The organism is Streptomyces sp. NPDC001401, assembly GCF_042895385.1.
Lineage (GTDB): Bacteria > Actinomycetota > Actinomycetes > Streptomycetales > Streptomycetaceae > Streptomyces.
Genome location: NZ_JBIAWI010000015.1, coordinates 56,111 through 166,895, shown reverse-complemented (window position 1 = coordinate 166,895; position 110,785 = coordinate 56,111). Strand labels below are relative to the sequence as shown.

Annotated in this window: 111 protein-coding genes and 3 pseudogenes (2 of these 114 cut by a window edge); 37 read left to right on the top strand and 77 right to left on the bottom strand. The window is 69.6% G+C overall.

Features of this window, described 5'->3' with window-relative positions; all coding sequences use genetic code 11:
* The 15 genes from recQ to ACFY10_RS38400 form a co-directional block, all read right to left on the bottom strand.
* A protein-coding gene (recQ, locus tag ACFY10_RS38470) for a DNA helicase RecQ (RefSeq protein ID WP_390670032.1) crosses the window boundary here: on the bottom strand, positions 1–1,307 show its 5' portion. 706 nt of this gene lie to the left of the window's left edge; the window shows 1,307 of its 2,013 coding nt (coding positions 1–1,307); its start codon is at positions 1,305–1,307; its stop codon lies beyond the left edge, outside the window.
* A 205-nt stretch (positions 1,308–1,512) separates the two neighbouring features.
* Positions 1,513–3,171, bottom strand: coding sequence for an NADH-quinone oxidoreductase subunit NuoN (gene nuoN, locus ACFY10_RS38465; RefSeq protein WP_390669951.1), 1,659 nt, complete (start codon positions 3,169–3,171; stop codon positions 1,513–1,515).
* Positions 3,168–4,742, bottom strand: coding sequence for an NADH-quinone oxidoreductase subunit M (locus tag ACFY10_RS38460; RefSeq protein WP_390669950.1), 1,575 nt, complete (start codon positions 4,740–4,742; stop codon positions 3,168–3,170). Before ACFY10_RS38460 ends, nuoN begins: the two co-directional genes overlap by 4 nt.
* 5 nt (positions 4,743–4,747) lie before the next feature.
* Complete coding sequence (gene nuoL / locus ACFY10_RS38455; protein ID WP_390669949.1) at positions 4,748–6,643, bottom strand: NADH-quinone oxidoreductase subunit L; 1,896 nt, start codon at positions 6,641–6,643, stop codon at positions 4,748–4,750.
* Between the two features lie 14 nt (positions 6,644–6,657).
* Positions 6,658–6,957 (bottom strand): NADH-quinone oxidoreductase subunit NuoK, encoded by a 300-nt coding sequence (nuoK, locus tag ACFY10_RS38450; protein WP_020130147.1) that lies wholly within the window; start codon positions 6,955–6,957, stop codon positions 6,658–6,660.
* Complete coding sequence (locus tag ACFY10_RS38445; protein WP_390669948.1) at positions 6,954–7,793, bottom strand: NADH-quinone oxidoreductase subunit J; 840 nt, start codon at positions 7,791–7,793, stop codon at positions 6,954–6,956. The genes nuoK and ACFY10_RS38445 overlap by 4 nt, the downstream gene beginning before the upstream one ends.
* Positions 7,790–8,392 (bottom strand): NADH-quinone oxidoreductase subunit NuoI, encoded by a 603-nt coding sequence (gene nuoI, locus ACFY10_RS38440; RefSeq protein WP_390669947.1) that lies wholly within the window; start codon positions 8,390–8,392, stop codon positions 7,790–7,792. The genes ACFY10_RS38445 and nuoI overlap by 4 nt, the downstream gene beginning before the upstream one ends.
* Complete coding sequence (nuoH, locus tag ACFY10_RS38435) at positions 8,385–9,749, bottom strand: NADH-quinone oxidoreductase subunit NuoH (RefSeq protein ID WP_390669945.1); 1,365 nt, start codon at positions 9,747–9,749, stop codon at positions 8,385–8,387. Before nuoH ends, nuoI begins: the two co-directional genes overlap by 8 nt.
* Complete coding sequence (locus tag ACFY10_RS38430) at positions 9,746–12,250, bottom strand: NADH-quinone oxidoreductase subunit G (RefSeq protein WP_390669944.1); 2,505 nt, start codon at positions 12,248–12,250, stop codon at positions 9,746–9,748. Before ACFY10_RS38430 ends, nuoH begins: the two co-directional genes overlap by 4 nt.
* Positions 12,247–13,596, bottom strand: coding sequence for an NADH-quinone oxidoreductase subunit NuoF (gene nuoF / locus ACFY10_RS38425; RefSeq protein WP_390669943.1), 1,350 nt, complete (start codon positions 13,594–13,596; stop codon positions 12,247–12,249). The genes ACFY10_RS38430 and nuoF overlap by 4 nt, the downstream gene beginning before the upstream one ends.
* On the bottom strand, positions 13,596–14,378 hold the full coding sequence (nuoE, locus tag ACFY10_RS38420) for an NADH-quinone oxidoreductase subunit NuoE (RefSeq protein ID WP_390669942.1): 783 nt from the start codon (positions 14,376–14,378) through the stop codon (positions 13,596–13,598). The genes nuoF and nuoE overlap by 1 nt, the downstream gene beginning before the upstream one ends.
* Positions 14,375–15,706 (bottom strand): NADH-quinone oxidoreductase subunit D, encoded by a 1,332-nt coding sequence (locus ACFY10_RS38415; protein WP_390669941.1) that lies wholly within the window; start codon positions 15,704–15,706, stop codon positions 14,375–14,377. The genes nuoE and ACFY10_RS38415 overlap by 4 nt, the downstream gene beginning before the upstream one ends.
* Positions 15,703–16,458: an NADH-quinone oxidoreductase subunit C gene (locus ACFY10_RS38410; protein WP_390669940.1), complete on the bottom strand. Its 756-nt coding sequence runs from the start codon at positions 16,456–16,458 to the stop codon at positions 15,703–15,705. Before ACFY10_RS38410 ends, ACFY10_RS38415 begins: the two co-directional genes overlap by 4 nt.
* Positions 16,455–17,009: an NADH-quinone oxidoreductase subunit B family protein gene (locus tag ACFY10_RS38405; RefSeq protein WP_062151585.1), complete on the bottom strand. Its 555-nt coding sequence runs from the start codon at positions 17,007–17,009 to the stop codon at positions 16,455–16,457. Before ACFY10_RS38405 ends, ACFY10_RS38410 begins: the two co-directional genes overlap by 4 nt.
* 14 nt (positions 17,010–17,023) lie before the next feature.
* Complete coding sequence (locus ACFY10_RS38400; RefSeq protein ID WP_003992243.1) at positions 17,024–17,383, bottom strand: NADH-quinone oxidoreductase subunit A; 360 nt, start codon at positions 17,381–17,383, stop codon at positions 17,024–17,026.
* Between the two features lie 767 nt (positions 17,384–18,150).
* Here ACFY10_RS38400 and ACFY10_RS38395 point away from each other — a divergent pair.
* On the top strand, positions 18,151–18,945 hold the full coding sequence (locus ACFY10_RS38395; RefSeq protein WP_390669939.1) for a C40 family peptidase: 795 nt from the start codon (positions 18,151–18,153) through the stop codon (positions 18,943–18,945).
* Between the two features lie 106 nt (positions 18,946–19,051).
* Here ACFY10_RS38395 and ACFY10_RS38390 read toward each other — a convergent pair whose 3' ends face one another.
* Positions 19,052–20,866, bottom strand: coding sequence for an FAD-dependent oxidoreductase (locus ACFY10_RS38390; protein WP_390669938.1), 1,815 nt, complete (start codon positions 20,864–20,866; stop codon positions 19,052–19,054).
* A 90-nt stretch (positions 20,867–20,956) separates the two neighbouring features.
* Between ACFY10_RS38390 and def the strand changes: the two genes are divergently transcribed.
* Entirely contained in the window at positions 20,957–21,583 is a 627-nt protein-coding gene (gene def / locus ACFY10_RS38385) for a peptide deformylase (protein WP_390669937.1), read from the top strand.
* A 25-nt stretch (positions 21,584–21,608) separates the two neighbouring features.
* On the opposite strand, the gene ACFY10_RS38380 is transcribed toward def, so the two are convergent.
* Positions 21,609–22,925: a geranylgeranyl reductase family protein gene (locus tag ACFY10_RS38380; RefSeq protein WP_390669936.1), complete on the bottom strand. Its 1,317-nt coding sequence runs from the start codon at positions 22,923–22,925 to the stop codon at positions 21,609–21,611.
* 99 nt (positions 22,926–23,024) lie between these two features.
* On the opposite strand from ACFY10_RS38380, the gene ACFY10_RS38375 reads away from it, so the two are divergent.
* Together ACFY10_RS38375 and ACFY10_RS38370 are read left to right on the top strand one after the other, a co-directional pair.
* Entirely contained in the window at positions 23,025–23,549 is a 525-nt protein-coding gene (locus tag ACFY10_RS38375) for a GNAT family N-acetyltransferase (protein WP_390669935.1), read from the top strand.
* A gap of 110 nt (positions 23,550–23,659) precedes the next feature.
* On the top strand, positions 23,660–23,974 hold the full coding sequence (locus tag ACFY10_RS38370; RefSeq protein ID WP_390669934.1) for a PASTA domain-containing protein: 315 nt from the start codon (positions 23,660–23,662) through the stop codon (positions 23,972–23,974).
* A 37-nt stretch (positions 23,975–24,011) separates the two neighbouring features.
* Here the strand turns inward: ACFY10_RS38370 and ACFY10_RS38365 are convergent, their stop codons facing one another.
* From ACFY10_RS38365 to ACFY10_RS38350, 4 genes are read right to left on the bottom strand one after another with little or no spacing between them, the layout of a single operon-like run.
* A complete protein-coding gene (locus ACFY10_RS38365; RefSeq protein ID WP_390669933.1) occupies positions 24,012–24,707 on the bottom strand; it encodes a demethylmenaquinone methyltransferase in 696 nt (231 codons plus the stop codon).
* Positions 24,708–24,743: 36 nt separating this feature from the next.
* The gene (locus tag ACFY10_RS38360; RefSeq protein WP_390669932.1) at positions 24,744–25,982 is read right to left on the bottom strand and encodes an acyltransferase; all 1,239 of its coding nucleotides are present in this window, start codon (positions 25,980–25,982) and stop codon (positions 24,744–24,746) included.
* Between the two features lies 1 nt (position 25,983).
* Positions 25,984–28,302, bottom strand: coding sequence for a bifunctional polysaccharide deacetylase/glycosyltransferase family 2 protein (locus ACFY10_RS38355; protein WP_390669931.1), 2,319 nt, complete (start codon positions 28,300–28,302; stop codon positions 25,984–25,986).
* Between the two features lie 19 nt (positions 28,303–28,321).
* Positions 28,322–28,732 carry a hypothetical protein gene (locus ACFY10_RS38350; protein ID WP_390669930.1) on the bottom strand — a complete coding sequence of 137 codons (411 nt, stop codon included), beginning with the start codon at positions 28,730–28,732 and terminating at the stop codon, positions 28,322–28,324.
* A gap of 304 nt (positions 28,733–29,036) precedes the next feature.
* Here ACFY10_RS38350 and ACFY10_RS38345 point away from each other — a divergent pair, with 304 nt between their 5' ends.
* Positions 29,037–30,071 carry a chitinase gene (locus ACFY10_RS38345; RefSeq protein WP_390669928.1) on the top strand — a complete coding sequence of 345 codons (1,035 nt, stop codon included), beginning with the start codon at positions 29,037–29,039 and terminating at the stop codon, positions 30,069–30,071.
* Here the strand turns inward: ACFY10_RS38345 and ACFY10_RS38340 are convergent.
* The 4 genes from ACFY10_RS38340 to ACFY10_RS38325 are packed head-to-tail and all read right to left on the bottom strand — an operon-like array spanning position 30,068 to position 32,996.
* Complete coding sequence (locus tag ACFY10_RS38340; RefSeq protein ID WP_390669927.1) at positions 30,068–30,514, bottom strand: hypothetical protein; 447 nt, start codon at positions 30,512–30,514, stop codon at positions 30,068–30,070. The genes ACFY10_RS38345 and ACFY10_RS38340 overlap by 4 nt on opposite strands.
* 7 nt (positions 30,515–30,521) lie before the next feature.
* Complete coding sequence (gene mqnC, locus ACFY10_RS38335) at positions 30,522–31,721, bottom strand: cyclic dehypoxanthinyl futalosine synthase (RefSeq protein ID WP_390669925.1); 1,200 nt, start codon at positions 31,719–31,721, stop codon at positions 30,522–30,524.
* Positions 31,722–31,770: 49 nt separating this feature from the next.
* Positions 31,771–32,562: a prepilin peptidase gene (locus ACFY10_RS38330; RefSeq protein WP_390669924.1), complete on the bottom strand. Its 792-nt coding sequence runs from the start codon at positions 32,560–32,562 to the stop codon at positions 31,771–31,773.
* Positions 32,559–32,996 (bottom strand): SsgA family sporulation/cell division regulator, encoded by a 438-nt coding sequence (locus tag ACFY10_RS38325; protein WP_390669923.1) that lies wholly within the window; start codon positions 32,994–32,996, stop codon positions 32,559–32,561. Before ACFY10_RS38325 ends, ACFY10_RS38330 begins: the two co-directional genes overlap by 4 nt.
* A gap of 213 nt (positions 32,997–33,209) precedes the next feature.
* Here ACFY10_RS38325 and ACFY10_RS38320 point away from each other — a divergent pair, with 213 nt between their 5' ends.
* Positions 33,210–35,129, top strand: a complete 1,920-nt coding sequence (locus ACFY10_RS38320) for a sigma-70 family RNA polymerase sigma factor (protein WP_390669922.1) — start codon at positions 33,210–33,212, stop codon at positions 35,127–35,129.
* A 29-nt stretch (positions 35,130–35,158) separates the two neighbouring features.
* Here the strand turns inward: ACFY10_RS38320 and ACFY10_RS38315 are convergent, their stop codons facing one another.
* Both ACFY10_RS38315 and ACFY10_RS38310 read right to left on the bottom strand, forming a co-directional pair.
* The gene (locus tag ACFY10_RS38315) at positions 35,159–36,868 is read right to left on the bottom strand and encodes a protein kinase (protein WP_390669921.1); all 1,710 of its coding nucleotides are present in this window, start codon (positions 36,866–36,868) and stop codon (positions 35,159–35,161) included.
* An 88-nt stretch (positions 36,869–36,956) separates the two neighbouring features.
* On the bottom strand, positions 36,957–37,805 hold the full coding sequence (locus ACFY10_RS38310) for a menaquinone biosynthetic enzyme MqnA/MqnD family protein (RefSeq protein WP_390669920.1): 849 nt from the start codon (positions 37,803–37,805) through the stop codon (positions 36,957–36,959).
* A 308-nt stretch (positions 37,806–38,113) separates the two neighbouring features.
* On the opposite strand from ACFY10_RS38310, the gene ACFY10_RS38305 reads away from it, so the two are divergent.
* Positions 38,114–38,317 (top strand): cold-shock protein, encoded by a 204-nt coding sequence (locus tag ACFY10_RS38305; RefSeq protein WP_003992177.1) that lies wholly within the window; start codon positions 38,114–38,116, stop codon positions 38,315–38,317.
* Between the two features lie 141 nt (positions 38,318–38,458).
* Here the strand turns inward: ACFY10_RS38305 and ACFY10_RS38300 are convergent, their stop codons facing one another.
* Positions 38,459–39,025 carry a helix-turn-helix domain-containing protein gene (locus ACFY10_RS38300; protein ID WP_390669919.1) on the bottom strand — a complete coding sequence of 189 codons (567 nt, stop codon included), beginning with the start codon at positions 39,023–39,025 and terminating at the stop codon, positions 38,459–38,461.
* A gap of 67 nt (positions 39,026–39,092) precedes the next feature.
* Here ACFY10_RS38300 and ACFY10_RS38295 point away from each other — a divergent pair, with 67 nt between their 5' ends.
* The 3 genes from ACFY10_RS38295 to ACFY10_RS38285 are packed head-to-tail and all read left to right on the top strand — an operon-like array spanning position 39,093 to position 40,793.
* Complete coding sequence (locus ACFY10_RS38295; protein WP_390669918.1) at positions 39,093–39,782, top strand: AzlC family ABC transporter permease; 690 nt, start codon at positions 39,093–39,095, stop codon at positions 39,780–39,782.
* On the top strand, positions 39,779–40,093 hold the full coding sequence (locus ACFY10_RS38290; RefSeq protein WP_390669917.1) for an AzlD domain-containing protein: 315 nt from the start codon (positions 39,779–39,781) through the stop codon (positions 40,091–40,093). The genes ACFY10_RS38295 and ACFY10_RS38290 overlap by 4 nt, the downstream gene beginning before the upstream one ends.
* A 52-nt stretch (positions 40,094–40,145) precedes the next feature.
* Positions 40,146–40,793 carry a class I SAM-dependent DNA methyltransferase gene (locus tag ACFY10_RS38285; RefSeq protein WP_390669916.1) on the top strand — a complete coding sequence of 216 codons (648 nt, stop codon included), beginning with the start codon at positions 40,146–40,148 and terminating at the stop codon, positions 40,791–40,793.
* A gap of 66 nt (positions 40,794–40,859) precedes the next feature.
* Here the strand turns inward: ACFY10_RS38285 and ACFY10_RS38280 are convergent, their stop codons facing one another.
* The 3 genes from ACFY10_RS38280 to ACFY10_RS38270 are packed head-to-tail and all read right to left on the bottom strand — an operon-like array spanning position 40,860 to position 42,257.
* Positions 40,860–41,159 carry a hypothetical protein gene (locus ACFY10_RS38280; protein WP_390669914.1) on the bottom strand — a complete coding sequence of 100 codons (300 nt, stop codon included), beginning with the start codon at positions 41,157–41,159 and terminating at the stop codon, positions 40,860–40,862.
* A complete protein-coding gene (locus ACFY10_RS38275; protein ID WP_390669912.1) occupies positions 41,156–41,656 on the bottom strand; it encodes a hypothetical protein in 501 nt (166 codons plus the stop codon). Before ACFY10_RS38275 ends, ACFY10_RS38280 begins: the two co-directional genes overlap by 4 nt.
* Before the next feature lie 40 nt (positions 41,657–41,696).
* A complete protein-coding gene (locus ACFY10_RS38270) occupies positions 41,697–42,257 on the bottom strand; it encodes a DUF6817 domain-containing protein (RefSeq protein ID WP_390669910.1) in 561 nt (186 codons plus the stop codon).
* 193 nt (positions 42,258–42,450) lie between these two features.
* On the opposite strand from ACFY10_RS38270, the gene ACFY10_RS38265 reads away from it, so the two are divergent.
* Positions 42,451–43,350 carry a LysR family transcriptional regulator gene (locus tag ACFY10_RS38265; RefSeq protein ID WP_390669909.1) on the top strand — a complete coding sequence of 300 codons (900 nt, stop codon included), beginning with the start codon at positions 42,451–42,453 and terminating at the stop codon, positions 43,348–43,350.
* Positions 43,351–43,359: 9 nt separating this feature from the next.
* On the opposite strand, the gene ACFY10_RS38260 is transcribed toward ACFY10_RS38265, so the two are convergent.
* Complete coding sequence (locus tag ACFY10_RS38260) at positions 43,360–43,791, bottom strand: ATP-binding protein (RefSeq protein WP_390669908.1); 432 nt, start codon at positions 43,789–43,791, stop codon at positions 43,360–43,362.
* A 141-nt stretch (positions 43,792–43,932) separates the two neighbouring features.
* Between ACFY10_RS38260 and ACFY10_RS38255 the strand changes: the two genes are divergently transcribed.
* The 5 genes from ACFY10_RS38255 to ACFY10_RS38235 are packed head-to-tail and all read left to right on the top strand — an operon-like array spanning position 43,933 to position 47,315.
* The gene (locus tag ACFY10_RS38255; protein ID WP_390670031.1) at positions 43,933–44,787 is read left to right on the top strand and encodes a helix-turn-helix transcriptional regulator; all 855 of its coding nucleotides are present in this window, start codon (positions 43,933–43,935) and stop codon (positions 44,785–44,787) included.
* The gene (locus tag ACFY10_RS38250) at positions 44,784–45,020 is read left to right on the top strand and encodes a DUF397 domain-containing protein (protein WP_390669906.1); all 237 of its coding nucleotides are present in this window, start codon (positions 44,784–44,786) and stop codon (positions 45,018–45,020) included. Before ACFY10_RS38255 ends, ACFY10_RS38250 begins: the two co-directional genes overlap by 4 nt.
* An 8-nt stretch (positions 45,021–45,028) precedes the next feature.
* Complete coding sequence (locus ACFY10_RS38245) at positions 45,029–45,793, top strand: PIG-L family deacetylase (protein ID WP_390669905.1); 765 nt, start codon at positions 45,029–45,031, stop codon at positions 45,791–45,793.
* Between the two features lie 40 nt (positions 45,794–45,833).
* Positions 45,834–46,466 carry a TetR/AcrR family transcriptional regulator gene (locus ACFY10_RS38240; RefSeq protein ID WP_390669904.1) on the top strand — a complete coding sequence of 211 codons (633 nt, stop codon included), beginning with the start codon at positions 45,834–45,836 and terminating at the stop codon, positions 46,464–46,466.
* Positions 46,467–46,478: 12 nt separating this feature from the next.
* Entirely contained in the window at positions 46,479–47,315 is an 837-nt protein-coding gene (locus tag ACFY10_RS38235; RefSeq protein ID WP_390669903.1) for a YceI family protein, read from the top strand.
* Positions 47,316–47,402: 87 nt separating this feature from the next.
* On the opposite strand, the gene ACFY10_RS38230 is transcribed toward ACFY10_RS38235, so the two are convergent.
* The 3 genes from ACFY10_RS38230 to ACFY10_RS38220 all read right to left on the bottom strand — a co-directional run bounded on the left by ACFY10_RS38230 (position 47,403) and on the right by ACFY10_RS38220 (position 53,955).
* Positions 47,403–49,721, bottom strand: a complete 2,319-nt coding sequence (locus ACFY10_RS38230; protein ID WP_390669902.1) for an MFS transporter — start codon at positions 49,719–49,721, stop codon at positions 47,403–47,405.
* Between the two features lie 124 nt (positions 49,722–49,845).
* Positions 49,846–51,762, bottom strand: a complete 1,917-nt coding sequence (locus tag ACFY10_RS38225; RefSeq protein ID WP_390669901.1) for an AMP-dependent synthetase/ligase — start codon at positions 51,760–51,762, stop codon at positions 49,846–49,848.
* A gap of 240 nt (positions 51,763–52,002) precedes the next feature.
* A complete protein-coding gene (locus ACFY10_RS38220) occupies positions 52,003–53,955 on the bottom strand; it encodes an AMP-dependent synthetase/ligase (protein ID WP_390669900.1) in 1,953 nt (650 codons plus the stop codon).
* Positions 53,956–54,280: 325 nt separating this feature from the next.
* On the opposite strand from ACFY10_RS38220, the gene ACFY10_RS38215 reads away from it, so the two are divergent.
* The 3 genes and pseudogenes from ACFY10_RS38215 to ACFY10_RS38205 all read left to right on the top strand — a co-directional run bounded on the left by ACFY10_RS38215 (position 54,281) and on the right by ACFY10_RS38205 (position 55,504).
* Positions 54,281–55,123: a MaoC family dehydratase gene (locus ACFY10_RS38215; RefSeq protein WP_390669899.1), complete on the top strand. Its 843-nt coding sequence runs from the start codon at positions 54,281–54,283 to the stop codon at positions 55,121–55,123.
* 59 nt (positions 55,124–55,182) lie between these two features.
* Positions 55,183–55,254 (top strand): annotated as a pseudogene (locus ACFY10_RS38210) (hypothetical protein); the annotation flags it as partial.
* A 76-nt stretch (positions 55,255–55,330) separates the two neighbouring features.
* Positions 55,331–55,504 carry a hypothetical protein gene (locus tag ACFY10_RS38205; protein ID WP_390670037.1) on the top strand — a complete coding sequence of 58 codons (174 nt, stop codon included), beginning with the start codon at positions 55,331–55,333 and terminating at the stop codon, positions 55,502–55,504.
* Between the two features lie 3 nt (positions 55,505–55,507).
* Here ACFY10_RS38205 and ACFY10_RS38200 read toward each other — a convergent pair whose 3' ends face one another.
* The 6 genes from ACFY10_RS38200 to ACFY10_RS38175 form a co-directional block, all read right to left on the bottom strand.
* The gene (locus tag ACFY10_RS38200; protein ID WP_390669898.1) at positions 55,508–56,176 is read right to left on the bottom strand and encodes a TetR/AcrR family transcriptional regulator; all 669 of its coding nucleotides are present in this window, start codon (positions 56,174–56,176) and stop codon (positions 55,508–55,510) included.
* A 38-nt stretch (positions 56,177–56,214) separates the two neighbouring features.
* The gene (locus tag ACFY10_RS38195) at positions 56,215–56,523 is read right to left on the bottom strand and encodes a DUF4229 domain-containing protein (RefSeq protein WP_390669897.1); all 309 of its coding nucleotides are present in this window, start codon (positions 56,521–56,523) and stop codon (positions 56,215–56,217) included.
* 98 nt (positions 56,524–56,621) lie between these two features.
* Entirely contained in the window at positions 56,622–57,146 is a 525-nt protein-coding gene (locus ACFY10_RS38190) for a GNAT family N-acetyltransferase (RefSeq protein WP_390669896.1), read from the bottom strand.
* Positions 57,147–57,194: 48 nt separating this feature from the next.
* Positions 57,195–58,358 (bottom strand): aminofutalosine synthase MqnE, encoded by a 1,164-nt coding sequence (mqnE, locus tag ACFY10_RS38185; RefSeq protein WP_390669894.1) that lies wholly within the window; start codon positions 58,356–58,358, stop codon positions 57,195–57,197.
* 47 nt (positions 58,359–58,405) lie between these two features.
* Complete coding sequence (locus ACFY10_RS38180) at positions 58,406–58,861, bottom strand: Lrp/AsnC family transcriptional regulator (protein ID WP_390669893.1); 456 nt, start codon at positions 58,859–58,861, stop codon at positions 58,406–58,408.
* A gap of 62 nt (positions 58,862–58,923) precedes the next feature.
* Complete coding sequence (locus ACFY10_RS38175) at positions 58,924–59,604, bottom strand: UbiX family flavin prenyltransferase (protein ID WP_390669892.1); 681 nt, start codon at positions 59,602–59,604, stop codon at positions 58,924–58,926.
* A 92-nt stretch (positions 59,605–59,696) separates the two neighbouring features.
* On the opposite strand from ACFY10_RS38175, the gene ACFY10_RS38170 reads away from it, so the two are divergent.
* Complete coding sequence (locus ACFY10_RS38170; protein WP_390669891.1) at positions 59,697–60,302, top strand: rhomboid family intramembrane serine protease; 606 nt, start codon at positions 59,697–59,699, stop codon at positions 60,300–60,302.
* Here ACFY10_RS38170 and ACFY10_RS38165 read toward each other — a convergent pair.
* The 4 genes from ACFY10_RS38165 to ACFY10_RS38150 all read right to left on the bottom strand — a co-directional run bounded on the left by ACFY10_RS38165 (position 60,293) and on the right by ACFY10_RS38150 (position 62,569).
* A complete protein-coding gene (locus ACFY10_RS38165) occupies positions 60,293–60,865 on the bottom strand; it encodes a Uma2 family endonuclease (RefSeq protein ID WP_390669890.1) in 573 nt (190 codons plus the stop codon). The two genes, ACFY10_RS38170 and ACFY10_RS38165, sit on opposite strands and share 10 nt — an antisense overlap.
* Positions 60,866–60,911: 46 nt before the next feature.
* Positions 60,912–61,814 carry a menaquinone biosynthesis prenyltransferase MqnP gene (mqnP, locus tag ACFY10_RS38160; protein ID WP_390669889.1) on the bottom strand — a complete coding sequence of 301 codons (903 nt, stop codon included), beginning with the start codon at positions 61,812–61,814 and terminating at the stop codon, positions 60,912–60,914.
* 84 nt (positions 61,815–61,898) lie between these two features.
* On the bottom strand, positions 61,899–62,375 hold the full coding sequence (locus ACFY10_RS38155) for an endonuclease domain-containing protein (RefSeq protein WP_390669888.1): 477 nt from the start codon (positions 62,373–62,375) through the stop codon (positions 61,899–61,901).
* Complete coding sequence (locus ACFY10_RS38150) at positions 62,372–62,569, bottom strand: hypothetical protein (protein ID WP_390669886.1); 198 nt, start codon at positions 62,567–62,569, stop codon at positions 62,372–62,374. Before ACFY10_RS38150 ends, ACFY10_RS38155 begins: the two co-directional genes overlap by 4 nt.
* A 37-nt stretch (positions 62,570–62,606) precedes the next feature.
* On the opposite strand from ACFY10_RS38150, the pseudogene ACFY10_RS38145 reads away from it, so the two are divergent.
* A pseudogene (locus ACFY10_RS38145) lies at positions 62,607–63,281 on the top strand (RNA-guided endonuclease InsQ/TnpB family protein); the annotation flags it as partial.
* A gap of 35 nt (positions 63,282–63,316) precedes the next feature.
* Here the strand turns inward: ACFY10_RS38145 and ACFY10_RS38140 are convergent.
* A complete protein-coding gene (locus ACFY10_RS38140) occupies positions 63,317–64,774 on the bottom strand; it encodes a menaquinone biosynthesis decarboxylase (RefSeq protein WP_390669885.1) in 1,458 nt (485 codons plus the stop codon).
* 88 nt (positions 64,775–64,862) lie between these two features.
* Between ACFY10_RS38140 and ACFY10_RS38135 the strand changes: the two genes are divergently transcribed.
* Positions 64,863–65,258, top strand: coding sequence for a PLD nuclease N-terminal domain-containing protein (locus ACFY10_RS38135; protein WP_390669884.1), 396 nt, complete (start codon positions 64,863–64,865; stop codon positions 65,256–65,258).
* A complete protein-coding gene (locus ACFY10_RS38130) occupies positions 65,258–66,151 on the top strand; it encodes a LysR family transcriptional regulator (protein WP_390669883.1) in 894 nt (297 codons plus the stop codon). Before ACFY10_RS38135 ends, ACFY10_RS38130 begins: the two co-directional genes overlap by 1 nt.
* On the opposite strand, the gene ACFY10_RS38125 is transcribed toward ACFY10_RS38130, so the two are convergent.
* Complete coding sequence (locus ACFY10_RS38125) at positions 66,039–67,010, bottom strand: DMT family transporter (protein ID WP_390669882.1); 972 nt, start codon at positions 67,008–67,010, stop codon at positions 66,039–66,041. The two genes, ACFY10_RS38130 and ACFY10_RS38125, sit on opposite strands and share 113 nt — an antisense overlap.
* A 190-nt stretch (positions 67,011–67,200) precedes the next feature.
* Between ACFY10_RS38125 and ACFY10_RS38120 the strand changes: the two genes are divergently transcribed.
* Entirely contained in the window at positions 67,201–68,616 is a 1,416-nt protein-coding gene (locus ACFY10_RS38120) for a purine-cytosine permease family protein (protein ID WP_390669881.1), read from the top strand.
* On the opposite strand, the gene ACFY10_RS38115 is transcribed toward ACFY10_RS38120, so the two are convergent.
* Positions 68,589–69,227 carry a hypothetical protein gene (locus tag ACFY10_RS38115; RefSeq protein ID WP_390669880.1) on the bottom strand — a complete coding sequence of 213 codons (639 nt, stop codon included), beginning with the start codon at positions 69,225–69,227 and terminating at the stop codon, positions 68,589–68,591. The two genes, ACFY10_RS38120 and ACFY10_RS38115, sit on opposite strands and share 28 nt — an antisense overlap.
* A gap of 54 nt (positions 69,228–69,281) precedes the next feature.
* Positions 69,282–69,617: an ArsR/SmtB family transcription factor gene (locus ACFY10_RS38110; RefSeq protein WP_390669879.1), complete on the bottom strand. Its 336-nt coding sequence runs from the start codon at positions 69,615–69,617 to the stop codon at positions 69,282–69,284.
* 106 nt (positions 69,618–69,723) lie between these two features.
* Between ACFY10_RS38110 and ACFY10_RS38105 the strand changes: the two genes are divergently transcribed.
* Positions 69,724–70,698 (top strand): zinc-binding alcohol dehydrogenase family protein, encoded by a 975-nt coding sequence (locus tag ACFY10_RS38105; RefSeq protein ID WP_390669878.1) that lies wholly within the window; start codon positions 69,724–69,726, stop codon positions 70,696–70,698.
* Positions 70,699–70,743: 45 nt separating this feature from the next.
* On the opposite strand, the gene ACFY10_RS38100 is transcribed toward ACFY10_RS38105, so the two are convergent.
* The 3 genes from ACFY10_RS38100 to ACFY10_RS38090 all read right to left on the bottom strand — a co-directional run bounded on the left by ACFY10_RS38100 (position 70,744) and on the right by ACFY10_RS38090 (position 73,802).
* A complete protein-coding gene (locus tag ACFY10_RS38100) occupies positions 70,744–71,409 on the bottom strand; it encodes a hypothetical protein (RefSeq protein WP_390669877.1) in 666 nt (221 codons plus the stop codon).
* On the bottom strand, positions 71,406–71,909 hold the full coding sequence (locus ACFY10_RS38095; protein WP_275780926.1) for a sigma-70 family RNA polymerase sigma factor: 504 nt from the start codon (positions 71,907–71,909) through the stop codon (positions 71,406–71,408). The genes ACFY10_RS38100 and ACFY10_RS38095 overlap by 4 nt, the downstream gene beginning before the upstream one ends.
* Before the next feature lie 81 nt (positions 71,910–71,990).
* Positions 71,991–73,802, bottom strand: coding sequence for a protein kinase (locus tag ACFY10_RS38090; RefSeq protein ID WP_390669876.1), 1,812 nt, complete (start codon positions 73,800–73,802; stop codon positions 71,991–71,993).
* Positions 73,803–74,000: 198 nt separating this feature from the next.
* On the opposite strand from ACFY10_RS38090, the gene ACFY10_RS38085 reads away from it, so the two are divergent.
* On the top strand, positions 74,001–74,900 hold the full coding sequence (locus tag ACFY10_RS38085; protein ID WP_390669875.1) for a transglutaminase-like domain-containing protein: 900 nt from the start codon (positions 74,001–74,003) through the stop codon (positions 74,898–74,900).
* 2 nt (positions 74,901–74,902) lie between these two features.
* Here the strand turns inward: ACFY10_RS38085 and ACFY10_RS38080 are convergent, their stop codons facing one another.
* Positions 74,903–76,168: a PucR family transcriptional regulator gene (locus ACFY10_RS38080; RefSeq protein WP_390670030.1), complete on the bottom strand. Its 1,266-nt coding sequence runs from the start codon at positions 76,166–76,168 to the stop codon at positions 74,903–74,905.
* 129 nt (positions 76,169–76,297) lie between these two features.
* On the opposite strand from ACFY10_RS38080, the gene ACFY10_RS38075 reads away from it, so the two are divergent.
* Positions 76,298–76,747 (top strand): nucleoside deaminase, encoded by a 450-nt coding sequence (locus tag ACFY10_RS38075; RefSeq protein ID WP_390670029.1) that lies wholly within the window; start codon positions 76,298–76,300, stop codon positions 76,745–76,747.
* The gene (locus tag ACFY10_RS38070) at positions 76,740–77,714 is read left to right on the top strand and encodes an isopenicillin N synthase family dioxygenase (protein ID WP_390669874.1); all 975 of its coding nucleotides are present in this window, start codon (positions 76,740–76,742) and stop codon (positions 77,712–77,714) included. Before ACFY10_RS38075 ends, ACFY10_RS38070 begins: the two co-directional genes overlap by 8 nt.
* Positions 77,715–77,734: 20 nt before the next feature.
* On the opposite strand, the gene ACFY10_RS38065 is transcribed toward ACFY10_RS38070, so the two are convergent.
* The 8 genes from ACFY10_RS38065 to hemL form a co-directional block, all read right to left on the bottom strand.
* Positions 77,735–78,133, bottom strand: coding sequence for an SRPBCC domain-containing protein (locus tag ACFY10_RS38065; protein WP_390669872.1), 399 nt, complete (start codon positions 78,131–78,133; stop codon positions 77,735–77,737).
* Positions 78,134–78,190: 57 nt separating this feature from the next.
* The gene (gene ccsB, locus ACFY10_RS38060) at positions 78,191–79,291 is read right to left on the bottom strand and encodes a c-type cytochrome biogenesis protein CcsB (RefSeq protein WP_390669871.1); all 1,101 of its coding nucleotides are present in this window, start codon (positions 79,289–79,291) and stop codon (positions 78,191–78,193) included.
* Positions 79,288–81,054, bottom strand: coding sequence for a cytochrome c biogenesis protein ResB (locus ACFY10_RS38055; RefSeq protein ID WP_390669870.1), 1,767 nt, complete (start codon positions 81,052–81,054; stop codon positions 79,288–79,290). The genes ccsB and ACFY10_RS38055 overlap by 4 nt, the downstream gene beginning before the upstream one ends.
* Positions 81,055–81,057: 3 nt before the next feature.
* Positions 81,058–81,831, bottom strand: a complete 774-nt coding sequence (locus tag ACFY10_RS38050; protein WP_390669869.1) for a cytochrome c biogenesis CcdA family protein — start codon at positions 81,829–81,831, stop codon at positions 81,058–81,060.
* Between the two features lies 1 nt (position 81,832).
* Positions 81,833–82,456 (bottom strand): TlpA family protein disulfide reductase, encoded by a 624-nt coding sequence (locus ACFY10_RS38045; protein WP_390669868.1) that lies wholly within the window; start codon positions 82,454–82,456, stop codon positions 81,833–81,835.
* A 77-nt stretch (positions 82,457–82,533) separates the two neighbouring features.
* Positions 82,534–83,814, bottom strand: coding sequence for a hypothetical protein (locus ACFY10_RS38040; protein WP_390669866.1), 1,281 nt, complete (start codon positions 83,812–83,814; stop codon positions 82,534–82,536).
* Between the two features lie 184 nt (positions 83,815–83,998).
* A complete protein-coding gene (locus tag ACFY10_RS38035; protein WP_390669865.1) occupies positions 83,999–84,697 on the bottom strand; it encodes a histidine phosphatase family protein in 699 nt (232 codons plus the stop codon).
* Entirely contained in the window at positions 84,694–86,025 is a 1,332-nt protein-coding gene (gene hemL, locus ACFY10_RS38030; RefSeq protein ID WP_390669863.1) for a glutamate-1-semialdehyde 2,1-aminomutase, read from the bottom strand. The genes ACFY10_RS38035 and hemL overlap by 4 nt, the downstream gene beginning before the upstream one ends.
* Before the next feature lie 386 nt (positions 86,026–86,411).
* Between hemL and ACFY10_RS38025 the strand changes: the two genes are divergently transcribed.
* The 3 genes from ACFY10_RS38025 (at position 86,412) to ACFY10_RS38015 (ending at position 87,959) form a co-directional block, all read left to right on the top strand.
* A complete protein-coding gene (locus ACFY10_RS38025) occupies positions 86,412–87,050 on the top strand; it encodes a hypothetical protein (RefSeq protein WP_180292217.1) in 639 nt (212 codons plus the stop codon).
* 426 nt (positions 87,051–87,476) lie between these two features.
* The gene (locus ACFY10_RS38020) at positions 87,477–87,725 is read left to right on the top strand and encodes a DUF433 domain-containing protein (protein ID WP_390669862.1); all 249 of its coding nucleotides are present in this window, start codon (positions 87,477–87,479) and stop codon (positions 87,723–87,725) included.
* A gap of 57 nt (positions 87,726–87,782) precedes the next feature.
* Complete coding sequence (locus ACFY10_RS38015; protein WP_390669861.1) at positions 87,783–87,959, top strand: hypothetical protein; 177 nt, start codon at positions 87,783–87,785, stop codon at positions 87,957–87,959.
* Between the two features lie 78 nt (positions 87,960–88,037).
* Here the strand turns inward: ACFY10_RS38015 and ACFY10_RS38010 are convergent, their stop codons facing one another.
* From ACFY10_RS38010 to ACFY10_RS37995, 4 genes are read right to left on the bottom strand one after another with little or no spacing between them, the layout of a single operon-like run.
* Positions 88,038–89,684, bottom strand: coding sequence for a glycoside hydrolase family 13 protein (locus ACFY10_RS38010; protein ID WP_390669860.1), 1,647 nt, complete (start codon positions 89,682–89,684; stop codon positions 88,038–88,040).
* A gap of 42 nt (positions 89,685–89,726) precedes the next feature.
* The gene (locus ACFY10_RS38005) at positions 89,727–90,569 is read right to left on the bottom strand and encodes a carbohydrate ABC transporter permease (RefSeq protein WP_390669859.1); all 843 of its coding nucleotides are present in this window, start codon (positions 90,567–90,569) and stop codon (positions 89,727–89,729) included.
* Positions 90,570–90,571: 2 nt separating this feature from the next.
* Positions 90,572–91,492: a carbohydrate ABC transporter permease gene (locus ACFY10_RS38000; protein WP_390669858.1), complete on the bottom strand. Its 921-nt coding sequence runs from the start codon at positions 91,490–91,492 to the stop codon at positions 90,572–90,574.
* Positions 91,493–91,497: 5 nt separating this feature from the next.
* Positions 91,498–92,886 (bottom strand): ABC transporter substrate-binding protein, encoded by a 1,389-nt coding sequence (locus tag ACFY10_RS37995; RefSeq protein ID WP_390669857.1) that lies wholly within the window; start codon positions 92,884–92,886, stop codon positions 91,498–91,500.
* Positions 92,887–93,177: 291 nt separating this feature from the next.
* On the opposite strand from ACFY10_RS37995, the gene ACFY10_RS37990 reads away from it, so the two are divergent.
* The 3 genes and pseudogenes from ACFY10_RS37990 (at position 93,178) to ACFY10_RS37980 (ending at position 95,446) form a co-directional block, all read left to right on the top strand.
* Entirely contained in the window at positions 93,178–94,212 is a 1,035-nt protein-coding gene (locus tag ACFY10_RS37990) for a LacI family DNA-binding transcriptional regulator (protein WP_390669856.1), read from the top strand.
* Between the two features lie 658 nt (positions 94,213–94,870).
* Positions 94,871–95,235: pseudogene (locus tag ACFY10_RS37985) on the top strand (transcriptional regulator); the annotation flags it as partial.
* Between the two features lie 37 nt (positions 95,236–95,272).
* Positions 95,273–95,446, top strand: a complete 174-nt coding sequence (locus ACFY10_RS37980) for a hypothetical protein (protein ID WP_390670036.1) — start codon at positions 95,273–95,275, stop codon at positions 95,444–95,446.
* A 65-nt stretch (positions 95,447–95,511) separates the two neighbouring features.
* On the opposite strand, the gene ACFY10_RS37975 is transcribed toward ACFY10_RS37980, so the two are convergent.
* From ACFY10_RS37975 to ACFY10_RS37940, 8 genes are all read right to left on the bottom strand, one after another.
* Positions 95,512–97,545: a nitrate- and nitrite sensing domain-containing protein gene (locus ACFY10_RS37975; protein WP_390669854.1), complete on the bottom strand. Its 2,034-nt coding sequence runs from the start codon at positions 97,543–97,545 to the stop codon at positions 95,512–95,514.
* 221 nt (positions 97,546–97,766) lie between these two features.
* A complete protein-coding gene (gene dhaL, locus ACFY10_RS37970) occupies positions 97,767–98,420 on the bottom strand; it encodes a dihydroxyacetone kinase subunit DhaL (protein WP_390669853.1) in 654 nt (217 codons plus the stop codon).
* 67 nt (positions 98,421–98,487) lie between these two features.
* Entirely contained in the window at positions 98,488–99,480 is a 993-nt protein-coding gene (dhaK, locus tag ACFY10_RS37965; protein ID WP_390669851.1) for a dihydroxyacetone kinase subunit DhaK, read from the bottom strand.
* 18 nt (positions 99,481–99,498) lie between these two features.
* Positions 99,499–101,187, bottom strand: a complete 1,689-nt coding sequence (locus tag ACFY10_RS37960; RefSeq protein WP_390669849.1) for a phosphoenolpyruvate--protein phosphotransferase — start codon at positions 101,185–101,187, stop codon at positions 99,499–99,501.
* The gene (gene dhaL, locus ACFY10_RS37955; RefSeq protein ID WP_390669848.1) at positions 101,184–101,846 is read right to left on the bottom strand and encodes a dihydroxyacetone kinase subunit DhaL; all 663 of its coding nucleotides are present in this window, start codon (positions 101,844–101,846) and stop codon (positions 101,184–101,186) included. The genes ACFY10_RS37960 and dhaL (ACFY10_RS37955) overlap by 4 nt, the downstream gene beginning before the upstream one ends.
* Before the next feature lie 150 nt (positions 101,847–101,996).
* Positions 101,997–102,995, bottom strand: a complete 999-nt coding sequence (gene dhaK, locus ACFY10_RS37950) for a dihydroxyacetone kinase subunit DhaK (RefSeq protein WP_390669847.1) — start codon at positions 102,993–102,995, stop codon at positions 101,997–101,999.
* Positions 102,996–103,007: 12 nt separating this feature from the next.
* Entirely contained in the window at positions 103,008–103,769 is a 762-nt protein-coding gene (locus ACFY10_RS37945) for an MIP/aquaporin family protein (protein ID WP_390669846.1), read from the bottom strand.
* Between the two features lie 318 nt (positions 103,770–104,087).
* Positions 104,088–104,867: an IclR family transcriptional regulator gene (locus ACFY10_RS37940; protein ID WP_390669845.1), complete on the bottom strand. Its 780-nt coding sequence runs from the start codon at positions 104,865–104,867 to the stop codon at positions 104,088–104,090.
* Positions 104,868–104,927: 60 nt separating this feature from the next.
* On the opposite strand from ACFY10_RS37940, the gene dhaM reads away from it, so the two are divergent.
* The 3 genes from dhaM (at position 104,928) to ACFY10_RS37925 (ending at position 106,141) form a co-directional block, all read left to right on the top strand.
* Positions 104,928–105,320, top strand: a complete 393-nt coding sequence (gene dhaM, locus ACFY10_RS37935; protein ID WP_390669844.1) for a dihydroxyacetone kinase phosphoryl donor subunit DhaM — start codon at positions 104,928–104,930, stop codon at positions 105,318–105,320.
* A complete protein-coding gene (locus tag ACFY10_RS37930) occupies positions 105,304–105,603 on the top strand; it encodes an HPr family phosphocarrier protein (RefSeq protein ID WP_390669843.1) in 300 nt (99 codons plus the stop codon). The genes dhaM and ACFY10_RS37930 overlap by 17 nt, the downstream gene beginning before the upstream one ends.
* A gap of 118 nt (positions 105,604–105,721) precedes the next feature.
* Complete coding sequence (locus ACFY10_RS37925) at positions 105,722–106,141, top strand: ATP-binding protein (RefSeq protein ID WP_390669842.1); 420 nt, start codon at positions 105,722–105,724, stop codon at positions 106,139–106,141.
* 121 nt (positions 106,142–106,262) lie between these two features.
* Here the strand turns inward: ACFY10_RS37925 and ACFY10_RS37920 are convergent, their stop codons facing one another.
* The 4 genes from ACFY10_RS37920 to ACFY10_RS37905 form a co-directional block, all read right to left on the bottom strand.
* Positions 106,263–106,622 (bottom strand): hypothetical protein, encoded by a 360-nt coding sequence (locus ACFY10_RS37920; protein ID WP_390669841.1) that lies wholly within the window; start codon positions 106,620–106,622, stop codon positions 106,263–106,265.
* Positions 106,623–106,655: 33 nt separating this feature from the next.
* On the bottom strand, positions 106,656–107,543 hold the full coding sequence (locus tag ACFY10_RS37915; RefSeq protein ID WP_390669840.1) for a glycine betaine ABC transporter substrate-binding protein: 888 nt from the start codon (positions 107,541–107,543) through the stop codon (positions 106,656–106,658).
* Positions 107,544–107,569: 26 nt separating this feature from the next.
* Complete coding sequence (locus tag ACFY10_RS37910; protein WP_390669839.1) at positions 107,570–108,214, bottom strand: hypothetical protein; 645 nt, start codon at positions 108,212–108,214, stop codon at positions 107,570–107,572.
* A 196-nt stretch (positions 108,215–108,410) separates the two neighbouring features.
* Positions 108,411–110,785, bottom strand: partial view of a helix-turn-helix domain-containing protein gene (locus ACFY10_RS37905; protein WP_390669837.1) — the 3' portion only. Its footprint extends 1,573 nt past the window's final position; the window shows 2,375 of its 3,948 coding nt (coding positions 1,574–3,948); the start codon falls outside the window, past its right edge; it ends in the stop codon at positions 108,411–108,413.

Genomic DNA, 110,785 nt, shown 5'->3' with positions numbered 1-110,785 from the left:
CGCTGCAGCCGCACCACTGTGGACAGCACCTTCTGGGCGGCGACCGTCCCGTCCCAGGTCTCGGGCGGGACGAGACATGTGTCGCAGTTGCCGCAGCCCGTCGGATCGGGGTCCTGGCCGAAGTAGGCGAGCAGTTGCCCGCGGCGGCACTGAGCGGTCTCGCACAGCGCCAGCATCGAGTCCAGGTGGGCGGCGGCCCGGCGCCGGAACGCCTCGTCGCCCTCGCCCGACTGGATCAGCTTGCGCTGCTGTATGACGTCGTTGAGGCCGTATGCCATCCACGCCGTCGACGGCAGCCCGTCCCGGCCGGCGCGTCCCGTCTCCTGGTAGTAGCCCTCGACCGACTTGGGCAGGTCGAGGTGGGCGACGAAGCGTACGTCCGGCTTGTCGATGCCCATGCCGAAGGCGATGGTCGCCACCACGACCAGGCCCTCCTCCCGCAGGAACCGGGACTGGTGCGCCGCGCGTGTGCCCGCGTCCAGGCCCGCGTGGTACGGCACCGCCTCGATGCCGTTGCGGCTCAGGAACTCCGCCGTGGTCTCCACGGACCTGCGCGAGAGGCAGTAGACGATGCCCGCGTCCCCGGTGTGCTCCTCGCGCAGGAAGCCCAGCAGCTGCTTCTTGGGGTCGGCCTTGGGCACGATCCGGTACTGGATGTTGGGCCGGTCGAAGCTCGCCACGAAATGCCGGGCCGTCGGCATGTGCAGCCGCTGGGTGATCTCCTGGTGCGTCGCGTGTGTGGCCGTGGCCGTGAGCGCGATCCGCGGGACGTCCGGCCAGCGCTCGCCGAGCAGGGAGAGGGCGAGATAGTCGGGGCGGAAGTCGTGGCCCCACTGGGACACGCAGTGCGCCTCGTCGATCGCGAAGACCGCGATCTTGCCGCGGGAGAGGAGGTCCAGCGTCGAGTCGAGCCGCAGCCGCTCCGGCGCCAGGTACAACAGGTCCAGCTCACCGGCCAGGAACTCGGCCTCGACGACCCTGCGCTCGTCGAAATCCTGCGTGGAGTTCATGAACCCGGCGCGCACACCGAGCGCCCGCAGCGCGTCCACCTGGTCCTGCATCAGCGCGATGAGGGGCGAGATCACGATTCCTGTACCTGGTCTGACCAGGGCCGGGATCTGGTAGCAGAGCGACTTGCCGCCGCCGGTCGGCATGAGGACCACGGCGTCGCCGCCGGCCACCACATGCTCGATGACCGCTTCCTGCTCGCCGCGGAAGGCCTCGTAGCCGAAGACCCGGTGCAGCGTGGCCAGCGCCTCGCTGTCGGTCACACCTGGCATCTCGCTGATCCCGCCCATCCCACCCATAGTTCCGTCCCCCGTACGTCGTCCCTCGACCACTGCCTCCACGATAGGGGCCCGCACTGACAGCCCAGGAGTTATCCACAGACCCGTATCGGTGACTCTCCGTGGTCAGCCGTCTGCCCGAAGGCTCGAAAACCTGGCCACGTACGGCGGAGGGGCCCCGGTTCCCGTCCGGGAACCGGGGCCCCTCTGCCACCCACACCGCAGGTCAGCGCACGAACACTCCCGCCTGGCTGGCCAGGTTCAGGAAGTACTGCGGCGCCACACCGAGCACCAGCGTGACCACGACGCCGAGCCCGATCGCGGCCATGGTCAGCGGCGACGGCACGGCGACCGTCGGGCCCTCGGGCCGCGGCTCGCTGAAGAACATCAGCACGATCACACGGATGTAGAAGAAGGCCGCGACCGCGGACGAGATCACACCGACCACGACCAGCGGGGCCGCCCCGCCCTCCGCCGCCGCCTTGAACACGGCGAACTTCCCGGCGAAGCCGGAGGTCAGCGGGATGCCGGCGAAGGCCAGCAGGAACACCGCGAACACGGCCGCCACCAGCGGTGAACGGCGGCCGAGCCCGGCCCACTTGGACAGATGCGTTGCCTCACCGCCCGCGTCACGCACCAGCGTCACCACCGCGAAGGCGCCGATGGTCACGAAGGAGTAAGCGCCCAGGTAGAAGAGGACGGACGAGACGCCGTCCTTCGACGTGGCGATGACACCTGCGAGGATGAATCCGGCGTGCGCGATCGACGAGTACGCCAGCAGCCGCTTGATGTCGGTCTGCGTGATCGCGACGATCGCACCACCGAGCATGGTGACGATCGCGACGGCCCACATGACCGGCCGCCAGTCCCAGCGCAGGCCGGGCAGAACGACGTAGAGCAGCCGGAGCAGCGCGCCGAACGCCGCCACCTTCGTCGCCGCCGCCATGAACCCGGTCACCGGGGTCGGTGCGCCCTGGTAGACGTCGGGCGTCCACATGTGGAACGGGACGGCGCCCACCTTGAACAGCAGCCCCATGACGATCATCGCGGCGCCGACGAGCAGCAGCGCGTCGTTGCCCATCGTGTTCGCGAGCGCCGGGTCGACGTTCGTGATCGAGCCGTCGACGACCTGCGCGATCGTCGCGTACGACACGGAGCCCGCGTAGCCGTAGAGCAGCGCGATGCCGAACAGCGTGAACGCGGAGGCGAATGCGCCGAGCAGGAAGTACTTGACCGCGGCCTCCTGCGACATGAGCCGCTTGCGGCGAGCCAGGGCGCAGAGCAGGTACAGCGGCAGCGAGAAGACTTCCAGGGCCACGAACAGCGTCAGCAGGTCGTTGGCCGACGGGAAGACCAGCATGCCGGCGATCGCGAAGAGCAGCAGCGGGAACACCTCGGTGGTGGTGAACCCGGCCTTCACGGCCGCCTTTTCGCTGTCGCTGCCCGGCACGGACGCGGCCTGCGCGGCGAAGGAGTCGACCCGGTTGCCGTGCGCCTCCGGGTCCAGGCGCCGCTCGGCGAAGGTGAACAGGCCGACCAGTCCGGCCAGCAGGATCGTGCCCTGCAGGAACAGGGACGGCCCGTCGACCGCGATCGCGCCCATCGCCGCGATGTGTGCCTTGGTGGTGCCGTACCCGTCGGCCGCGAGCCCGACGACCGCCGCGAAGGCGGCGCAGAGCGCGACGGCGGACACGAACACCTGGGCGTAGTAACGGGACTTGCGCGGCACGAACGCCTCGATCAGCACCCCGATGATCGCCGCGCCCACGACGATCAAGGTAGGCGACAATTGCCCGTATTCGATCTTCGGCGCGTCGATCTTGGAGATCGGATCGGCCGCAGTTGCCGCCGTTGTCCACAGGCTGTGGACGGCCGATGCACTCACTTGGCCACCGCCTCCACCTCAGGCTTGGGGTCCTTCTTGTGTACGTCGGACAGGGTCGACTTCACCGCCGGGTTGACGATGTCCGTGACCGGCTTCGGGTAGACGCCCAGGAAGATCAGCAACACGATCAGCGGGGCGACGACCACGAGTTCCCGGGCCCTGAGGTCCGGCATCGCGGAGACCTCCTGCTTCACCGGGCCCGTCATCGTCCGCTGGTAGAGGACGAGGGTGTAGAGCGCGGCGAGCACGATGCCGAAGGTCGCGATGATCCCGATCGCCGGGTAGCGCGTGAACGTGCCGACCAGGACCAGGAACTCACTCACGAACGGCGCAAGGCCGGGGAGCGACAGGGTTGCCAGGCTGCCGACCAGGAACGTGCCGGCGAGCACCGGGGCGACCTTCTGCACACCGCCGTAGTCGGCGATCAGCCGCGAGCCGCGCCGGGAGATCAGGAAGCCTGCCACCAGCATCAACGCGGCGGTGGAAATACCGTGGTTGACCATGTAGAGCGTCGCACCGGACTGGCCCTGGCTGGTCATCGCGAAGATGCCCATGATGATGAAGCCGAAGTGCGAGATCGACGCGTACGCCACCAGCCGCTTGATGTCCCGCTGGCCGACGGCGAGCAGCGCCCCGTAGACGATGCTGATCAGGGCGAGGACGAGGATGGCGGGCGTCGCCCACTTCGACGCCTCCGGGAACAGCTGGAGGCAGAAGCGGAGCATCGCGAAGGTGCCCACCTTGTCGACGACCGCCGTGATGAGGACGGCGACCGGGGCGGTGGACTCCTGCATGGCGTTGGGCAGCCAGGTGTGCAGCGGCCACAGCGGCGCCTTCACCGCGAAGGCGAAGAAGAAGCCGAGGAACAGCCAGCGTTCGGTGCTGGTCGCCATGTGCAGGGAGCCGTTGGCGCGGGCCTGCACGATCTCCTGGAGGCTGAAGTTCCCGGCCACCACGTACAGCCCGATCACAGCGGCCAGCATGATCAGACCGCCGACCAGGTTGTAGAGGAGGAACTTGACGGCCGCGTACGACCGTTGCGTCGATGCCGCCGCCTCGCCGTGTTCGTGGGCACGGTCCCCGAAGCCGCCGATGAGGAAGTACATCGGGATCAGCATGGCTTCGAAGAAGATGTAGAAGAGGAAGACGTCGGTGGCCTCGAAGGAGATGATCACCATCGCCTCGACGCCCAGGATCAGGGCGAAGAAGCCCTGCGTCGGGCGCCAGCGGCGGCTTCCGGTCTCCAGCGGGTCGGCGTCGTGCCAGCCCGCGAGGATGATGAACGGGATCAGCAGGGCGGTCAGCGCGATCAGCGCCACCGCGATGCCGTCCACGCCCACTTCGTACCGGACCCCGAAGTCCGCGATCCAGGCGTGGGATTCGGTGAGCTGGTAGCGGCCGCCGTCCGGGTCGAAGCGGACCAGGATCGTGACCGCGAGGGCGAGTGTGGCGAGCGAGACGATCAGCGCGAGCCATTTGGCTGCGGTGCGCTGCGCGGCCGGCACGGCGGCCGTGGCGATCGCCCCGATCGCCGGGAGCACCGCCGTCGCTGTCAGCAGAGGAAAGGACATCGGTATCAGACCGCCCTCATCAGCAGGGTCGCGGCGATGAGGACCGCCGCACCGCCGAACATCGAGACCGCGTACGACCGCGCGAAGCCGTTCTGCAGCTTGCGCATGCGCCCGGACAGGCCGCCGACCGAGGCCGCCGTGCCGTTGACGACACCGTCGACCAGGGTGTGGTCGACGTACACCAGGGAGCGCGTGAGGTGTTCGCCGCCGCGGACCAGGACGACGTGGTTGAAGTCGTCCTGCAGCAGGTCGCGCCGGGCGGCCCGGGTGAGCAGCGAGCCGCGCGGGGCGACGGACGGGACCGGGCGGCGGCCGTACTGGGCGTAGGCGATGCCGACGCCGATCAGGAGGCAGACCATGGTCGCGCCGGTGACGGCCGCCGCGCTGAGCGGGGAGTCGCCCTCGCTGTGGCCGGTGACCGGCTCCAGCCAGTGCAGGAAGCGGTCGCCGATGCTGAAGAACGCGCCGGCGAAGACCGAGCCGACGGCCAGCACGATCATGGGGATCGTCATGACCTTCGGGGACTCGTGCGGGTGCGGCTCGTGGCCGTGCTCGTCCGGCTGCCAGCGCTTCTCGCCGAAGAACGTCATCAGCATCACGCGCGTCATGTAGAAGGCCGTGATCGCCGCGCCCAGGAGAGCCGCTCCGCCGAGGATCCAGCCCTCGGTGCCGCCCTTTGCGAAGGCCGCCTCGATGATCTTGTCCTTGGAGAAGAAGCCGGACAGGCCCGGGAAGCCGATGATCGCAAGGTAGCCGAGGCCGAAGGTGATGAAGGTGACCGGCATGTACTTGCGCAGGCCGCCGTACTTCCTCATGTCGACCTCGTCGTTCATGCCGTGCATGACCGATCCGGCGCCGAGGAAGAGCCCGGCCTTGAAGAAGCCGTGCGTGACCAGGTGCATGATCGCGAAGACGTAGCCGATGGGGCCGAGGCCCGCGGCGAGGACCATGTAGCCGATCTGCGACATGGTCGAGCCGGCCAGCGCCTTCTTGATGTCGTCCTTCGCGCAACCGACGATCGCACCGAACAGGAGCGTGACGGCACCGACCACGGTGACCGCCAGCTGCGCGTCGGGCGCCGCATTGAAGATCGCACCGGAGCGGACGATCAGGTACACGCCCGCGGTCACCATGGTCGCGGCGTGGATGAGGGCCGAGACCGGGGTCGGGCCCTCCATCGCGTCCCCGAGCCAGGACTGCAGCGGCACCTGGGCGGACTTGCCGCAGGCGGCGAGCAGGAGCATCAGGCCGATGGCGGTGAGCTTGCCCTCCGACGTGTCACCGACGCTGCTGAAGACCGGCCCGAAGGCGAAGGTCCCGAACGTCGCGAACATCAGCATGATCGCGATGGACAGGCCCATGTCGCCGACGCGGTTGACCAGGAAGGCCTTCTTCGCCGCGGTCGCCGCGCTGGGCTTGTGCTGCCAGAAGCCGATCAGCAGGTAGGACGCGAGGCCGACGCCCTCCCAACCGACGTACAGCAGCAGGTAGTTGTCGGCGAGGACGAGCAGCAGCATCGCCGCGAGGAACAGGTTCAGATAGCCGAAGAAGCGGCGGCGGCGCTCGTCGTGCTCCATGTACCCGACCGAGTACAGGTGGATCAGCGAGCCGACGCCGGTGATCAGCAGGACGAACGTCATCGACAGCTGGTCGAGTCGGAAGGTGACGTCCGCCTGGAAGCTCTCGACCGGGATCCAGGTGTAGAGGTGCTGGATCAGGGTCCGGTGTTCGTCGTTCTTGCCGAGGAGGTCGGCGAAGAGGACGACGCCGATCACGAAGGAGGCGGTCGACATCAGGACGCCGATCCAGTGGCCGACGGCATCCAGCCGCCGGCCGCCGCACAGCAGTACGGCCGCTCCGAGCAGTGGCGCCGCCACCAGCAGCGCAATCAGGTTCTCCACGATTCAGCGACCCCTCAGAGCTTCATCAGGCTGGCGTCGTCGACCGAGGCCGAGTGGCGGGAACGGAACAGGGACACGATGATCGCGAGGCCGACCACGACCTCCGCGGCGGCGACGACCATCGTGAAGAAGGCGATGATCTGGCCGTCGAGATTGCCGTGCATCCGGGAGAAGGTGACGAACGCGAGGTTGCAGGCGTTGAGCATCAGCTCGATGCACATGAACACGACGATCGCGTTGCGCCTGATCAGCACGCCGGTGGCGCCGATCGTGAACAACAGGGCGGCGAGATACAGGTAGTTGACCGGGTTCACTTCGACGCCTCCTCGGCCCGCTTGAGGTTCGCCGGATCGACCGCGGTCCGCTCCAGTCGCTCCTCCGCGCGCTGCTCCAGCGCCCGCAGATCGTTGAGCGCCTCGGCCGACACGTCACGGATCTGGCCGCGTTCCCGCAACGTCTTGCTGACCGTGAGCTCGGACGGGGTGCCGTCGGGCAGCAGGCCCGCGATGTCCACCGCGTTGTGCCGGGCGTACACGCCGGGCGCCGGCAGCGGCGGCACGTGCTTGCCTTCCCGGACACGCTGTTCGGACAGCTCGCGCTGGGTCTTGGCACGTTCGGTGCGCTCGCGGTGCGTGAGCACCATGGCGCCGACGGCGGCCGTGATCAGCAGGGCGCCGGTGATTTCGAAGGCGAAGACGTACTTGGTGAAGATGAGGGCCGCGAGGCCCTCCACATTGCCGTGGGCGTTCGCCTCGCCCAGGCCGTTGAACTCCTTGAGCGACGCGTTGCCGATCCCGGCGAGCAGCAGGATGCCGAAGCCGAGCCCGCAGACAAGGGCCAGCCAGCGCTGGCCCTTGATGGTCTCCTTCAGGGAGTCCGCTGCCGTCACGCCGACGAGCATCACCACGAACAGGAACAGCATCATGATCGCGCCGGTGTAGACGACGATCTGCACGATGCCCAGGAAGTAGGCCCCGTTGGCGAGGTAGAACACCGCAAGGATGATCATGGTGCCGGCCAGCGACAGCGCGCTGTGAACGGACTTCTTCATGAAGACGGTGGCCAGGGCGCCGATCACGGCGACCGTGCCGAGGACCCAGAACTGGAAAGCCTCTCCGGTGGAGGTGGAGTAGGCGGCGAGGTTGCTCATGCCTGCACCTCCTCTTCCTCAGGCTTCTCGCCCTTGGAGAGGGCCACCTGGCGCTCGGTGCCGGGCGCGGCCTCGGTGACGAGCCCCCGGTAGTAGTCCTGCTCGTCCATCCCCGGGTAGATGGCGTGCGGGCTGTCGACCATGCCCTCTTCGAGGCCGGCGAGCAGCTGTTCCTTGGTGTAGATGAGGTTGGCTCGGCTGCTGTCGGCGAGCTCGAACTCATTGGTCATCGTGAGCGCGCGCGTGGGGCACGCCTCGATGCACAGGCCGCACAGGATGCAGCGGGCGTAGTTGATCTGGTAGACGCGGCCGTACCGCTCGCCCGGCGAGTAGCGCTCCTCGTCCGTGTTGTCCGCGCCCTCCACGTAGATGGCGTCGGCGGGGCAGGCCCAGGCGCACAGCTCGCAGCCGACGCACTTCTCCAGGCCGTCCGGATGGCGGTTGAGCTGGTGCCGTCCGTGGAACCGGGGGGCGGTGGTCTTCTGCTGCTCCGGGTACTGCTCGGTCAGCCGCTTCTTGAACATGGCCTTGAAGGTCACGCCGAAGCCTGCGACGGGGTTCATGAAACCGGGCTTGGTCTCCTTGGGCTCCTCAGCCATCGGACGCCTCCTTTCCATCCGAAGATCCGTCACTGGCAGTATCCGACCCACCACTGACAATCAGCTCTCGCTCGCGGCGCGGACTGCGCCTCGGCACCGCCGGCAGTTCCTGTCCCGGCAGTGGCGGTACGGGGAATCCGCCCGCCATCGGGTCGAATCCGGCGGGCGCCTCGGCGGCCTGCCTGTCCTCCTTGGCCTTCTCGCGGAACATGTCGGCGATGAAGGACAAGAGCAGCAGGGCGAGGACGCCGCCGGCGATGTAGAGGGCGATGTCGGCGAAGTCGTAGTTCTCGTTCCTGAGGGCCCGGACGGTCGCGACCAGCATCAGCCAGACCACGGAGACCGGGATGAGGACCTTCCAGCCGAGCTTCATCAGCTGGTCGTAGCGGACACGTGGGAGCGTGCCGCGCAGCCAGATGAAGAGGAACAGCAGCAGCTGCACCTTGATCACGAACCAGAGCAGCGGCCACCAGCCGTGGTTCGCGCCCTCCCAGAAGGTGCTGATCGGCCAGGGGGCCCGCCAGCCGCCGAGGAAGAGCGTGGTCGACACTGCCGAGACCGTCACCATGTTCACGTACTCGGCGAGCATGAACATCGCGAACTTGATCGACGAGTACTCGGTGTTGAAGCCGCCGACCAGGTCGCCCTCGGACTCGGGCATGTCGAAGGGGGCTCGGTTGGTCTCGCCGACCATCGTGACGATGTAGATGATGAAGGAGACCGGCAGCAGGACGATGTACCAGCGGTCGTGCTGCTGCTCGACGATCCTCGACGTCGACATCGACCCCGAGTAGAGGAACACGGAGGCGAACGCGGCGCCCATGGCGATCTCGTACGAGATCATCTGCGCGCAGGAGCGGAGGCCGCCCAGCAGCGGGTAGGTGGATCCAGAACTCCAACCCGCCAGCACGATGCCGTAGATGCCCACCGAGGCGACCGCGAGGATGTACAGCATCGCGATCGGCAGGTCGGTCAGCTGCATCGTCGTGCGGTGGCCGAAGATCGAGATCTCGTCGTCGGCCGGTCCGAAGGGGATCACCGCGATCGCCATGAAGGCGGGGATGGCCGCGACGATCGGCGCGAGGACGTAGACGACCTTGTCCGCGCGTTTGACGATGACGTCTTCCTTGAGCATCAGCTTGATGCCGTCGGCGAGCGACTGGAGCATGCCCCAGGGGCCGTGCCGGTTGGGGCCGATGCGCAGCTGCATCCAGGCGACGACCTTGCGCTCCCAGACGATGGAGAACAGCACGGTCACCATCAGGAAGGCGAAGCAGAAGACGGCCTTGATGACGACCAGCCACCAGGGGTCGCGGCCGAACATCGAGAGGTCTTCAGCGGCGAGGTACGGGCTCATGCCTCCACCTCCTTGGGGGCCTCGCCGACGAGCGTCGCCGGGCCGATGCGGACGAGAGCGCCGGGCAGCGCCCCGGTGTCGGAGGCGACGCCCCCGCCGGCGGAGTTCAGCGGGAGCCAGACCACGCGGTCGGGCATCTCCGCGATCCGCAGCGGGAGTTGGACCGCTCCGGAGGGACCGGTCACAGCCATGAGGTCGCCGTCCTTGACGCCCGCCTCGGCGGCGGTCGCGGCCGACACGCGCGCGTGGGCGGCGTGCCGGGTTCCGGCGAGCGCTTCGTCGCCCTCCTGGAGGAGGCCCTGGTCGAGCAGCAGACGGTGCCCGGCCAGTACGGCTTCCCCGGCGGCGGGCCGCGGCAACTGGGCTGCGGTCTCCAGGGGTTCGGTGGCCCGCGGCCCGTCCCAGGGCCCCAGCCGGTCGATCTCCGCACGTACGGTGCGCAGATCCGGCAGACCCAGGTGTACGTCCATGGCGTCGGCCAGCATCTGCAGCACGCGCGCGTCGGTGGGCGCGAGGCGGCGGATCATCTGGTCCGGCTTGAGCGCGGCCTCGAAGAAGCGCACCCGGCCTTCCCAGTTGAGGAAGGTGCCGGCCTTCTCGGCGACCGCGGCGACGGGGAGCACGACATCGGCGTGTTCGGTGACCTCACTGGGGCGCAGCTCCAGCGACACCACGAAGCCGGCCTCCTGCAGTGCTTCACGCGCGCGTGCCGGGTCGGGCAGGTCGGCGACCTCGACGCCCGCGACGAGCAGTGCCTGCAGCTCGCCGGTGGTGGCGGCCTCGACGATCTGGCTCGTGTCGCGGCCGTAACGGTGCGGGAGTTCGGCGAGGCCCCAGGCCGCGGCGACCTCTTCACGCGCGCGTGGATCGGTGGCCGGGCGTCCGCCCGGCAGCAGCGACGGCAGCGCGCCCGCCTCGAGGGCACCGCGCTCACCGGCCCGCCGCGGGATCCACACCAGCTGGGCGCCGGTCGCGGAGGCGGCCCGTGCGGCGGCGGTCAGTCCGCCTGCCACAGCGGCCAGCCGCTCGCCGACGACGATCACCGCGCCCTCGGCGCGCAGCGCCTCGGCCGCCTTGGCCCCGCCGTCCTCCAGCCCGACGCCGCTGGCGAGTGCGTCCAGCCACTCGGTCTCGGTACCGGGGGCGGCCGGCAGCAGCGTGCCGCCGGCTTTCTCCAGGCCGCGCGTGGTGTGCGTGGCCAGCGAGAACACCTGCTGACCGTGCCCACGCCAGGCCTTGCGCAGCCGCAGGAAGACGCCGGGCGCCTCCTCCTCGGCCTCGAACCCGACCAGCAGGACGGCGGGCGCCTTCTCCAGGGAGGTGTACGTGACGCCCGTACCGTCGAGATCACGTCCGCGTCCGGCGATCCGCGCGGCGAGGAAGTCGGACTCCTCGCCGCCGTGCACGCGCGCGCGGAAGTCGATGTCGTTCGTGTCCAGGGCCACGCGCGCGAACTTGCTGTACGCGTAGGCGTCCTCGACGGTGAGGCGGCCGCCCGTCAGGACGCCGGTCCTGCCGCGAGAGGCGAGCAGTCCCTGAGCGGCAATCTGCAGCGCCTCCGGCCAGGAAGCCGGTTCCAGGTCACCCTCCGCGTTCCGTACGAGCGGCGTCTGGAGCCGGTCCCGCTGCTGCGCGTACCGGAATCCGAACCGCCCCTTGTCGCAGATCCACTCCTCGTTGACCTCGGGGTCGTTGGCGGCGAGACGCCGCATGACCTTGCCGCGCCGGTGGTCGGTGCGGGTGGCGCAGCCGCCGGAGCAGTGCTCGCACACGCTCGGGGAGGACACGAGGTCGAAGGGACGGGAGCGGAAGCGATACGCCGCCGAGGTCAGCGCGCCGACCGGGCAGATCTGGATGGTGTTGCCGGAGAAGTACGACTCGAAGGGATCGCCCTCGCCGGTGCCGACCTGCTGCAGCGCGCCCCGCTCCAGCAGCTCGATCATCGGGTCGCCCGCGATCTGGTTGGAGAACCGGGTGCAGCGGGCGCACAGCACGCACCGCTCACGGTCGAGCAGCACCTGCGTGGAGATCGGCACGGGCTTCTCGTACGTCCGCTTCTTTCCCTCGAAGCGCGACTCGGCGTTGCCGTGCGACATCGCCTGGTTCTGCAGGGGGCACTCGCCACCCTTGTCGCAGACCGGGCAGTCCAGCGGGTGGTTGATGAGGAGCAGCTCCATCACGCCGTGCTGGGCCTTCTCGGCGGCCGGCGAGGTGAGGTGCGTCTTCACGACCATGCCGTCCGTGCACGTGATGGTGCAGGACGCCATCGGCTTGCGCTGGCCCTCCACCTCGACGATGCACTGGCGGCAGGCGCCGGCCGGGTCGAGCAGGGGATGGTCGCAGAACCGGGGGATCTCGATGCCGAGTTGTTCGGCGGCCCGGATGACCAGGGTGCCCTTGGGCACGCTGATCTCGGCGCCGTCGATCGTCAGCGAGACGAGATCTTCCGGCGGGACCGCCGCCTCGCCGCCTCCGGAGGGAGCGCTGGTGGTCACCGTCATGCGTTCACCTCCGTGTGCTTGTCCGCCCAGACCGTCGACTTGGCCGGGTCGAAGGGGCAGCCGCGTCCCGTGATGTGCTCCTCGTACTCCTCGCGGAAGTACTTGAGCGAGGAGAAGATCGGCGAGGCGGCGCCGTCGCCGAGGGCGCAGAACGACTTGCCGTTGATGTTGTCCGCGATGTCGTTCAGCTTGTCGAGGTCGGACATGACGCCCTTGCCGGCCTCGATGTCGCGCAGCAACTGCACGAGCCAGTACGTCCCTTCGCGGCACGGTGTGCACTTGCCGCAGGACTCGTGGGCGTAGAACTCGGTCCAGCGGGTCACGGCCCGGACCACGCAGGTCGTCTCGTCGAAGCACTGCAGGGCCTTGGTGCCGAGCATGGAACCGGCGGCGCCCACTCCCTCGTAGTCAAGGGGTACGTCGAGATGCTCGTCGGTGAACATCGGCGTCGAAGAGCCGCCGGGCGTCCAGAACTTGAGGCGGTGGCCCGGCCGCATTCCGCCGCTCATCTCGAGGAGCTGGCGGAGTGTGATGCCGAGCGGGGCCTCGTACTGGCCGGGGCTCGCGACGTGGCCGCTGAGCGAGTAGAGCGTGAAGCCGGGGGACTTCTCGCTGCCCATCGACCGGAACCATTCTTTGCCCCGATGCAGAATTGCGGGAACCGACGCGATCGACTCGACGTTGTTCACAACAGTCGGGCACGCGTAGAGGCCCGCCACCGCAGGGAAGGGGGGACGGAGCCGCGGTTGACCCCGGCGGCCTTCGAGCGAGTCGAGCAGTGCGGTCTCCTCACCGCAGATGTACGCGCCCGCGCCCGCGTGCACGGTGAGCTGGAGGTCGAGTCCGCTGCCCAGGATGTTCTCGCCGAGGTAGCCGGCTTCGTGGGCCTCGCGCACGGCCTCGTGCAACCGCCGCAATACGGGGACGACTTCACCACGCAGATAGATGAAGGCATGCGAAGACCTGATGGCATAACACGCGATGACGATGCCCTCGATGAGGCTGTGCGGGTTCGCGAAGAGGAGCGGGATGTCCTTGCAGGTTCCGGGCTCCGATTCGTCGGCGTTGACAACTAGATAGTGCGGCTTTCCATCACCCTGCGGAATGAACTGCCATTTCATTCCCGTCGGGAATCCTGCGCCGCCGCGGCCGCGCAGCCCGGAGTCCTTGACGTATGCGATCAAGTCGTCCGGGGACATCGCGAGCGCCTTGCGGAGCCCCTCGTATCCTTCGTGCCTTCGGTAGACGTCCAGCGTCCAGGACCGGTCCTCGTCCCAGAAGGCCGACAGCACGGGTGCGAGCAGCTTCTCGGGGCTGTTGTTCTTGAGTTCGGGTGCCAAGGTCATCACTCCCCCTCCTCGATGGCCTGGTCAGAGGGCTGCTGCTCCTCTGGCTCCTGAGTACGCGGATGGACCACGCGCGCGGGTGCGGTCTCTCCCCTTGCCAGGCGGAGGCCCACCAGCGATGCCGGTCCCGCACTGCCGCCTTCCTCGACGGCCCCTGGCCGCTCGTCGGGGAAGCCGGCCAGGATCCGCGCGGTCTCCTTGAAGGTGCACAGGCGCGCCCCTCGCGTGGGCTCGACGGGCAGTCCCGAGCGCAGGTCGTCGACGAGGCGCTTGGCGCTGGCCGGGGTCTGGTTGTCGAAGAACTCCCAGTTGACCATCACCACCGGCGCGAAGTCGCAGGCCGCGTTGCACTCGATGTGCTCCAGGGTGACCTTGCCGTCGTCGGTGGTCTCACCGTTGCCGACGCCCAGGTGCTCCTGGAGCTCCTCGAAGATCGCGTCACCGCCCATCACCGCGCACAGGGTGTTGGTGCAGACGCCCACCTGGTAGTCACCGGACGGCTTGCGCCGGTACATGGTGTAGAAGGTGGCGACCGCGGTGACCTCGGCCGTGGTCAGGTCCAGCATGTCCGCGCAGAACTGCATCCCGGTGCGCGTGACATGGCCCTCCTCCGACTGCACGAGATGCAGCAACGGCAGGAGCGCGGACCGGGAGTCCGGGTAGCGGGCGATCAGCTCGCGCGCGTCCGTCTCGAGCCGGGCTCGGACGTCGTCCGGGTAGGCGGGCGCGGGCAGTCCGGGCATGCCCAGGCTGACGCCCCGCTCCGAAGAACTGGTGGTCACCGGTCGACGCCTCCCATCACGGGGTCGATGGACGCGACGGCGACGATGACGTCGGCGACCTGGCCGCCCTCGCACATCGCCGCCATGGCCTGCAGGTTGGTGAAGGACGGGTCGCGGAAGTGGACCCGGTAGGGGCGGGTGCCGCCGTCGGAGACGGCATGCACTCCGAGTTCGCCCTTGGGTGACTCGACGGCCGCGTACGCCTGTCCCGGCGGGACGCGGAAGCCCTCGGTGACCAGCTTGAAGTGGTGGATCAGGGCCTCCATGGAGGTGCCCATGATCTTCTTGATGTGGTCGAGGGAGTTGCCGAGCCCGTCCGGTCCCAGGGCGAGCTGGGCGGGCCAGGCGATCTTCTTGTCGGAGACCATGACCGGGCCGGGCTGCAGCCGGTCCAGGCACTGCTCGACGATCCTGAGCGACTGGCGCATCTCCTCCAGGCGGATCAGGAAGCGGCCGTAGGAGTCGCAGGAGTCGGCGGTCGGGACGTCGAAGTCGTACGTCTCGTAGTCGCAGTACGGCTGCGTCTTGCGCAGGTCGTGCGGCAGGCCGGTGGAGCGCAGGATCGGGCCGGTGGCGCCGAGGGCCATGCAGCCGGCCAGGTCGAGATAGCCGACGTCCTGCATACGGGCCTTGAAGATGGGGTTCCCGGTGGCGAGCTTGTCGTACTCCGGGAGGTTCTTCTTCATCTTCTTCACGAACTCGCGGATGTGGTCCACCGCGCCGGGCGGCAGGTCCTGGGCGAGTCCGCCGGGCCGGATGTACGCGTGGTTCATCCGCAGGCCCGTGATGAGCTCGTAGATGTCGAGAATCATTTCACGATCACGGAATCCGTAGATCATGATCGTGGTGGCGCCGAGTTCCATGCCGCCGGTGGCGATGCACACCAGGTGCGAGGACATCCGGTTCAGCTCCATCAGGAGCACCCGGATGATCTTGGCTCGCTCGGTGATCTGGTCCTCGATGCCGAGGAGTTTCTCGACGGCGAGGCAGTAGGCGGTCTCGTTGAAGAAGGACGTCAGGTAGTCCATGCGCGTCACGAACGTGGTGCCCTGCGTCCACGTGCGGAACTCGAGGTTCTTCTCGATACCGGTGTGGAGGTAGCCGATGCCGCAGCGGGCCTCGGTGACCGTCTCGCCCTCGATCTCCAGGATCAGGCGGAGCACTCCGTGGGTGGAGGGGTGCTGGGGACCCATGTTGACGACGATGCGCTCGTCGTCGGCGCGGGCCGCGGACTGGACGACCTCGTCCCAGTCGCCACCGGTGACCGTATATACGGTGCCCTCGGTGGTTTCGCGGGCCGAAGCGGCGGATGCTGACTGCGTGCTCACGAGTACGACCTCCGCTGGTCCGGAGCCGGGATCTGGGCGCCCTTGTACTCGACGGGGATGCCGCCGAGGGGGTAGTCCTTGCGCTGCGGATGGCCCTGCCAGTCGTCCGGCATCATGATCCGCGTCAGGGCCGGGTGACCGTCGAAGATGATCCCGAAGAAGTCGTAGGTCTCGCGCTCGTGCCAGTCGTTGGTGGGATAGACGGAGACCAGGGACGGGATCTTCGGGTCGGCGTCCGGGGCGCTGACTTCGAGACGGATCAGCCGGTTGTGGGTGATCGAGCGCAGGTGGTAGACGGCGTGCAGCTCGCGGCCCTTGTCGTGCAGGTAGTGGACACCGCTGACGCCGGTACAGAGCTCGAAGCGCAGGGCGGGGTCGTCGCGCAGGGTGCGGGCGACGCGGAGCAGGTGCTCGCGCTCGATGTGGAAGGTGAGTTCGCCGCGGTCGACGACCGTCTTCTCGATGGCGTTCTCGGGGAGGAGTCCCTGTTCCTCGAGGGCGCCTTCCAGCTCGTCGGCGACCTCGTCGAACCAGCCGCCGTAGGGGCGGGCCGCCGGTCCCGGGAGGCGGACCGAGCGGACCAGGCCGCCGTAGCCGGAGGTGTCGCCGCCGTTGTTGGCGCCGAACATGCCGCGCTGGACGCGGATCTCCTCACCGCCCTCGCCACGCTGGCCGGGGAGGTTGGAGGCGCCGAGGTCCTTTTCGGGGTTCACCCCGTTCGACGCTCCGTTGGTGCCGTTCGCGTCACTCACTGCAGCAGCCCCTTCATCTCGATCGTGGGCAGGGCCTTGAGCGCCGCTTCCTCCGCCTCGCGGGCCGCCTCCTCGGCGTTCACGCCGAGCTTCGAGGTCTGGATCTTCTGGTGCAGCTTGAGGATGGCGTCCATCAGCATCTCGGGCCGCGGCGGGCAGCCGGGCAGATAGATGTCGACCGGGACGATGTGGTCGACGCCCTGGACGATCGCGTAGTTGTTGAACATGCCGCCCGAGGAGGCGCAGACCCCCATGGAGATCACCCACTTGGGGTTCGGCATCTGGTCGTAGACCTGGCGCAGTACCGGCGCCATCTTCTGGCTCACCCGGCCGGCCACGATCATGAGGTCCGCCTGGCGGGGCGAACCGCGGAAGACCTCCATGCCGAAGCGCGCCAGGTCGTAGCGGCCGGCGCCGGTGGTCATCATTTCGATGGCGCAGCAGGCGAGGCCGAACGTGGCCGGGAAGACGGACGCCTTGCGCACCCAGCCCGCGGCCTGCTCGACGGTGGTCAGCAGGAATCCGCTCGGCAGCTTTTCTTCGAGTCCCATGTTCTAAAGGCCCCTCAGTCCCATTCCAGGCCGCCGCGCCGCCATACGTACGCGTACGCGACGAAGACGGTGAGCACGAAGAGCAGCATCTCCACGAGCCCGAAAATCCCCAGGGCGTCGAAGGTGACGGCCCAGGGGTAGAGGAAGACGATCTCGATGTCGAAGACGATGAAGAGCATCGCCGTCAGGTAGTACTTGATGGGGAAGCGCCCGCCGCCGGCCGGCGTGGGGGTCGGCTCGATCCCGCACTCGTAGGCCTCGAGCTTGGCCCGGTTGTATCGCTTCGGACCGATCAGCGTGGCCATGACCACGGAGAAGATCGCAAAGCCTGCCCCGAGGGCTCCCAGTACGAGGATGGGCGCATACGCGTTCACCGCTCCTCGCTCCTCTCAGTCGGCACTGACTGCTGGCGATGGCATCGGACTCACACCAACCTCATACGCCGCTCCAACCCCGCCCGTCCCGGGCGAAGATCGAGAACATGTGAAGCAGGTCACAAGCCCAACTGCCTCGCATCTTATGCCCGCCGCTCTGTGATCTGCGACACGGGGTATTACACAAGCTTTGTGATCTCCACCACCTGACGAAGGATCATGAAGTCGGATGAGCAGTGATCTTCGTACGTGAAGCGTCCGAGTGATCACCAGAGGTGACATTTCCGCTCGTCGGTGCAGTTTGCGAGGGGCGTCTCAATATCAAGAGACTTCCCTTGCATGCAAATTGGCGCTGGACGAGATGTCCTGTTATTGGGCCGCGTTCACACATCGGAGGGAGGCGCGCGGTGCGATGTGGACGCGTGCACGCATTCACGAGCGGGGCCCGGTCGTGACCCGAGCGCAATCGGGTCGTGATCTTCGCGCGAGACGCGCACATTGCCGTGACCGTTGCGTGACCTCCGCCACACCGCGAGAGGCGCCCGAGAACGGGGCTTGGCCACCGGTCCCAACCAGTGGTAGGCGCGGGGCAATTCGGGCGTAATCATGAAAGGACGTGATCAAGGGCCTGATGGGCCGCGCCCGCAATGTCCGTTACGGCGTCAATAAAGAGCGAGACACCCGGAATTCGGGGCGCCGGCTGAACAACTGTGGCGCACCACACGTTTCTTGAAGGTATGGAGGAGCCCCTGATACCGGTTGTTCTCATGTCCCACACCGCTCACATACGCAGCCACCGGAAGCCCCGCCGCAGCGCGACGACGAGTCTCGCGGTGCGTGCCGGAGTTGCCGGTGGCGTCCTCAGCATGGCTGCGGCGGGCGCGTCGGCCTCGGCGAGCGCCGCCGAGACGACGCAGACCCTCGAACTGCCCACCCTGACGGCCGATCTGGCCTCTCAGGTCGCCCAGTCCGCGGACGCCACGCAGCAGGCAGCCGCGAACTACGAGCTGCAGGCCGAGCGTGACGCGGCCGCCGCAAAGGCCGCGAAGCAGGCCAAGGCGGACCTCGCGGAGGCGAAGAAGAAGGCCGAGGCCAAGAAGAAGGCCGAGGCCGCTCGCAAGGCCGCCGCGGAGCGGGCCGCTTCCCGCAGCGCGGAGCGGACCACCCTTGCCGCCACCACGACCACCACCTCGACGTCCACGGCCACCGGTTCGGCCGCCGCGATCGTCAACTTCGTCAAGGCTCAGGTCGGCAAGGCCTATGTGTCCGGTGCGACCGGTTCGTCCGCTTACGACTGCTCGGGCCTGGTGCAGACCGCCTTCAAGCAGATCGGCATCAGCCTGCCGCGGGTCTCGCAGGACCAGTCGACGGCCGGCACCCAGGTCGGGCTGAGCAACCTGCAGCCGGGCGACATCCTGTACTGGGGCAGCGCGGGCAGCGCGTACCATGTGGCGGTGTACGTCGGCGACGGCATGTTCGTCGGCGCGCAGAACCCGTCGAGCGGTGTCGTCGAGAAGCCGCTCTCCTACGACCCGCCGACCGGCGCGGTGCGGGTGCTCTGACGCACCCCACAGCACAACACGTGCAGCACGGACGCACGGAAGGGCCGCAGCCGCTCGGGGGCAGCGGCCCCTCCGTCCTTTCCGCCGGGGCCACCCCCGGGCGGGCCTATCCCAGGTCGAAGGTGTTGGGCAGGCCGAGCCTGTAGCGCAGTTCGTCGACCCGCTTCAGGGGCTCCATCTCCGGCGGCCGGTACAGCTCCCAGATCTCACACGGCTCCGCGTCCGAATTGTCTGCATCCAGGAGGGCGTTGACGGCCCGTCGCGCGGACTCGTTGGCGCCTTCCATCGTCGCCAGGTCGACATCGGTGTGGACGTAGTCACCGGCGAGGAAGAAGTTCGGGACATTCGTGCGGGCCGAGGGGCGGTTGTAGAGCGTGCCCGTGGGGTGGATGAGGAGCTGCTCGCGATTCTGCGGGTTCGGGCCGCCGAGGCCCGTCACCGCCGGGTCCATGAACCAGCCGAGGCGGTCGTCGTCCGTGAGGGTCGTCTTGCCGGAGTCGTTGAGGCCGTCCTTCAGTTGGGCCCACAGCTCGGCGACGATCTCGTCCTTGGTGCACTCCTTGGCCGTCTTGCCGTACAGGATGCCGGGCTTGTCCCATTCGGAGATGATCGCGGACAGGCAGTCGTGGGCCTGTCCGTCGCCGTAGTCGCGCGAGAAGTCCCTTACGTCCCAGAACTGGGCCTGTCCGACGCCCGTCACCGACCAGGGTGAGTCGAGACAGTTGATGTGGCCGTGCACGACGGGGGTGGGCGTGCGCAGGTAGAACATCACGCCTGTCATCCAGTCCGTCCGCAGTGCGTCGCACTTGGCGAGCTGCGGGTCGGCGGCGCGCAGGGCCTGCCCCCATGTCCCGCGCGCGTGCTCGACGGGCATCGCGGAGACGTAGTGGTCGGCGGTGACGGTGCGCTCCTGGCTGCCGTCGCGGGCCGCGACGCGTACGCCGGTCACGCGGCCGCCCTCGTACACGACCTCCCGGACCTGCGTCCCGAGCACGAACTCGACGCCCAGGGAGCGCAGACGGGTCTCCCAGGGGTCGATCCACGCCTCGCTGGTGGGGGCGTTGAGGACGCGGTCGATGTCGGCGTCGCCGTCCAGGCCGCGGCCGAGCAGGCCCCAGAGGATCAGGGCCTCGATGATGATGCGGCCGACGGTGCGGGTGGACGCCACCTCCGCGCGCGTAGCGACGAGGTTGCGGGTCTGGCCGATGCCGAGGAGGGTCCGGTACTCCTCGCTCATCTCCTCGGCGCGGATGAAGTCCCACCAGGCGGTCTTCTCCCACTGGTCCTCGCGGCGGGCGTCGCAGCTGGTGAGATGGACGAGGAGACGGTCGGCGAAGTAGGCGGCCTCATGGGCGGGGAGGCGGGTGCCCAGGTCCAGGGCGGAGAGGATCTGGTCGCGGAGCCAGGACGGGGTGATGTCGCCGGGGGCGGGCGGCGTGGTGAGGCGGCGCAGGGGGAAGTGCAGGTCCGCTCGGCCGGAGCTGCGGGCGAACAGCTCCTCGGTGGCGCCCCGCAGGTTGCCGTGGACGCCGTTCGCGTTGCCGGGGAAGGGGATGCGGCGCATCGTGTCCGGCAGGTTCCGGTAGAAGCCGGGGAAGAAGCGGAAGCCGTGCTCGGCCGGGAGCGGCGCCCGGCCGCCGGTTCCCGTGCCCGGGACGGGCATCGAGCGGGCCTTGCCGCCTAGGACGTCGTAGTACTCGTAGACGGTGACGGCGTAGCCGCGTTCGGCGAGTTCGTGGGCGGCGCTGAGGCCGGAGACTCCGCCGCCGAGGACGGCGACGTGCTTGCCGGCGGAGGCTGCGTTCGCGCGTCCGGCAGGCCATAAGGCGAGGGCGCCGGCCGCTCCCCCGGCGCCGGCGAGGAAGCGTCTGCGGGTGTGGCCGGTGTTCTCCTGCGGCTGCTGCGCGTGTTCTGTTGTCATGAATACCGGAGGGTAGGGAGGGGCTCCGCAGGCCGGAACCCCGTTTTCCCGCCACCCACAGCATCCTCACAATCACAAGGAGGCACAGGCATGCCCAGCGTGTTCGTACAGGGGAGGCCCGTCGACTCGTATCCGCGGCTCGCGCCCGAGGCCCGCCGCGGGGAGGTGCGGCGCGTCACCGAGGTCGGTGAGGAGGTCCTGCACAAGCCCTGCAGGGACGTCACCGAGTTCGGGCCGGACCTCGCCGCGCTCATCGACGACATGTTCCTGACCATGTACGTCGCCGAGGGAGCCGGTCTCGCGGCGAACCAAGTAGGCGTCGATTTGCGCCTGTTCGTGTACGACTGCCCGGACGACGACGGGGCGCGGCATGTCGGGCACATCGTCAACCCGGTCCTCGACACCCTCGACCCCGCCGGACGCCGGCTGCTCGACGAGAGCGAGGGGTGCCTGTCGGTGCCGGGCGCCGTGATGGACGTACCGCGTCCGGACCGGGCCGTGGTGCGGGGGCTGGACAAGGACGGCGAGCCGCTCGTCATCGAGGGGACCGGGTACTTCGCGCGCTGCCTGGCACATGAGACGGACCATGTGAACGGGCACGTCTACCTGGACCGGCTCTCCAAGCGGGAGCGCAAGGACGCGCTCAGGCAGGTGGCGGACCGGCGCGACGAGGTGTTCGCGCGCCGGGCCGCCAACCTGGAAGCCCTGAACAGCTAGTTCACACAAGCCCTGAACAGCTGGTTCACGCCTTCGGGGCCACCTTGCTCAGCCCGTTGATGATCCGGTCCATCGCGTCGCCGCCGGTCGGGTCCGTCAGGTTCGCCAGCAGCTTCAGGGTGAACTTCATCAGCATGGGGTGGGTCAGGCCGCGCTGGGCCGCGATCTTCATGACCTTCGGGTTGCCGATGAGCTTCACGAAGGCGCGGCCCAGCGTGTAGTAGCCGCCGTAGGTGTCCTTGAGGATGCGCGGGTAGCGCTGGAGGGCCAGTTCGCGGCTCGCGGGCGTCGGGCGGGCGTGGGCCTGGACGATGACGTCGGCGGCGATCTGGCCGGATTCCATGGCGTAGGCGATGCCCTCGCCGTTGAAGGGGTTCACCAGGCCGCCGGCGTCGCCGACCAGGAGCAGGCCCTTGGTGTAGTGGGGCTGGCGGTTGAAGGCCATGGGGAGGGCTGCGCCGCGGATGGGCCCGGTCATGTTGTCAGGTGTGTAGCCCCAGTCCTCGGGCATGGAGGCGCACCAGGCCTTGAGGACCTCGCGCCAGTCCAGCTCCTTGAAGGAGTCGGAGGTGTTCAGGACGCCCAGGCCGACGTTGGACGTGCCGTCGCCCATGCCGAAGATCCAGCCGTAGCCGGGGAGCAGACGGTCCTGGGGGCCCCGGCGGTCCCAGAGCTCCAGCCAGGACTCCAGGTAGTCGTCGTCGTGGCGGGGCGACTCGAAGTACGTGCGGACCGCGACGCCCATCGGGCGGTCCTCGCGGCGGTGCAGGCCCATCGCCAGCGACAGGCGCGTCGAGTTGCCGTCAGCGGCGACCACGAGCGGGGCGTGGAAGGTGACTTCGCGCTTCTCCTCGCCGAGCTTGGCGTGGACGCCGGTGATGCGGCCCGTGCGGTCGTCGATGATCGGGGCGCTCACATTGCAGCGCTCGAAGAGCCGGGCGCCCGCCTTCTGGGCGTTGCGGGCGAGCTGCTCGTCGAAGTCGTCGCGCTTGCGGACGAGGCCGTAGTCCGGGAAGGAGGCGAGATCCGGCCAGTCCAGCTGGAGGCGGACGCCGCCGCCGATGATGCGCAGGCCCTTGTTGCGCAGCCAGCCGGCCTCCTCGGAGATGTCGATGCCCATCGCCACGAGCTGTTTGGTGGCGCGCGGGGTCAGGCCGTCGCCGCAGACCTTCTCGCGCGGGAACTCGGTCTTCTCCAGCAGGAGCACGTCGAGGCCGGACTTGGCGAGGTGGTACGCCGTCGTGGAGCCGGCCGGGCCCGCGCCCACGACGATCACATCGGCGGTGTTCTCGGAGAAGGGCTCGGGGGAGGGCTCGGAGTGGGGCTCGGTCACGACGGTCACGGCGGGATCTCCCCAAGTTCGAAAATCTCTGTGCCGAGCGGCACTGGACACAGGCAGTCTATTCAGCAGAATTGATCACCCGGCTGAAGGGCTGCCCTCGTGAACCGAGCTCTCCCCGTAGTACGGCTGCGCGTCCCCACCGACGAGGACGCGGTCGCCTGGCACCGGCTCTTCGACGACCCGGAGGTCATGGAGTTCCACGGCGGCAAGTCGGCGGCCCTCTCCGTCTACGAGGAGCTCACCGCGCGCCAGCGCCGGCACGACGCCGAGCGGGGCTTCTGCCTGTGGACCATGGTCGACGAGTCCGGGCAGGTCATCGGCTTCACCGGAGCCCAGCCGTGGCCGCAGGAGTGGGGGCCCAAGGGTGAGATCGAGATCGGCTGGCGGCTCGGGCGGGAATTCTGGGGCAAGGGGTACGCGACCGCGGCGGCGCAGATGACGCTGGAGCGGCTCAGGGCGGCGGGCGTGCCGCGCGTGGTGGCGATGGTCAGGCCCGGGAACGAGCGGTCCGTCGCAGTCACGCGGCGGCTCGGCATGAAGCCGGCGGAGACCTTCCCGCACCCGCGGCTCGACGAGGACGCGCTCTGTTTCCGGCTCGACCTCCAGAACAGTCACACAGAGTAACTGACTGCTACAGAAAGACACTTGGCGCTTCCGGTCGGCACCTCCGGGCGGTTACCCTTCCAGTACCGCTGGGGGTGACATCTGTGCGAATAACACCCAAAACACCCGAAGTGCGCGTACCGCGGCTTGTCGGACTCATGGCCATGGACGCGCGCAAGACGGCCGAGGCTACCGGTCTCTTCCTGAATGCGCCGGACCGGCCCGACTTCCACCAGACCGTGGTCGAGTACGTCGTACGGCAGTACCCGCAGCCCAATGCCGAGGTGCCGCGGGACTCCGTGATCTACGTGTGGTTCGACTTCGGTGAGGGAGAGGGCGGCGGAGGCGTGCGCGAGCCGCGCATCCCCGGGCCGTCGGGAGGCGGGCTGCAGCGCGAGATCGACGAGCCGGGCGACGAGTTCGAGGCGATCCGGTGCGCGATGTGACCCGAGACCGCGGCTGACTCGGACCCCGTGCAGAGGCTCAGGCCCGCTTGAATCCGCGGTGCAGGGCGACCACCCCGCCCGTCAGGTTCCGCCACGCCACCTTCGACCAGCCGGCCTTCTGCAGCCGCTCGGCCAGCGCGGGCTGGTCGGGCCAGGCACGGATGGACTCGGCCAGGTAGACGTAGGCGTCGGGGTTCGAGGAGACCGCGCGGGCGACGGGCGGCAGGGCACGCATCAGGTACTCGGTGTAGACGGTGCGGAAGGGCACCCAGGTCGGGTGCGAGAACTCGCAGATCACGACCCGGCCGCCGGGCTTGGTCACCCGGTACATCTCGCGCAGGCCCGCGTCGAAGTCCTGCACATTGCGCAGCCCGAAGGAGATCGTCACGGCGTCGAAGGTGTCGTCCTTGAACGGCAACCTCGTCGCGTCGCCCGCGGTCAGCGGCAGCCAGGGGTGCTTCTTCTTGCCGACCTGGAGCATGCCGAGGGAGAAGTCGCAGGGGACGACGTACGCGCCGGTTCGCGCGAACGGCAGCGACGAGGTCGCCGTGCCGGCGGCCAGGTCCAGGATCTTCTGCGCGGGCCGGGCGTCGACCGCCCGGGCCACCTCCTTGCGCCACACCCGGTCCTGGCCGAGCGACAGCACGTCGTTCGTCAGGTCGTACCGTTCCGCCACGTCGTCGAACATCGAGGCGACTTCGTGCGGCTGCTTGTTCAGGGAAGCGCGGGTCACGCTCGCCATTCTTGCAGTACGGCCCCTGCCGCCCGCTCAGGGGAGGAGCTTCGGTTTCTTCTTCGCCGCCACGTCCTCCACCCAGCCGCACAGCACGATGAACACCGCGATCAGGATCCAGCCGATGCCGAACATGAACCACTGGCTCTCCAGCGGCAGCCACCTCTCGAACGCGGGCACGTTCCAGAACTGGTCGATCAGCGGGACGGCCAGGATCAGCGCGATCTCGTGCCAGAGGTAGAGCGTCACGGCACGGGCGTTGAAGATCGTGACGATCCGGTCGGTGCGCCGGAAGCGGGTCAGCCAGGCGAAGTCGATACGGAAGTATGCCTTCGCCCACATCAGGAGCATGACGTACCCGGCCGACCAGAAGGCCTGGGCGAGCGGGATGTCGTCGAGGTCGTACGAGCCGGTCTCCGCCTGGTGCGTGAAGGCGTACCAGCCGCCGTAGCCGACCGCCGCGACGGACAGCAGGACGACGAGGGCCGGCTTCAGCCGCTGCAGGACCCCGTCGCGGTGGGCGAAGCCGAGGATCCAGCAGAAGAGGAAGGTCGCGAGGTCCGTCAGGGCACTGCCGAAGCGGTTGTCCGGGGGCTCCCACAGGAAGTGCACGACCAGGATCGGCGCGAGGGAGAGGAACAGGACCGCGACAGGCGCCAGCCGGAAGACCCTCAGCAGGATCGGGGACAGCAGCACGAACCACAGGTATGTGCGCAGGTACCAGAGGATCTCCCAGGCCTGCTCGCCCCACGCGTTGCCCGGCGGGTCGCCGAGCGGCACGATCCAGTAGACGATCTGCCAGCCCGGCATCCAGTCGTGGATCAGCATCGCGAGGACCACGAAGAAGCCCCAGAACCAGAACGGGGGCAGCAGCCGGCGCATACGGCTCTTGATCACCTTGAGCGCCGGGCGCTCCAGTGACTTCGCCATCAGGGTGCCGGCCAGGGCGAACATGATCCCCATGGAAGGGAAGACCATGCCTGCCCAGGCCCAGCCGAAGGTGTGGTACGTCACGACCCTTATGAGCGCTACGGCACGGAGGGTGTCGAAGTAGCGGTCGCGTCCCGGCGGTTTCGGTTGCGGCTGCAGGGCGGTGCTCTGGACGTCGGTGTCCGCGGCACCCGGCGCTGCAGGCTGTGCCCACCCTCCCCCACTCTCGACTTCGCTCGAGCGGGGGGACCCCCATCGCCCTGCGGAACGATTGCCCACAGCGGGAACAGCGGTACCAGCGGTACCAGCGGGAAGAGCCGGCACTCCCCTTCGGTGCGAACCCATCTCAGCTCACCCCCGCCGGAGTCCCGACCTCGCCGGTGCGCTTGAGCTTCTGCCAGCGCAGGCGGCCGCCGGTGAGGGCGGTGATGCAGGAGTGGATGAGGACGAGGTACATCATCTGGCGGTAGGCCAGCTGTTGCAGCGGCATCATCAGGAGGTACCGGTACTTCTCGCGGTCGAGGCGGAAGGCGTAGGCCGCGCACAGGAGTTGCACCCCGAGCACCGCGAGCCACGCGAGCAGCGCCGCCGTGAAGTCGACGAAGATCATCGAGTAGACGGTGAACACGTCGATGAGCGGGGCGAAGACCGGCGTGATGATCTGGAAGATGACGACCAGGGGCATGCCCACCCTGCCGAAGCGTCCCGAAGGCCCCTTGTCCGTAAGGGACTTGCGGTGTTTCCACAGCGCCTGCATGGTGCCGTACGACCAGCGGTAGCGCTGCGACCACAGCTGCTTGAGGGAACCCGGCGCCTCCGTCCAGGCCTTGGCGTGCTCCTGGTAGACGACCCGCCAGCCCTCGCGGTGCATGGCGATGGTGATGTCGGTGTCCTCGGCGAGGGTGTCCTCGCTCATGCCGCCGACCTGCAGCACCGCCTCGCGGCGGAACGCGCCGATCGCGCCCGGGATCGTCGGCATGCAGCGCAGCAGGTCGTACATGCGCCGGTCGAGGTTGAAGCCCATCACGTACTCGATGTGCTGCCAGGCACCGATGACCGTGTTGCGGTTGCCGACCTTGGCGTTGCCGGCGACCGCGCCGACCTCGGGGTCCGCGAAGGGCTGCACGAGGTGCCGTACCGTCTCGGGCTCGAAGACGGTGTCTCCGTCCATCATCACGACGATGTCGTAACTGGCGCTGCGCACACCGTTGTTGAGGGCGGCGGGCTTGCCCGCGTTCTCCTGGCGGATCACCCGGACGTTCGTCATGCCGAGCGAGAAGGCCGCCTCGCGTGCGATCTCGGACGTGCCGTCCGTCGAGCCGTCGTCGACCACGATGATCTCGATCGGATGGGTGCTCTTGGCGAGCGACTCGAGGGTGTTGGCGATGCACTCCTTCTCGTTGTACGCCGGGACGATCACACTCACCGGCCGGGTGACCGGCGCTCCCCAGCTGAAGCGGCGTTTGTTGCGCTGTCTGTAGTGGCGGCGGGCGAGGATCACCATCATCCCGAAGCGGCCCATGACAGCCACGCCCACGACCATCAGCCCGACCGAGAGCACCGGAAGCGCGTACTCGGCGACGGCTACGGCCACGATGAGCGCCTTGCCCTCGTAAAGGGTCGCGCCGGTGGCCGTGCGGTGTGCGGCCTGGAGCCGGGCGGAACTCGCACCGCCCTGTACGTCCCGGCCGCCCGTGACACCGGCGGGCTGCTCTCCCGTGGCACCCGCGGCACCGGTCCCCGCGGGGGAACCGGTCTGCTGACCCGTCGTCTGACGGTTGCTTGTGTTCTGTTTCTCGATGACGCCGCTGATGGTGGTGAAGGTATAGCCCTTCGCCTTCATCTTCTTGATGTACTCGGGCAACGCCTTGATCGTCTGCTCACGGTCGCCGCCCGCGTCGTGCATCAGGACCGACGCACCCGAAGTCCCCTTGGGCGTGGCCCAGTTGACGATCTTCGAGACGCCCGGCTTCTTCCAGTCGTCGCTGTCGGTGTCGACGAAGACGCTGGTGTAGCCGTCCTGGCCGAGCTTCTTGTAGACGGGCCAGCTGTAGTTGTCGATGGCGTCCGTCTCCGAGGAGTACGGCGCCCGGAACAACGTGGTCGTGATGCCGGCCGCGCCCGCGAGCGCGAGCTGGGTCTGCTCCATCTCACGGTCGACGCGGGCGTCGCTCTGGTAGGAGAGGTCGACGTGGGTGAAGGTGTGGATGCCCACCTCGTTGCCCTGCTCGACCATGTCCTTCACGATGCCCGGGTAGCGCGAGACCATCGAGCCGACCAGGAAGAACGTGGCCGGGATGTCGTTCTCCTGGAGAATCTTGAGAACTTCGGGCGTGTACGTGGGATTTGGGCCGTCGTCGAAAGTCAGGGCGATGGTCTTCTTCGGCACCGAGATCGTCGTGGCCCGACCGCCCCGGAAGGTGAGGATCGGCCCGCCGTTCAGGATCTTGTCGGGGACCTTGCTGGAACTGGCCCCGGTGCGTACGCGCTGGTCGCCGCCGACCTCGGCGCGCAGATAGCCGTCGAGCAGCATGACGCTGGTCAGCCCGAGCAGGAACAGCAGGGCGAGGATGACTCGCGGTTTCTGCAGCGCCGCGGCCTTCCCCGCCGCCCGCTGCATACGGCTGGGTGCGCGGCGGCGGCCGCGGGTGGTGGTTGTCGTCATAAGTGTGGCTGCGTTCCGGTCAGTTGGCCGCGCTGGTGGACGCGGAGGCGGACGCGGACGGGGCGGAGCTGGGCGGCTCGCCGGTGGCGGTGCCCGTGGGCGGCGTACCGCTGGGCTTCACGGGCGGGGTGCCGATGCCGCCCTGCGGCTCGGCGCCGCCGGGGCCGGAGTTGCGGGCGCCGGCCGGGCCGCGGCCCGCGAAGGGCAGCAGCGAGGACGGAGTCGCGGTGCCGATGCCCATGAAGGCCAGGCCCAGGATCACGGCGTACCCCAGACACAGGACACCGGCGAGGAGGCCGATCCGGCGCAGCAGCTTGGAACGGCGCCCGGAGTTGTCAACGAACACGGGCCCCTCGGCGGACCCGTTGCCGCGTTTGCGGCGGCGACCACCAGCGGTCGCGCGGTTTTCGATGGCAGGCTCGGAATGCATTCCCCAGACATTAGGGAGTCTTTATGTGACCGGGACGAGCCATCTTGTGAGGCACATATGAGAAACGCCTTAACCTGTCTCTCACCTGTGGAATCCCGCGAATCCCTGCGCAGCTCACCGCGGGGAAGAACGCATCGAATGTCCCATTTACCTGGTCCGAAAAAACCGTTTCATGCGATCTATCCCATGCATTTCCTGTGCATCAGCCGCTTTCATGAACACGGACTCCGTGTGAGACGTTTTCATTTCGAATAAGACTTTGTTTCACGCCTGAGACAGAAATCACGAGAGCAGGTGCATGCGAATGCCGAGTTTCCGGAAGCCGCTGGCCGGGTTCACTTGTCTGTTTGCCCTGGCCACGGCGGGCTGTTCCGCGGGCTCCGGCAGCACGTCGGACGCGGCGCCGAAACCGGGGAAACGGAGCAGCGCAGGCACCACCGCGTCGCCCTCCGCTTCTTCGTCCACTTCGTACGCCCCGTACGTGAGCGCAACGGAGGCCTCCGACAACGACTCCAGCGGCTCCCCGTCGACGTACAACCTGGCCTTCGTGATCTCCGACGGCAGCGACTGCACACCGACGTGGAACGACGAGTACGCCCTGGCCAACTCGACCGTGAAGTCCCGGATTTCGCAGCTCAAGGAGGACGGCGCCACCGTCCGCGTCTCCTTCGGCGGTGCCTCCGGCAAGGAGCTCGCGGCGACCTGCGACAGCGCCTCGAAACTGGCCGCCGCCTACGCCAAGGCGCTGGACGCGGCCGGCTCCACCCAGGCCGACTTCGACATCGAGGGCGACGAACTGACCGACTCCGACTCGGTCGCCCTGCGCTCCGAGGCGATAGCCCTGCTGCAGAAGGAGCGCAGCGATCTCGAGGTCTCCTTCACCCTCCCGGTCATGCCGTCCGGCCTGGACTCCGACAGCCTGGCGCTGCTCGAATCCGCGAACAAGTACGACGTCCAGGTCTCCACGGTCAACCTGATGACCATGAACTACGGCGAGTCGTACACCGGCGACATGGGCGACTACGCCCTCACCTCGGCCAAGGCCGCCCACACCCAGCTGAAGAAGGTGTTCGGCCTGTCCGACGCGGGCGCCTGGCAGGGCATGGCGCTCACCTCGATGATCGGCGTGAACGACATCGACAACGAGACGTTCACGCTCGCCGACGCGGCGCAGGTGCGGGCTTTTGCGGAGCAGAAGGAGATCGCCTGGGTGTCGATGTGGTCGACGTTCCGGGATCAGCAGTGTGAGGACGGAGAGTCGGCACAGGATGACGCGGCGACCAACTGCAGTGGGGTGAAACAGAGTTCGGGAGCGTTCGCGAAGGCGTTCGCGGGCTAACGGCGCCGGTGCACGAGCCGGCCCGCGCAGACCGTCGCGATGCATGCGCCGGTCTCGTCGAATACGGCGAGGTCCGCACGGCCCGTCTCGCTGATCGTCGTCGGCCGGGCACCCGGGAGGACCACCACGCCGTTGCGGTCGGCCGCCGCGCGGAGTTCGGGTGAGTCGGCATGCTCCGCCAGGACGGCCACCGCACCCGACTTCAGTACGGCGTGGATGCGTTCGCGCGGGGAGGGGGCGTCCGGGAGCGGGCCTTCATGGACGCGGCCGGGCCCGAGCACCCCGGGCCAGCGCCGCACCCGGGCGTCCGGAAACCGCTCCCGCACCTCCGCCAGCGTTCCCACCGCGGCGATCCGGCTCCCCTCGACCGCCACGGCGCCGTCCTTGACGGGCTCGGAGTCCCAGCCGTACCGGACCTCGTGCGCCGCGTGAATCGTCAGCACAGCTACGTCAGTTGGACGAGAGGAGCTTCAGCTCGGGATGCGCGGTGCCGCCCGCGATCGCCGTGGACGAGATGTGGGACATCACCCGCTCGTCGACGGGGTCGTTCGCCGGGTCGTCGTGGACGACGATGTGCTCGTAGGTCGTCGTCCGCTGGGCCGGAACGCGCCCGGCCTTCCTGATCAGGTCGATGATCTCGAGCCGGTTGGAGCGGTGCTTGGCACCGGCCGAGGAGACGACGTTCTCCTCCAGCATGATCGAGCCGAGGTCGTCGGCGCCGTAATGGAGAGAGAGCTGCCCGACCTCCTTGCCCGTGGTCAGCCAAGAGCCCTGGATGTGCTGGATGTTGTCCATGAACAGCCGCGCGATGGCGATCATCCGCAGGTACTCGAAGAGCGTGGCCTGGGTGCGACCCTTCAGGTGGTTGTTCTCGGGCTGGTAGGTGTACGGGATGAAGGCGCGGAAGCCGCCCGTCCGGTCCTGTACGTCACGGATCATCCGCAGGTGCTCGATGCGCTCGGCGTTGGTCTCGCCCGTGCCCATGAGCATGGTGGACGTCGACTCGACGCCCAGCCCGTGCGCGGTCTCCATGATCTCCAGCCAGCGCTCGCCGCTCTCCTTGAGGGGCGCGATGGCCTTGCGGGGCCGCTCCGGCAGCAGTTCCGCGCCCGCACCCGCGAAGGAGTCGAGGCCGGCGGCGTGAATACGGGAGATGGCCTCCTCCACGCTCACCTTGGAGATCCGGGCCATGTGCTCGACCTCGCTCGCCCCCAGGCTGTGGATGACGAGCTGCGGGAACTCCTTCTTGATGGCGGCGAAGTGCTTCTCGTAGTACTCGACGCCGTAGTCCGGGTGGTGTCCGCCCTGGAACATGATCTGGGTGCCGCCGAGTTCGACGGTCTCCGCGCAGCGCCGCAGGATGTCGTCCAGATCCCGCGTCCAGCCCTTCGCCGTGTCCTTGGGAGCGGCGTAGAAGGCGCAGAACTTGCACGCCGTGACGCACACGTTCGTGTAGTTGATGTTGCGCTCGATGATGTACGTCGCGATGTGCTCGGTGCCGGCGTACTTGCGGCGGCGTACGGCGTCGGCGGCGGCGCCCAGCGCGTGCAGCGGGGCGTCGCGGTAGAGGTCGAGCGCCTCTTCCGGCGTGATCCGGCCACCGGCCGCGGCACGGTCGAGGACGGGCTGAAGGTCGGCCTTCTCGGTCACCGGGGCGTCCCTTTCGTCAAGGGTTGTGGACAGACCCGACCAGCCTACGTCAGGCCGCGTACGCCCCGATCAGCAGCCCGAGGAACGCCCCGCCGATGAGGAACGGCCCGAACGCGAGGGCCGTCCTGCGCCCGGCCCGCCGCGCGACGACGAGTGCGCCGCCGTACAGGGCCCCGAGGAGAAAGGCGGCGAAGGTGCCGAGCATGACCGTCGGCCACCCGTACCACCCCAGGGCGGCGCCCAGCCCGAGCGCCAGCTTGACGTCCCCGAAGCCCATGCCACCCGGATTGATGAGGAAGAGCACCAGGAAGAAACCGCCGAGCGCGAGGGCTCCGTACAGCGCCGTGATCCAGTCGCCGGCGTGCTCGGGCAAGAGCGCCATCACACCGAGCAGCACGAGGACAAGGCCCGCGAGCGGCAGCGTCAGAACGTCGGGCAGCCGCTTCACCCGGAGGTCGACGACCGCCAGCAACACCCCGACGGGCCCGAGCAACAGCCACACACCCAGCTCGGGCCGGGTACCGGTGGCGGCGGCCAAGGCGGCGCAGACCAGGGCGGTGGCGAGCGAGAGGGCAAGCGCACGGGGACCGTACGACTGCCCCTGTACGGCGGTTTCCTGCGCGTCCTCTTCTACGGGTACGGGGCTGCCGGCGGCGCACTCCCCGCACCGGGCCCATCCGATCCAGCCGCCGGCCCACCCGCCGATCGGATGTCCGCCGGGGCAGGACTCCCGCCACGTCTCCTCGGGCGGCACGGAGAACCGGTAGGCGGCACGCGGCAACAGCGTCCCCACGGCCGCGCCCCACAGCGCGGCGACGGCGATCAGCAACCCGGGACTCACACGACGCCGAACAGAGAAGCGAGCCCGCGGTCGAGGGCCGGTTCCAGGGGCTCGCCGCCCGGCTCGGTGACCGTGTAGGAGCGGAGCAGGAAGCGGTTGAGGGCAGCCGTTTGGAAGCGGACCGCCGCAATGCCCTGCGGGGCGTGGAGTTCCACGACGGTGTGGGACGGGCCGTCCGGGCAGAGCCGCACCGTGCCGAGGCCCGCCGGGCTTCCCAGGCCCTCCTCCAGGAGGCTGCGGGCGAACGTCCAGGTCACTTCCTCTTCGTCGAGCGAGATCCAGGCCGGGAAGACGAAATGGACCGCCAGGGGATCGTCGGAGAGATAGCGGAGGGTGACGGGCACCGCCAGTTCGTCGTGGTCGGGGGTGAGCAGGTGGGCGCCGGTGGGCTGCTCCAGGGCTATGTACACGAGGGGGGCTCCCTTTTCGGGCATGTAGAGCATTTCGAGCATGTCGGGTTCTGCGGCGGCCAGTTGGGCCTGCGCACTCCTTAGAGCACGTCGAGGGGGTGGGCATTACGCCGCAACGGGAGGCAACTTTCGTGACGTGCGCCACATCGGGGATTAGCCGCAACTTTGATTGAAACTTTTGCCATCTAGGCTTACAAAACCTTCCCCGCCCTCAGTAGGCAACTGGAGCGTTCCGCCATGTCCGACGGTTCCCCTGCGGTGTCCGCACCGGCCTCCGCCACCCATGCCGCCACGGCCGCGTACGCCCGGATCTACGAGGAACAGCAGCCGCGGCTCGTCGCCTACGCCCGCTCGCTCACCCGGAACGCCTGGACCGCCGAAGACCTCGTCGCCGAGGCGCACTTCCGGGTGTGGCGGCGGCTGGCCGCGGGGCACGAGATCGACAACGTGCCGGCGTACCTGATGACGACGGTGCGGCATCTCGCGATCGCGGCGGGGAGCGCGGTGCGCGAGACGCCGCGGGATCCGCACGGCGAGGAGCGGGTCGAGGTGGTGGAACAGCGGAACGGGCACGGGGGCGATCCGGCCGAGCAGGTGTCCTCCGTCGACCTGGTGGTACGGGTGCTGGGGCAGTTGCCCGAGCGGTGGGTGAAGGCGCTCTGGCTGGCCGAGGCGGAGGGGCAGCCGCTGGCCGCGATCGGGCCGCAGCTCGGGACCAAGGAGGGTGCCACGGCTGTGCTGTTGCACCGTGCCCGGGAGGGGATGCGGCAGGCGTTCCTGCGGGCGCAGACCGGTGCGCCGGACGACCCCGCGTGCCAGGTGCACTGGGCTCGCATGCCGGCGTATGTGCGTGGCGCGGCGACGGCGAAGCAGTCCGAGCGGCTGCTCGGGCATGTGGACGCGTGCGACGACTGCCGGGCGCGGCTGGCCGCCCTGATGAGTGCCAACGACCGGTTGCCCGCGATCGTCGGTCCTGCGCTTCTGGTGTTCGTGGTGGGCGGTGCGGGCAAGTTCCTGCTCGCCTTCACCGCCGGGTCGGCCGGTGCGGCGACCGCGGCGGGCGGGCACGGAGGGCTGCTGCACGGAGTGCGTCAGGCGGCGGTCGGCGGTTCGAAGGCGCAGGCGGCGGTGGCTGCCGGGGCGGTCGTGGCGGGCGCCGCCGTGCTCCTCCTCGTGCTCGGCCCGGCCGACGCCGGTCAGGTTCCGGCGCGGCGCACACCGGTGGCCGACGCGCCCGTGGTTCAGGCGCCGGTGGCCGAAGCACCGGTGGGGCCGCCGTCGACGGCTGCGCGGAACGGGGGCCCGAAGAAGGACGACACGTCGGGTCGTGGGGCCGGCGTTCAGGGCAGCCAGCAGGTGCGCACGAACGACACCGACCGGACCGCAACATCCGTCCCGGAGCCCCGTGATACCGCTGAGCCCACGCCGGCTCCGGGCGGGGACACGGCCGGAGGCAAGACGGACGACACACCACCGCCGCCCCGGACCACACCGAAGGGCACCGATCCGGCTCCCCCGAAGACGGGCGGATCGGACGACGCCCCGAAGGCCCCGCCCTCGCCCCCCGAGCAGTCCCCGGAACCCCCGGCTCCGACGGAGCAGCCCCCGACGTATCCGGCGCCACCGACCGAGGCGCCTCCGGAAACCCCGGCGCCTCCCACCGACGACACACCCGAAACCCCAGCGCCGCCGACCGAGGAGACCCCGGAAACCCCGGCGCCGCCGACCGAGGGGACCCCCGAAACCCCGGCGCCGCCGACCGAGGGGACCCCCGAAACCCCGGCGCCGCCGACCGACGAGAACCCCGAAACCCCGGCGCCGCCGACCGACGAGAACCCCGAAACCCCGGCGCCGCCGACCGAGGGGACCCCCGAAACCCCGGCGCCGCCGACCCACGAGTCGCCGGAAACACCGGCCCCTCCCACCGACGAGACCCCCGAAACCCCGGGAGCTCCCTCCGACCACACCCCCGAGCCCGAGTCCCCGAGCGCGCCGTCATCGGAGCCCGAGACCCCAACTCCCGCAGATCCCGAGCCTGTTGAGGATCCGGCCCCCGCTACGGGCGACACCGGCACACCCCCGGTCACACCGCCCGCCCAGGACCCGTCACCGACCCCGCCCGGCCAGACCGGCTGCCCGGGCCCGCACGACCGGTGAGCGACGGGGGCCGAGGGACCGTCGGCCCCCTACTTCACCCGCGACATCCGAGCCGTCGGATTCCCCTCCGCCGAGCTCTCCGACACGTACTTCAGGTCGTCCCCCACCCGCGACAACCGCACCGTGTGCGCCGTCGGGTCGCACTGCGCGGGGTTGGACTTGGCGCCCACCGACACCGTGACGATCTCCTTCTTCGTCACCTTCTTCACGGTCAGCACGTCGTTGCAGACGCCCCCGAGCTGGTCGGTCTGCCGGAGTCGGCCCAACTCCTCGCCCACGCCCGCCTGATGAACGGTCAGCCGGAAGGTGCCGTCCGGCAGCGCTCCGTCGAGGGCGGTCGCCTGGCCCTCCCACGTGCCGATGTACGAGGCCGGGACGGCGCCCGCCGGGCCGGGGACTTCGCTGGCCGTGGCTCCCGGCGTCGTACTCGAAACCGAACTCGGCGCCGGTGAGTACGCCCCATGGCCGCTGCTCCCCGAGGCGCTGTCGTCCTCCTTGCCCGGCAACAGGTCGAACAGGAAGACCGACCCGACGGTCACCGCCGCCAACGCCCCCGCGACCGCCAGCGCCACCGTGCAGCTCAGCCGCCGCCCGCGCCCGCCGTCCCCCGGCGCGGAGGTCGCCGCCACGGACATGGTGAGCCTGCCGGGACGCTGCTCGACGGGAGGTGCGTCACGCGGCTCAGGCACGGAAGGAGCGGCTGACGGGGCGATCGGCATCACCGGCGCCGGCCCGAACTCCCCCGCCGTCGGCTGCCCGGCCCCTTCCCCGCCGGCCGTCACCGCATCGCCGACCGAAGGGCTGCTGAACCCCACCGGCCCCGACGCCGCCTCCCGGGCCTCCCCCGCCTCAAGATTCAGCAGCTGTACGGCACTTCGGCTCACCTGTTCCACCAGCGCGCCGGGCAGCCACCCGCCCGCCACCATCCGCGCCGCCCCCTCGGGAGCCAGCCGCCGTGCCACCTCACCGGGCGTCGGCCGACGCTCCGGGTCCTTGGCCAGGCACGCCTCCACCACTTCCCGCAACTCGCCGCTCAGCGAACCGAGTTCGGGCTCCTCGTGGACGACCTTGTAGAGCAGAGCCGCGGACGAGTCCCCGGGGAACGGCGGTTCCCCGGTCGCCGCACACGCCAGCACCGCCCCCAGCGAGAAGACGTCGGCCGCCCCCGTGGCCCCCTTCCCGAGGATCTGCTCGGGCGACATGTAACCGGGCGAGCCGATGGACACACCGGTGGACGTCAGGGATGCCGTACCGTCCGTCGCCCGCGCGATGCCGAAGTCGATCAGCAGCGGGCCGTCGAGCGTCAGCAGGACGTTGGACGGCTTCACGTCCCGGTGGACCAGGCCCAGTTCGTGCACCGCCGCCAGCGCCTCCGCCAGCCCCGCACCCAGCACTCGTACCGAATGAGCCGGCAGCGGGCCGCCGTCCGCGACCGCGACCGCCAGCGACGGACCCGCCGCATACGCCGTGGCCACCCAGGGGACGGCCGCCGCCGGGTCGGCGTCGAGCACCGGCGCCGTCCAGGCGCCGCCCACCCGCCGCGCCGCGTCCACCTCGCGGCGGAAGCGGGCGCGGAACTCCTCGTCGAGCGCGAAGTGCGGGTGCACGATCTTGACCGCGACCGTGCGGCCCCCGGCACTGCGACCCAGGTAGACGCGGCCCATACCGCCGGAGCCGAGCCGGCCGAGCAGCCGGTAGGGCCCCACGACGGTGGGCTCGTCGGCTCCGAGCGGCTGCATGGCGTCCACCCCTCCCCCGTATCCCCCGTAACGACGAGAAAAGGGTAGTGCGCCGTTCCCGTACGGCTTACGGCTTACGGCATACGTCTTACGGCTGCAGCAGATCCACCTTCACGTCCGCCGGGAAGCCGGTCGTCGGACCGACCCGCCGGGCGAACTCGGCGACCGCGGCCAGCTGTGGCCCGCCGAAGCGGAAGTCCAGCGTCGTGAAGTACCGCTCCAGGATCCGCTCGTCGAACTCCTCCCAGCGGGCCGCCTGCTCGGCGACCTTGCCGACCTCCTCCAGGGAGAGGTTGCGGGAGGCGAGGAAGGCCTCGTGGACGCGACGGGTGATGACGGGCTCGCGCTCCAGGTAGTCCCGGCGTGCCGCCCAGACCGCGAACACGAACGGCAGTCCGGTCCACTCCTTCCACAGCGTGCCGAGGTCGTGCACCTCGAGGCCGAACCGCGGCCCGTCGTGGAGGTTCGCCCGCAGGGCCGCGTCTCCGATGAGTACGGCCGCCTCGGCCTCCTGCATCATCAGGCTGAGGTCGGGCGGGCAGGTGTAGTAGTCGGGCTGGACGCCGTAGCGGTCGGCCAGGAGGAGCTGGGCCAGGCGGACTGACGTGCGCGAGGTCGAGCCGAGCGCGACCCGGGCGCCGTCCAGCTCGTCCAGCGGGACCTGCGAGACGATCACGCAGGACATCACCGGGCCGTCGCATCCCACCGCAATGTCCGGGAAGGCGACCAGGTCGTCCGCGTTCTTGAGGAACTCGACGAGGGTGATGGGACCGATGTCGAGGTCTCCCTGCACCAGCTGCTCGCTGAGCTTCTCCGGGGTGTCCTTCGTGAGCTCGAAGTCGAGGAGCGTGCCCGTCCTCGCAAGCCCCCAGTACAGGGGCAGGCAGTTCAGGAACTGGATGTGGCCGACGCGCGGCCGGGTGCGAGAATTGTCCACATCGCGAGGCTAGACCCCATGAGGTACGGTGCAGCCTTCAGGGTGGTGTGTTGCCGTCACCGCCGCCCCGTCAACCCCACTCGGGCGATCTTCAAACGTCTGGGTGACGTGATCTTGCCCTCTATTGCTTTCGGCTGCCTGCGTGCTAGGCTCGCCGCAAGTTGCAGTTTGGTTTCCCTTGCAGTACAGAGCCTGCGGAGCATGTAACCGCGGGCTCTCGTCGTTTTCAGACGTATGCAGTTGTGCAGCACTGTTTTCACACTTGCAGGTTCTGGAGCAGGGCAACCCTTTGGGCCCAAGGAGGGCTTATGGCTACCGGAACCGTGAAGTGGTTCAACGCCGAAAAGGGCTTTGGCTTCATCGCCCAGGAAGGTGGCGGCCCGGACGTCTTCGTCCACTACTCCGCCATCAACGCGAGCGGCTTCCGCTCGCTGGAGGAGAACCAGCAGGTCTCCTTCGACGTGACCCAGGGCCCGAAGGGCCCGCAGGCGGAGAACGTCACCCCCGTCTGATTCGGTCTCGGAGCCTGGTGCTTTGATCCGGAACTGAGAGCAGTACCCAAGGAGCCCCGTGCCGCAAGGCAACGGGGCTCCTGCCTTTCCCGGGACCCGTACGACCTACGGGATCCGCACGACCTACGGGACCCGTACGACCTATACGTGCTGCATGACCAGCACGAACGTCGTCCCCGGCGCCAGCGCCTCGTACGAGTGGGGCACATCCCCGCGGTACGTCATGTAGTCCCCGGGCCCGAGCTCCACCGCCTCCCCCACCGGCCCCGCCTTCAGCCTGCCCGTGGACACGATCAGGTGCTCCACCGAGCCCGGAATGTGCGGCTCCGACTCACGGGCCGCCCCCGGCTCGGCCCACAGGTGATAGATGTCCCGGCGCGCGCCGGGCGGGCTCGCGGACAGCAGTGTGGCCGCGTACTCGGCCTTCTCCGAGGCGACGGTCGGACCCTGCCCCGCCCTGATCACCTGCACGGACGACACCGGCGGCTCCACCAGCGCGCTGAACGGCACCCCGAGCGCCACCCCGAGCGCCCACAGCGTCTCCACGCTCGGGTTTCCGCTCGCCGCCTCCAGCTGCGACAGCGTCGACTTCGCGATCCCGGCCCGCTTGGCCAGCTCGGAGAGGGACAGCCCGGCACGGGTGCGCTCGCGCCGCAGCGCGGCCGCGATCCAGTCCAGAGGGAGCCGGGGTGGCACATCGGACGTCATGTGTTCGCTCCATCGGTACGATCGTTCGCCTTGACGAACAGAGCTTCTGCTGTTCATTCTAGAGAACATGCGTACGGCAGAGCGAACGCCCCGAGTGCCTCGAACACAACTGATCCGCGACGCCTCCCTCGTCTGGCTGGCCAGCGGCATCGTCGGGGTCTCCTTCGGTGCGATCGCCGTGGCCGGCGGGCTGCCGGTGTGGGTGCCGGTGGTGATGTCCCTCGTGGTCTACGCGGGCTCCGCCCAGTTCAGCGCGGTCGGCGTCCTGCTGGCCGGGGGCGGCCCGATCGCTGCGGCGGCCACCGGTCTGCTCCTCAACACCCGAACGGCCGCCTTCAGCCTGGCGATCGCCGACACCCTCGGCCCGGGCCGCCTCACCCGCCTCCTCGGCGCCCACCTCGTCACCGACGAGACGGTGGCCTTCGCCCTGGCCCAGACCGATCCGGTACGGCGGCGGAGGGCGTTCTGGGTCTCGGGGATCGGCCTGTTCGCCGTATGGAACGTGGGCGTCCTGGCCGGAGCGCTGGCCGGGGGCGCGCTGGGCGACACGGCGACGTACGGCCTGGACGCGGCCTTCCCCGCGGTGCTCGTGGCGCTGGTCCTGCCGACGCTCCGCGCGGACGTCCGGATACGGCGGTGCGCGCTGCTCGGCGCGGCGATCGCCCTCGCGGTGACGCCGGCCGTCCCGGCGGGGGTGCCGGTCCTGCTGGCGCTGGCGGGGCTGTTCCTGCACGGCCGCAAGGAGGCGTCAGCATGAACGCGACGGTCGCGATGATCCTGGCCCTGGCGGTCGGGACGTACGCCTTCCGGCTGGTCGGGCCCGCGCTGCACGGGCGCGTGGAACTCCCGGCGCGGGTGCAGGAGTTGCTGTCGGCGGGCGCGATCGTGCTGCTCGTGGCGCTGCTGGCGACGGGGGCGCTGACGGAGGGCGGAGGTTTCGCGGGGTGGGCGCGGCCGGCCGGGGTGGCGGTCGCCGGGGTGCTGGCCTGGCGGCGGGCGCCGTTCGTGGTCGTGGTGCTGGGGGCTGCGGCGGCGACGGCCGGATTGCGGATGGCCGGGGTGGCCTGAGGCGAGGGCTCGGGGCGGGGCGTTGTCAGTGGGCGTCGATAACGTCGAGCCCATGACCGACACCGACTTCGTGACCACCACCCGCACCTTCTACGACGCGATCGCCGAGGACTACGCCGACATGTTCGCCGCGGAGCTCGCCAAGCCGCGGGACGGGGCGGTGCTGGCCGGCTTCGCCGAGCTGGTGAGCCGGGGCGGGGGCGGGCAGGTCGCCGACCTCGGCTGCGGTCCCGGGCGAGTGACCGCGCACCTCTCCTCACTGGGCTTGTCGATCTTCGGTCTCGATCTGTCCGAGTCGATGCTCACGATCGCCCGGCGCGAGAACCCTGGGCTTCGGTTCGAGCGGGGCTCGATGCTGGAGCTGGATCTTCCCGACGGGGCGCTGGCAGCGATCGTGTCCTGGTACTCGACGATCCACACCCCTGTGGACCGACTCCCGTCCCTCTTCGCGGAGTTCCACCGGGTACTGGCGCCGGGCGGCCATCTGCTGGTCGGCTTCCAGGTGGGCGACGAGACCCGGTATCACGACCGGCCGTTCGGCCACGAGGTGTCGCTGGGCTTCCAGCGCCGTCAACCGGACGACATGGTCGCGCTGTTGACGAAGGCCGGTTTCACGCTTCTGTCACGGACGGTGCGGGAGGCGGCAGAAGAACTCGGCGAGACGACCCCGCAGGCATTCCTGACAGCCCGAAAGCCGTAGAGGGTACGAGGAATTCCGGCGGACGGCCACGAATGAAATTCCTTGTTGCCGACCTTCAAGAATTCCCTAGGGCCTGTCTTTCGCCCGGACCCGGGCCGCGGCCTGGATGGCCTGGACGTAGGGCTCGTCCTCGCGCTGGACGGCCGGGGAGAGCTCGTCGAAGGGGACGAGCGCGGCGTGGTCCGGGTTCCGGGGCTCCGTCCAGGCGGCCCAGGCGTCGTGGACATCGGCCACGGTGACCTGTTCCCCCTTGGCCCGCATGAGGACGGCGTAGAGGAGGAAGAGATCGTCGGCCTCCGACGGGGGCCGAGCCTCCGGCGGCAGAAGTTCGCGGATCAGACCGGCGTCCGCGCGCAGATAACTCACGTGCAGAGTATGCCGATGAACAGACCTGCGTGCAATGCCGCAAATACCCAGGGGACTTTCCGCTCGGTCGCGCCCAACTCGGTGTACCTGGTCCACCACGGTCCGTCAGAATTCCCCGTCAGTATCGCCCACTCCTGACTGAAGACCTGTAGTGGCAGTTGCGGTTCGACGGCATTGATGATGTCGAATTTCGCGCGGTTGAGCACGCGATAACTGCGTAACTGGAGCCACCAGACGAGGGAGATGGAGACTCCGGCGAGCGTCAGTACGAGTGCGGCCCACCACGGCACATTCTGGCCGTCCGTGGCGGTGATGCCCAACGCGCCGACGAAAGCGGTCTGAACGGAGAGGAAGAAGGCGTTCGCGGCACCGCGCCGGGCGGAGACGCGGTCCGACATCTCGACGGCCAACTTGTAGAGGTCGAGCAGTTCCGGTGAGGGGGCGGGCACTTCCGGGCGGGCGGAATCCCCGTCGGGGGCAGCCGGTTCGGATGTCACCAACTCCTCATGCCCTAGGCGGACTTGCCTCTAACCAACCTCAGGGGCGGGACTGCAGCACCGCCAGGCAGTCCAGCCAGGCCGGAGCGCTCAGGAGAGGGCGGAGGCGGGTGAACAGGGCGAGGAGGTCCGGGGCCCAGCGGTCGCGGAAGGAGCGGTCCCTGCGGGCGAGGTCGAGTTCGTTGGCCGCGGTCAGTTCGGCGAAGTCCTGGCGAAGGCGCAGATCGGGGACGTAGGTCCGGCCGGTGAAGCGGTCGCGGAAGGAGAAGACCATGGCGGAGCCGGGGCCCGCGAGGCAGGGGTAGGTGGCCTTGCGGTCGCAGCTCGCGTAGAAGTACACGATCGCCTCGGCGTCCGGCCCGATCGCCGTGGCCAGTTCGGCACGTCGGTCGAGCGGGAGCAGGGCGGCGGGGAAGCCGTCGGTGCCGTAGGCGGCGTGGCAGAGGCCTGCGAGTTGCAGGGCGGGGCGGGCCCTCCACAGTGCGAGCCGCGCGCGGACGCGGTCGAGGTGGGCGAGGAGCATGCCGCCGGGGTGCGGGGCGGTGTCGGCGCCGAGCCGTCGTAGGAGTACCTCGGCTTGAGCGATGGACGTGATCTGCACTGACCGGCTCCCTTCGGCGACGGCGCCCGTGCGGTCGGCACCCGCTCCAACTCCCCCGCCTGGTCCGGACGTCGGCTGGGGGGTGTGGAGCGGGTTGCCGCCTGGGCTGCCCTGTGGGAGATCGTCGTACGGGGGTATGGGTGCAGTCAATCCTTGGTATTTATCGCCAACTCCAAGTATTACCTTGGGTGTTATGACCCTTGATGACCTGCGGGTGTTCGTGGCGGTGTGCCGGGCCGGGAGTCTGAGTGCGGTGGCCCGGGAGCTGGGCTGTACCCAGTCGGCGGTGAGTCAGCACGTCAAGCGGCTGGAGAGGGAGACCGGTGTCGCGCTGCTGGAGCGGCAGGCGCGGGGGGTTGCGGCGACGGCGGCGGGGCGCGTGCTCGAGGCGGCGGCGACCGAGGGGCTCTCGGGACTCGACCTGGCCCTACGACAACTCCGCGACCTGGTCGACGGCGAGAGCGGGTACGTGCGGGTGGCGACCGGGGCGACGACCGTACGGCACTTCATGTCCGACGCGGTGGTGGAGTTCCGGCGGCGCCACCCAAAGGTCAACCTGGAGTTCCGCACGGTGAGTTCGGGGCGGGGCAGCTTCGAGGCGCTGACCGACGGCACGCTGGACCTGGCATGGATCACGCTCGGTCCGCCCGCGCGGGGCATCGAGCAGCGGGCGGTGGCGGAGCTGCCGTGGGTGCTGGCGGTGCGGGAGGACGACCCGCTGGCGGGGCGAACATCCCTGGATGCCGGGGAGCTGAACGGCCTCCGGGTGATCCGCCTCCCGCCCAGCTCCGCCTCCGCCCTTCAACTCGACGCTACCTGCGAGGAGTTGGGGGTGCGATTGGGCGGCGACACAAGCATCGCCGACTGGGACACGGCCCTGCTGCTCGCCGAGTTGGGGGTGGGGCGCGCGGTCGTACCCGCGCTGTCGGGGCTGGCGGTTCCGGGCGAGGGGGCCTTGCGGCTGATCCCGGTGCCTGCACTGCGGGGGCTGCGCGTGGGCTGGGCCGTACGGCGGTGGGACGCGCTCAGTCCGGCGGCGCGGGCGTTCGCGGACACGGTGGCGGAGGGGCGGGGGCGGGCAACGAGGCCCTGACTCTTCAACTCAACGCAGGGCGATCTCGGCCCAGACCGTCTTGCCCACGGTGCGCTCCGAGACACCCCACGTGCGGGCGAGGAGCGTCACGAGCAGTAGACCTCTCCCGCCCTCCCCGTCCGGCTCGTTGGCGAAGCGGAGTTGGCGGTCTGCGCGCGGATCGCTCACTTCGATACGGAGAGTGCCCTCCGGGAGGAGGAGCAGGCGGAGTTCGAAGTCGCGTCCGGGGACGCGGCCGTGGGTGACGGCGTTGGCCGCGAGTTCGGCCACGAGGTGTTGGGCGGTGTCGTTCACGTCGGTGTGGTGGGGGTGGCCCCAGGCGGTGAGTTGCTGTGCGGTGAGCCGTCTGGCCAGGCGTGCGCCGCGAGGCGTTGCGCTGAGGCGCTGGGTCAGTTCGGCGGTGGGGGTGGTGGTCAGGGGGGTGGAGATTTCGGTGTTCACGTGAGTGAGCGTGGTGGGTTGTCTTTACGCTGACCAGGGGCGACAGCACGACTCTGCGTAGCAGTACGACTTCGGGGGGTGGGGAGTCGGGCGGTCGGCCGTGACCACGACGGTGTGAGGACGGTGGCGTACGTGACGGATGTGCGGGAGCAGAGGCCGGAGACGCCCGCGGAGGCCGACGGGACGACGGAACTCTTCAGCGCGCTGGGCAAGATGCTCAGGCTGCTGCGCGAGCGGAAGGGGCTGACGCAGAAGGAGTTCGGGCAGATGGTCGGGTACGGGCCCGACCAGATCTCCGCGATGGAGCGGGGCGTGCGGATTCCCCGGCCGGAGTTCCTGGTGAAGGCGGACGAACTGCTGGATGCGGGCGGGCTGCTGAAGGAGGTGATCCCGGATGTCGAGCGAGCGATGAGCAAGACGCGGACGCGGCATCCTGAGTGGTATCGGAGCTATGCGGCACTGGAGGCGGAGGCGGTCGAGCTGCACTTCTACGCCAACCAAGGAGTGCCAGGTCTGTTGCAGACAAAGGAGTACGCACAGGCCGTGTTCTCCCGTCGACGGCCACTGCTTGACGAGGAGACCATCCAAAGGCGCGTTGCCGACCGGCTGAACCGTCAGCAGATCTTCGACAAGTGGCCGGCTCCCCTCTGCAGTTACGTGCTGGAGGAAGTGCTGCTGGATCGACCGATCGGGGGTCGGGACGTGCACGCAGCACAGCTGCGCCGACTGCTGCATATCGGCAGCTTGCGGAACGTTGAGATCCAAGTGATGCCGACCCTTATCGCGCAACACCCCAACATGGACGGGGCGTTCAACCTCCTGACGCCCAAGAAGCACCCGCAGGTGGCGTACACGGAGATCCAGGGGTTTCCTCGGTTGATCACCGCCCTGGAAGAGGTACGGAAGATCACCGACCGCTATGGAATCATGCGGGCGATGGCACTCCCTCCCGAGGAGTCCCAGGCCCTGATCGAAAGGAAGCTGGGGGAGCTGTGAACGCTGAGGAACTCAACTGGTTCAAGTCCAGCTACAGCGGTGGCGAGGGCGGCGAATGCCTCGAAGTCGCCTACACCTGGCGCAAGTCGAGCCACAGCAGTGGCGCAGGCGGCGAATGCGTAGAGGTCGCCACCTGCCCCCACACCATCCACATCCGCGACTCCAAGAACCCCACCGGCCCCCACCTCACCCTCTCCCCCACCACCTGGTCGGCCTTCCTCTCCGGTAGGTAACCCCGGGGATGCCGCTCCCCAGCCTCCTCGCCGTCTTCGCGCACCCCGACGACGAATCCCTCTCCGCCGGCGGCGTACTCGCCCAACATGCGGCCTCGGGAGCGCGTACCGCCGTCGTCACCGCGACTTGGGCCGAAGGCACCCTGCGCGCCGCGGAGTTGGCCGAGGCACTGCGGATCCTCCGCGCCGGGAAGCCGCGGATGCTGGGTTACGCCGATGCGCGGGTGCCGGAGTCGGCGCCGGGCGCCCCGCGCTTCTGCGATGCACCGTTGGACGAGTCGGTGGGGCAACTGGTCGTGCACATCCGGGAGTTCAGGCCGGACATCGTCGTCACGCATGATGCGTACGGCGGACTGACCGGCCACCCGGACCATGTGCACACCCACCGGGTGACGGTGCTGGCGGTCCAGGCCGCCGGATGGGGGCGGCTGTACCCGGAGGCGGGTGCGCCCTGGCAGCCGAGTGCGCTTTACCTCGCCACGCACCCCGAATCCGCCGTCCGCGCCCTGGGCCGCGACGTCCTGCTCCGGCCCGGCAGGGCGATGTACAGCGTGCCGGACGCGTGGATCGCGGCGGCCGTGGATGTCGGGCCGTGGGTCGAGCAGAAGCTCGATGCCGTAATGGCTCATCGCAGTGAGGTGGCGCGGGGAGCCCTCCCGGGGCGGCTGGCCGCGCTCCAGGCGTCGGAACGGGCCCGGGTGATGTCCACCGAGTGGTACATCCGCCACGGTGCCCCGGCACCGGCGGACCCGCGGTCGGGGTTTACTCTATAGGTACGAAACCGTATCGTTCACCTGAGGGTAGGTGAGTGGGGTGACCGAGGTGACGACTTCGCGCCGCAGTCGGTTCACGCCCGAGCGCGAGGCCGAGGTGTACGCGGCCGTGCTCGACCTGCTCGGGGAGGTCGGCTACGAGGCCCTCACCATGGAGGCCGTGGCCGCCCGCACCCGCTCCAGCAAGGCGACGCTCTACCGCCAGTGGGGCGGCAAGGTCGAGCTGGTCGTCGCGGCGGTGCGGCACAACCGTCGCGGTGGCATCGCCGGTGTCGACACCGGCTCGCTGCGCGGCGACCTGGACGCCCTGCTGGCCCACGGGGACGACTCCGCCATGGAACGGTCGTCCTCGCTCATGCGCGCTCTGGCCATGGCGATGCAGCACCACCCGGATCTGGGGCGGGTGTTCCGGGAGCAGCTCGTCGAAGCGGAGATGGACGAGTTCCGCCGAGTGCTGCGGCGCGCTGTGGACCAGGGCGAGATCCGTGCGGACAACCCTGCGCTGGACCATGCGGCGCACATGCTGATCGGCGCGTTCGTCGTCCGTGGCCTGCTCGACGACCTGCCGCCGACGCGGGCGTTCCTGCGTGCCTACGTCGACGCCGTGGTCCTCCCCGTCCTCGTCGCCCGACCCACCACCCCGGGCCGGCACTCCCCCGGCCCGAGCAGCTGAGAGGCACCGCCCATGACCACCACCGAAGCAGGCGGCCTGCGGGCCCGGATCCGTACCAAGGACGGCTGGGCCGTCCCGCACGCCGTGCTGACCGTCACCGACATGGCGGGGCGGCAGACGCTGCGCCAGGAGGCTTCGCAGGACGGCCTCGTGGCGACCGACGCCCTGGCGCCGGGAACGTACACCGCGATCGTCACCGCCGTCGGCTACGGACCCCTCGCCGCCACCGCCATCGTGACCGCCTCCGGCGGCGCCGACCTCGGCTCGCTGGTGCTGGCCCGCGCCGGGGGCGTGGAGCTGCCGCCGCCCGGACCGTGGACGATCGACCCGGCGCACTCCAGCGTGAGCACGGTCGCCCAGCACCTCGGGATGACCAGCGTGCACGGCCGGTTCAAGGAGTTCGGGGGACGGATCGAGGTCGCGGAGAACCCGCTGTCGTCGAGCGTGGAGGCGGTCATCGAGGCCCCCTCCATCGACACGGGCAACGCGACGCGCGACGGCCACCTGCGCTCCGCGGACTTCCTCGACGTGGACGTCCACCCCAAGATCACCTACCGCAGCACGGGCATCACCCCGGCGGGCGCGGCCCGTTGGACCGTCCACGGCGAACTCGCCCTGCACGGCGTGGCCCGGTCCGTCGATCTGGACCTGTCCTACCTGGGCACGGGACCGGACCCGTGGGGCGGAGTGCGGGCGTCGTTCCGCGCGACCACCGAACTGCGGCGCGAGGACTTCGCCATGAACTACAACCAGGTCGTCCAGGCGGGCATCGCGGCCATCGGCGCCACCCTGCGCGTGGAGCTCGACATCCAGGCCGTCCAGGGCGAGCAACTGCCGCCTCTCGCCTGAGGGTTGGGCCGGACACGACAGCGTCCGCCGCCCGGAGATCCGGGGCGGCGGACGCTGTCGTATGGGGGTCGGCGGGTCGCCGGGTTGCTAGGCCTCCTTGTGGCCCAGCTGGATGTCGACGCCCTCGTGGCTGCCGTTCAGCGTGACCTGTGTGGCCACCGGCGGGTAGCCGCTGGCGATCACGGTGTACTGCTCGCTGGAGAGGTCGGTGAAGGCGTAGCTGCCGTCGACGCTCGTGGTACGTGTTCCCACGACGTTGCCGGCGGCGTCGATCAGGGAGACCCGGGCGTCGTCCAGCGCACGGCCGTCCGGGGTGTGCACCCTGCCTCGCAGGGTCGCGGCGACAGAGAGCCGGATGTCGCAGCGGGCGGGCTCGGCGGTGACCGTGGCCGCCACCGCGGCGGGGCGGTGGCCGGGTGCGCTGACGCTGAGCGTGTAGTCGCCGGGGAGCAGGTCGCCGATGCGGTAACCGCCGTCCGTTGCGGTGGTGGTGGAGGCCGTCACGTCGCCGCGCTGGTCGGTGGCCACCACCAGCGCGCCGGGGAGCGCCTCGCCGTCGCCGCCGCGCACCGTACCGGCCAGGCCGCCCGGGCTGGGCAGGATCACCAGGTCGTGGGAGACGGGCGCGCCGTTCAGGGTCAGCGTGACGACCTGCGGCTGGTAGCCGGGTGCCGAGCCGATGAGGACGAGGCTGCCGCGCTCGGCGGTGTCCACCGCGTACGTGCCGTCCTCGCGGGAGATGGCACGGGCCAGTTGGCGGCCCGACGTGTCCAGCAGGGTGATCGCAGTGCGGGGAACGGGGGCGCCCGTACCGTTGCGCACCTGTCCGCGGAGGACGGCCGCGCCCGTATGGACGGCAGCCACGGCCACAGGCAGGTCCGGGGCCGTGGCCTCGGCCTGTGCCTCGACCTGCGCCTCGGCCTCCTGCGCGGGCTCGCTCGCGTTCTTCTTCGCACGGAACAGCAGCGCCGTGACGACCGCGGCGAAGGCGAAGAACCCGGCCGACCACCAGTAGGCGACGGCGTAGCTGTGCAGGGCCGCGTTCGCCTTGACCAGCGGGTCGGAGAGATGGTCCTTCGCGTAGTTGGTGGCGGCGGTGGCGGCCAGGGTGTTCAGCAGCGCCGTACTGATCGAACCGCCCACCTGCTGTGTGGTGTTGACGGCGGCCGAGGCCACGCCCTGGTCGCTCGCCTCCACGCCGAGGGTGGCGTAGCTCATCGCCGCGGGCATCGACATGCCGATCCCCGCGCCGAGCAGCAGCAGCGGGCCCAGCACATGTGCCGCGTAGCTGCTGTCCAGGTCGAGGCGGGTCAGCCAGATCATGCCGCCCAGGGCGATCAGCATGCCGACGGGGACGACGATCTTGGGCCCGATCTTCGGCACCAGCCAGTTGGTCGACACCTGCGCCAGCACCATCAGCGCGCCCACCATCGGCAGGAAGGCCACACCGTTCTTGACCGGCGAGTAGCCCAGCGTCGACTGCAGGTAGTAGGTGAGGAAGAGGAAGACGCCGAACATCCCCGCGGACGAGATCAGCATGGTCGACAGGGCGGCGGCGCGGTCGCGGTCGGCCAGGACGCGCAGCGGCAGCACGGGGTGCTTGGCGCGGGCCTGCCAGAGGAAGAACGCCACCAGCAGGACGCCGCCCGCGGCCAGGAAGCCCCAGGTCATCCAGTTGTCCCAGTCGTGGGTCTCCGCGTTGGCGAAGCCGTAGACGATGCCGAACAGCCCGCCGGAGACCAGGAGGACACCGAGGACGTCCAGCTTCGGCCGCTCGGCGGGGACCGAGCGGCCGATGAAGACGATGGCGCCGATCAGCGCCGGAACCGCGATGGCGTCGTTGACGTACAGCGTCCAGCGCCAGTCCAGGTACTCGGTGAGCAGACCGCCGAGGACCAGGCCGACGGCCGCGCCGGAACCGGCGATGGCACCGAATATCCCGAACGCCCTGGCGCGTTCCTTGGCCTCGGTGAACGTCGTGGTCAGCAGGGAGAGCGCGGCCGGCGCGAGCAGCGCGCCGAACAGGCCCTGCACCGCGCGTGCGACGACCAGCATGGTGAAGCCGTTGGCCGCGCCGCCGACCGCGGAAGCGGCGGCGAAACCGACGATGCCGACGATGAAGGTCGTCTTGCGGCCGAAGAGGTCGGCGAGCCGGCCGCCGAGCAGCAGCAGACTGCCGAAGGCCAGGGAGTAGGCGGTGACGATCCACTGCCGGCCGTTGTTGTCGAAGCCCAGGTCCTGCTGGGCGGACGGCAGCGCGATGTTCACGATGGTGGCGTCGAGGACGACCATGAGCTGGGCCAGGCCGATCACGGCCAGCGCCCACCAGCGGTGCTTCGACGGAGCCTGGGTGGGGCCGGGCAGCCCGGCCTGGGCGGTGGTGGCGGCGGCCGGGATGACTTCCACGATGGTGCTCCCCACATCGGTCCGAAACCGTTTCGTACACCTAACCTAGGCGCACAAGGCAGCGAAACGCAACCGTTTCGATGCGATGCCATCGGGAATTACGAAAAGATTCACAAGCGGCGGCTCACCGCTCGTACAGACCCTCGACCTCCGCCGAGAAGTCCCGCATCACAGCGTCCCGCCGCAGCTTCATCGACGGCGTCAGATGGCCCGCCTCCTCCGTGAAGTCCCGGGGGACGATGACGAAGCGGCGGATGGATTCGGGGCGGGAGACCAGTTTGTTCGCCTCGTCGACCGCCCGTTGCAGGATCGCCCTCAACTCGTCGTCGTCGACGAGGAGTTCCGCGGGGACGGGGTGCCTGCCGTTCATCCGGCGCCAGTGGCTGACGCCCTCCATGTCCAGGGTGATCAGGGCGGCGATGTACGGGCGGCGGTCGCCCACGACCATGCACTGGGAGATGAGAGGGTGCTGGCGGAGCCAGTTCTCCAGCGGGGCGGGCGCGGTGTTCTTGCCGCCCGCCGTGATCAGGATTTCCTTCTTGCGGCCGGTGATCGTGAGGTAACCCTCGTCGTCGAGGCGGCCGATGTCGCCCGTCGGGAACCAGCCGTCCGCGGACGACGGGATCACTCCGCCGCCGTGCGGGTCCCAGTAGCCGCGGAAGACCTGGCCACCGGAGAGCAGGATCTCGCCGTCGGCCGCTATGCGGACCTTCGTGCCGGGCATGGGCCAACCCACCGTGCCCAGACGGGGTTTGAGGGGCGGGGTGACCGTGGCGGCGCCGGTGGACTCCGTGAGGCCGTAGCCCTCGTAGATCTCCATGCCTGCGCCTGCGTAGAACGCCGCCAGCCGCCGGCCCAGCGGTGAGCCGCCGGAGATGATGTGGCGGATGCGGCCGCCCATGGCGTTGCGGATACGGCGGTAGACCAGGGGGTCGTAGAAGGCGCGGGCCGTCTTGAGGGAGGTGCCGGGGCCGGAGCCCGTGCCGGCGTGGCGGGCCTCCATCGCCTCGCCGTAGCGGACGGCGACGCTCGCCGCGCGGTCGAAGGCGGAGACCCGGCCGCCGATCTCCGCCTTGGCCCGGGCGTTGTTGTAGACCTTCTCCAGCATGTAGGGGATGCAGAGGAGGAAGGTCGGGCGGAAGGTGCCCAGGTCGGCCAGGAGGTCGTCGGCCTGGAGGCTCGGGGCGTGGCCCAGCCGTACCCGGGCGCGGATGCAGGCGATCGCCACCATGCGGCCGAAGACGTGCGACATGGGGAGGAAGAGGAGGGTGGCCGGGTCTTCCGACTTCGACTTGAAGATGGGGTAGAGGAGTTCGGTCGCGTTGTCGACCTCGGCGAGGAAGTTGCCGTGCGTGAGCACGCAGCCTTTCGGGCGGCCGGTCGTGCCCGAGGTGTAGATGACCGTGGCGAGTGTGTCGGGGACCAACATGCCGCGTCGTACGGCGACTTCCTGGTCCGGGACGGGCCGGCCGAGTTCGGCCAGCCGCTCCAGATGCCCCTTGTCGACGATCCACATGTGGCGCAGGTCGGGCAGCCGGCTGAGCTCCGGGCCGAGGGCCGACGCCTGGGCGGCGGTCTCCGTCACCAGGGCCACCGCGCCCGAGTCCTGGAGGATCCACCGGGTCTGGTAGACGGAGGAGGTCGGGTAGATCGGGACGGTGACCAGGCCGGCGGCCCATGCCGCGAAGTCGAGGAGCGTCCACTCGTAGATCGTCCGCGCCATGACGGCGATACGGTCGCCGGCGACCAGCCCCTCCGAGATCAGGCCCTTGGCCAGGGCCAGGACCTGCTCCGCGAACTCCGCCGCCGTCACATCCGCCCAATCCCCGTCCTGCGTACGGCGGCTGAGGACGCGGGCGTCGGGTGCCGTGTCCGCGTTGTCGAACGGCAGGTCGGCGAGTGAGCCATGGGTGGACAGCGCGACGAGCGGCGGGACCGACACCTCGCGCACTTCGCCGTCCAGCCTCCGTATCTCTGGCTGCACCAGCTGGGGCACGCCGTCGTAGTCGGACGCGGACGGATAGGGCACGGGCACGGACATGGCAGCTCCTGGGGCGTGCAGCTCGGTACCGCTCTGCTGTTGAGGTACGTGCAGCGCGTACCGAGACGTTCACCAGCGGTGTGCGGCTGGGGGGTTACCGCGGGTTAGAACGGCGATCGTACGGTGCCGGGGTGTTGAGTTGGTGCGGGCACTCCGCGGGTTTTGCGGTGGGGTTGTGCCGGGGGCTGCCGTCTGTCGTCTGCGGGGCCGTCGTGGCTGGTCGCGCAGTTCCCCGCGCCCCTATCGGGGCGCTCCCGCACCGTAGGGGTCGTACAACTCCTCGATTTGCGCGGCGAATTCCTCTGCGATCAGGTCCCGCTTCAGCTTCATCGACGGGGTCAAGTGGCCTGCCTCCTCGGTGAAGTCGGTGGGGAGGATGGTGAAGCGGCGGATGGACTCGGGGCGGGAGACCAGTTTGTTCGCCTCGTTCACGGCTCGCTGCAGGACCTGTCTCAACTCGTCGTCGTCCAGGAGGAGTCCGGCCGGTACCGGGTACTTGCCGTGCATCCGGCGCCAGTGGCTGACGCCCTCCATGTCCAGGGTGATCAGGGCGGCGACATAGGGGCGGGTGTCGCCGACGACCATGACCTGGGAGATCAGGGGGTGGGCGCGGAGCCAGTTCTCCAGCGGGGCCGGGGCGACGCTCTTGCCGCCCGCCGTGATCAGCATCTCCTTCTTGCGGCCGGTGATGTAGAGGTAGCCCTCCTCGTCCAGCCGGCCGATGTCGCCGGTGGCGAGCCAGCCGTCGACGGTCGCCGGGACGACGCCGCCCGCGTGCGGGTCCCAGTAGCCGCGCAGGACATGCCCGCCGCCCAGCAGGATCTCGCCGTCGGCGGCTATGCGGACCTTCGTGCCGGGCAGCGGCCAACCCACCGTGCCCAGACGGGGCTTGAGCGGCGGGGTCACGGTGGCGGCGCCCGTCGTCTCCGTCAGGCCGTAGCCCTCGTAGATCTCGATGCCCGCTCCGGCGTAGAACGAGGCCAGCCGGCGGCCCAGCGGGGAACCGCCGCAGATCATGTAACGGACCCTGCCGCCCATGGCGTTGCGGATACGGCGGTAGACGAGGGGGTCGTAGAAGGTGCGGGCCGCCTTCAGCGCGGCGCTCGGGCCGGAACCCGTGCCGGCGTGGCGGGCCTCCGTCGCCTCGCCGTAGCGGCGGGCCACGCCCGCCGCGCGGTCGAAGGACGTGACCCGGCCGCCGGTCTCGGCCTTCGCGCGGGCCACGTTGAACACCTTCTCCAGCATGTACGGGATGGCGACGAGACAGGTCGGCCTGAAGCTCGCCAGGTCGGGCAGCAGTTCCTCCGACTTCAGGCTCGGGGCGTGGCCCAGCCGTACCCGGGCCCGTATGCAGGCGACCGCCACCATGCGGCCGAAGATGTGCGACATGGGGAGGAAGTGCAGGATGGACGCCTCTTCGCTGGTCCGCGAGCGGAAGACCGGGTAGAGGAGCTCGATCGCGTTGTCGACCTCGGCGAAGAAGTTGCCGTGCGTGATCGCGCAGCCCTTGGGGCGGCCGGTCGTGCCCGAGGTGTAGACGACGGTGGCGAGCGTGTCGGGGCTCAACATGCCGCGCCGTACGGCCACTTCCTGGTCCGGCACCTGGCCGCCGTGCTCCGCCAGCCGCTCCACATGGCCCTTCTCGATGACCCACAGGTGCCGCAGGTCCGGCACCCGGTCGAGTTCCGGGCCGAGGGCCGCCGCCTGCGCTGCGGTCTCCGTGACGAGCGCTACCGCGCCGGAGTCCTGGAGGATCCACCGGGTCTGGAAGACGGAGGAGGTGGGGTAGATCGGGACGGTGACCAGGCCTGCGGCCCACGCGGCGAAGTCGAGGAGCGTCCACTCGTAGATCGTCCGCGCCATGACGCCGATCCGGTCCCCCGGCGCCAGCCCCTCGGCGATCAGCCCTTTCGCCACCGCCAGCACCTCGTCGGCGAACTGGGCCGCGGTCACGTCCGCCCACCGGCCCGACTCGGCCCGTCGGCTGAGCACCTTGTCGTCGGGGGCGATGCGCGCGTTGTCGAAGGGCAGGTCGGCGAGCGAGCCGTAGGTCACCGGCGGGACGAAGGGCAGCACCGAGACCTCGCGCACCTCCCCGTCCAGCCGCCGGATCACGGGCTCCACGAGAACCGGCGTTCCGTCGTACGTCGTGGAGTGGACAGCGGCGGGAGCGAACGGCTGCGAAGTGGACACGGGCGACTCCAGAGGTTCAACGGAGTTGCCCTGCGGGGGAGTTGCCGCAGGTCAGGGGAGGCGATCGTACGGCGCTCGCGTGATGACCCGGTGAGGGTTCGACGGTAGTCCGGCGTCGGGGATGCGTCGGGGATGTGCAGCCTCGTCGCTTTTCTTGCCGATAGGCACGTACCGGGTGGCATGGTGAACGTTTCTCATCTTCTGACCTGCCCCTACTCACCCTTACCTCGGGTAACCTGACTCCAGAGTAAGCAGAGAGTCCGCTTGGGGATCCGTGGGGAGTTATGGACATGGCCGACCGCTATCTGCCGTGGCTGGGGGCGTGATGTCCGACATCCTCACCCAGTCCCCCGCACTCGGCCCGCTGCTCGCCCGCGGTGCACTGCTGTCCCCCTTCAAACGCCCACGCCCCGACGCCGACTTCCCCCGCAGCCGGCTCGTCCTGCCCGGACTGCGCATCGATCTGGCACGCCTGGCGGCGTACGAGCGGGTGTGCGGCTTCGCGACCGGCGACGACGCACTGCCGCCGACCTATCCGCACGTGCTGGGCTTTCCGCTGGCCATGCGGCTGATGAGCGGCCGGGGCTTCCCGCTGCCGCTGCTCGGCCTCGTCCACACGTCGATCGAGATCACGCAGCGGCGGGCGCCCGCGGCGACCGGGGAGTACGAACTCGCCGTGTACGTCGGCGGGTTGGAGCCGCACAGGCGCGGCACCGAGGCCTCGGTGATCACCGAGATGCGGGCCGGCGAGGACGTCGTATGGGAGTCGCGCAGCACGTATCTGGCGCGGCACCGGACACAGCGGCCCGGCGAGAAGCCCAGCGACGACCGAGAGCCCCCGCTGCCCGCCGTCGCCGAGTGGCGGCTGGCCGCCGACGTCGGCCGGCGGTACGGCGCCGCGTCCGGCGACCGCAACCCCATCCACCTGCACCCCCTCACCGCCCGCCTCTTCGGCTTCCCCCGCGCCATCGCGCACGGCATGTGGACGGTGGCCCGCTGCCTCGCCGCGCACGGGGTGCCCGAACACGCCCGGGTGGAGGCGCAGTTCAGGGCGCCGGTGCTGCTGCCGGGGACCGTGACGTATGCGGCGGACGGGGGGCGGTTCGAGCTGCGTGGCGGTGAACGCGTGCACCTGAGCGGCATCGTGGAGGACCTCGGCCGCGGCTGAAGCCGGTCGACGACGAGGAACTGGCAGCCGCCGACATCGTCGTCCTGGCCGACGTCGGAGTGCGCGAGGCGCACGGCAACCACTTCTTCGTGAAGTCCGGCTGCCTTGCCTCCTGGGACGACATCGATGCGGGCGCGCTGCCGCACCCGGATCCCGCGTGGGCGGCGGCGCAGGGCATCGGCAGGACCGACCCCTACGCCGCCGCCCATGCGCCCGTACTACTCCCCGCGGACCGCCGGCATCTACCTCGCCGGCATCCTCAGAAACAACGGTTTCGACGAGAAGGGCCGCCCACTGCCCGCCCCGCTGGGGACCGGCGGTTCGGGGCGGGCCAGGAAGGCCGAACGCAGGGTCCCGGGGCGCGGCGGGGGTGCCGTATGACGGCTACCGGCCGGCCGGGATCTCCGGTTCGGTCGCGGCCGGCGGGGACCACGGCCGCCCCTCCATGAGGTTGCCGAGCCCCGCCCAGGCGAAGTTCATGAGCGTGGCCGCCGCCTGCCGGGCCGTGGTGCCCGGGGTGGCGTTGGCCCAGGCGGCGAGGGACTCGGCGGCGCCGACCAGCGCCTCGGCGAGCCCTGCGACCTCGCGCTCGGGCAGATTCGGGTTGCGGTGGGCCTCCCTGGCCGCGACCACGATGAGCTGCGTCACGAACGCGACGATCTCCTCGCGCATCGCGGTCACCTCGGCGGCGAACGGCTCGCGGGTACGGGCCTGGAGGTGCAGCACCGCCCAGCCGTCCGGGTTCTGCGCGGTGTGCGTGAAGAACGCCCGCAGCCCCTCCCAGAGTTGGCGGTCGGCGGGCAGCTCGGGCCGGACGCCGGTGCGGACCGCCTCGACGAGCGCCTTCGCCTCCCGGCGGATGCAGGCGGTGAACAGGTCTTCCTTCGAGTTCAGGTACAGATAGACCAACGGCTTGGACACGCCCGCCAGTTCGGCGATCTCGTCCATCGACGCGGCCATGTACCCACGCTGCCCGAAGGTCCGCACGGCGGCGTCCATCATCTGCTGCTCACGGACCGCCCGCGGCATCCGCTTGGTCTTCACGGCACCCATGGCGCAAGGGTAATTGGGAGCGGGCGTCCTCAACCCCCCTACGAAGCCTGGGGTGCCTGCCCCTGCGAGCGGCTCGCGTCGTCCGCCTCGTCCTCCTGGGCGGCGTTCGCCGCGAAGCCGGCCTTCATCCGGTCGACCCGCTCGACAACCTTCACGGAGGCGCGGTCGCGCTCCTTGCGCAGGACGACGAAGCTGATGGGGGCGGAGATCACCAGCGACAGCAGGACGAGCCACATGAAGTTGGCGGCGCCGTAGCCGCGCGGGACGATGCCGGAGTAGACGAGGCCCCAGACGACCACGAAGCAGCCCGCGAAGATCCCGAGGCGCATCAGCGTGTAGCGGAGCATCTCAATCCACTCTTCCGTCAACGGTACGAACATTCCCAAAGGGCACCGTCCAGTGAAGCACGCCCGGCACCCGATCTTGCAGGGGGGTGTGCAGGCTCTCAGCCCAGCGGCAGCAGCATGAAGACGTCGTCGCGGTAGTCGTCCGGGGCGACGCGGATGGCGTCGGGGACCCGTCCGACCTCCTTGTAGCCGCAGGAGCCGTAGAAGCGCTCCAGGCCGTTCCCGCCGCGGCAGGTGAGCCGGATCGCCTCGATGCCGTCGATGGAGCGGGCGGCTTCCTCGGCGGCGGCCAGCAGGTCACGGCCGTACCCCTTGCCCTGGTGCCGCGGGTGCACCATCACCGTGTACAGCCACAACCAGTGGGTCATCAGCCGGTGCGTGTTGAACGCGAGGAAGGCCGTCGCCGCGACCTGCCCGCTCTCGTCGTGCCCGACCAGCAGCCGGGTCCGCCCCTCCGCCATGGCCACCATGTGTTTGACCAGCTCGGGACGGATCTCCTCCGGTGTCACCGGCGGCACGAACCCGACGGATCCGCCGGCGTTGGACACGTCCGCCCACAGGTCGAGAAGGCCGTCACGGAGGGCGGGAGTGACGGCGGGGTCGAGAGTGAAGGTAAGGGACACGCGGCCATTGTAGTTATTACGCCGGCACGCGCGCCCACGCGTGCGAAGTCACACCCGCATCGGCTGCGGGGCCTCCCGGCGCGCCGGGTCCGGGCCGTCGTACTCGCGGATGATCTCGTAGCGCGTGTTCCGCTCCACCGGGCGGAAACCGGCGTCCCGGATGAGGTCCAGCAGGTCCTCGCGGGTCAGTTTGTTCGGGGTGCCGTAGTTGTCGGCGTCGTGGGTGATCTTGTACTCGACCACCGAGCCGTCCATGTCGTCCGCGCCGTGCTGGAGGGCGAGCTGCGCGGTCTGGACGCCGTGCATGACCCAGAAGACCTTGACGTGCGGGATGTTGTCGAACAGGAGGCGGGAGACGGCGAAGGTCTTCAACGCCTCCGCGCCCGTCGCCATCTGCGTGCGGGCCTGCAGGCGGTTGCGGACCTTGCCGTCCTTCATGTCGACGAAGTCGTGCTGGTAGCGCAGCGGGATGAAGACCTGGAAGCCGTTCGTCTCGTCCTGGAGTTCACGCAGGCGCAGGACGTGGTCCACGCGGTGCCGCGGCTCCTCGATGTGGCCGTACAGCATGGTGCACGGGGTCTTCAGACCCTTCTCGTGCGCCAGGCGGTGGATGCGCGACCAGTCCTCCCAGTGGGTGCGGTGGTCGACGATGTGCTGCCGGACCTCCCAGTCGAAGATCTCCGCGCCGCCACCCGTGAGGGACTCCAGGCCCGCGTCGATCAGCTCGTCGAGGATCTCGGACGCCGACAGACCGCTGATCGTCTCGAAGTGGTGGATCTCCGTGGCCGTGAAGGCCTTGAGGGAGACGTCCGGGAGGGCGGCCTTCAGCTCCCGCAGCGAACGCGGGTAGTAGCGCCACGGCAGGTTCGGGTGCAGCCCGTTGACGATGTGCAGCTCGGTGAGGTTCTCGCCCTCCATCGCCTTGGCGAGCTTCACCGCCTCCTCGATGCGCATCGTGTACGCGTCCTTCTCGCCCGGCTTGCGCTGGAAGGAGCAGTAGGCGCAGGAGGCGGTGCAGACATTGGTCATGTTGAGGTGGCGGTTGACGTTGAAATGAACCACGTCGCCGTTCTTGCGCGTCCGCACCTCGTGGGCGAGACCACCGAGCCACGCCAGGTCGTCCGACTCGTACAGCGCGATGCCGTCCTCGCGGGTCAGCCGTTCACCGGCCCTGACCTTCTGCTCCAGCTCGCGCTTGAGCCCGACGTCCATGCCCTCAACCTTTCTACGACAACGCCAACAACCGTACGCCTACGTGCTCAGACCTCTTCGGGCAGCTCTCCGACCCGGTTCTCCCACTTCGTGGAGAGGACGATCGTCGTACGGGTCCGGGAGACGCCCTTGGTCCCGCTGAGCCGGCGGATGATCCTTTCCAGGCCGTCCACGTCGTTCGCCCGGACCTTGAGCATGTACGAGTCGTCCCCGGCGATGAACCAGCAGTCCTCGATCTCGGTGAGGTCCTTCATCCGCCGGGCCACGTCCTCGTGGTCCGCGGCGTCGGACAGCGAGATGCCGATGAGGGCGGTGACGCCGAGGCCGAGCGAGGCGGCGTCGACGGTGGCGCGGTAGCCGGTGATGACGCCGGCCGCCTCGAGCCGGTTGATGCGGTCGGTGACGCTGGGTCCCGACAGGCCGACGAGGCGCCCCAGCTCCGCGTACGAGGCCCGGCCGTTCTCCCTCAGGGCCTGGATGAGCTGCCTGTCCACCGCGTCCATGCGATTCGATGCCTTCCGCTGAAAAGTTCCCGAAGTGATGTGAGGTACTGCGACTTGCTCGGCTAGTCGGCGCTCCCGGCGCCCAGTTCGCCCTTCCAGCGCCGGTACAGGTCGTGCTCGACGCCCGCCGCGTCCAGCACCCGTCCGGCGACGAAGTCCACGAGATCCTGGATGTGGGTCGCGCCCGCGTAGAAGCCGGGCGAGGCGGGCACCACGGTCGCGCCCGCGTCGTCGAGGGTCACCAGGTGACGGAGGGTCTGGCCGTTCAAGGGGGTCTCCCGTACGGCCACGACCAGCTTGCGCCCCTCCTTGAGGGTCACGCTCGCCGCACGCTGCAGCAGGTCCTTCGACAGGCCGAGCGCGACACCGGCGACACAGGCGGTGGAGGCGGGGACGATCAGCATGCCCTTGCTCGGGTACGAGCCCGAGGACGGCCCGGCGGCGAGGTCGCCGGCGCTCCAGTGCCGTACACCGGTGATGTCCACGTCGAAGACGCCGGGCTTCCCCTCGGCTCCCCGGGACAGCCATTCCCGCAGGTCGTCCTCCCAGTGCGCGTCCCGGAAAGAGATCCCCGTCTCGTCGAGCAGGGTCAGCCGGGAGGCCCGGGACACGACGAGGTCCACGCTCTCGCCGGCGTCGAGGAGTGCGCGCAGCACCGACGCGGCATATGGCGTGCCGGAGGCGCCGGATACCCCTACGATCCAAGGCGTACGCGGGGTCTCTCCTGGCTTGGCTGGGTTCACGACACCGAGCCTAGCTGGCGTCGCGGGGTGGGAACCGGTCGAGGGGGCTCGGGCGTTCACTGGGAGGGGACGAGTGAGCAGTGGGGGTTGCCATGCCGGGTAGCGAGCTCGAGTGGTCGCGCGGGGATCGCGCGAAGGCCGCGGCCAAGCTGATGGTGGGCTGGGTCGCGCTGTTGTGGCTGCTGGAAGTGGTCGACGTGGTCAGCGGCCATGCGCTGGACAGCCTGGGCATCGTGCCGCGCCGGGCCTCCGAGCTGGTCGACATCGTCCCGGCCGCGTTCATCCACTTCGGCTTCGCCCATGTGGCCGCGAACAGCGTGCCCCTGCTGGTCATGGGGTTCCTCGCGGCGCTGGGCGGGATACGCCGGTTCGCCGCCGTGTGTGCCGTGATCGTCCTGGCCGACGGTCTGGGGGTGTGGCTCGTGTCCCCGGCACACAGCAACACGGCGGGCGCCTCCGGCCTGATCTTCGGCCTCTTCGGCTTCCTGCTGGTCAGCGGGTTCGTGGAGCGCCGCCCGCTCGGCGTCCTGGTCGGCCTGCTGATCGGCGCGGTGTGGGGTGGCTCGATCCTGCTCGGCCTGGCCCCGACACAGACGGGCGTCAGCTGGCAGGCCCATCTGTTCGGCCTGGCATCGGGCGTGGCGGCAGCGTTCTTGTTCCGGCGCCGGGTGGTCGGTCGTGGCGTGGTTCAGGCCTGAGGGCGAGCTTTCCGGTCCACCGGGAGGTGAGTGGTGGGGATCGTCAGCTTGCCGAGCGGGGAGTCGACGGTCAGGTCGGGGCCGTAGGGGATGGTGTCGCGGCCTCGGTAGCCGTCGGGGCCCGGGTTCCACATCGTGACGGCGTGCCCCTTCAACGGGTCGAGGATCACGTAGTTGGCGATGGCTCGGGAGGCGTACCAGCGCGGCTTGATCTCGTAGTCGCGGCGGACACTTTCCGGCGACACCACTTCCGCGACGAACTCGATGAGATCAGCCGGGTAGGAGCTGCGGTTCTCGTCCTCCGCCTCGGCCGGGATGACCGCAATGTCGGGGCAGAACTCGTTGGCCTCGTCGAAGGGGAACGCCACATCGCTCACCAGCGCCCACTCCGGCGGTAGCTGTCCCTCAAGGTTCGCCGACACCCGCAGGATCGTCTTTCCATGGAACGGCCTGACCGGGTTCATCACAATGCTGCCCTCGACAATCTCCGTCAGATAGCCGGGGAACATGTCCTCCAGCTTGCTGAGCTGCGAGTGCAGGCGATCGATGCCCGAGACGGTCACGGCGGCCTCCCTGGGGTCCTGCCCTCGATGGTAGGCCGCACGCTATTCAGACGGTCAGACCCCGAACCAGAAGATCAAGCAACGCACACACGAACAGGGCAATGCCGATGAACCCGTTGACGCTGAAGAACGCCCTGTTCAAACGGGACAGGTCATGCGGCCGCACAATGTTGTGCTCGTACACGAACGCGGCCGCCACGATCATCAGGCCCACCCAGAAGAAGCCGCCCGCGTCCGTCACCACGGCGTACCAGACGAGCAGTGCCGTCACCACGGCGTGGCAGATCCGTGCGCCCCGGATGGCGGCGGGGATACCGAAGCGGGCCGGGACCGACATGACGCCGATCTCGCGGTCGGTCTCGACGTCCTGGCAGGCGTAGATCAGGTCGAAGCCACCGATCCAGATGCCGACGGCGAGACCCAGGATCACCGCGTCCCAGGACCACTCGCCGGTGATCGCGAGCCAGCCGCCGACCGGGCCCATGGCCTGGGCGAGGCCGAGGATGGCCTGGGGGAAGTTCGTGAAGCGTTTCCCGTACGGGTAGACCACCATCGGGATCACCGCGATGGGGGCGAGCGCGAGGCACAGGGGGTTGAGCAGGGCAGCCGAGCCCAGGAAGATCACGACCGCGATCAGCGCGCCGGTCCAGGCGTGCTTCACCGACATCGCGCCCGTCACCAGCTCACGGTGGGCCGTGCGCGGGTTCCGGGCGTCGATCTCGCGGTCGATGATCCGGTTGACCGCCATGGCGAAGGTGCGCAGGCCGACCATGCAGATGGTGACCAGGAGCAGCCGGCCCCAGTGGATGTTCTTGTCCTGCTCGAACATCGCGGTCAGCGCAGCGATATAGGCGAAGGGCAGAGCGAAGACCGAGTGCTCGATCATCACCAGCCGGAGGAACGCCTTGGTGCGTCCTGGCTGCGGGATCGCGGCGGATGCGGAACTCACTGAGAACCTCCGAAGATGCCCCGGCCTTCAGATCGGGGATGGATCAGACTCAGACGGTGCAGGGCAGGAACAGGTGAGTCGCCGTCAGGACGATTCACCGTGTGCCTCAGCGGTGGCGCGCTCACCCTCCAGGCGGTACACGATCTCGGAGTTGAGGGACCTGTGGGCGGACTCGGCCTGAGCGACCAGCCACGCGTGAAGGTCGGCGGGAAGTCGGAACCCCACAGACGCAGTGGGAGAGGTCGCTCGTTCCGCACGGTATTCCACACCTCTGTTCCATGATCGCGTCGGGCCAAGGTCGGCGACTGTGACAGTGGTGCATTCGGGGCACCGTTGCGCGTGGGCAAGTAGCGCTTCGATACGCACTGCGCTGCCGCGTGGCCGTATCCGCCGGTCAATGAAGGCCATCGCACCGTTGCAGCTTGAGCAGAGTGCTCCCCGGACCCAGCCGTGGGTATGACAGTGATCGATGGCAGGTTGCGCCGCCGCATTGCCACACAGTAGGCACGGGTCGCCCGGCTTTGCTTTGGGGTGGTCCTCGTACTTGATGGGCTCTGTCACGATCCGCCCCGCAGCTTGTCCAGCACCTCGTCGCGGTGCTCCATGGCGACGTGCAGTGTTGCCGTCAGTACGTCGGACATCGACACACGGCGCCCTGCGGGCGTGGTGAGCTCCAAGGTCACCCGGCGTAGTTCGTCGCGTGCCGCTTCGGTGAGATTGACCGAGACGAACGGCGTCTTCCTCTTCGCTGGCATGGCGATACTGTATCGGACTGTCCGCTACAGTAACGCCTCGTTCGTTGTTCCCTCCGAAGTCCAGCCTCTTCCCGCCACCGGCGCGGTGATCGGCGTGGACTGGGGCGTCCGCGAGACCGCGACCACCACGAGTGACGCCCACGACCACTCCCACGCCGAGCACGGCGGGAAGGCCAAGGCGAAGCTGACCCGGTACGACCGGATGATGGCCCGCCGCAAACCCGCCAAAAGGCAGGCGGCTTCGAAGGGTTACCGCGAGGCGAAGAAGCTGCGGGCGAAGACGCACCAGAAGATCGCCCGCCAGCGGCAGGACACGGCCCGTAAGTGGGCCAAGCGCGTCGTGACCGACCATGACGCGATCGCGGTGGAGGACTTCCGTCCGAAGTTCCTCGCCAAGACCACCATGGCCCGCAAGGCCGCCGACGCGGCAATCGGCGCCACCAAGAAGGCTCTGCTGGAGATGGGCCGCAAGCACGGGCGCGACGTCCGCCTCGTGCACCCCGCGCACACCACCATGGACTGCGCATCGTGCGGAGCGAGAACCAAGCACGCACTTCCTCTTTCGGAACGTACCTACACCTGCACCGCCTGCGGATCCGTATCCCCCAGGGACAAGAACTCCGCCCGCGTGATGCTCGTCCGGGCCGGTCTGAACCCGGCTGGTGTCGAGGGCATAAGACCTCCTGGAGCGCCGCTCCAGGAGGCAGCCTGAGCCAGGAATGCCCTCCCGCTCGGGGAGGGAAGCAGTCAAAGGCCGTACTCCTTCCAGCGGCGGTCGACCTTCGCCGCCGTCTGCGGGTCGGACAACACCATGTCGGGCCAGCCGCCGTCGCGCGTGTAGCCCTCCTCGGGCCACTTCTTCGTCGCGTCGATGCCTGCCTTGCCGCCCCAGAACTGCTGGTAGGAGGCGTGGTCGAGGTGGTCGACGGGGCCTTCGACGACGCTGAGGTCGCGGGCGTAGTCCGTGTTGCCGAGGGCCCGCCACGCGACCTCGTGCAGATCGTGGACGTCACAGTCGGAGTCCACGACCACGATCAGCTTCGTCAGGGACATCATGTGTGCCCCCCAGATCGCGTGCATCACCTTCTGGGCGTGCTTCGGGTACTTCTTGTCGATCGAGACGATCGCGCAGTTGTGGAAGCCCCCGGCCTCGGGCAGGTGGTAGTCCACGATGTCCGGCACGATGATCTTCAGCAGCGGGAGGAAGAACCGCTCCGTCGCACGGCCCAGGGGTCCGTCCTCCGTCGGAGGGCGGCCTACGACGATCGACTGAAGCAACGGCCGCTTCCGCATCGTCACGCAGTCGATCTTGAGGGCGGGGAAGGGCTCCTGCGGGGTGTAGAAGCCGGTGTGGTCGCCGAAGGGGCCCTCGGGGAGCATCTCGCCGGGCTCCAGCCAGCCCTCGATCACGACCTCGGCCTGAGCCGGGACCTGCAGCGGAACCGTCTTGCAGTCCACCATCTCGATCCGCTTGCCGGCGATGAACCCGGCGAAGAGGTACTCGTCGATGTCGCCGGGGAGGGGGGCCGTGGAGGCGTAGGTGACGGCAGGCGGACACCCGAAGGCGATGGCGACCGGCAGCCGCTCGCCCCTCCGCGCCGCGACCTGGTAGTGGTTGCGGCTGTCCTTGTGGATCTGCCAGTGCATGCCGATGGTGCGCTTGTCGTGGCGCTGGAGGCGGTACAGCCCGAGGTTGCGGATCCCGGACTCCGGGTCCTTGGTGTGGGTGAGCCCGAGGTTGAAGAAGGAGCCGCCGTCCTGCGGCCAGGTGAACAGGGCGGGCAGGGCGTCGAGGTCCACGTCGTCGCCGGTGAGGACGACCTCCTGCACCGGCGCGCCCGCGGACTTCACCTTCTTCGGCGGTACGTGCGCCATCGCGCCGAGCTTCCCGAAGGCCTCGCGGACACCGACGAAGCCGTGCGGCAGCTCGGGCCGCAGCAGTCCGCCGATCTTGTCGGAGATCTCCCCGTACGACTTCAGGCCGAGGGCCTTGAGCAGCCGCCGGTCGGTCCCGAAGACGTTCATCGCGAGGGGCATGGCGGAGCCCTTCACGTTCTCGAAGAGCAGCGCGGGCCCGCCCGCCTTCTGCACGCGGTCGACGATCTCCCCGACCTCCAGATAGGGGTCGACCTCGGCCTTGATGCGCTTGAGGTCACCCTCGCGTTCCAGTGCCCTGAGCAGGGAGCGAAGATCGTCGTAAGCCATGCGTTCCAGTATCGGCCACCCGCTACCCTGACCCCGTCACCGGGGCCGCCGAGCGCCCCGTCACCGTCTTCTGGGGGATCGCACCACCATGTTCAGGTATCTGCCGTTCCTGCTGGTACTGGCGCTGTGGATCTACGCGTTCATCGACTGCCTGAACACCCCTGAGGAGCAGGTGCGCGGGCTGCCCAAGGTGGTCTGGGTGATCGTCATCCTGTTGTTCGGCGAGGTGCTGGTCGGGCCGATCGCCTGGCTGGTCGCAGGCAAGTATCGCGGGCCCGTCCCGGCCGGCGGCTCCACGCCCGCCGAGTGGCACCGCAACCACCGCACCGAGTTCGTCGCGCCCGACGACAATCCCGAGTTCCTGAAGTCCTTGAAGGAAGAGAACAAGAAAGACGAGGCCCTGCTCAAGGACTGGGAGGCCGACCTGCGGCGTCGTGAAGAGGAGCTGCGGCGGCGCGAGCGCGGGGAAGAGACCGACAGCTGATGGAACTGCGGCTGCTCGTCACCTTCGAGAAGGTCGCGACCGTGCTGAGCTTCACGCAGGCCGCGGCCGAGCTGAAGTACGCGCAGTCCAGCGTGACCAGTCAGGTACGGGCCCTGGAGTCGGCCCTGGGCACGGAGCTGTTCGACCGGCTCGGCAGCCGTATCCGGCTGACGGAGGCGGGTGAGCGGCTGCTCCCCTACGCCCGGCAGATCATCGAGCTCACCGAGGAGGCGCGGGCCGCGGTCGTCGGCGCCGAGGAGCCGGCCGGTTCGCTGGTGGTCGGGACGATGGAGTCGCTGACCTCGTACCGGCTGCCGCCGCTGCTGGAGTTCTTCCACCACCGTTATCCCAAGGTGCGGCTCGCCCTGCGTACGACCATCGGCGACGAGACCCGGCAGGCGCTGCGGCAGGGGACGTACGATCTCGGGTTCCTGATGGAGGAGGCGACCGGGCATCCGGGTCTTGAGAGCGTGGTGCTGTGCGAGGAGCCGCTCGTCCTGGTCGCTGCTCCTCAACACGCCCTCGTCGGCCGGGAGTTCGGGACCGCCGATCTCGTACGGCAGTCCCTCCTGGCGACCGAACCGGGCTGCGCCTACCGGGACTTGTTCGAGCTGGAGCTCAAGTCCCATGACGGGTCGGTCGACTTCATGGAGTTCGGCACCATCGAGGCCACCAAACGCGCGGCGGCGGCCGGTCTCGGGATCTCGTTGCTTCCCGAGGTGACGGTCGCCGCCGAACTCGCGGAGGGGTCTCTGGTACGGCTGCCTTGGGAGCCGCCGTTCACGCTTCGGACGCAACTGGCGTGGCGGTCCGGGAAGCGGCTTCCGGCGCACGTACGGCTGTTTCTGGAGCAGGCGCAAAAGCTCGTGTCCGAAGAGGACGGGCAAGCGTGACCTTCAGGCTGGCCAGCACGATCAGCGGGACGCCCAGTGCCTGGACGAGGCCGATGTGGTGGCCGTACACCGCCCAGTCCATGACCATCGCGACCGCCGGGTAGACGAAGGCCAGGACGGCGATCTTCGAGGTCGGGAGCTTGGCGTAGGCGGCGTACATGAGGACGTACATCACGCCGGTGTGGATGAAGCCGAGGCCGACCAGCCAGCCCCAGTCCCAGCCCGTGCCGGCCATGGCGCCGAAGTCGGCGAAGGGGAGCAGGAGCGGGATGCCGACCAGGACCTGGACCAGGGCGATGAGGTGCGGGCGGACGCCGGTGATGCGCTTGGTGACCAGGGTGGACAGGCCGTAGAGGAGGGCCGCGAGGAGGGCCTGGCCGACGCCGGTGAGGTAGGTGCCGCCGCTGGTGAAGTCGGCCGGAGTCACCCCGGACACCAGGATCAGGCCCGCGAAGGCCAGCGCGATCCAGCCGACCTTGGCGGCCGTGAGGCGCTCGCGGAAGAGGAGGGCGCCGAGCAGGACCACGTAGAACGGCTGTGTGTGGTAGACGACCGTGGCGACCGAGATCGACGTGTTCTCGTACGACTGGAAGAGGAAGACCCAGTTGAAGACGATGAACACGCCGCCCAGGACGGCGAGTCCGAAGGTGCGCGGGGTGAAGCCGTGGTCGCGGAGCCAGCCGCGGGACAGGACGTAGGTGCCCAGGGCCAGGGCGCCGAAGACGACGCGGAAGAACACGACGTCGAAGGGGGAGGCGCCCGACTCGACCACGAAGACGCCGAGGGTGCCGGACAGCACCATCGCGATCATCAGCTGGGCGACGCCCTTGCTCTCTGCGGACTTGCTCTGCGAGGTCATGACCATGAAGGTAGGAGCGGGCCCCGTCGCAGGTCCACGCGCCAGTGGGGCGTCCTGCCGATGCCCCCATCGGCCCCGGCGATGACCCCAGGTCGATCCCGGGTGCCTACAGGTTGTACGCCGTCGAGGCTCCCGATGCGGACAATGCGCCCCTGTGCCCGGACCGGCGGGAACCGGACACTTACCTCGCATGACGACTGCACCCGCCGACTCCTCCGGCACCCTCGCCCCCGCATACGGTGACAAGGTCATCGCCGTCGAGACGGCGGGCTCCGAGCCCATCCCCGACGCCGAACGCCATGGCTCCCCGCTCCAGCTGCTGTGGACCTGGGCGTCCCCGAACATCGAGTTCGCGACCGTCTTCATCGGTGTGATCTCGGTGCTCTTCTTCGGGCTGAGCTTCTGGGCGGCGACCGGGGCCATCGTGCTCGGCACCGCCGTCGGCGCGATCACTCAGGGTTTCCTCTCCCTGGACGGCCCGCGGTTCGGCGTCCCGCAGATGGTGATCGGCCGGTTCTCCTTCGGCTACTTCGGCAACATCCTGCCGTCGGCGGCCAACGGTCTGATCGCGGGTGTGGGCTGGTTCGCGGTGAACAGCGTGAGCGCGGCCTTCGCGCTCAACACCCTCACGGGCCTGCGTCCGCTGCCTTCTCTGCTCCTCGTCGTGGTCGCCGAGATCGTGATCGGCTTCATCGGCCACAACTTCGTGCACACCTTCGAGAAGTACGCGTTCCCGGCCCTGGCGGTGATCTTCCTGCTGGCGGGCGTGTGGACCTTCAAGGATGCGCATTTGAGCGGTGGCGGCTCGGGCGGGGGCATCGGCGGGTTCCTGCTCGCCTTCAGTGCGGCCTGGGGCTACGCGGCCGGCTGGAACCCGTACGCCACGGACTACTCCCGCTACCTGCCGCGCACCGCGAACAAGCTGAAGACGATCGTGTACCCGGCCGTCGGCCTGTTCGTGTCCGTCGCTGTCGTGGCGGTCATAGGCGCTGCCTCGGCGACCATCGTGGCCCCGAAGGACGCCACCCCGACGGCGGCCTTCACCGGTCATCTCCCCGGCTGGCTCGGCGACCTGGTGCTCCTCGCCATCATCCTCGGCGCCATCTCCGCGAACGCCCTCAACATCTACTCGGGCGCGATCTCCATCACCTCCTTCGGCCTGAAGCTCCCCACCTGGCTGAGCCGCAGCGTGCTGGTCGTGGTGTCCGGGATCGCCGGTACGGCGGCGGCGTGGTCGTCGCTCGACGACGCGGGGTCGGCGTACGAGGCGTTCCTGCTGGTGATCGCGTACTGGGTGGCGCCGTGGCTGGGCGTGGTCCTGGTGGAGCGGTGGCTCCAGACGCGTACGGCCACGGACGAGGAGCTGTCGGCCCGCCTGGGCGACCGCACCTTCACCAACTGGCCGGGCATCGCGGCCCTGTTGATCGGCGTCGCGGTCTCCGTCCCGCTCTTCTCCAACCAGGAGGACTACGTCGGCTACGTCCCGAAGCACTGGCCGTCCTTCGGCGACATCACGCCGCTGGTCGGGTTCGTGGTGGCCGCGGTGCTGTACTCGGTGCTGCGGCGGCAGCCGACGGGTCAGTCTGCGTCGAGGGCCTCGGCCTGATCGGCGTACTCGACCTTGATGTACCTGCTGTTGTTCTCCCCGTAGGCCTTCTCGAGGATCGGCCCGGCCTTGTCGGGGTCGTCGACCCCGACGAGGACGAACCCCCGCTCGTCCGGGCCGACTTCGCGCATCTGGAAGGTGCCGTCCCAGCGGTTCATGTCGTCGCCGATGCGGTCGGCCAGGGCGTCGAGCGTCTTCCCGCTGACGTCGGTGTCGTGCAGCCGCACGGTCACTCCCCGCACGACCGCCCCGCAGATCTCCTCGTCGAAGGCGGTGGAGGGCATGCGCCAGACATCGGTGGCCGAGTTCTCCTCCGTGACGGAGAGGCCCGTGTAGACGTCGGAGTACTTCTTCCGGGCCAGCTGGTCGATGTGCGTGACGACGCGCTCGAGCGGGGAGCCGTCGTCGTCGCCCGGGAGGCTGCCGACGGGACGGGTGCCGACGCAAGTCCCGTCCGTGGCCGCCGACTTGACCCGGCCGGGAGCCGCCCGGAGGCCGCCGTCGCTGTGCCCGGTCTCCAGCGCCTGGACATACATCCCCGTGGCCATCACCAGGGCGACGGTCGCTCCGGCCGACGCGATCCAGGTGCGATTGCGCATGCGATTTCGCATGTCCCCCTCCGTCCGTTGGCGTCAGCACTGTGACGCCGGAGGGAGCGCAGAGGTTCAGGCGGTCGGTTCGTCCCGCAGGACGAGGTCCAGCAGCCCCGGGAAGCGGGCCTCGAACTCCGCCCTCCGCAGCCGGTTGACCCGCTTGGGCCCCTCGTCGCGCTGCTCGACCAGCCCCGCGCCCCGCAGCACCACGAAGTGGTGGCTGAGCGCCGCCTTGCCGACCGGCACGTCGAAGCTGCCGCAGCTGCGCGACCACTCCTCCGAACCCGCCAGCTCCCTCACGAGGGTGACGCGTACGGGATCGGCGAGCGCGGCGAGGGCGGTCTGGACGGAGACGTCGTCGGGGTGTGTGTGCTCGGGGGCGGCCCGATGACTGCTGCGCTGCGCCACGCGGGGGCCTCCTTCACGCCTGCCGGGGGTTCATGCCTTGCCGAGTGTTCGATGAAAAGCATACACTCACGACTGTTCGCTTTTCATTGAACAGTCGAGGTGTGGCATGCGCGCGGTCGAGTTCCAGGAGTACGGCGGTCCCGAGGTGCTGAAGGTGGTGGAGGCCGAGGTCCCCGAGCCGGGCCCAGGCCAGGTCAGCCTCGATGTGGCCTACACCGGCGTGAACTTCGCCGATCTCAAGGCACGCGGCGAGGGCTACCGGGTGCCGCACCTGCCGTTTGTCCCCGGCCTGGAGGCGTCCGGGCGGATCCGCGCCCTCGGCGAGGGGGTCACCGGTCTGTCCGTCGGCCAGAAGGTGACGGCGCTGACGGAGGGCGGCGCCTACGCGGACGTGGTGCTCGCGAACGCGGCGACCGTGTTCCCGGTCCCGTCCGGTGTCGACCTGCGTACGGCGGCGACCCTGCCGACGGTGCTGCCGACGGCGTACGCCCTGGTGCACGCGGTGGGTCGGCTGCAGCCCGGGGAGACGGTGCTGGTGCAGGGCGCGGCGGGCGGCGTCGGCACGGTGGTCGGCCAGCTGGCGAAGGCGGCGGGCGCCGGTGCGGTGTACGGGGTGGTGTCGGGTGCGGCCAAGGCGGCGTACGCGCGGGAGTACGGCTACGACGAGGTGTTCGTCGGCGAGTTCACCGAGGCCGTGCGGGAGGCGACCGGCGGCCGCGGCGTGGACCTCGCGCTCGATCCCGTCGGCGGCGAGACGTTCCGCGGCAGCCTGGCCGCGCTGGCGGTCTTCGGCCGCCTGGTCTCCTTCGGCAACGCGAGCTCGGCGCCGGCCTGGAGCGTGGGGCAGCCGGAGCTGTACCCGTCCGGGGTGTCGGTGGGCGGCTTCTCGATCCTGACGCTGGCGAAGACGGCCCCGGCGCAGCTGCGGGCGCTGGCCGAGCAGGCGTTCGCGAAGGCCGTGGACGGCACCGTGTCCCTGCCGGTCACCGCCGAGTTCGGGCTGGAGGAGGCGGCGGAGGCGCACCGGCTGATGGGGACGCGGACGAGCACGGGCAAGCTGCTGCTCAGGGTGAACGGCTAGCCGACCGCGTCCCGTCCGCGCCCCCTCCCCCTCCTGGTCGGTCCGTCAGCCGAAGTCGGGCAGATCGGTGCTGCAGGTGAGCGGTCGGTCCGTGGGCACCAGCCGCTCCACGGAGCCGGGACGGCCGCCGGTGACCGACAGCTGATTCTGCGTCAGATAGCCGATGAACAGCTCCGTGTCGGCCGGCATCGCGTCCGGGAGGAAGTCGAAGGTGACCTTGTCGTCCGCGATGCGGCGCCCCTTCATGACCTGGTCCACGCCCACGCCCTGCCCGTGCTCGTCCAGCTTCTGGTTGTCGTCCGGCCCCTTGCAGAACTCGCCGACCTTCATCAGCACCGGGAACCCGGCCTCCCGCAGGGCCTTCGCCAGCCCCGCGCGGTCGTCGAAGTAGGCCTGCTTGTCCCAGCTCACCCGCAGCGCCCCGCTCTCGAGACTGTCGATCGTGTAGGCGGCGGTACGGATGTGCACGGTGCCCGCACCGGTCGCGAGCGAGTCGGAGGCCGGCGGCGCCGTGGACGGGTGGCCGTACGTCGGCACACCCAGCGCGAGTCCGGCCGCGACGGCGGTGGCACCGGCGGTGAGGGCGATGCGCCGCCTGCGCCGCCGGGCACGTCCGTCGGAGACGATCTGTTCGAGGGGCGTGTCGAGGGTGACGTCGGCGAGCGATGCCCGCAGCAGGTCCAGTACGGCGGTGTCGTGTTCGGTGGTCATGTTCCGGCCTCCGGGGTGTCCTTGGCGTCGGCGATGACGAGATGGCCGCGCAGGGTCGCGACGGCCCGTGCGAGGTGGGCGGTGACCGTGCCCGGTGCGATACCGAGGGCCTTCGCGGTGGCCTCGGTGTCGAGGTCGAGGAAGACCCGGAAGGCGATCACCTCCCGCTGGCGGCGCGGCAGCCCGCGCAGCAGTGCGAGCAGCGCCGGGTCCAGGCCGGAGTCGGTGACGGGCGGTACGACGACGTCGTGCCCGTCGGCCAGGGCGACCTCGCGCCGGCGCCGACGCCACCACGAGATGCGGGTGTTGAGCGCCGTACGCACGACCCAGGCGCGGGGCGCGGGATGCCGGGCGACCTTCGGCCAGGCGACCCACGCCCGGGTGAACGCCTCGGCGACCAGATCCTCGGCCAGCTGCCGCTCGCCGACGCCGGCGAGCACGGCCCTCAGGCACATGTCCCGGCTGCTGCGGTAGAACTCCGCGAACTCCAGCTCCTTCACATCCCCTATACGCCCAGGGGCTGGGATCCGCTTACACGCCTGCTCGCCCCACTCCATCGTCCAACGCTGCTCAGCCCCCGCCTACACCCTTGTCCAGCGCTGCGACGTCGTCCCGGACACGCAGGTCGAGGTGACCGGCCAGCCGGAGGACTCGTCGAGGCACCGGCTGTTGTACATGTTCTGCAGGGTGCTGCCGGAGCCCGTGCGCCAGGTCTGCTGGGTGCTCTGGTCGCAGTCGGCCGACACGATGTTGTAGGCGCTCACGCTCAGACACTGGCCGGTGTGCTGGTTGACCACGTGGAACGTGTTGCCCGACGCGCTCTTGTAGGTCCATGAGGACGCCGGGCTGTCCGAACACGCCCCGAGGACCGGACCACTGAAGTCGCTCATCACCAGGCACTGCCCGTCGGAGGCGTTCTTGAGCCGGTAGTAGCCGGTCGATGCGGGGGCGGTGGTCGAGGAGCCGCCGGACGTACCTCGGGAACTGCCCGAACTTCCGGAGCCGGAGCCTGAGTTGGAGCCGTTGGTGGCGCTGCCACCCGAGTCGCCCCGCGCATCCGATCCCGCGCCGCCGGCCTGGGATCCTCCCGCCCCCTTGCCCCCGCCCTCCTTCGCCGTCGGGGACGAGGACTTGTGCGCGGATGCCGACTTCGACGGGCTGCCCGACGCGGACGGCGTGGAGGCGGTGGACGCCGTGACGGAGACGGACGGCTTGGCCCGGGCCCCGTCGTCGGGCGCGGACGTGTACGGCAGGTACTGGATGGCGAGGGTCGCACCCGTCGCCACGACCACCACGGGGACGACGCCGAACAGAATGCGGGTACGGCGCCGTTCGCGCGGCTCCGGTCGGGCCTCGGGCTTGCTCCCGGGCCCCTGTCCGGGCTCGGGAGCCGACTCCGCCCCGGCCGCCGGAAGGGTGGGAGCGGGCTCGGGCAGCTCGTCGATCCGGGCCTCGTCCGCGGCGAACGCGGCCCGCTCGGCGAGCAGTTCGGTGACCGCCTCGGGCCAGGGCCGATCGGTGGACGGCCCGTGTTCCGCGGCCTGTTCGAGGAGTCCGGCGGCGGCGGGCCGGCTCTCCGGGTCCTTGTCGAGACAGGCGGCGACGACCTCGGCCAGCCGCGGATCGAGGTCTCGTACGGGCTGGAGGTCGGGCTCTTCGTGGACGATGCGGTACAGCACGCCGTGCCCGGACTCGTCACCGAAGGGCGGACGGCCGGATGCCGCGTACGCCAGCACCGACCCGAGCGCGAAGACGTCCACGGCGCCGCTCAACTGCCCTGTCCCCGAGGCCTGTTCGGGAGACATGTAGGCGGGCGTGCCCACGACCATGCCGGTCCTGGTGAGCTGGCTCTGGTCGGCGGCGCGGGCGACACCGAAGTCGATGAGGGTGAAGCCGTCGAGGGTCAGCATGACGTTGGACGGCTTGAGGTCCCGGTGGACCATGTCCAGCGCGTGCACGTCCGCGAGCCCGGAGGCCGCCTCCCGGAGCAGCAGCCACAGCGCGTCGACCGGCAGAGGACCCTCGTTCAGCTCGACGGCCTCGCGCAAGGTGAGGCCGGGGACGTACGCGGTGGCCAGCCACGGCGGCCGCGCCGTGCGGTCACTGGCGAGCAGCGGTGCGGTGGCCCCGGCGGGCAGCCGGGAGAGGTTGTCCAGCTCGTGTCCGAAGCGGCGCAGGAAGTCCTTGTCCTCGCCGACCACGGAGGGCAGCAGCTGCTTGACGGCGACGTACCGCCGCTCGTGCACCCCGAGGTAGACCCGCCCCATACCGCCGGCCCCGAGCCGCCCGACCAGCGGAATCCCGCCGATCGACCGCGGATCCTCGTCCTCCAGCGGCTCGGCGCCGCTGCCCCGCAGATCCAGCCCGTCCCGGTTGTCCCCGTTGATCGTCACTCCCGGAAGGCTAGCGGCGGAGAGAAGTTTTGGATAGCACCTCTATCCAAGCACCGCTTCGGCAGCATCGACGGCCGGCCGGAGGCCTTTGCATCAGCGCGCGGACTGGACAATTCCCGGCGGATTTTGACACGGTGAGGCGCACCGACCCGCATTCGAACACGTGGTCGATGACTCCAAACATCCGGGAGGCCGGCCATGTCACTCGCCTTCTACGCCACGCACAGCACCTTCTCCGACCCCGGCGAACTCGCCGACTACTACGCTGACTTACCGCGGGACCCCGCCCAACTCGCCCGTATTTCCCGCGACTTGCTCATCCACCGCTTGGAAGGCGACCTGTTCGGCCACACCCACCCGGCCGACCGTCTGCACAACGACGCGGAGACCCGCTACATCGACGACATCCTGCGGATCCTCGTGGAGCGCAACGACGCCCCGCTGCACGTGCGGCGCGAGGCCGGCGACCGTTTCGTCGGGATCTGCCGGGACTTCTCGCTGCTGCTCTGCTCGTTCCTGCGGCAGGCGGGCATTCCGGCCCGCATCCGGTCCGGCTTCGCCGACTACTTCGGCTCCGACGGCTTCCACTGCGACCACGTGGTCACCGAGTACTGGGACGAGGAGCGGGGCTGGCTGTTCGCGGACGCCCAGCTCGCCGACCCCCGCATCACCGCCAACTGGAACGCGGACTTCGACCCGATGGACGTCCCCCGCGACCGTTTCCTGGTCGCCGGCAAGGCGTGGCGGGCCATCCGTGAGGACGGGGCGGACCCGAAGACCTTCGGGCTGCATCCGCCGGAGGAGGGGCCGTTCTGGGGCGAGCGGTTCGTGGCCGGCAACATCCGGCTCGACCTGGCGGCACTGAACAAGGTCGAGACCCTGCTGTGGGACGTGTGGGGCGAGGACGAGGGCGAACCCGGGGAGCCACTGCCCGAGTCGTCACGCGCCTTCTACGACCGTGTCGCCCCTGTCGTCAGCGGTGACGTGTCCTTCGACGCGGCGCGGAAGCTGTTCGCCGAGGACGACACCCTGCGCACCCCGAAGACGGTGACGTGCTACGCACCCTTCAACGGGCCGAGCCGGGTCACCCTCCGCTGAGCTCAGGCAACGGTTCGCAGCCCGCGCACCGAGGCCGCCCCCATCCCCCGCACGACCCGATGCGCACACGCCGCCGCCAGCAGCTCCCCCAGCAGGTCCGGGTCGCCGATCTCCAGGCCGAGCAGGGACTCGATCCGCTCCAGGCGCTGGTAGAGCGACTGGCGGCCGATGTGCAGCAGTGCCGCCGTGCGGGTCGGGGAGCAGCCGTGCCGCAGGTGCACCTCCAACGTCCGTACGAGATCGCTGGGGTGGGCCGCCTCCCAGGCCAGCAGCGGCCCCAGGGTGTGCTGGACCAGCCGGGCGAGGCGGTCCCGGTTGGTGTCGATGCCACCGCGGGTCAGTTCCCGTTCCAGGGCGAGCGCGCGGGCGGAGGTGACCAACGGGCCGTCGGGGACGGACGGTTCGGCCGCCGGGACGGTCAGCGCCAGCTCAAGCGTCGTACGGGCCGCCCGCAGCGTGTCGCTCCAGCGCAGCCAGCCGCTGCCGGCGTCGACGGCGTGCCCGACGGCGACGGTGAGCCCGGCGTCGGCTGCCGTACGAAAGGCCTCCTGGACGGCACGGATCGGGTCACCGGAGCCGAAGCCACCGCCCGGCAGCGCAAGCAGTGCCAGCACATCCCCCGGAAACGGCGCCCGCAGCACCGCCGCCCCGCCCAGCAGCCGTACCGCCCAGTCCACGGCGCCCACCTCGCGCGTGCCGTGCACCGACACCCCGATGAGCCGGGCCCCCGGCCCCGGATGGAACCCGGCGAGCGCGGACCGTGCCTCGACCTCCGGCTGGTTCAGGGCCGCGCGGTCGGCCAGGTCGGCGAGCAGGGCCGCCGTGTGGTCGTCGCCCCAGGGACGTACCACCGACCGCACGGACAGGCCCCGCGCCACGATCGCCCGGTTCGCCGCCTCCGTGATGCGTACGAAGGGCACGACCCGGTGCATGGCCAGCAGGGGCAGCCCGAGGCGGCCGGCCTCGTCGACGACCTCGGCGGGCATCTGCGGCAGCGAGCGGCCCACCTCCACCGCCAGCCCGGCGGCACCCCGCGCGGCCAGCTCGCGGACATACCGGCGGCGGACCTCCTCGTCGGCGTCGGTCAGGCCGAAACCGTTCGTGAGCAGCAGTTCTCCGCCGTCCAGGAAATTCGCACCCTCGTACACCTCGCTGGAGTGCACCCAGCGGACCGGGCGGTCCAGGGCGCCGTGACCGGCGAGGAGCTCGGGCTCGGAGGCGCGTACGGGATCGAGGTCCAGGACTTCGCGGAGGGTGAGTGCGGCCACGGGCACCTCCAGGGACAGCGCGTGGACAGTTCGTCCGGCGGCGGGATGCCCGGAGAGTACTTTCCGCACGTTGCCCTCGTGTTTCGGCCACAGGAGAGTGAGGACATGGACCTTGTGGACCCCGACCCCATGGATCAGACGACGGCACGGACCTGGCTCGCCAGCGCCGTAGCCGAGGCCCGTGCCGGGCTCGCGGAGGGCGGCATCCCGATCGGTGCAGCGCTCTACGGCGCCGACGGCACCCTGCTCGGCCGCGGCCACAACCGGCGCGTCCAGGACGACGACCCCTCGATGCACGCGGAGACGGCCGCGTTCCGCAATGCGGGACGGCAGCGGTCGTATCGCGGTACGACCATGGTCACCACCCTCTCGCCGTGCTGGTACTGCTCCGGTCTGGTCCGCCAGTTCGGGATCTCGCGGGTCGTGGTCGGCGAGGCGGCCACCTTCCACGGCGGGCACGACTGGCTGGCCGAGCACGGCGTACAGATCGTGCTGCTCGACGATCCCGAGTGCACCGCGCTGATGCGCGACTTCATCAAGAACAATCCGGCACTGTGGAATGAGGACATCGGTGAGTAACCCGAGCAATCCGCGTATTCCGACCGTTGATCTGCGGCCCTGGCTGGACGGTGACGAGCAGGCCCGCGCCGCCATCGCCCGTACCGTCGACGAGGCCCTGCAGACCGCCGGATTTCTGCTGGTCACCGGGCACGACGTGGACCCTGCGCTGCGGTCCGCGATCCGGGAGGCGGCCCGTACGTTCTTCCGGCTTCCGGTCGGCACCAAGCAGCCGTACACGGCGAAGGTCGGCGGCCGCGGCTGGCTCGGCCCCGGCGCCGAGGCCAACGGCTACTCGGAGGGCACCCAGACCCCGCCGGACCTGAAGGAGTCGCTGACGTTCGCGACGCACGAGCCCTTCGAGGACCCGGTCGTCAACGCGGAGTGGTACGCACCCAACGTGTGGCCGGAGGAAGTGCCGGAACTCCAGGAACTGTGCGAGGAGTACCTGGAGCGGATGGGCGAGCTGGAGAAGCAGCTCCTCTCCCTGCTCGGCGAGGCGCTCGGCCTCGAAGCGGACTTCTTCTCCCGGCACATGGACCACCCGACGTACGGCTTCAACATCAACTGGTACCCGGGCACCGAGGTCGTCGGGGAGCCGCAGCCGGGCCAGTTCCGCATCGGCCCGCACACCGACTTCGGCACGGTCACCATCCTCGACCGGCAGGCCGGCAAGGGCGGGCTGCAGGTCTACACGGACGAGGGCGGCTGGGAGGACGCGCCCTTCGATCCGGACGCCTTCACCATCAACATCGGTGATCTGATGGCCCGTTGGACCGGTGACAGGTGGCGATCGGGACGGCACCGGGTGCTGCCCCCGCCCGCGGACGCACCGGCCGAGGAGCTGATGTCCCTCGTCTACTTCGGCGAGTGCACGCCGGGGACGACCGTGGAGTCGGTGCCGGCGCCCGTGGGCCGGGTGGCGTACGAGCCCGTCGACTCGCACATCTACCTGCGGGAGAAGCTGGACTCGATCACTGTGGGCTGAGGCTGCCGGCCGGGCAGGCCCTAGGGCTGCAGTTTTCGGATCAGTCGCTCGAAGCGGGCCCGCCAGCGCGGTTCCGACTCCTCCTCGCCCCGGAACTCGTGGGTGAAGCGGAGGGTCGTGCCGTCCTCGCCGGCCCGCTCCAGGTGGAAGCGGACCCGGCCGCCGTCCCCCACGCTGTACTCGGCGACCCGGTCCACGTCCCAGGCCGTGACCCGGCCGCTCCCCAGGTCACGCAGAGTGACCGCGCCGCCGAGCCGGGGCTCCAGGACATCGGTGGCGGTGAACCAGGCCGCGAGGCCCTCCGGGGTGGACAACGCAGGCCAGACCTGGTCCGTGGGCCGGGGAATCCGCACCAGGAAGTGCAGGATGTGCGTGCTCCCGCGGGTCTGGCTGATGCCCTGTTCGATGGAACCGGTCATGACTCCAGCCTGACCCCGACGGAGAGCTTCCGCACCTGTCGGGGCCACCGCCCCGGCTTACACGCCCGCGTACGAGTGCTTGCCGGAGACGAAGATGTTGACGCCGTAGTAGTTGAACAGCCAGCAGCCGAACGCGATCAGCGCCAGGTAGGCGGCCTTGCGGCCCTTCCAGCCGGCGGTGGCGCGGGCGTGCAGGTAGCAGGCGTAGGCGACCCAGGTGATGAACGCCCAGGTCTCCTTCGGGTCCCAGCCCCAGTAGCGGCCCCAGGCCGACTCGGCCCAGATGGCGCCCGCGATGATCGTGAACGTCCACAGCGGGAAGACGGCCGCGTTGATGCGGTACGAGAACTTGTCCAGGGAGGAGGAGGCGGGCAGCCGCTCCAGGAAGGACGTCGCGAAGCGGCCGGGGGTGCCGCCGTTCTCCAGCTTGGTCTCGTACGAGTCCTTGAAGAGGTACAGAAGCGTGCCGACGGCGCCCACGTAGAAGACCGCGCCGCACAGGATGGCGGTGGAGACGTGGATGTAGAGCCAGTACGAGTGGAGGGCGGGAACCAACTGGTCACTGGCGGTGTACAAGACAGTGACGGCGATGCCGAGGTCGAGGAGGACCGTGGTGATCAGGAACAGCCCGAGCCAGCGGATGTTCTTCTTCAGCGCGAGCAGCGTGAGGTACACGCCTACGGCGACGGTGGAGAAGGTGATGTTGAACTCGTACATGTTGCCCCACGGCGCCCGCTCCACCGAGGCCGCGCGGGCGACCACACCGCCGAGGTGGATGAGAAAGGCGAGCACGGTGAGCGAGATGGCGATACGCCCGTAGAGGTCGCCCTGCTCATCCCCGCCGTGCGCCCCCGGCCCGTCGGGCACGTCACGGGAACCGGCCGAGGCCCGTACGACGACCTTGGGCCGCTCCAGTACGGCGGTGCCGCCCGCCTTCTTCACGGTGACGGCGGGGGCCCCCTTGGCCTTCTCCGCCCCGGTGGTGAGCGCGGCGGCGGTGCGGCCGACCCTGCTGCGGCTGCCGAAGAGCCATTCGGCGATGTAGGCGAAGAAGGCCAGGGTGTAGACGGCCATCGCGGAGTAGATCAGCGTGTTGCTGATGTTCGCGAGGTGTTCGTTGGTCGCGGTGGCCAACTCGGTTCCGGCGGCGAGAGTCACTTCTCAGCCCCTTCGGCAGGTACGACTTGGGGGTCGGGGGTGGTGGTGTCGTCTTGGTCTGAGGAGCCGGCGTCGGAATCGGCGTCGGTGTCTGTGTCGTCGTCGGGCTCGGGCGCGCCCGGCGCCTGGTCGTACAGGATCCCGGCGAGGTCGCCGAGTTCCTCGGGCAGCTTGGCGGATTCGCTGCGGCCGAGCCCGGCCATCTCCACGACCGTCACACCGTCGGGGCCCTTGACCGCGCGCACCCACACGCGGCGGCGCTGGATGAACAGGGAGCCGGCGAGGCCGAAGATCGCGGCGAGGGAACCGGCGAGCGCCCAGTCGGTGCCGGGCTGCTGGACGATCTGGAAGTTCGCCCACTCCTTGGTGGACTCGTAGGTGATCGTGCCGGCGCCGTTCGGGAGCTTCATGGTCTGGCCGGGCTTCAGGTTGTCCCTGAGCTGGGCGCCCTTGGCGTCCTTGAACGCCTTCACATGCGACTTGTCGAGCTGGTACACGCTCTGCGGGATACCGGAGTCGACGCCGAGGTCGCCGTGGTACGGCGTCAGGTTCAGCACCGGGTTCTGCAGCGCGGGGAAGGTGGAGGCGGTCTCGCTGCCCTTGGTGTAGGTGGGCAGGAAGAAGGCCGAGATGCCCAGCTGTTCGCTGACGCCCTTGGCGTTCTTGTAGCCGTCGAGGACCTTGACCACGCCCGTGGAGGTGACGTTGGAGTCGAGCGGGAGGAGCGGCACGGCGTCGCGGTAGACGACGTTGCCCTTGCCGTCGCGGACGGTGATGACGGGAGCGTAGCCGTGGGCGGTGAGGTAGACCTTCGCGTCGCCGATCTCCAGCGGCTCGTTGACCTTGACGAGGTCCTTCTTGCCCTTGCCGTAGGCGCCCTGGCTGTAGGTGAGGGCCGCCTGGAAGGTGCGCGCGGTCCCCTTGTTCGGGCCGTTCGTCTCGTAGGTGCCGGTGAACTTGTCCAGGGTGAAGCTGAACGGCACCAGGTCGTCGCTGCTGAAGAGGTTGCCGGACTTGAAGTCGTCGTAGGAGATGAGGGTGTTGGAGAAGCCGTCGCCGTCACCCTCGACGACCAGCTTGTTGCCCTCGGACTTGAAGAGCTGGCCCCAGGCGAAGGCGATCAGCATGACGATCAGCGCGATGTGGAAGGCGAGGTTGCCGACCTCGCGCAGATAGCCCTTCTCGGCGGCGACGGCGTCACCGGCGAGGTGGGCACGGAAGCGGCGCTTCTTGAGGAGGGCGAGGGCGGCCTCGCGTACCTGCTCGGGCTCGGCCTCGGTGCGCCAGGTCGTGTAGGCGGGCAGCCGGGTCAGGCGCTTGGGGGCGCCCGGCGGGCGGCCGCGCAGCTGGCCGACGAACTGCCAGGTGCGCGGGATGATGCAGCCGATGAGGGAGACGAACAGCAGGATGTAGATCGCGGAGAACCACACCGAGCTGTAGACGTGGAAGAGGCCCAGCTTGTCGTAGACCGGCGCGAGGAAGGTGTGGGCCTTGCGGAAGTCGGCGACCTTCGTCTCGTCGATGCCGGACTGCGGGATCAGCGAGCCGGGGATCGCGCCGAGCGAGAGGAGCAGGAGCAGCAGCAGGGCGACCCGCATGGAGGTCAACTGCCGCCAGAACCAGCGGGCCCAGCCGATGACACCCAGGGCGGGCAGATTCGGCAGGTCCTCCTTGGGCGCGGTGGAGAGCTGGGAGCCGGCGGCTCCGAGATCCGAGTCGTCGGCCCGCTCGGGGCTCGTGTCGGTGCCGGTGGTCTTGCTCATCGATCAGATCCCCACAGTGAAGCCGGCGGACCAGGACTGCATGTCCTGCACGATGCGGTCCCACGCACCGGTGAGCAGCAGCAGACCGGTCACGATCATCATCGTGCCGCCGATCCGCATCACCCAGACATAGTGGCGCTTGACCCAGCCGAAGACGCCGAGCGCCTTGCGGAAGGCGACCGCGGCGAGCACGAAGGGCACACCGAGGCCGAGGCAGTAGGCGACGGTCAGTACGGCGCCGCGGCCCGCGCTGCCCTGCTGTGCGGACAGGGTCAGTACGGAGGCGAGGGTCGGGCCGATGCACGGGGTCCAGCCGATGCCGAACAGCGCGCCCAGGAGCGGGGCGCCGGCGAGCCCGGCCACGGGCCGCTTGTGGAAGCGGAACTCGCGCTGGGTCATCCAGGGCATCAGGCCCATGAAGAAGACACCCATGAGGATCATGAGCACGCCCAGCACCTTCGACAGGACGTCCTTGTTCTCCTGGAGGGTGTACCCGAAGGAACCGAACAGGGCCCCGCCGGAGACAAACACGACGGTGAAGCCGAGCACGAACAGAGAGGCTCCGGCGACCATCCGCCCGCGCCGGGCCTCGGCCAGGTCGGTGCCGGCGACTCCGGTCACGTACGACAGATAGCCGGGTACGAGCGGCAGGACGCAGGGGGAGAAGAAGGAGACGAGTCCGCCGAGCAGCGCGATGGGCAGGGCGAGCAGCAGGGCACCGTGCAGCACCGTGGTGTTGTAGCCCGTCGTGGCGGCGAGCGTGGTGACTGAGGTCACGTCACTTCTCCGCGAGGACCGGGGCGATCATCTGGCGCAGCTTGTCCTCGCTGAGCGCGGCCAGCGAGCGGGCGGCGATCCTGCCGTCCCGGTCGAGGACGAGCGTGGAGGGGACCGCCTGAGGGTTGAGCGTGCCCTTCTGGAAGCGGAGCATCAGCTTGCCCGTGGGGTCGTACAGGCTCTCGTAGGTGATGCCCTGCTGCTTCTCGAAGGCGACCGCGTTCTGGGTGCTGGTGTCGCGGGTGTTGATGCCGACGAACTGGACGCCCTTGGTCTTGAGGTCCTGGTAGACCTTCTCGAAGTTGGGCGCCTCGGCGCGGCAGGGGGCGCACCAGGAGCCCCACACGTTCAGGACGACGACCTTGCCCTTGTAGGAGGCGACGTCGAGCTGTCCCCCGTTGACCGTCTTGCCGGACAGGTCGGGCGCCGCGGCCCGCTCCCCCTTCTTCGCGGTGGAGATGCCGTCCTTGCCCATGACGAAGTTGGTGTCACCGCCCCCGCCGGAGGTCCCTCCGGACGAGCAGGCGGACATCAGCAGTGTGGCGACCGCGGCACCGGCGGTGGTCAGAACGGCTCGGCGACGTGCGCGGTTCGAGCGCACGGGGGCGCGGCTGGCGGCACTCATGTGAAAAGTTTCGCATGCCCGTTCCGGGGATCTTGCGCACCCCCCTTACGGGAGCCTTGCCGCCCGAAATCCGCATTTCAGGCGGCCTGCCCGGTGGGCGAGGAGGAGCTGGACGGGGTGGCCTGGAGGAAGGTCTTCCAGCCTCCGGCCGGCTGCTGGCCGACGTTGAGGGTCCGCAGCTTGGCGAGCACCTCCGGCTTCTGTACGTCCATCCAGTCGACGAACTGCCGGAAGGAGACGAGGCGTACGTCCGCGCCCTTCTCCTTCTCCTGCGCGATGTGCTTGAACGCCTGCTCCACGGCGTCCATGTAGATGCCGCCGTTCCAGTGCTCGAAGTGGTTGCCTATGAAGAAGGGTGCGCGGTTTGTCTCGTATGCCCGCTTGAAGCCGGCTATGTAGGCCCCTGCGGCCTGCTCGCGCCAGGCCGGGTAGTTGTAGGCGGGCGCATTGGTCGAGTTGACCGACTGGTTGGCGAGCATGTTGTAGTCCATCGAGAGGACCGGGAAGTTGTGGCCGGGGAACGGAATCCCCTGCAACGGCAGGTCCCACAACCCCTGCTTCTTCTGCGGCCACACCTGCAGGCCGCCGGGCGAGGAGGCGTCGTAGCGCCAGCCGAGGCTCTTGGCGGTGGGCAGCAGGTTGTTCTGGCCGAGCAGGCAGGGGGTGCGGCCGCCGACGAGTTCCTTCTCGTAGTCGAAGGGCAGTGACGGCATGTCGGTCCAGCCGGTGTTGGTCCGCCACTCCTTCACGAAGGCCTTGGCCTGCTGTATCTCGCTCCGCCACTGCGCGGGCGTCCAGTTGCCGACGGTGCCGTAGCCGGAGCAGAAGTGGCCGTTGAAGTGGGTGCCTATCTCGTGGCCTTCGAGCCAGGCGCGGCGGACGTTGGTGAGCGTGGCCTTGACGTGCTCGTCGGTGAGGTAGCCGATGTCGGAGGCGCCGCGCGGGTTGTTCGGCGGGTTGTAGAGGCGCTTCTTCGACTCGGGCAGCAGGTAGAGCCCGGAGAGGAAGAAGGTCATGGACGCGCCGTGCTGCTTGGCGAGGTCGAGGAAGCGCGGGAAGAGGCCGTTGCCGACCTCGCCGGCGCCGTCCCAGGAGAAGATCACGAACTGCGGCGGGGTCTGCCCCGGCTCCAACGGCTCGGGCTTTGCGGGCTGGTGGGGCTGCTTGCCGGTGAAGGAGGTCGAGCCGTCGCCGATGGGGCGGGCGGGGTTCGACGGCTTGCCGGATCCGCCGCCCTTGGAACCTGCGGCATGGGTCGACCCGTCTGACGGCGTGAGGGTGCCGCAGCCGGAGAGTCCGACGGCGGCCGCGGCGCCCGCGCCGAGACCGAGCATTCCCCTGCGAGTGAGAGCGCGCATTCCAACCCCGATCGTCATGTCCTGTGGTGGTCACCCATTCAGAGGACATGACGAAGGGGGAGGTTCCTCTCGATCACGTTGATCTGGCAACAAATGTCACGAGCGTGTCATAGGAACCCAAAGGGGATTTCTTGCCTCTCAAAAGGGAGGCTTCGCTCCGCAAAGGGAGCCTTCGACGGACTCCTCAGGCCCCGAAAGCCTTGTCCTTCCCCTTCACCGGCTTGGCGCCCGCGAGGAGATGGGCCGGGACGAGATCGCGGGCCGGTTCGCTGTAGCCGACGGACACGAGCTTGTCGCCCTGGTACGTGAAGGACGTCAGCGAGGCGAGCGTGCACTGCCGCTTGCGCGGGTCGTGCCACAGCCGCCGCTTCTCGACGTACGACCGCACGATCCAGATCGGCAGCTGATGACTGACGAGCACCGCTTCGTGCCCGCGGGCCTGGTCCTTGGCGGCGTCCAGCGCCTGCATCATCCGTACGACGATGTCGACGTACGGCTCGCCCCACGACGGCTTGAACGGGTTGACGAGGTGCTTCCAGTTCCCGGGCTTGCGCAGCGCCCCGTCCCCGACCCCGAAGGTCTTGCCCTGGAAGACGTTGTCGGCCTCGATGAGCCGCTCGTCGGTGGCGAGGTCCAGCCCCTGCGCCTTGGCGATCGGGGTGGCCGTCTCCTGGGCCCGCTCCAGCGGGGAGGCGCAGACGTAGGTGATGTCGCGGGGCGCGAGGTGCTCGGCGACCCGGTCGGCCATCTGGCGCCCGAGTTCGGACAGGTGGTACCCGGGGAGCCGCCCGTACAGGACCCCGTCCGGATTGGCGACCTCGCCGTGCCGCATGACATGCACGACGGTGATGTCGCTGCCGGCCGTGTTGTTGCTGTCGCTCATGCTGCCGTGGCCTCCGCCGCCGCTCGGGCCGCCGCCGGAAGGGCGTCGGCGATGCGCTGTACGGCCTGTTCGTCGTGGGCCGTGGACACGAACCAGGACTCGAAGGACGAGGGCGGCAGATAGACGCCCTGCGCCAGCATCGAGTGGAAGAAGGCGGTGAAGCGGAAGGACTCCTGCTTCTTGGCGTCCTCGTAGTCGCGGACCTCCCGGTCCGTGAAGAAGACGGAGAACATGCTGGAGGCGTTCTGCAGCCGGTGCGCGACGCCTTCCTTGGCCAGGGCCTCGGTGACGAGCGCCTGGATCTGCCCCGACACGGAGTTGACCTTGTCGTAGGCGGCGTCGTCGAGCAGGCGCAGCTGGGCGAAGCCGGCTGCGGTGGCGACAGGGTTCCCGGAGAGGGTGCCGGCCTGGTAGACGGGCCCGGCGGGAGCGAGGTGCGCCATGACGTCGGCGCGCCCGCCGAACGCGGCGGCGGGGAACCCGCCGCCCATGACCTTCCCGAAGGTCATGAGATCGGGCCGCACCCCGTCGATCCCGAACCACCCGGCGCGGCTGGTCCGGAACCCGGTCATGACCTCGTCGGAGATGAAGAGAGCACCATTCTTCGAGCAGGCGTCCTTGAGCCCCTGATTGAACCCGGGCCGCGGCGGCACGACACCCATGTTCCCGGGCGAGGCCTCGGTGATCACGCAGGCGATCTCACCGGGGTGCCGGTGGAAGGCCTCGTTCACGGCCTCGAGGTCGTTGTACGGCAGCACGATGGTGTCGCCGGCCTGGGCACCCGTGACACCAGGGGTGTCGGGAAGGGCGAAGGTGGCCACGCCACTGCCGGCGGCGGCCAGCAGCGAGTCGACGTGACCGTGGTAACACCCGGCGAACTTGATCACCTTGGTGCGCCGGGTGAACCCCCGGGCGAGCCGGATGGCCGACATGGTGGCTTCGGTCCCGCTGCTGACGAGCCGCACCTGGTCCACGGGCCCGACCCGCTCGACGATCTCCTCCGCGAGCGCGACCTCGCCCTCACCGGGCGTACCGAACGAGGTACCGCGCGAGACCGCGTCCTGAACGGCGGCGATCACCTCGGGGTGGGAGTGCCCGAGGATCATGGGCCCCCAGGAACACACCAGGTCGACGTACTCCCGCCCGTCCGCATCCGTCAGATACGGACCGCTACCGGACACCATGAACCGGGGCGTACCGCCCACGGCACGGAACGCACGCACCGGGGAGTTCACACCGCCGGGCGTGACGGCCGCAGCCCGGTCGAACAGTGCCTGCGAGACAGGCGCTTCGTATGAATAAGGCAGTGAATTAGGCAGTTCGCTCATGACCTGCGACTTCTCCGACCTTCTCCGACTTCTCGGGCTCCGGTTGCAAGGGACCTCCTCAGGGTAGGCCAGGGTGCACGGGCGGCAGCGGGCGCCGGGGCCGACCCGAGGGACAGCCGCCCCCCGGCGCGATCTGCGAAACTGGGTGCTGATACACACCGCTCATACGGCCCTGGCGTACGTATAGGTGTACGGATGGATGTACGACCGGGTGCGCGGCCAGGTGTACGACGAGGTGTACGGAGGCTTGTTCAGAGGCTGCGAAGATCCTGCGGACAGGTGTTTCAACGCACGTTTCGGCGGGCGGCCGTGGGGGAGGTCACTGACACGATGATCGGGTTGCGCAGCGGGGCCTGCGCGTCCTAGAAAAGCAGTCGGGTGGAGATATGCATCGCGGTGGCGGACTGGGCGAGGGGACTGATGACCTGGGTCCTCGACGTGCCCATCGGGGAAGGCACCGACGCGAGGCGGAGGAAGCTACCGAGGCACGTCAGGGACAGGGTGCACCGAGCGAGCCCGAGCAGATCGACCGGCGGATCGACCGCCGGGGCGACGCGCTCCGGGCGGGGAGCAGGAATGGTGGTCGGGTGGGGGTGACGTACAAGTACTTCGGCGCGCCGGACGGCGCGACCGCGGCCCGCGTCCCGATCTCGATGCGCCCCGAGGAACTCGGCGGCGACGAGCTCGGCATGAACGGCATGTTCACCAAGATCAAGCCGGAGACGATGGCGGCGATGGTGCTCACGGGCATCGAGGGTGTGCCGTTGCACAAGGTGCCGCCACTGGAGCTTGTCGTCCTGCACCCCGACTACGCGGTGGTCAAACTCCCCATGACGGTCGTCGACCCGCTCCGCGGCATAGGCGAGGAGGCGGTGGGCGCGGCGGCGTTCATCTGGTCGACGGTGCCGGATCGCGGGGGGCCGCGGGATGCGTTCAATGTTTACCAACTGCTGCATGAGTGGCAGGACTTCAGCCATCGGTTGCATGAGGCGGGGCATCAGCCTTATTGCTTGGTTTGGCCGTGAGCTGAGGTATCGCGGGGTTTGGGCGGGGCTTTCGGGTCCCGCCCTTTGTCATGAGCTGGGCGCAGGCGGGCGCACCGCTCTCCTCGCCACGATCATCGCGAAGCCCGAGGGCGCCGATCCCGCACAGGCCGCCTATCTCGCGGTGTGGCACAACTCCCGGGAGACGCGGAGCGGGCCCGCACCTCGTTGAAGCGAGATCACCGCAACTGAGCAGGCCGGGAACCGGTCTTCGGCCGCGATCCGGCGCCACCGGGCCCTGGCTCACAAGGGTCCGGTGAGCCACGGCGCTCCTTAAAGGACCTTTTTGAAAGAACCAACTACCCTCCCCCGCCTGCCCCTTGTCACCCTCATTTCGGCGACCTGCGCAGGGCACGGGACGGCCGGGTACCGATCCACGAGGTGGTGTCCGGCTGCCTCCGTTACTTGATGTGGGAAGCAGACGACGATTTCCCCGCGAGCCTGCGGCTGCGGCAGTACCCGGAATCCGTTCCCGTCGTGATCGACTCCCGGTTCGGCCACGGACTGCCCGTCATCGCGGCCAACCGCGTGCCGGTGACGGCCGTGACGGACCTGTGGGAGGCCGGGGAGACGGTCGAGGAGATCGCCTACGAGTACGACATGACCCCCGAGCAGGTCGACTCCCTCTGTCACGCCATGGTGCGCCTTGCCGCCTGAGTTCTTCCTGGACCGAAATCTCGGACGCAGGGTTGCGGAGGAACTCAGAGCACGTGGATGGAGGGTCCACCGAATCGTCGATGTCTCTTCTACCTCGACAACCAGCAGCTACGCAGCTTCGAGATGGTCGAACGTCTTGATGCGCTGCGTGCCGAGATCTACGGGGCCGTGGCGAAGGGAGGCCCTGCCGCGTACGGCGTACGGTTCGACCGTATCGAGCGCACCTGGCCCTGACATTGGACCAGGGCCCGTCCGGTAGGCGGGGAGTGATACCGGACAGGCCCTGGTGGTCTTCGGGTGCTTCGGTGCGGGTCAGTTCCGCTGCAGCACGACCGTGGTGTCCGGCGGCAGCAGGACGCCGTTCTCGCTCAGCGGGCCCGAGGCCAGGAGGGGGCCGGCGCCGGCAGGGAGCGGGATCGGCTCGGCGGAGAGGTTGACCGCGCACAGGATGCCGTTGCCGCGTTCGAAGAGGAGTGTGTCGGCCGGGCTGTCCAGCCAGTGGAAGTCCTCGCCCCGCAGGCCGGGGTTGGTGCGGCGCAGGCGGAGGGCGGAGCGGTAGAGCTGGAGCATCGAGGTGCGGTCGGCCTGGTTGGCTTCGGCGGTGTAGGACTTCCAGTCCGCGGGCTGGGGGAGCCAGGGGGTGGCGAGTACGGAGGTGCTGAAGCCGAAGGGCGGGGTGTCGCCGGTCCACGGGAGGGGGACGCGGCAGCCGTCGCGGCCGCGGAGGGTGTGGCCGGAGCGTTCCCAGATGGGGTCCTGGAGGAGTTCCTCCGGGATGTCCTCGACCTCGTAGAGGCCCAGTTCTTCGCCCTGGTAGACGTACGCGCCTCCCGGGAGCGCCAGCATCAGCAGGGCCGCCGCCCGGGCGCGACGTGTGCCGAGGGCGAGGTCGGTGGGGATCGGGCGGTCCCGGAACAGGGCCTGGACGCCGGTGTCGGCGCGGCCGTAGCGGGTGACGTGGCGGGTCTCGTCGTGGTTGGACAGGACCCAGGTGGCGGGGGCGCCGACGGCGGCGAGGGTGGTGATGCTGCGGTCGATGACCTCGCGCAACTTGCCCGCGTCCAGAGGGCACTTGAGGAAGTCGAAGTTGAAGGCCGTGTGGAGCTGGTCCGGGCGGAGGTATTCCGGCATGCGGCTGGGGCGGACGTGGGCCTCGGCGACGAAGACGCGCGGGTCGGGGTAGCTGTCGGCGATGGCCCGCCAGCTGCGGAAGATGTCGTGCAGGCCGTCGCGGTCCCAGTGGGGGTGGTCCTGTTGGCCCTCCCCTGTCAGGACTGAGAATTCGGTCAGGCCGAGGTCCGGGAGCGCCGGGTCCTTGACCATGCCGTGGGCGACGTCGATGCGGAAGCCGTCTACCCCGAGGTCGAACCAGAAGCGCAGGACCGACTCGAACTCGGCTCGGACCTCGGGGTTGTCCCAGTTGAGGTCGGGCTGTTCGGGGGCGAAGAGGTGGAGGTACCACTGGCCGTCGTCGGTGCGGGTCCAGGTGGGGCCGCCGAAGGCCGCGTGCCAGTCGTTGGGGGGCTGGGAGCCGTCCTCGCCCTTGCCGTCGCGGAAGATGAAGCGGTCCCGTTCCGGGGAGCCGGGCGGCGCCGCCAATGCCTGCTGGAACCAGGCGTGTTGGTCGGAGGTGTGGTTCGGGACGATGTCCAGGATGATGCGCAGGCCGACGGCGTGGGCCTCGGTGATCAGCTGCTTGGCCTCGTCGAGGGTGCCGTAGGCGGGGTGGATGTCGCGGTAGTCGGAGACGTCGTAGCCGCCGTCGGCCAGCGGGGACGGGTACCAGGGGTTGATCCAGATCGCGTCGACGCCGAGGTAGGCCAGGTACTGGAGGCGGGAGCGGAGGCCGGCGATGTCGCCGGTTCCGTCGCCGTCGCCGTCGGCGAAGCTGCGTATGTAGACCTGGTAGATGGCGGCCCTGCGCCACCAGTCGGCGTTGGCAGAGATCGACTTGCTCATGGCGCTCGGTCCTGACTGTCTGAAGATGGTGGGGGGTGGTGGTCAGCCCTTGACCGAGCCCTGGAGCAGCGCCTTGACGAAGTGGCGTTGCAGGACCAGGAACACGAGGATCGTGGGGGCCATGATGAGCAGGGCGCCGGCGTTCAACAGGACCTGGTCGGTGCTGTATTTGGTGGTGAACGCCTGCAACGCGCCCGCCATGGTGCGCTTGTTGGGGTCGTCGATCAGCACCAGGGCCAGCAGGAACTGGTTCCAGGTCGACAGGAACATCAGCAGCGCCAGGGATGCGATGGCGGGGCGGGCGAGGGGCAGGTGGATGTGGAAGAGCGCTCGCCAGGGGCCTGCGCCGTCCATGCCCGCCGCTTCCGACAACTCCTTCGGTACGCCGACGAAGTGCGCCCGCATCCAGAACACCGCGAACGGCATGTTCATCCCGATGAGGGGAAGGATCAGCGCCCACTGGCTGCCCAACAGGCCCATGGCCTTGGTCTGTTCGTAGAGCGGGACGATCACGATCTCGTACGGCAGGGTCAGGGTGAGCACGAGGATCGTGTAGAAGACCTTGCCCAGCGGGATCTCCAGGATGGTGATCGCGTACGCGGCCATCGTCGAGATCAGGACCGCGACCGGGACGACGCCGAGCACGATGAGCGTGCTGGACTTGAGCAGCGTCGTGATGTTGGCGATGTTCCAGGCGTCGACGAAGTTGTGCCAGTGCGGGTCGGTGGGCCAGCTCAGGCCGGAGGGGAAGGATCCCTGCGGGGCGAGGGCCGCGCTGACCATGCTCAGCAGCGGGACGACCGAGTAGAGCGCGGCGGCCGCGATGAGCGTCAGGCCAGGAGCCCGGCGGCGAAAGGTCCGCAACGTCTGCGTGCGTTCGGGCATGGTCACTTCTCCCGGAACAGGCGTTGGAGCGGGGCGACGACCGCGATCACGATCAGGGCGAGGACGACGGCGAGCGCGGAGGCAGCGCCGAGGCGGCTGTCGCTGAACGCCAGGTTGTAGACGGCGACGCCGGGGACCATGGTCTGGGTGCCGGGGCCGCCCTGGGTGGCGAGGTAGACGACGTCGAAGCTGGCGAGCGCGGCGATGATCGTGATGGTGACGCAGACGCCGATCTCATTACGGAGCCCGGGAAGGGTGACGGCCCGGAACTGGCGGATGGGGCCTGCCCCGTCGATGCGGGCAGCCTCGTACAGGCTGTTGTCGATCTTCCCGATGCCTGCCAGCAGCAGCATCGTGCACAGCCCTGTGGACAGCCAGGTGCCGATGAAGCCGACCGCGGTCAGGGCCCAGTGGAAGTCGGCGAGCCAGGCGCGGGCGAGGCCGCCCAGGCCGATGGCGCGCAGGGTCTGGTTGACCACGCCGTTGTCGGAGTACATCCACGTCCAGGCCACACCCGCGGCGGCCCCCGGGATGATCTGCGGCAGGAACAGCAGAGTGCGGGCCAGCGCCCCGGTGAAGCGGCCCTCGATCCGGCGCAGTACGGACGCGGTGATCAGGGCCAGGGTCACCGGCAGGACGGTGAAGAAGAGGATCAGGTAGAAGGCGTGGAGCAGGGAGGAGAACTGCTCCGAGTCGGTGAAGACGGCGGTGTAGTTCTTCAGGCCCACCCAGGTGGAGGCGCCGATGCCGTCCCAGTCGTAGAAGGAGTACTGGATCGACAGCAGCACCGGGTAGAAGTTGAAGACGCCGTAGAAGGCGAGGGCGGGGAGGGCGAAGAGCCAGCCGGCCCACCGCCTCGCCCGGAGCCTGTTGCGGCCCCGGGCGGCGGCGCCCTTCCTCGTCGGTCGGGGGGTGGAGGACATGGGGCTCAGCTGCTCTTGAGGGCGTCGGCGTAGGCGGTCTGGAGGGTCTTGACCATCGCGGCGGGCTCGACCTTGCCGGAGACCAGAAGTTGGAGCTGCTGGGGCAGCTTGGTGTTGACGGCCGGGGCGGCGTTCTGGATCCAGCTGTCGAAGCCGTTGTCGGCGGCGATGGCGGCGTAACCGGTCTGGATCTGCCCGGACGCGGTGCCGGACAGCGACGGCGTCTTCCCGGAGTCCGAGGTCACCGCGGCGTAGCCGTTGTCGACGGCGACCTTCGCCGCCTCGGGTGTGGTGAGGAAGTTCAGGAACAGGGCGGCGGCGTCCTTGTTCTTGGAGTGCGCGGCGATCGAGTAGGCGAGCGTGTTGCTCGTCATGCCCGCGTACTTGCCGCCCTTCTCGGCCGGCGGCATCGGGAAGACGCCGTACTTGCCCTTGAAGGTCTTGTCGATGGTCTGGGTGATCCAGCTGCCCTGGAAGAAGAACAGGCCCTTGCCGCCGGTGAACTGGCCGTACGACGCCTCCTGGTTGATGGCGTTGACGTCGGAGGCGAAGTAGCCCGCCTTGATCCACTTCTGCAGGGTCTTGGTGGCCTCGACGGCGGCAGGGGTGTCCAGAGTGGCGCCCGGCTTGTGGTTCACGAAGTCGCTGAGCTTCTGGGCGCCCATGTAGTCGCCGAGGAGCAGGTTGTAGAGGTGGCCGATCAGGCCGTCCTGGTTGGAGGCGACGATCGGGGTGATGCCGGACTTCTTCGCCTTGGCCATGACGGCTTCGAGGTCGGAGACCGAAGAGGGCACGGTCTTCATGCCGGCCTTGGCGGCCAGCGCCTTGTTGTAGAAGACACCGACGAGGGGGCCGGCCGAGCCGCCCGCCTCGTATAGCGAGCCGGAGCCGATCACGCCGTCGGACACCCGGCCGGGGGCGAGTGCGGAGGCGGGGACCTTGCCGCTCCAGCCGTACGCCTTGTCGTAGGCGTCGAGGTTGGTGAGCAGGCCGTCCTTCACCCCGCCGAGGAGGTCGCTGGGTGCGGCGAGGTCGGGCGCGGAGTCGGAGGCGAGCAGCCGTGGCAGCACGGTGTTGTAGTTGTTGTCCGCCTCGACTCGCAGCTTGACCTTGATCTTCGGGTACTTGGCCATGAAGGCGTCGGCCAGGCCCTGCTCGTAGGTCTCCAGACCGGCCGCGGAGAACAGGGTCAGGTTCGCGGGGGTGTCGGCGACGGCCGTGTTCACGGCCGTCGGCGTCGCGTTGGCAGCCGAGCCGGAACCCGAGTCCGAGCCGGGCCCGCTGCACGCGGCGAGCGTGGCCAGTGCGGAGGCCGCGGCGACGGCCGCCAGCGGGGCACGCAGGCGGCGGCCGACGGTTCTGGCGGGGGAGGTGGGGTGCTGCTGCTTGGGCATGATGCCTCCTCGCATCCATGCGGCTGCCGCTCCACTCATGGTCGGCAGACAGAGGTCGGCGTGCTTCCCGGACCGGGCCGCAGAGGAGCGTGAAGGTCGTTTCGGAAGCGTTTCCGTTGCCGAAAGACTGAGGGGGCCGACCGCGCCTGTCAAGTAACGAAAACGCAACACGCATTTGACATGCTGAAACGACCAGGCGGCCGTACAGGGCGACGCCCGGACCGAGCTGCCGCCCTGGAAGCCCTTCCGAGAATCATGGAAGCGTTTCCGAAAGTGAGTTAGCCTTCCGGCATGGCGCAGAGCTCCCAGAAGATCAACATGGCGGACGTGGCCCGTGCGGCCGGCGTCTCGATGGCCACCGCCTCACGAGCGCTCAACAACGAGAGCGGTGTCGCCGAGGCCACGCGACGCCGCGTGCTCGCGGTCGCCGAGGAGCTCTCCTACGTCGTCTCGCCCGAGGCGTCCCGCCTGGCCGGCGGCGACACCGGCCGGGTCGCGGTGGTCGTCCCGCACATCTCGCGCTGGTTCTTCGCGGCGTTGCTGGAGGGGCTGGAGTCGGTACTGCGCGCGGCCGACCTGGACGTGCTGCTCTACCACGTGGACGGCGTCGAGGACCGGCACGACTTCTTCCACCGCCTGCCGGCACGGCGGAAGGTCGACGCGGTCGTCGTGCTGGCCTTCCCGGTCGGCGAGGAGGAACAGCGGCGGCTTGAGCTGATGGGCGTCACGATCATCGCCGCGGGCGGTCAGCACGCGCCGTATCCGAACGTCTCCATCGACGACGAGACAGCCGGCCGCCAGGCCATGGACCACCTCCTCTTCCTCGGTCACCGCCGGATCGCGATGATCGCCGCGGTCGACCCCGACCAGCCGGACGAGGTGCAGCCCTCGGGCCGCTCGAACGCGTACTACGCCGCCCTGCGCAACGCGGGCATCCCCCTCGACGAACGCCTCGTCGTCACCGTCGACTGGGGCGGCGACCAGGGCGCCGACGCCATGGCCAAACTCCTCAGCCAGCCGGAGCCGCCGACCGCCGTCTACGCCCACTCCGACGAGGTCGCCCTCGGCGCCATCCGCACGCTGCGCCGGGCCGGGCTGCGCATCCCCGAGGACCTGTCCGTCATCGGCATTGACGACCATCCGGTGGCCGAGCTGACGGACCTGACAACCGTGCGGCAACCGGTGCGGGAACAGGGCGAGTTGGCTGGGCGGATGCTGCTGAGCATCCTGGGCGGCGAGGAGACCGAACACGACGTCGTCGTGCCGACCCAGCTGGTCATCAGGGGAAGCACAGCGCCGCCGCGAGGGCACGTCCAGGGCACATGAGCCGGGGAAACGGCGGCGAGCAGTGAGAACTACGGAGAGGAGTTTTCCCTGTTCAGCGCACATCTCGCCGAGAAACCCCAGGTCAGTCCCCCGCCTCTTCCAATCGCTGCACGAGTGGCAGGACTTCAGCTATCGGTTGCATGAGGCGGGGCATCAGCCTTATTTCCTTGTGTGGCCGTGACCTGGGGTTTCGGTGGTTTAGGGCGGGGTTTTCGGACCCCGCCTTCGTCATGTGCCGAGAGGGGCCGGCAGGCGACCAGGGCACATTGAGGGCATATGGGTTTGGACGAGGGCACTGATGACGTGCCCTGGGCTTCCGGCGGGTTCGGCAGGCCGCTCTGACCGGCCTTCCCGAATCGGGAACGCGCTGCCGTCCAGAACTTCGCCGCTCCAGTCAAGTGCGGTCCGCAGGGCGATCGTCGACGTCCTGGCATATCGCAGACACGGTCGGTGACCTCGAACCGATCGAGAACCGCATCCAGGACTTCACTCACCGCAGGCCAGTGGCGACCGCGGCCGAAGTACTGACGAATCAGCAGGCTGACGGTACGGCGAGAGCAGCTGGGTTCAGCGAGTCGCGCCTGATTGATCAGTGTCGGGCGCCCGTCAGGCAGATGCGTGGAAGCGTGAGCCACGCCGCCTGGCGGGGCCGGACAAGGCCGCCAGGCGGGCCCGGCGCGGGGACGGCTCCCTGTCGACCCGCCACTGGGTGGCCTCCGTCCAGGCCGAGGCGTATGCCGGCCTGGGAGGTTCAGCTCCTGCGAGCGCTCCCTCGACGAATCGGAGAGGGTCACGGACCTGACCGGCTCCGCCGACAACGGCGGCCGGCTGCGCTTCGACGGCTCCCGCCTCGCCGAGGAACGCGGCGCCCGCTACCTCCAGCTCGGCCGCCTCGACCTCGCAGAGAAGGCGCTCACCACCGCGCTCAGCCAGGACATTCCCGCCTCCGGTCAGTCCTTCCGGCGACGCGGTGCAGTCCTGACCGACCTCGCCTCCATCAGCGCCAAACGCCACGGCCTCGAGATCGACTCGCTGAGCACGACGTGACGAGGGGGAAGGCATGTCGCAGGTCGAGGGCGCACGAGTGTTCCGCGAGGCTTGGATCACCGGCGTTCGAAAGCACTTCCCCGGCGAACCGAAGCCCGGCTGTGTCGCCGACCGGCCCGGCCTGCCCGACTGGCAGAAGGAAACCGACGCCGACATCTTCGAGGCCGTCGAAGACGCCTCGAAGTAGCCGGGGTTTCGGGCATGCATGGTGCCGCTCCGTCAACCCATGGCTCGTCGAGGATCCGACCATGCTCACTCCTTACTGGCCGAGCGGGCGCCGTGACGGCGTGTCCGGTGCGCACGTCTGGCCGGAGTGCTCTCGTCGATCTGCTCGGTCGTGTCGTAGTTGCACCAGCCGGTGAGGCGTCCTTCCGTGTTGTACCTGGCCGACAGCCCGGGAGGATCCATGTGATCTTCGTGTTCCCGGACCAGGTTCTGGGGCAGCGTGACCACTGCCGTGACGCCGTGGGGCGATGAGCTGCGGAGCTGGACGCGGATGTCGTGGCGGCCGGAGAGCCGACCGACGACGAACATGCCCATGCGCCGCGCCACCGCGACGTCGACGACCGGGGGGTTCAGGAGCCTCTCGTTGGCCTCCACAAGGTCCTCGGTGGACATGCCGATGCCGTTGTCCTGGATTTCGACCTTCGCGCCGCCGCCGGACAGCAGCCGGCACGTGACGATCACCTCGCTGTCCGGCGAGGAGAACGTGGTCGCGTTCTCCAGCAGCTCCGCGATGAGGTGAACGATGTCGTTCACCGCCCGGCCGTCGACGTCCGCTGTGACCAGTCCGCGCAGCTGCACCCGCTGGTACTGCTCGATCTCGCTGATGGAGGCTCGGAGGACATCCACGAGCCGGACCGGGGCGCTCCAGCGGCGGCCCGCCTTCTCGCCCGCGAGGACGAGAAGGTTCTCCCCGTTGCGGCGCATACGGGTGGCCAGGTGGTCGAGCTTGAAGAGGCCGGCGAGCAGGTCTGGGTCCTGTTCGCCGTTCTCCAGACGGTCGATCAGCTCCAGTTGTCGTTCCACGAGACTCTGGCTGCGCTGCGAGAGGTTGACGAACATCGTGTTGATACGGCCGCGCAGGTGCGCCTGCTCGAACGCCAGCCGTACGGAGTCGCGATGGACGTCGTCGAATGCATGGGCGACAGCTCCGATCTCGTCGGTCGAGTCGACGGCCGTGGGCTCGACCTCAATGGGTTTCAGTTGCGTGCCACTGGACTCCCGCAGCAACCGGACCACCTCGGGCAGGCGGCGTTGCGCGATATCGCGGGTAGAGGCACGCAGGGTGTGCAGCGGGCCGACGATCGACTGCACGAGGACGTGCGTCACACCGATCACGAGCAGGAGGATCAACAGCTCGACGAGCGAGGCTGTGAAAAGTGAGTGCTCGGCCTGGCGCTGCTCGCGCGAGCTCTCGTCCTCGACCGATCCGACGAGCCGCTGCTCGACCCGTCGCATCAGGTCCAGTTTGCTCGTCATGGTGTCGAACCACGCGTCGGCGGCGAGGCTGGGGCGGCTGGTGCTCTGCAGGGCGAGTGCCTGCTTCTGGAGCGTGTCGGCCTTGTCGACACCCCTTCCGGTGACCGTGCGCTCGTAGAACCGACGCTGGGCGGCCGACGCACTGGACAGGAACTGGTCGGTCAATGCCTGTTGCTGCCGGCCGGCGAGGGTCAGGCTCTGGGCCTCGCTCGCATCGAACTGTCCCTCGGCCAGTACGCCACCGAGAAGTGCGCGTTGCTGAGACGCTTTCTCCGTGGCCTGGGCGAAGGTCTTGAGTGCACCGGCCCTCATGACAAGGGCCTGGCCGGCGATGTCCGGCGTGAGAAGGTCAAGGGCGTCGGTGAGCTCGGTGATCAATGCCGTGTATGCGTTGACCACGGTCGGCCAGGGCATCGTCGAACGGACCACCGTGTGGCGCAGTGACGCCACCTTCCGGCCGAAGACGTCGAACACCGCGATCTGGGTGGTCAGGGCGGAGTTCGTCCTGCGGGGGACATGAGCGGCTTCGCCACGAACCCGGGCCAGCGCCGCGTCTGTCTTCGAGCGCTGCGTGTCGATTCGGCTCGTGTTGCCCGAACGGCCCGCGGCAACGTGGAGGGCGGTGAGATCGCGTTCGTCCTCGATCTCCTGCAACAGCGCCGTGCCCTTGTCGACGACACGGACGAGTTGGCGGGCATTGTCGATGTCCTGTGCGTTCTGCACGGCGGATCCGACCCGCAGACCTCCCAGTACGAGCGCGGTGACGATCGGGATGACCACCACGGCCAGCAGCTGGGTCCGCACGCTCCAGTTGCTCGGGGCGAACCGCCTCTGGTTGCTGCCCCGTTGTCCTTGCACCACTTGCCCTCGCATTTTCTCCCCGCCCTTGAACGTGCGCGATCCAGGGGTGCGTCCACGCATGCGGACGCTGACTACGCGTCGGTCTCGGACCTGTTGGAGACCTCGACCACTTCCTCGGCGGCGAGGCCGCCCTCGCCGCCGTGGGCCAACCGAACGAGCAGGGATTACCGATAACCGTCCGCACGCCGCTCGCCCGCGGAGCTGACGTCGGCGAGGGCGGACAGAATGAGCACGGTCGACGCCGCGCCGGGGTCTTCGTGGCCGATGGTGCGGGCACCGAGATAGCTCGCACGCCCCTTGCGTGCCTGCATGCCGGCGGTCTGCTTCAGGCCCCACTCGGCGGCGTCGGACGCCGCGCGGGTGGCCTTGGCCAGGTCGCCGCCGGTGTCGATGACGGCCTGGTAGGCGGTCACGGCCGGACTGAGGGCGTCGATCATGGTCTTGTCTCCCTCCAGCGCCGCGCCGATCCGCTGGATTCCGGTGAGGGCGGCTGCCAGCGCGGCCCCCAGTTGTGCGGCGGAGACGTGCGGTTCCTGGCCCAGGGTTCGCGCGGCCTGCCGGAAGCCGGTGCCGTACAGCGGCCCCGAGGCCCCGCCGGTCTTGCTGATCAGTGCCCGGCCGACGGTGGCGAGCACCGCACCCGGCGTGGACGGGTTGGCTTCTTCCAGCGTCGCCACCGCCGCCTGCAGGCCACGGCGCATGTTGATGCCGTGGTCGGCATCGCCGACGGCGGAGTCGAGGCGGGTCAGACGATCGGCGTTCTCGGTCACCGATCGGGCGGCCTCATGGATCCAGGCCCGGAACATGCTTGCATCCATCGTCGTCCCTCTCCCTCGTACGATCTCGTACGGACTCGTACGGTCCGGCGTCGATGGCCTCGGCCGCTCAGCGTCCCCAGCGCAGCGCGGGGGTCACGACCGGGGCATCCCACAGATGGGTGAGCTGTGGCGTGAGCCGGCACACGGTGATCGTGCAGCCGGCCATCTCCAGGCTGGTGACGTAGTTGCCGACCAGGTTGCGGGTGATCCACACGCCGTGGCCGGCGAGCCACTCGGCGACCGCGGCATACACCACGTACAGCTCGATCAGCGGGGTGCCGCCCAGGCCGTTGACCATCACGAGCACGTCGCCCGAGAGCGGCATGTCGGCGTGGATGGCGTCCAGTGCGACACCGACGAGCTCCCTGGCGGAGGTGAGCCTGCCGCGGGCGCGGCCGGGCTCGCCGTGGATGCCGACGCCCAGCTCGACATCGTCCTCGCCCAGCTCGAAGCCGGGTTTGCCGGACGCGGGCACCGTGCATGGAGTGAGCGCCACCCCGAAGGAACGGGACCGGTCGTTGACCTCCCGGCCCAGAGCCGCGGTCGTGCCCAGGTCCGCGCCGAGTTCGGCGGCCGCACCGACGACCTTCTCCACGAACACCGTCGCCCCGGTGCCGCGTCGGCCCGCCGTCCACGTGCTGTTCTCCACTGCGACGTCGTCGTTGACCACGACGCCCTCCACCCGCACGCCGTCGTCGGCGGCCAGCTCGGCTGCCATCTGGAAGTTCAGTACGTCGCCGGTGTAGTTCTTCACGATGTGCAGGACCCCCGCCCCGCTGTCAACGGCCAGCGTGGCAGCGAGAATCTGGTCGGGCACGGGAGAGGTGAACACCTCACCGGGGCAGGCCGCGTCGAGCATCCCGTATCCGACGAAGCCGCCGTGCAGGGGTTCGTGCCCGGATCCGCCGCCTGAGACCAGGCCGACCTTCCCGGGGGTCGGCCCGCCCGCGCGGGCGATGTAGCGGTCGGAGGCGTTGACCGTCAGCGACGGGTGCGCGGCGGCCACACCGACGAGAGCGTCGTCGAGCACGTGATCGGGCGAGTTGATGAGCTTCTTCATGCTTGCGGCCCCTTCTTCTCACGGCAGCGAGGGCCGGCAGCACTGCTCGACGAGTTGCCAGACCTCTTCGGGGGTTTCGCGGGTGAGGGCGACGGCGGCCAGGGAGGCACAGGTGTCGTGGCGGAGTCGGCGGATGCGGGCGCGGGCCTCGTCGAGGGCGGCTGGGCCGACCGAGAGGCTGTCGCAGCCGAGGCCGATGAGGAGGGGGGCCACGAGGGGGTGGGCGGCGGCGTCGCCGCAGACGGAGACCTGACGATCGTGGCGATGAGCGGCGGTGACGACACGGGCAATGGCGTCGAGTACGGCGGGGTGTGCCGCCATCGCGGGTGTGGCGGTGGGGTCGCGCCGGTCCAGTCCCAGAATCTGGCAGGTGAGGTCGTTGCTGCCGATGGAGAAGAAGGAGGCTTCGCGGGCGAGGTCGTCGGCCGCGGCGACCGCTTCGGGAAGTTCCACCATGATGCCCAGGGGCGGCACAGGTACGCCGGCTTCGGTGGCCGCGGCCTCGATCAGGCGTCGGCAGGCGCGCAGTTCGTCGACGCCCGCGACCATGGGGATCATGATGCGCAGGTCGGTGTCGGCTCCGGCGCTCAGCAGGCTGCGGAACTGGTCGGCGAAGGCGTCGGGTCGGGCGAGCATGAGGGGGAGACCGCGCCCGAGCCGTCGGCCCTCACGGCCCTCGGCGAGGAACGGCGGCAGTTTGTCGTCGGCGAAGTCGAGCGTGCGAGCCGTGACCACCTGCCCGGCGAGAGCGCGCAGCACGGGGACGAGAGTGGCCGCGTGCTGCTCGCGGGTGGGCCACGCCGGATGGTTGAGGAAAGGCAGCTCGGTGCGGAGCAGGCCGACACCTTCGGCACCCGTGGTCAGTGCCGTGCGGGCCTCGGCCGGCGTGGCCACGTTGGCCCGCAGCACGATGCGGTGCTGGTCGAGTGTCTCGGCGGGCAGGTGACGCTCTCCGGCGAGGGCGAGCCTGCGGGCCCGGGCGGTCTCCATTGTTCGCAGGGCCCTGGTGCGTTCCTCGTCGTCGGGATGGGCGACTGCGCCGGCCTGATCGGCGTCGAGCAGGATCTCCTGCCCGTCCGGCAGTTCGAGCAGCTGGGGGTCGACGCCCAGGAGGAACGGGATGCCCAGCGAGCGGGCGACGATCGCGGCGTGCGAATTCGGGCCGCCGGTCACGGAGATCGCGGCTGTCACCGTCAGACCGGGTTCCAGCAGGTCGGCGGCGCCGATCTCGTGGGCGACCAGGACGAGCGGCTGGTCGGTGGCGGGGCCCGTCCCGCCGTGGAGGTGGGCCAGGACGCGGCGGCCGACCTGCCGGACGTCCGCCGCCCGTTCGGCGAGGGTGGGATCGTCCAGGGCGGCGATGGTTCCGGCGTAGGCGTCGATGGCCTGGCGGACGGCAACGGGTACCGGTTGGCCGTCGTTCGCCCTCTTGACGGCCTGGTCGCGCAGATCCTGGTCCTGGGCGATGTAGCTGTTGACCTCCATGATGTCCGCCTGTTCGTCCTTGCCCTGTGCGCGCAGCGCGGCGGACAGGTCGAGCAGGCGGGCGGCTATGGCGTCGAAGGCGTCGGTGATCTGCTGCGTGGGGTCGCCGTCGGCGCGGTGGGGCAACGCGGTTGTGGTGAGTGGCCGGTCGGTGCGGTGGACGATGCCGAGGGCTGTGCCGGGCGCGGCGGCGTGCCCGGTGTAGGCGCGGCGGCCGGTCATCGGGCCCCCAGCGACCCGGCGCGGGACCCCAGCGTCTCGGCGAGGGCGCGGAAGACCAGGGCGGTGGAGGTGGCGCCGGGGTCCTGGTGGCCGATGCTGCGGGCGCCGAGGTAGGAGGCGCGGCCCTTGCGGGCCTGCATCGGGGTGGTGGCGCGCATGCCCTCTTCGGCGGCATCGGCGGCGGCCACGGCCGCGGCGGCCAAGTCGGCCCCGGCGTCGGCCTGTTGCCGGAAGGCGGCCAGTGCAGGGGCGTAGGCGTCGATCATCGTCTTGTCGCCGGGTGCGGCCGCACCGAGCTTCTGGATGCTCGCGAGGCCGGCGGCCAGTGCGGTGGCGACCTGCTGTGTGTCGGCGATGGGGGTGTCCAGCGCCTTGCCGATGGCGCGGAAGGCGCCGCCGTAGAGCGGTCCGGAGGCGCCGCCGACGGTGGAGATGAGGGTGGTGCCGGTCTTGACCAGCACGGCCCCGACGGTGTCCGGCTCGTAGTCGGCCAGGGCCGTGACGGCGGCGGAGAAGCCACGGTGCATGTTGGTGCCGTGGTCGGCGTCGCCGATGGCCGAGTCGAGCTGGATGAGGTGGTCCTTGTGCTTGTCCACGGCGGTTGCGATGGCCTGCACCCACGTGCGGGCGAGGTCGGTGTCCACGGAGTCTCCGTTCATGGTCGGTACGGGGCTGGTCAGTACGAGGCTGGTCGGCGGTTGGTTGAGCCGGGGGTGGGGGAAGACGCGAAGGGTGCGGTCCGGGCGGGCTGACAGCGGGAAGGACCCGGCCCGGCCCTCGCGTCGCGCGTGGCCCCGCCCCCGGCTCGGTCAGATGCCCCAGCGCAGGGCCGGGGTGTTCACGGGAGCGTCCCACAGGGACAGCATGTCGGCATCGGCCTTGCACACGGTGACGGAAACACCGGCCATGTCCAGGCTGGTCACGTAGTTGCCGACGAGGTTGCGGGCGATGACCACGCCCTTTTCCGCGAGTGCGGCGGCGACCTCGTTGAAGACCACGTACAACTCGATGAGAGGGGTGCCGCCCAGGCCGTTGACCATGACGACGGTCTCGTCACCGGGGTCGAGGGGCTGGTCGGCGAGGATGGCGTCCAACGCGGTGGCCACGATGGCCTTGGCGGGGCGGAGCTTCTCGCGGCGCCGTCCGGGTTCGCCGTGGATGCCGACGCCGACCTCCATCTCGTCCTCGGGCAGATCGAATCCGGGCTTGCCGGAGGCGGGGTTGGTGCAGGCGGTCAGCGCCACGGCGAAGGACCGGGACGCGGCGTTGACCCGCTTGCCCATGTCGGCGACCTCGGTGAGGCTGGCGCCCTGCTCGGCGAGGGCTCCGGCGATCTTCTCGACGAAGACGGTGGCTCCGGTGCCCCGGCGCCCGGCGGTCCAGGTGGAATTCTGGACGGCGACGTCGTCGTCGACCAGGACGGTCTCCACGGTGATGCCTTCCTCGGCGGCCAGTTCGGCGGCCATCTGGAAGTTGAGGACGTCGCCGGTGTAGTTCTTCACGATGAACAGCACGCCCGCGCCGCCGTCGACGGCCTGGGCCGCGGCCAGCATCTGGCCCGGAACGGGAGAGGTGAAGACCTCGCCGGGGCAGGCGGCGTCGAGCATGCCGCGTCCCACGAAGCCGCCGTGCAGGGGTTCGTGCCCGGATCCGCCGCCGGAGACGAGAGCGACCTTGCCCGGCTTGGTCCCCGCGGCGCGGGCGATCACCTTGTTCTCCGCGTCGACCTTCAGGCCGGGGTGGGCGGCGGCGATGCCGGACAGCGCCTCGGCCAGCACCGCTTCAGGGGCGTTGATGAACTTCTTCATGACAAGGGCTCCTCAAGCGGCGGCGACCGGCTCGGCCGTCGCATCGGTGGTGGTGGCGGTGGCGGTGCCACGGCGGGCGTTCAGGGCGACGTACAGGAAACCGGCGGCAACCGCGCCCAGGACCTCGGCGATCAGGTAGACCGGCAGCTGGTTCCAGTGGACGGTGCCGTTGAAGACCTGGCCGATCAGCATGGGGCCGATCGTGCGGGCGGGGTTGATGGACGCGCTGGTGGCGGGTGCGACCACCATGATGATGGCGAACACGGCCAGCCCGATGGCGAGTCCGGCGAAGCCGCCGGCCGAGCGACGGTCGATGGCGCCGAAGACGACGAAAGCGAGGATGGCGGTGCCGACGGCTTCGGCGAAGAAGGCTTGACCGGCACTGACCTGGGGGCCGTACGAGGCGATGCCCAGGCCGACGGTGACGGCTTGGTGGCCGAGCACCCCGATGATCGCCAGGGCTCCCAGGACCGCGCCGACGACCTGGGCGGCTATGTAGCCGGGGACGTCCCGCCAGGGCATCTTCCGCGTCGTGGCGAGCGCGAGGGTGATGGCCGGGTTGATCTGGCAGCCGGAGATGTGGCCGATCGCGTAGATCATCGCGATGACGACCGTGGCGAACGCCAGCGAGATCATGCCCAGGTCGGCGAAGGTGAACGGGGCCTTGCCGTTGACGATGAGCGTCGCGGGGACCGAACCGACGCCGATGAACACCAGCATCGCGGTGCCCAGCATCTCGGCCAGGAGCTTCTGTGAGTAAGTGTTTTCTTCCATGGAAGGCGCCCAGCGCCTAGCGGCGGCTTGGGCGTCTCACCTCCTCCGCGTGGAGCGGGCTGTGAAGGGGGAGGTGGCCGCCAGGTGGTCAGGGTCGGGCAACCTGGCGGCCGCTCAGGGGAAGCCGGGGAGCTTTGAGCTTCCGGCTGCAAAGTGTTCATCATGGATGAACGTTGTTCTGGAAATTAAGGCCGCGTTTCCGGCCTGTCAAGGGCTTCGGCAGCTCTGGGTTCCGTAGATACAAAGAAGGCCCCTCGGCAGCTGCCGAGGGGCCTGGTTCAGGGGGCGGGACGGCGGACAACTGCCGCCGCGTTCGGGTCAGGTCACCGTGCTGCGTGCGGCCGTCCCGCGGGGGGCACCCAGGTCGCGGGAAAGGTTGCGGGCGGTCTCCCGGACGGCGACGGCAAGCTCCTGACGTGCCGGTTCGGCAAGCAGCCGCTCCACGGGGCCGACGATGCCGAGAGCGCCGACCACCTCACCGGAACGGTCGAAGACGGGAGACGCGATCCCCGCGTCCCCGATGGCGGACTCCTGGTCCTCGATCGCATAGCCCGTCCTGAGGACGTCCTTCAGCTGACCTGCCAGCTCCTCCGCATCGGTGATGCTGGCGCCGGTGAGCACCGCCGGCTCACCCGCGAGCAGCCGCTCGCGCTCGCCGGCCGGCAGGAAGGCTGCGATGGCCTTCCCCAGGGCACACGTGCTCCACGGGATGCTGGCGCCCACCTCAAGGATCTGCACGGCCCCCTCGGGCCGGAACGCATGGTGCACCACCAGGACGTGGTCGCCGGTGAGCACGGCCACCCAGACCGCCTCGTTCGTCCGGTTCGCAAGCTGGTCCGCCCAGGTCAGTGAGCGGGTCCGCAGTTCCTGAGTGTCCAGGTAGGCGTTGCCCAGTTGCACCAGGTCGGGTCCGAGCTGGTACTTAGAGCTGTCCCGGTCCTGTACGACCAGCCCCTCGGCCTCCAGCGTGCGCAGCAGCGCGTGCACGGTCGGCTTGGCCACGCCCAGACGGTCGGCCAACTCGGTCACTCCGAGCCGGGGCCCGGTGGACGCGAGCTCCCGCAGTATCTGCACCGCCCGCTGCACCGCCTGCACCATCGAAAATTCTCCCTGGTTCACTATTGCTGAACAGTGTTCCGACATTTACGGTAACTGTTCATGAGCGCATCTGTCGGCATCGTACTCGTGTCCCACAGCGCCGAGCTCGCCGCGGGCCTTCGCCTGCTGGTGGAGCAGATCGGCTCCGACACGGTTCCCCTCGCCACCGCCGGAGGCACCGACGACGGCAGGATCGGCACCAGCTACGACCTCGTCCTCGACGCCATCAGCAGCGTCGACCGCGGCGGAGGCGTCGTCGTCCTGCCCGACCTCGGCAGCTCCGTCCTGACCGCCCGCACCGTCCTGGAAGACCATCCCCGCCCCGACGTGCTGATCGTCGACGCGCCCTTCGTCGAAGGAGCCGTCGCAGCCGTCGTCACCGCCGCATCCGGCGCCGACCTCAAGACCGTCGCCGACGCCGCCAAGGAGGCCCGCCATGTCCACAAGCTCTGAGTCCGCCACCACGACCGCAACGACCCCGTCCAAGCACGAGACGGCCGTCGTCCTGCCCGCCAACCTCCACGCCCGGCCCGCGGGCCAACTCGCCCGCGCCGCAGCGACATTCACCAGTGCCATACAGCTGGAGTACGGCAACCGGACGGTCAATCCGACCGGAGTCCTCGCCGTCATGGGCCTGGGGGCCACCGTCGGCAGCACCGTGACCGTCCGCGCCGAAGGCCACGACGCCGAACAGGCCGTCGCGGCGTTGACGCAGATCCTCGCCACCGCCGAGTGATCCGTCCGCCACCGGTGGCGCGGAACCGGCCTCCGCTTCCGACATGAGAAACAAGAACCAGTGGAGTTGGCCGAGGATGAGCGTCCCCGCCACGAATACATCTGACGCAGAAGCAGAAATGGCCCAGCACTCGCAGGCCGAGCTGGTCTGCGCGCTGCCGCACATCCCCGAGGCCGTCTCCGTGGTACGCCGACGGGCACGCACCGTCCTCACCCAATGGCGCGTGCCCACCCCGACGGCCGACGACGCCCTCCTGGTGATCTCGGAGCTGACCACCAACGCGATCGTCCACGCACGGCCGCCGGCAGTGCTGCGGTTGTCCCTGCCCGACGTCGGCGGCCGCCGCGCCCTGCGCATAGAGGTCACCGACTCGGGGCCGGTACCTCGACGACGCCCGTCGCATGACAGCCCCCACCCTGCCGATCACAGGGAAAACGGTCGCGGGACCGGCATCGTCGCGGCCCTCTCCGCACGACACGGGGTATCCCGCCATCCCGAGAGGACCACCCGGTGGGCGGTTCTCCAGATGGGGGCTTGACCGGGGCATCAGCCGTACTGCCTGGTGTGGCCCCGAGCTGGGACTTCCCGAACGGCGGGCCGCGAACGCCAAGGGCGGGACCCTTTCGAGTCCCGCCCCGGGGGTGTGTCCGGCCGAGCTCCTACGACACGTGGAGCGTCGTCGTCTCGCCGCCGGTCTTCGGGATGTACTTCTGCGTCCACGTCCATGCGGCGCTGCCGATCTTGTAATGGAGCTCGATCGACGAGTTCTGCTTCCACCAGTAGTTCCAGCCGGTGGCGCAGGTGTGCGGGTTCGCCTTCCAGATCGGGCCGTCGACCCAGTCGTCGTGCTGGTTGTAGCCCTTGGCCCAGAACAGCAGGGTCCCGTTGGAGTCGTTGCAGACCGTGATCTGTACGGCGGAGACCGGGTCCGTGCTGGCCGTGGCGGGGAAGGCCACACCGCCGAAGACGGCACCCGCGGTCAGGGCCGCTATGGCGAACTTCCTTCTGATGTCACGCATTTCACTACCACCGTCCTGTTCAAGTGAGGGGGATCAGCTGAGCAGCCCTTTGGACTTCAGCCAGGTCCGCGCCGCGTTGGCGGGGGACTCGCCCGCGTCGACGGAGGAGGCGAGCGCGGACAGTTGGTCCGTCGTGAGCGCCGAGTTGAGGCGGGCGAGGGCTTTTCTCGCGGCCAGGCCCGCGTAGGGGGCCTGGATGAGCGGGAAGACGTGCTCGGGCGGGATGACGCCCTCGGGGTCGGTCAGCACGACCAGCCGGTCACGGGTGATGACGGGGTCGGTGCCGCGCAGGACCAGTACGTCGGCGGTCGCCGAGGTGCCGGCACCGGTGAGAGTGACGCCGTACGCCTTCTTCAGCGAGGCGGGCGTGGGGGCGTCGGGGGCGGAGGACGCCGAGCCGCCGAGGGTGAGGCGGCTGCCCGCGTCAGCCAGGTCGGAGAGATTGTGCAGGTCGTGGCGCCGGGCCGTGGCCGCGGTGACCGCGAGGACGACGCCTCGCTGGGCGGCGGCCGGAGGAAGGGCGGTGATGCCCATCGGCAGCGCCATGCTCAGCGTCGCCGGCATGTTCCCGGGCAGGGTGTCCCCGCCCGGGAACGTACGCAGCAGGGTGCTCTCGTACGCGGGAGCCAGCCCGAGTCTGCCCGCCACCACGGCCCGGGCGGTGGCGGACGGAGACGAGTAGTGGGTCTTCGCCGTCTCCACCTTCTTCCCCGCCCTGGTGAGGAGTTCGGCGTACATGGCCGCCACCACCCGGCTCTCGGCCGAGGTGTCGGTGCCGATCACCGTCGGGCCCTCGCCGTCCGCGTAGGACGTGTTGGGCTTGTTCTGCGCGGCCGCCGCGCACCCGGTCAGCAGGACCAGGGAGCAGACGGCGGCCGCCGCGAGGCGGAGTCGGAGCCGGGGGCGGGTTACTGGAAGCACGGAGCACCACATGCTGTCGGCCGGTCTCAGTTGCAGTGGGCGGAGCGGTCGCCGGAGGTCATCGGCGCGTCCTTGAAGTTGACGTAGCCCGAGTTGGGGTTGTCCTTGTTGAAGCCGGACGACTGGTAGTTGTTGACGTACCAGATGTAGTGGCCGTAGTAGCGCTTGCCGAAGTGGATCTCGTACCAGCCCTTGGCCTGCTGCTTGGCCGTGCCGCGCTCGATCCAGCCCTTGTAGCCGGCCGGCACGTTGACCGTGTTGCTCTCGGTGTCGCTGTGCGACGCCTCCCAGCTGTGCGAGTACGTGGTGCTGACGCCGACCGTGAACACCTCGAACCACTTGTATTCCGCGCTGATCGAGATGCCGAAGGTGTTGGTGGAGCCGGTCGTGTCCTGCCAGTCGATGCGGTGCTGGTTGGTCTGGCTGGCGCAGTTGTACGCGATGCTGCCGACCTGGTGATTCGGACCGGTGTACGTCCAGTAGTCCGTCGCGTGGAACTGGCACAGGTCCGCCCAGCTGCAGGCGTCCAGGAGCTCCTTGGTGGTGGGGCTGTCGGCGGCGGAGGCCTGCGGGGCCGCCATCAGCGAGGCGCCCAGCGTCAGGGCGGCCACGGCCCCGGCGGTGCGGAGGGTGCGCTTGGGGGAGGCGGATTTGCGGCGTGCGAATGCCATCGGGCTGCTCCAGTGAGTGGGGGGTGGTTTCCGGGCAGCCGACGGAGTTGCCGTCGGCTGCCCGCCGGTGTCACTGACCGGGGAGTGCGGTGCACCGGGTGGACCCCACTCTTCGGGGCGCCGATTTGTTGATCAATGCAGCTCAGAGGCGTAAACAACCCAACCCGGGCCGGAAACCGGACATGTGACAGCCCGTTCACCTGCCGGTGATTCGGGACCGCGTTCCGTGCGCCTTCGGGCCGCGGTCCCCACGTGCGGTTTTCTGTTCCGTGATGCGGGGGTGCGCCTTGGGGACCGTGGAGGACTTGGCTATACGGTGCTTTTCGGGAGACGGGACGGCGGCATGCGCATGCGCGCCGGGCTTCCGAAACGCGGGCTCACGAGCGGCATGTGGTGACGAGGGCGTACGCGCCGACGTCGGAGTCCGAGTCGGAGTCGCGGTCGGAGTGGATGTCGCGGCCTGGGCGGGATCCGCTCCCGCAACCGAGGCGGCCGAGTCGCCGGTGTCGGACACGTCGCACACACGCCGGTAGGGCACATCGGGGAGGTACGTCCGCCACTCGTTGGGGTCCAGGTTGCGGCCGGCGCGCGCGCAGAGCCGGGTGACGACCTGGGCGGTACCGACGGCGTACCGCTGGACGGGGACGTGCGGGCTGCCGGCGTAGAGAGAGTCCCCGTGCGCGCCGAAGGCGAGCGAACGGATCGCGTCGCGGGGCGTGTTGAGACTGCCGCCGAGGGGCTGCCGGGTGGCGGTGTCCCACAGGCGCAGGGCTCCGGAGCCGTAACCCACCGCGAGGGTGCGGCCGTCGGGGCTGAAGGCGAGGGCGGTGACCCGGGTGCCGGAGGCTCCGGGGGCGGGCGGGACGACGGCTTCCCGGTGGCGTTCCGTGCGGCCGCGCCAGACCGTGACGCTGCCGAAGTCGCCGCCGGTGGCCAGGTGGGCGCCGTCGGGGCTGAGGGCGAGGACGTCCGCGTTGCCGTCCTGGCCGAGCGGTACGTCGGTGTCCAGGCCGAAGGGCAGGGCGGTGGCCGGGCCGGCGAAGCCGGAGGCCAGGGCGGACTTCAGCGTTGCGGCCAGGGCGTCGGGCCGGTCGGTTCGCGTCCCGCGGGCGGTGTTCCACACCTCGCCGGTGGGCGAGCCGGTGGGGGTCGCCCGGGAGAGCAGCAGCTTCCGGCCGCCCGGGGTGAGCGCGATCGAGCGGACGGCGGCCGGGCCGTCCGGGTGAACTGCCGCCTGCACGCGGTGAGTTGTCGCATCCCATACGACGAAGCGTGCGCCGGAGGTCTCCGGGTGCCCGATGCCGTAGGCGAAGGCCCGGCTGTCGGGGCTGAAGGCCATGAGGGGCGCGGCGGCCCCGGCTTCGGTGGGTCGTGCGGAGACCTCGATGGCGGGCAGTCCGGCGGCGACGCGGCCGGTCCGGGTGTCGTACAGGCGGAAGCGGTAGCCGTCGCCGTGCCGTTCGGCGGTGGCCAGCAGGCGGCCGTCCGGGCTGAGCGTCTGGTGGTCCAGGGGCCGGTCGCGCCATGGGGAGTTGAGGGGCGCCGAGAGGTCGAGGGAGTGGACGGTGCCGCCGGTCAGGCAGCGCAGTGTCGGGGAGACGGGGTCCCAGGCGAGGGCGGTGACGGGGCCGTCGGCCAGGGCGTGGCGGAACGCCGGTGTCCCCGCCGCCGCGATGCGCCAGACCGTCGCCCCGTCCCGCCCGGCTGCCGCGAGGAACCGACCGTCCGCGGTGAACGCCAGGTGCGTGGCGCCCGGTTGGGCGATGTCCGCGAGCTGCCGGCCCGAGGCCGTGTCCCAGACGCGTATCCCGGTGTCCGAGACGGCCGCGAGCCGTGTCCCGGCCCGGTCGAAGACGGGGGAGGCGGCGGAGCAGTCCACCGCCGACCAGTCCTGCCAGGCGCCCGGGACGGTGCGATGGCGGACGATGTCCCGCAGCGTGAGTGGCCGGTCCTGTGCGCAGACGGCCGCCAGCCGGGCGTCCGCGCTCGGGACCACGGCAGCGCCGGCGGCCCGCTGCAGCACCACCGGGTCGTCCGTGAACGCGCGAAGCTGCTTCGCCGGGTCCGGGCCGCTCACGACGTAGGCGTCGACGCCGGGGCGCGAGTCGGTTTCCGCAGGCAGACGCCACAGCCGCCGCTCGTCGGGACCGGCCAGGGCGAGGGTCCGTCCGTCGAGGCTGACCGCGGTCACCGGAAGGTCCGGCAACCGTCCGGATGCCCTGCGGCGGTGCGTGGCCACGTCCCAGGCCGACCATCTGCCGCCGCCGACGCCGAGCAGGGTGCGCCCGGAATCGGTGAGGAAGTTGCGGGTCTCGTCGTTCTGGTCCGGGTCGGTGAAGGCGTCGCGCTCGGGTTCGGTCAGGGCGTCGAAGAGGGCCGCGCGGCTCTCGGGCAGCGGGGCGAGCCGCCAGGCGGCGATGCTGAGCAGCGTCCGGGTGCGGGGGTCGCTCACCCGGTCCCGGTCGGCCAGACCGGCGGCCTGGCGGGCTCCGGCGAGAGTGCGCTCGGCCTCGGCCACATCGCTCTCGTGCCAGGCGATCTGCCCGACGACCAGGGCGCCGCCCACCACGC

Bases quoted from the DNA above. Each gene is read 5' to 3' on its own strand.
- dhaK (WP_390669851.1), bottom strand. From the start codon at position 99,480: ATGAAGAAGCTCATCAACTCGCCCGATCACGTGCTCGACGACGCTCTC.
- nuoI (WP_390669947.1), bottom strand. From the start codon at position 8,392: ATGGCTGAGGAGCCCAAGGAGACCAAGCCCGGTTTCATGAACCCCGTC.
- ACFY10_RS38005 (WP_390669859.1), bottom strand. From the start codon at position 90,569: ATGCCCGAACGCACGCAGACGTTGCGGACCTTTCGCCGCCGGGCTCCT.
- ACFY10_RS38025 (WP_180292217.1), top strand. From the start codon at position 86,412: ATGCATCGCGGTGGCGGACTGGGCGAGGGGACTGATGACCTGGGTCCT.
- ACFY10_RS38180 (WP_390669893.1), bottom strand. From the start codon at position 58,861: ATGGACGCGGTGGACAGGCAGCTCATCCAGGCCCTGAGGGAGAACGGC.
- ACFY10_RS37960 (WP_390669849.1), bottom strand. From the start codon at position 101,187: ATGACCGGCCGCCGCGCCTACACCGGGCACGCCGCCGCGCCCGGCACA.
- ACFY10_RS38130 (WP_390669883.1), top strand. From the start codon at position 65,258: ATGGAACTGCGGCTGCTCGTCACCTTCGAGAAGGTCGCGACCGTGCTG.
- ACFY10_RS37930 (WP_390669843.1), top strand. From the start codon at position 105,304: ATGTCCACAAGCTCTGAGTCCGCCACCACGACCGCAACGACCCCGTCC.
- ACFY10_RS38020 (WP_390669862.1), top strand. From the start codon at position 87,477: ATGTGGGAAGCAGACGACGATTTCCCCGCGAGCCTGCGGCTGCGGCAG.
- ACFY10_RS38390 (WP_390669938.1), bottom strand. From the start codon at position 20,866: ATGACAACAGAACACGCGCAGCAGCCGCAGGAGAACACCGGCCACACC.
- ACFY10_RS38245 (WP_390669905.1), top strand. From the start codon at position 45,029: ATGCCGCTCCCCAGCCTCCTCGCCGTCTTCGCGCACCCCGACGACGAA.
- ACFY10_RS38325 (WP_390669923.1), bottom strand. From the start codon at position 32,996: ATGCCCGAAAAGGGAGCCCCCCTCGTGTACATAGCCCTGGAGCAGCCC.
- ACFY10_RS38285 (WP_390669916.1), top strand. From the start codon at position 40,146: ATGACCGACACCGACTTCGTGACCACCACCCGCACCTTCTACGACGCG.
- dhaK (WP_390669847.1), bottom strand. From the start codon at position 102,995: ATGAAGAAGTTCATCAACGCCCCTGAAGCGGTGCTGGCCGAGGCGCTG.
- dhaL (WP_390669853.1), bottom strand. From the start codon at position 98,420: ATGGATGCAAGCATGTTCCGGGCCTGGATCCATGAGGCCGCCCGATCG.
- ACFY10_RS38295 (WP_390669918.1), top strand. From the start codon at position 39,093: ATGCGTACGGCAGAGCGAACGCCCCGAGTGCCTCGAACACAACTGATC.
- ACFY10_RS37910 (WP_390669839.1), bottom strand. From the start codon at position 108,214: ATGGCATTCGCACGCCGCAAATCCGCCTCCCCCAAGCGCACCCTCCGC.
- ACFY10_RS37995 (WP_390669857.1), bottom strand. From the start codon at position 92,886: ATGCCCAAGCAGCAGCACCCCACCTCCCCCGCCAGAACCGTCGGCCGC.
- ACFY10_RS38075 (WP_390670029.1), top strand. From the start codon at position 76,298: ATGGATCAGACGACGGCACGGACCTGGCTCGCCAGCGCCGTAGCCGAG.
- ACFY10_RS38215 (WP_390669899.1), top strand. From the start codon at position 54,281: ATGTCCGACATCCTCACCCAGTCCCCCGCACTCGGCCCGCTGCTCGCC.
- ACFY10_RS38085 (WP_390669875.1), top strand. From the start codon at position 74,001: ATGTCACTCGCCTTCTACGCCACGCACAGCACCTTCTCCGACCCCGGC.
- ACFY10_RS38395 (WP_390669939.1), top strand. From the start codon at position 18,151: ATGTCCCACACCGCTCACATACGCAGCCACCGGAAGCCCCGCCGCAGC.
- ACFY10_RS38140 (WP_390669885.1), bottom strand. From the start codon at position 64,774: ATGGCTTACGACGATCTTCGCTCCCTGCTCAGGGCACTGGAACGCGAG.
- ACFY10_RS38235 (WP_390669903.1), top strand. From the start codon at position 46,479: ATGACCACCACCGAAGCAGGCGGCCTGCGGGCCCGGATCCGTACCAAG.
- ACFY10_RS38150 (WP_390669886.1), bottom strand. From the start codon at position 62,569: ATGCCAGCGAAGAGGAAGACGCCGTTCGTCTCGGTCAATCTCACCGAA.
- ACFY10_RS37990 (WP_390669856.1), top strand. From the start codon at position 93,178: ATGGCGCAGAGCTCCCAGAAGATCAACATGGCGGACGTGGCCCGTGCG.
- dhaL (WP_390669848.1), bottom strand. From the start codon at position 101,846: ATGAACGGAGACTCCGTGGACACCGACCTCGCCCGCACGTGGGTGCAG.
- ACFY10_RS38225 (WP_390669901.1), bottom strand. From the start codon at position 51,762: ATGTCCGTGCCCGTGCCCTATCCGTCCGCGTCCGACTACGACGGCGTG.
- nuoF (WP_390669943.1), bottom strand. From the start codon at position 13,596: ATGACCTTGGCACCCGAACTCAAGAACAACAGCCCCGAGAAGCTGCTC.
- ACFY10_RS37925 (WP_390669842.1), top strand. From the start codon at position 105,722: ATGGCCCAGCACTCGCAGGCCGAGCTGGTCTGCGCGCTGCCGCACATC.
- ACFY10_RS38290 (WP_390669917.1), top strand. From the start codon at position 39,779: ATGAACGCGACGGTCGCGATGATCCTGGCCCTGGCGGTCGGGACGTAC.
- ACFY10_RS38205 (WP_390670037.1), top strand. From the start codon at position 55,331: ATGCGCCCGTACTACTCCCCGCGGACCGCCGGCATCTACCTCGCCGGC.
- ACFY10_RS38000 (WP_390669858.1), bottom strand. From the start codon at position 91,492: ATGTCCTCCACCCCCCGACCGACGAGGAAGGGCGCCGCCGCCCGGGGC.
- ACFY10_RS38105 (WP_390669878.1), top strand. From the start codon at position 69,724: ATGCGCGCGGTCGAGTTCCAGGAGTACGGCGGTCCCGAGGTGCTGAAG.
- ACFY10_RS38200 (WP_390669898.1), bottom strand. From the start codon at position 56,176: ATGGGTGCCGTGAAGACCAAGCGGATGCCGCGGGCGGTCCGTGAGCAG.
- def (WP_390669937.1), top strand. From the start codon at position 20,957: ATGCCCAGCGTGTTCGTACAGGGGAGGCCCGTCGACTCGTATCCGCGG.
- ACFY10_RS38300 (WP_390669919.1), bottom strand. From the start codon at position 39,025: ATGACGTCCGATGTGCCACCCCGGCTCCCTCTGGACTGGATCGCGGCC.
- ACFY10_RS38445 (WP_390669948.1), bottom strand. From the start codon at position 7,793: ATGAGCAACCTCGCCGCCTACTCCACCTCCACCGGAGAGGCTTTCCAG.
- hemL (WP_390669863.1), bottom strand. From the start codon at position 86,025: ATGAGCGAACTGCCTAATTCACTGCCTTATTCATACGAAGCGCCTGTC.
- ACFY10_RS38170 (WP_390669891.1), top strand. From the start codon at position 59,697: ATGCCGGGTAGCGAGCTCGAGTGGTCGCGCGGGGATCGCGCGAAGGCC.
- ACFY10_RS38125 (WP_390669882.1), bottom strand. From the start codon at position 67,010: ATGACCTCGCAGAGCAAGTCCGCAGAGAGCAAGGGCGTCGCCCAGCTG.
- ACFY10_RS38355 (WP_390669931.1), bottom strand. From the start codon at position 28,302: ATGACGACAACCACCACCCGCGGCCGCCGCCGCGCACCCAGCCGTATG.
- ACFY10_RS38065 (WP_390669872.1), bottom strand. From the start codon at position 78,133: ATGACCGGTTCCATCGAACAGGGCATCAGCCAGACCCGCGGGAGCACG.
- ACFY10_RS38115 (WP_390669880.1), bottom strand. From the start codon at position 69,227: ATGCGAAATCGCATGCGCAATCGCACCTGGATCGCGTCGGCCGGAGCG.
- ACFY10_RS37920 (WP_390669841.1), bottom strand. From the start codon at position 106,622: ATGCGTGACATCAGAAGGAAGTTCGCCATAGCGGCCCTGACCGCGGGT.
- ACFY10_RS38040 (WP_390669866.1), bottom strand. From the start codon at position 83,814: ATGCGCGCTCTCACTCGCAGGGGAATGCTCGGTCTCGGCGCGGGCGCC.
- ACFY10_RS38135 (WP_390669884.1), top strand. From the start codon at position 64,863: ATGTTCAGGTATCTGCCGTTCCTGCTGGTACTGGCGCTGTGGATCTAC.
- ACFY10_RS37940 (WP_390669845.1), bottom strand. From the start codon at position 104,867: ATGGTGCAGGCGGTGCAGCGGGCGGTGCAGATACTGCGGGAGCTCGCG.
- nuoH (WP_390669945.1), bottom strand. From the start codon at position 9,749: ATGAGCCCGTACCTCGCCGCTGAAGACCTCTCGATGTTCGGCCGCGAC.
- ACFY10_RS38430 (WP_390669944.1), bottom strand. From the start codon at position 12,250: ATGACGGTGACCACCAGCGCTCCCTCCGGAGGCGGCGAGGCGGCGGTC.
- ACFY10_RS38320 (WP_390669922.1), top strand. From the start codon at position 33,210: ATGTCCGACGGTTCCCCTGCGGTGTCCGCACCGGCCTCCGCCACCCAT.
- ACFY10_RS38405 (WP_062151585.1), bottom strand. From the start codon at position 17,009: ATGGGACTCGAAGAAAAGCTGCCGAGCGGATTCCTGCTGACCACCGTC.
- ACFY10_RS38265 (WP_390669909.1), top strand. From the start codon at position 42,451: ATGACCCTTGATGACCTGCGGGTGTTCGTGGCGGTGTGCCGGGCCGGG.
- ACFY10_RS38460 (WP_390669950.1), bottom strand. From the start codon at position 4,742: ATGTCCTTTCCTCTGCTGACAGCGACGGCGGTGCTCCCGGCGATCGGG.
- ACFY10_RS37980 (WP_390670036.1), top strand. From the start codon at position 95,273: ATGTCGCAGGTCGAGGGCGCACGAGTGTTCCGCGAGGCTTGGATCACC.
- ACFY10_RS38015 (WP_390669861.1), top strand. From the start codon at position 87,783: ATGGAGGGTCCACCGAATCGTCGATGTCTCTTCTACCTCGACAACCAG.
- ACFY10_RS38055 (WP_390669870.1), bottom strand. From the start codon at position 81,054: ATGAGCAAGACCACCGGCACCGACACGAGCCCCGAGCGGGCCGACGAC.
- ACFY10_RS38195 (WP_390669897.1), bottom strand. From the start codon at position 56,523: ATGCTCCGCTACACGCTGATGCGCCTCGGGATCTTCGCGGGCTGCTTC.
- dhaM (WP_390669844.1), top strand. From the start codon at position 104,928: ATGAGCGCATCTGTCGGCATCGTACTCGTGTCCCACAGCGCCGAGCTC.
- ACFY10_RS38120 (WP_390669881.1), top strand. From the start codon at position 67,201: ATGACGACTGCACCCGCCGACTCCTCCGGCACCCTCGCCCCCGCATAC.
- ACFY10_RS38010 (WP_390669860.1), bottom strand. From the start codon at position 89,684: ATGAGCAAGTCGATCTCTGCCAACGCCGACTGGTGGCGCAGGGCCGCC.
- ACFY10_RS38035 (WP_390669865.1), bottom strand. From the start codon at position 84,697: ATGAGCGACAGCAACAACACGGCCGGCAGCGACATCACCGTCGTGCAT.
- ACFY10_RS38350 (WP_390669930.1), bottom strand. From the start codon at position 28,732: ATGCATTCCGAGCCTGCCATCGAAAACCGCGCGACCGCTGGTGGTCGC.
- mqnE (WP_390669894.1), bottom strand. From the start codon at position 58,358: ATGGACGTCGGGCTCAAGCGCGAGCTGGAGCAGAAGGTCAGGGCCGGT.
- ACFY10_RS38315 (WP_390669921.1), bottom strand. From the start codon at position 36,868: ATGCAGCCGCTCGGAGCCGACGAGCCCACCGTCGTGGGGCCCTACCGG.
- ACFY10_RS37945 (WP_390669846.1), bottom strand. From the start codon at position 103,769: ATGGAAGAAAACACTTACTCACAGAAGCTCCTGGCCGAGATGCTGGGC.
- ACFY10_RS38045 (WP_390669868.1), bottom strand. From the start codon at position 82,456: ATGAGTGCCGCCAGCCGCGCCCCCGTGCGCTCGAACCGCGCACGTCGC.
- ACFY10_RS38100 (WP_390669877.1), bottom strand. From the start codon at position 71,409: ATGACCACCGAACACGACACCGCCGTACTGGACCTGCTGCGGGCATCG.
- ACFY10_RS38360 (WP_390669932.1), bottom strand. From the start codon at position 25,982: ATGGGTTCGCACCGAAGGGGAGTGCCGGCTCTTCCCGCTGGTACCGCT.
- ACFY10_RS38305 (WP_003992177.1), top strand. From the start codon at position 38,114: ATGGCTACCGGAACCGTGAAGTGGTTCAACGCCGAAAAGGGCTTTGGC.
- ACFY10_RS38345 (WP_390669928.1), top strand. From the start codon at position 29,037: ATGCCGAGTTTCCGGAAGCCGCTGGCCGGGTTCACTTGTCTGTTTGCC.